The organism is Streptomyces sp. NPDC042002, from assembly GCF_055588305.1.
Window position 1 is genome coordinate 57,672 of sequence record NZ_JBVJCT010000021.1, and the last position, 91,459, is coordinate 149,130.

Here is a 91,459-nt window from a genome sequence, read left to right on the forward strand (position 1 = left end):
GTGACGCACCACAGCGGCGCGTCCACCCCGGCGTCGCCGAGCGCCTGTACCAGCGCGGCGGTGGCGAGCAGCCCCGCCTTCCCGGCGCCGTCACCCGCGAGCAGGGACAGCACCCCGGCGGGCGCGGCCCCGTCCACCGACGCCGTGAGCAGGTCCGTCAGCGCCGCGCGCCCGGCTCCGGCCGGCACGCCGAGGGTACGGACCTCGGCGCCGTGCTTGGTCAGTACGTCCGTGATCACGGCGGCGTCGACGCCTTCGGGTACGGCGACGAGCCAGGTGCCGGACAGGCGTGCGGTGGCCGGGTCGGCGATCCGCTTCCAGGTGATCCGGTAACGCCAGCCGTCCACCGTGGACTGCTCGCGGCTCTGCCGACGCCAGGACGACAGGGAAGGCAGGACGGAGGTCAGCGAATCGTTGTCGGCCAGGTCCAGTTCGGCGGCCAGCGCCTCCAGGTCCTCGCGCTCCACCGCGTCCCAGAACCGTGCGTCCTCGATGCTCTCCGAGACCACCGGCACCTCGACGGGCGCAGCCTCGGGCCAGAACCGCTGCCCCTGGAAGGCGTACGTCGGCAACTCCGCCCGACGCGCCCCCGAACCGGCGAACACGGCGTCCCAGTCGACCGAGGCCCCACGCACGTACGCCTCGCCCACCGACTGCCAAAACCGCTCCAGACCACCCTCGTTACGGCGCAGCGACCCCACCACAGCCACCTCACGACCGGCGCCCTCGGCCGTCTCCTGCACACCCACACTCAGCACAGGATGCGGACTCGACTCCACGAAGACACCGAAGCCGTCCCCCAGCAGGATGCGCGTGGCCTTCTCCAACTCCACCGTCTGACGCAGATTGGTGAACCAGTAACCCGCATCCAGCTCAGGACCCCTCACCCACTCACTGGTGACCGTCGACAGGAACGGAACCCGGGCTTCCAACGGGCTTACCGGCGCGAGGAGTTCAGCAAGCTCCTCACGCAACAGCTCCACCTGCGCGGAATGCGAGGCGTAGTCCACAGCGATCCGCTTCGCCCGCACACCGTCCCTCTCACAGGCGGCGAGGAACTCATCCAGCGCCAGTGTCTCGCCCGAAATCACCACCGAGGAAGGCCCGTTGACCGCCGCGACCGAGATCCGGTCCTCGCCCCACGGCGCTATCCGCTCCCGCACCCGCACGGCCGGCAAGGGCACGGACACCATCCCGCCCAGACCCGCCAGCAACCGGCCGATCGCCTGACTGCGCAACGCGACGACACGGGCCGCGTCCTCCAGAGACAAGATCCCCGCCACACACGCGGCAGCGATCTCACCCTGCGAATGACCCACCACCGCGTCCGGCTCCACACCGGCAGCACGCCAGACCTCGGCGAGGGAGACCATCACCGCGAACAGCGCCGGCTGCACGACATCCACCCGGTCGAGGGAAGGCGCGCCCTCGGCGCCGCGCAGTACGTCGCGCAGCGACCAGTCGGTGAAGGGTTCGAGCGCCTTCGCGCACTCGTCCACCCGGGTGGCAAACACGGGTGAAGCGTCCAACAACGCCTCGGCCATGCCTACCCATTGCGACCCCTGTCCGGGGAAGACGAAGACCGTCCTGCCCCCGATCGCGGACCCCTGGGTCAGCAGGGGCGAGGTCTCCCCCGCGGCCAGCGCGGTGAGCGCCGCCACGTAGTCCGAGCGTTCCCGGCCCACCAGCACGGCCCGGGTGCCCAGGGCCGTACGGGCAGTGGCCAGGGAGTGGCCGATGTCGACGAGCCGCAGGTCAGAGCGGCTTTCCAGGTGGTCGAGCAGGCGCCGGGCCTGGTCACGCAGGGCCGCCTCTGTGCGGGCGGTCAGCGGCCACGGCAGCACGGCGGAGCCGTCCTGGCTGGCGGTGCCCGGGGTGTTGCCGGTCAGTAGGGGTGCGGTCGGGGAGGACGCAGGGGTCCCCTGCTCGACGGGGGCCGAGTCCACGGGGGCCTGCTCGATGATGGCATGCGCGTTGGTGCCGCTGAAGCCGAACGACGAGACGCCCGCACGCCAGGGCCGCCCGGTCTCCGGCCAGGCCCGCGGCTCGGTCAGCAGGTCGATCTCGCCCATGGTCCAGTCGACGTGCGGGGTGGGCTCGGCGATGTGCAGGCTGCGCGGCAGCACGCCGTGCCGCATCGCGAGGACCATCTTGATCACGCCGGCGACTCCGGCCGCGGCCTGGGTGTGTCCGATGTTCGACTTGATGGAGCCCAGTAGCAGCGGCTGCTCGGCGGGCCGGTCCTGGCCGTACGCGGTGAGCAGCGCCTGCGCCTCGATGGGGTCGCCCAGCTTCGTGCCGGTGCCGTGCCCCTCCACCACGTCCACATCGGCGGCGGAGAGACGGGCGTTGGCGAGAGCCTGGCGGATGACGCGCTGCTGCGACGGCCCGTTGGGCGCGGTCAGGCCGTTGGAGGCACCGTCCTGGTTGACGGCCGAGCCACGTACCACCGCGAGGACGGGGTGCCCCTTGGCGCGCGCGTCGGACAGCCGCTCCACGAGCAGGATGCCCACGCCCTCGGCGGGGCTGAAGCCGTCGGCGTCCGAGGAGAACGCCTTGCAGCGCCCGTCCGTCGACAGCCCGCGCTGGCGGCTGAACTCGATGAAGGTGCCCGGGGTGGACATGACCGTCACACCGCCGGCCAGCGCGATGGAGCACTCGCCGTTGCGCAGCGCCTGCACCGCCAGGTGCAGCGCCACCAGGGACGAGGAGCAGGCCGTGTCGACGGTGACCGCCGGGCCCTCCAGACCGAAGGTGTACGACAGCCTGCCGGAGACCACGCTGCCCGCGCTGCCGGTGGCGAGGTGTCCCTCCAGCCCGTCCGTGGCGGCGCGCACCAGGTTGGAGTAGTCGGAGCCGTTGGTGCCGACGAACACCCCGGACTGGGTGCCGCGCAGCGTCTCCGGGTCGATGCCGGCGCGCTCGAACGCCTCCCAGGAGGTCTCAAGGAGCAGCCGCTGCTGCGGGTCCATGGCAAGGGCCTCGCGCGGCGAGATGCCGAAGAAACCGGCGTCGAAGTCGGCCGCGCCGGACAGGAAGCCGCCCTCGCGGGTGTACGAGGTGCCCTGTGCGTCGGGGTCGGGGTCGTACAGCGCCTCCACGTCCCAGCCGCGGTCCAGCGGGAACTCCGAGAGCGCGTCGCCGTCGGAGGACAGCAGCCGCCACAGGTCCTCGGGGCTGCGTACCCCGCCGGGGAAGCGGCAGCTCATCGCGACGATGGCGATCGGCTCGGCGTCGGCGACGCCCGTCGCGGCGACCGGGGCCGCGGCCGCCGCGTCCCGCCCCAGCACCTCGCCGCGCAGGTGACGGGCGAGGACGGTGGGCGTGGGGTGGTCGAAGACCAGGGTGGGCGGGAGCTTCAGCCCGGTGACCGCGTTCAGCCGGTTGCGCAGTTCCACCGAGGTCAGGGAGTCGAAGCCGAGCTCCTTGAAAGCCCGGCCGGCCCCGACGGCGTCGGGGCCGGCGTAGCCGAGGACGGCGGCGACCGCGGTGCGGATCAGGTCGAGCAGCAGCCGCTCCTGCTCGGTCTCGGACCGGCCGGTCAACCGCCGTAGGAACTCTGCGGCACCGTCGGTGTCCTGCGTGGCCTCGGCGCGGGTGCTCTCCATGGCCTCGCGCGCCTCGGGCAGGTCGTGCAGGAGCGGCCGGGCGCGGCCGGAGGTGAAGGCCAGGACGAAGCGCTTCCACTCCATGTCGGCGACGGTCAGCGTCGTCTCGTCCCGGTCCAGCGCGTGCTGGAGAGCGCTCACGGCCCGCTCGGGCGACATCTCGATCACACCGTGCCGGCGCATGCGGTCGCCGACCGCGCCCTCGGCCATGCCGCCGTCGCCCCAGGGGCCCCAGGCGATGGCGGTGGCGGGCAGGCCGGCCGCGCGCCGGTGCTCGGCGAAGGCGTCCAGGAAGGCGTTGCCGGGCGCGTAGTTGCCCTGGCCCGGCGCGCCGAAGGTGGCGGCGAAGGAGGAGAAGAGCACGAACGCCGACAGGTCGAGGTCACGGGTCAGCTCGTGCAGGTGCAGCGTGGCGTCCGCCTTGACCCGGAAGACCCGCTCGACCTGCTCCGGCGTGAGCGCCTCGACCACGCCGTCGTCCAGGACGGCGGCGGTGTGTACGACGGCCGTCAGCGGGTGCTCTGCGGGGATGCCCGCGATGAGCGCGGCCAGCGCCTCGCGGTCGGCCACGTCGCAGGCCGCCACGGTCACCTTGGCACCCAACGCCTCGATCTCGTCCCGCAGTTCGGCGGCGCCGGGCGCGTCGATACCGCGCCGACTCGTCAGCACCAGATGCTCGGCGCCGTTGCCGGCGAGCCAGCGGGCGACGTGCGCGCCCAGGGCTCCCGTACCCCCGGTGACGAGCGTGGTGCCCCGCGGCTTCCACTCGCGTACGGCCGGAACGTCGGCCAGGCGCGCGCGCACCAGCCGGCGCACGTACTGGCCGGAGGCTCGCAGCGCCACCTGGTCCTCGGCGCCGTCGCCCGCGAGGACACCGACGAGCCGGGACAGGGCGCGTGCGTCTGCCTCCTGCGGCAGGTCGATCAGGCCGCCCCAGCGCTCGCCGTGCTCCAGCGCGGTGACCCGGCCCAGGCCCCACACGGGCGCCTGCGCGACATCCGCGATCGGCTCGGCACGCCCGGTGGAGACGGCACCCCGGGTGACGCACCACAGCGGCGCCGCCACCTCGGCGTCACCGAGCGCCTGGACGAGGGTGAGGGCGGCGATCACGCCCGCGGGCGCGGCCTCGCTCAGGGCGTCGCCCCCGGCCGGGGTCACCAGAGAAAGCACACCGGCGGGTTCGGGCCCGTCGGCGAGCATCTCGCGGATCCGGACGGCCAGGTCGTCGCGGCTTTCGCCGGCGACCGCGAGGGTACGGACGTCGGCTCCGTGCTCCGTGAGCGCACCGGTGATCGCGGCGGCGTCGGCTCCCTCGGGTACGGCGACGAGCCAGGTGCCGGACAGGCGCGCGGTGGCCGGGTCGGCGATCCGCTTCCAGGTGACCCGGTAACGCCAACCGTCCATGGTGGACTGCTCACTGCTCTTCCGACGCCACGCCGAGAGCGCCGGCAGCAGCGAGGTCAGCGTCTCGTCCCCGTCGATGCCGAGCTCGGCCGTGAGCGCGGCGACGTCCATCCGCTCGACGGCCTCCCAGAACCGGGCGTCCACCGGGTCTGCGGTCGCGGTCTCCTCGACCGTCCCGCTCTCCAGCCAGTAGTGCTCCTGCTGGAAGGCGTACGTGGGCAGATCGAGGTGGCGTGCGGCCGTCCCCGCGAACACGGCGTCCCAGTCGACCGAGGCCCCACGCACGTACGCCTCGCCCACCGACTGCCAAAAACGCTCCAGACCACCCTCGTTACGGCGCAGCGAACCCACCACAGCCACCTCACGGCCAGCGTCCTCGGCCGTCTCCTGCACACCCACACTCAGCACCGGATGCGGACTCGACTCCACGAAGACACCGAAGCCCTGCTCCAACAGGACGCGGGTCGCCTTCTCCAACTCCACCGTCTGGCGCAGATTGGTGAACCAGTAACCCGCATCCAGCTCAGGACCCGTCACCCACTCATTGGTAACCGTGGACAAGAACGGAACCCGCGCCTCCAACGGACACACCGGAGCCAGGAGTTCAGCAAGCTCCTCACGCAACAGCTCCACCTGCGCGGAATGGGAGGCGTAGTCGACCGCGATCCGCTTCGCGCGCACACCGTCCCTCTCACACGCGGCCAGGAACTCATCCAGCGCCGTCGCCTCACCCGAAACCACCACCGACGAAGGCCCGTTCACCGCCGCCACCGAAATCCGGCCCTCACCCCACGGCGCTATCCGCTCCCGCACCCGCACAGCCGGCAACGGCACCGACACCATCCCGCCCAGACCCGCGAGCAGCCGACCGATCGCCTGACTGCGCAACGCAACCACACGAGCCGCATCCTCCAGAGACAAGATCCCCGCCACACACGCGGCAGCGATCTCACCCTGCGAATGACCCACCACCGCATCCGGCACCACCCCGACCGAACGCCACACCTCGGCCAGCGACACCATCACCGCGAACAGCACCGGCTGCACGACATCCACCCGGTCCAGGGAAGGCGCACCCTCCACGCCGCGCAGCACGTCGGTCAACGACCAGCCCGTGAAAGGCTCCAGCGCCTTCGCACACTCCTGGACACGAGAGGCGAACACCGGGGAAGCATCCAAAAGCCCCTCGGCCATACCCACCCACTGCGACCCCTGACCAGGGAAGACGAACACCGTCCGACCACCCACCACCGAACCGGTCACCACGCCGGCGGCCATCACACCCGAAGCGACCGCCGCCACCCCGGCCACACGATCCGGACCCAGCACCACGGCCCGATGCTCCAACCCCGCCCGGGTCAACGCCAAGGACCGCCCGACCGCCACCACATCGGCATCCCGATGTATCCACTCCCCCAGCCGCGCCGCCTGCCCCCGCAACGCCGCAACACCCTTGCCCGACAACACCCACGGCACCACCGCAGGACGGGCACCCTCCACAGCCACGCCCGCCTCGGCCTCCGGCGCCTGCTCCACGATGACGTGAGCGTTCGTACCACTGAAACCGAACGAGGAGACGCCCGCGCGGCGCGCCCTGTCGGCCTCGGGCCACGGGACCGCCTCGCTGAGCAGGGACACCGCGCCCGCGGACCAGTCCACGTGCGGAGTCGGTTCGCCGACGTGCAGGGTCTTCGGCACCACGCCGTGGCGCATGGCCTCGACCATCTTGATCACGCCGGCGACACCGGCGGCGGCCTGGGTATGGCCGATGTTCGACTTGATGGAGCCCAGCAGCAGCGGCTGCTCGGCGGGCCGGTCCTGGCCGTACGTGGCCAGCAGCGCCTGCGCCTCGATGGGGTCGCCGAGGGTGGTGCCGGTGCCGTGCGCCTCCACCACGTCCACATCGGCGGCGGACAGCCGGGCGTTGGTGAGCGCCTGGTGGATCACGCGCTGCTGCGACGGCCCGTTGGGCGCGGTGAGGCCGTTGGAGGCACCGTCCTGGTTGACGGCCGAGCCACGGACGACGGCCAGCACGGGGTGGCCGTTGCGTTGCGCGTCGACCAGCCGCTCCACGAGCAGCATGCCGACGCCCTCGCCCCAGCCGGTGCCGTCGGCCTCGGCGGCGAAGGGCTTGCAGCGCCCGTCGGGCGCGAGGCCACGCTGCCGGCTGAACTCGGTGAAGGTGGCAGGGGTCGCCATGACGGTGACGCCACCGGCGAGGGCGAGGGTGCACTCGCCGTTGCGCAGCGCCTGCACGGCGAGGTGCAGCGCGACCAGGGACGAGGAGCAGGCCGTGTCGATGGTGACCGCCGGGCCCTCCAGACCGAAGGTGTAGGCGACGCGGCCGGAGGCGATGCTGCCGGAGCTCCCGGTGCCGAGGAAGCCCTCGACGCCCTCGGGCACGGTGTCCAGGCGGGCGGTGTAGTCGTGGTACATCACGCCCGCGAACACGGCGGTGCGGCTGCCGCGCACCGAGGACGGGTCGATGCCGGCCCGCTCGAAGGCCTCCCAGGAGCTCTCCAGGAGCAACCGCTGCTGCGGGTCCATGGCGAGGGCCTCGCGCGGCGAGATGCCGAAGGGGGCGGGGTCGAAGCTGGCGGCGTCGTAGAGGAAGCCGCCCTCGCTGACGTAGCTGGCCCCTGCGCTGTCCGGGTCGGCGTCGTAGAGCGACTCCACGTCCCAGCCCCGGTCGACGGGGAAGGCGGAGACGGCGTCGTCACCGTTCTCGACGAGCCGCCACAGGTCCTCGGGAGTACGGACCCCGCCGGGGTAGCGGCAGCTCATCGCGATGATCGCGATGGGCTCCTGGTTCTTCTCCTCGACCTCGCGGAGCCGCCTGCGGGCCTGGCGCAGATCGGCGGTCGCCCGCTTGAGGTAGTCGCGAAGCTTGTCCTCGTTCACCATGTGCGTGGGCTCCATGCCAGAGAGGCGGTTGTACGGGTCGGACCGGCCGGTGCTCCGCACGGCGGGGCGGACCGGGTCCCGGGGGTGGTCGGTCGGGGCCGGCGGCCGGATTCCGCGCGGGGCGGGGCCGGGCCCGGGTCCCGGGAATGTCGGGTCGGTTCCGGGCTGCCGGTCGTCCCGCGTCGCGGGGGTCGCGGCCGTCCCGGATGGGTCGGGCCGGTCGGGCCCGGTCGGCCCGCCTCCTGAGCGGGCTCGGCCGGATCGCCGACGGCTGTCGGGTCGGTCGAGGGCGTGCCGAGCGGCGAGTGCGCCGCGCCCCGGAGAGGTCCCTCCCGGTCTGGACGTACGTAGTCGTCCAGACCGGGAGGGACCGCCTCGCGGAGTGCGCCACGCCCGCCGCTCGGCGCGTTGGGGCGTCAGGAAGCGCCGAGCTCGTCGTCCAGCAGGTCGAAGAGCTCGTCGTCGGTCACCGAGTCGAGGTCGTCGCCGTCGACGCCCCCCTCGGTGCCGCCCGTCGGGTCCTGGGCGTCGGTCCACTTGGTCATCAGGGCCTGGAGGCGCATGGTGATCCGCGAACGTGTGACGGTGTCCGCGTCCGCGGCCACCAACGCGGCCTCCAGCCGGTCGAGTTCACCGAAGACGGTCGGGCCGTCGGTTTCGAGGGGCAGCGCCGAGCGCAGGTAGTCGCTCAGCGCCTGCGGCGTCGGGTGGTCGAAGATCAGCGTGGCCGGCAGGCGCAGCCCGCTGACCGCGCCGAGCCGGTTGCGCAGTTCGACCGCCGTCAACGAGTCGAAGCCCAACTCCTTGAAGGCGCTGTGTGGTTCGACGGCCGCTGCCCCTGTGTGGCCCAGCACCTGGGCCACCTGGGTGCGTACCAGGTCCAGCAGGAGCCGGTCCCGTTCGGCGGCCGGGAGCAGCGCCAGGCGCCGCGCCAGCGACTCGGGGGCGTCCGCCGTCGCCCCGCCGGCCCTGCGCCGCACCGGGGTGCGGAGCAGGCCGCGCAGCAACGGCGGTACGGTGTCGCCGATTTGGGCCTGAAGGACCGGCAGGTCCAGCCGTGCGGGCACCAGCACGGCGGGCCCGCCCGCATGCGCCAGTGCCGCGTCGAAGAGCGCCAGCCCGTCGGCGGCCGACAGGGCGTTCATGCTGCCCCGGCTCAGCCGTTCGCGGTCGCGCTCGTCGAGCGTGGCGGCCATGCCCGCCTCGTCGTCCCACAGACCCCAGGCCAGCGAGACGGCGGGCAGCCCCGCCGCGCGCCGTTGCTGGGCGAGGGCGTCCAGGAAGGTGTTGCCGGCCGCGTAGTTGGCCTGTCCGGCGTTGCCGAACACACCGGCCGCCGAGGAGAACAGCACGAACGCCGACAGGTCCAGCTCGCGTGTCAGCTCGTGCAGGTGCCAGGCCCCGTCCACCTTGGGCCGCAGCACCCGGTCCAGCCGCTCGGCGGTGAGCGCCTCGACGGTCCCGTCGTCCAGCACACCGGCGGTGTGGACGACGGCGGTCAGCGGGTGCTCGTCGGGGATGCTCCCGATCAGCGCGGCCACCGCGTCCCGGTCGGCCACGTCGCAGGCCGCCCAGGTCGCCGAGGCGCCCAACTCTCCAATCTGGGAGGCGAGTTCGGCCGCCCCGTCGGCCTGCTCGCCGCGCCGGCTCACCAGCAGCAGGTGACGTACGCCGTGTTCGGTGACCAGGTGCCGGGCGAGCAGACCGCCGAGGGTGCCGCCGGCGCCCGTGACCAGGACCGTGCCCTGAGGATCCGTACGGGTGCCGTCGCCCGGCTCGGTACGGGTGCCGTCGCCCGCGGGGACGGTCGTACGGGCCAGACGCGGGGCCAGCACGACCCCGTCGCGCAGCGCGAACTGCGGCTCGTCGGAGGCCAGCGCGTCAGGCAGCGCGCGCCAGGAGGCGTCCGTGCCGTCCACGTCCACCAGGACCAACCGGCCCGGGTGCTCGGCCTGCGCGGAGCGCACCAGGCCCCACACCGGCGCGTGCGCCAGGTCCGTCACCCCCTCGTCGGCGCCCGGCGCGACGGCCCCGCGCGTGACGAACACCAGCCGTGCCTCGGCGAACCGCTCGTCCGCCACCCACCGGCGTACCAGTGCCAGGGCGTCACCCGCGGCGTCGTGCGCGGACCGCGCGAGCCCCGCACCCGTACGGGAGCCGGGGACCGGGTCGAGCGACACGAACACCGTCGCCGGCGCTCCCACCACCTCGGTCTCCTCGGCCAGCTCCGCCAGGTCGTCGTACGGCTCGGTGTCGGCCGCCGGCCCGGGCAGCGCGTCCGCCAGCCCGAGCGGGTCGGTGCCCAGCACCGCCCACGCCCCCTCGGCCGGCGCCTCCGCCCCGGGCAGCGCCAGCGCGATCCAGTCGACCTGGAACAGCGCGTCGCGCACCGGGCCCGTGCCGCTGCCGTCGAAGACGTCGGCGGCCAGCGGGCGCAGCACCAGCGATGGCACCGTGAGCAACGGCTGCCCGGCCTCGTCGGTGACGTCCAGCGCGACCGCGTCGCGCCCCGCAGGGGCCATGGTCACCCGCAGCGCCGCCGCGCCGACGGCGTGCAGCCGCACACCGTCCCACGCGAACGGCAGCCGCGCGCCCTCGGGCCCGTCGGGGAAGAAGTCGCCCAGGCCCACCGCGTGCAGCGCCGCGTCCAGCAGCGCCGGGTGCAGCCCGTACGCGGCCGCCTCGGCCCGGCGCTCCTCGGCGAGCGAGACCTCGGCGAACACCTCGTCGCCGCGCCGCCACGCCGCCCGCAGGTTGCGGAAGGCCGGGCCGTAGCCGAGCCCGATGGCCTCGAACGACGGGTAGAGGTCCGTGACCTCGCACTCCTGGGCGCCGGCCGGCGGCCACTCGGTGTGCGGGGCGGGGTCGGCCGCCGCGTCGGCGACCGTCAGGACACCGCCCGCGTGCCGGGTCCACGCCTCCTCGAAAGCGGCGTCCTCCGGCCGCGAATAGACGTGGAACTCCCGTCGGCCCGCGTCGTCAGCACCCGACACGGCCAGGCGCAGCTGCACCCCGCCGGTCTCCGGCAGCACCAGCGGCGCCTCCAGCGTCAGACTCTCCAGCAGGTCCAGGCCCGCGCGGTCACCGGCCCGAACCGCGAGCTCCACCAGCACCGCGCCCGGCACCACGACCGTGCCGGCCACCCGGTGGTCCGCGAGCCAGGGGTGGGTCCGCAGCGAGAGCAGCCCGGTCAGCAGGAACCCGTCCGAGTCCGGCAGTTCCACCGCCGCGCCGAGCAGTGGGTGCCCGGCGGAACCGAGCCCCGCCGCGACCACGTCGCCCGGGAGAGCGTGCGGGGGCGCCTCCAGCCAGTAGCGCTGGCGCTGGAAGGCGTACGTGGGCAGGTCCACGCGCTCGGCGCCGGTACCTGCGAAGTACGCGGCCCAGTTGACGGCGGTGCCGTGGACATGGGCGAGAGCGAGGGCCGTGGTCAGGGTTTCGGTCTCGTCACGGCCTCCGCGAAGGGCGGGGGTGAGGACCACGGTGTCGGGGTGGTCGAGGCAGTCCTGGGCCATGGCGGAGAGGATCCCGTCGGGGCCGAGTTCGAGGTACGTCGTCACGCCCGCGGCTTCGAGAGTCCGGATGCCGTCGGCGAAGCGGACGGCCTCACGGACGTGGCGGACCCAGAAGTCGGGGTCCGTCATGTCGTCGGTGACCACCGTGCCGGTCAGGTTCGACACCACCGCGATCCGGGGACTCTCGTAGGTCAGACCCTCGGCGACCTTGCGGAAGTCGGCGAGCATGCCGTCCATGTGCGGCGAGTGGAACGCGTGACTGACCGCCAGCCGCTTGGCCTTACGGTCCCTGAACGAGCGGACAACCCTCTCGACCTCGTCCACGTCACCCGCGATCACCACGGACCGGGGCCCGTTGATCGCCGCGACGCTCACCCGCTCGCTCAGCAGCGGCACGACCTCGGCCTCGGTCGCCTCCAACGCGATCATCACCCCACCCTCCGGCAGGGCCTGCATCAACCGGCCGCGCGCCGACACCAGCCTGCAGGCGTCATCCAGAGACAGCACCCCCGCCACATGCGCGGCAGCGATCTCACCGACCGAATGCCCGGCAACAAAGTCCGGCTTCACACCCCACGACTCCACCAGCCGGAACAACGCCACCTCAACCGCGAACAACGCAGGCTGCGCGAACTCCGTACGATTCAACAGCTCGACGTCCTCGCCGAACAGCACCTCCTTCAAAGGGAGTTCGAGGTCCATCCGGCTCGCCACCGCGTCCAACGCCACGGCGAACGCCGACTGGGACACATACAACTCCCGCCCCATACCCAGCCGCTGACTCCCCTGCCCCGTGAACAGGAAGGCGAGCTTGCCGGCGTCCGGCGAGCCGATCGTCAGGTTGGCGGCGGTCCCGCCCTCGGCGAGCGCGGCGAGTCCGGAGAGGAACCCGTCGCGATCCCCGGCGAGCACGACGGTCCGGCGGTCGAGCAGCGTGCGGCTCGTCGTCAGGGCGTAGCCGATGTCGGTGAGGGACAGTTCGGGGTGCGCGATGGCATGGGCGCGGAGGCGTTCGGCCTGGGCGCGCAGCGCGTCCGGGGTCTTCGCCGAGAGCAGCCAGGGCAAGCTGCTCGGCTCGCGCCCGGGCTCCCGGGGCTCCTCCGGCGTGGTCGGCACGGGGGCCTGCTCGATGATGGTGTGCACGTTCGTACCGCTGAAGCCGAAGGAGGAGACGGCCGCGCGGCGGGGCCGGCCGGTCTCGGGCCAGGCGACCGCCTCGGTCACCAGGCGGACAGCGCCTGCCTCCCAGTCCACGTGCGGGCTGGGCTCGTCCACATGCAGGGTCCTGGGGACCACGCCGTGACGCATCGCCTGGACCATCTTGATGATGCCCGCGACACCGGCCGCGGCCTGCGTGTGCCCCATGTTCGACTTGATCGACCCCAGCAGCAACGGCCGCTCAGCAGACCGCTCCTGACCGTACGTCGCCAACAGCGCCTGCGCCTCGATCGGATCACCCAACGTCGTCCCCGTACCGTGCGCCTCCACCACATCCACCTCGGACACCGACAGCCCCGCACTCGCCAACGCCTGCCGGATCACCCGCTGTTGCGACGGACCGTTCGGCGCCGTCAGACCGTTCGACGCACCGTCCTGATTCACCGCCGAACCCCGCACCACCGCCAACACCGGATGCCCATTGCGCACCGCGTCCGACAACCGCTCGACCAGGAGGACGCCCGCGCCCTCCGCCCAGCCGGTGCCGTCCGCGTCGGCCGAGAAGGCCTTGCAGCGACCGTCGGCCGCCAGCCCGCGCTGCCGGCTGAACTCCACGAACGGCGCGGGGGTCGCCATCACCGTCACACCGCCCGCGAGGGCCAGCTCGCACTCGCCGTTGCGCAGCGCCTGCACCGCCAGGTGCAGGGCGACCAGCGACGACGAGCAAGCCGTGTCGACCGTGACGGCCGGCCCCTCAAGACCGAAGGCGTACGAGAGCCGACCGGAGATCACACTCGCGGCGTTGCCGGTGCCGAGGAAGCCCTCGACGCCCTCGGGCAGTGCGGTGAGGCGTGAGGCGTAGTCGTGGTACATGACGCCGGCGAAGACACCTGTACGGCTGCCGCGCAGCGACGTCGGCTCGATGCCGGCCCGCTCGAACGCCTCCCACGAGGTCTCCAGCAGCAACCGCTGCTGCGGGTCCATCGCGAGGGCCTCGCGCGGCGAGATCCCGAAGAACGCCGGGTCGAAGTGGCCCGCGTCGCGCACGAACCCGCCCTCGCGGGCGTAGCTGGTGCCTTGGTGGTCGGGGTCGGCGTCGTACAACGCCTCGATGTCCCAACCGCGGTCCTCCGGGAAGCCGGAGACGGCGTCCCGGCCCTCCATGACGAGCCGCCACAGGTCGTCCGGGGTCTCCACGCCACCGGGATAGCGGCAGCCGAGACCGACGATGGCGATGGGCTCGTCGTCCCGCAGGACGGTGACCGCTGGAACGTTCAACCCCGGTGCGGCACCCATGAGTTCGGCATGCAGGTGCGCGGCGAGGATCGTCGCGGTCGGGTGGTCGAAGACCAGCGTGGCGGGCAGCCGCAACCCGGTCGCCGAGGCGAGCAGGTTGCGCAGCTCGACGGCGGTCAGCGAGTCGAAGCCCAGCTCGCGGAAGGAGCGGTCCGTCTCCACCGCCGCAGGACCCGCGTACCCGAGGACCGTGGCGACCTGGCCGCGCACGGTCTCCAGCACGTACGCGGTCTGCTCCCCGACCGTCATCCGGCCCAGGCGTCCGGCCAGGGCGTTACCGCTGTCCGTGGCCTGCGTGGCGCGGCGGACCGGGGTCCGGACGAGGCCACTGAGCAGCGGCGGCACCGTGCCGGCGCGCAGTGCGGCCAGGTCGAGCCTCACCGGCACCAACAGTGCCTGCCCGGAAGCCGTCGCGGCGTCGAAGAGCGCCAGACCCTCCGCCGCCTCCAGCGCGGAGACCCCGCCCCGGCCCAGGCGCGAGACATCCCTGTCGTCGAGCGCGTCGGCCATCCCGGAGGTCTCGGCCCACAGACCCCAGGCCAGCGAGGTCGCCGCCAGCCCCCGCGCCCTGCGGTACTGAGCCAGAGCGTCCAGGAACACATTGCCCGCCGCGTAGTTCGCCTGACCCGCACCACCGAACACACCGGCGGCCGAGGAGAACACCACGAACAGATCCAGATTCCCGGCCAGCTCGTGCAGGTGCCAAGCCGCATCCACCTTCGGACGCAACACCCTCGACACCCGCTCAGCGGTCAGTGAGCCCACCGTGCCGTCATCCAGCACGCCCGCCGTGTGGACCACACCCGAAACCGGATGCTCCGCGAGCAATGCGGCCAGTGCCGCACGATCAGCCACATCACACGCGGCCCATACGACCTCCGCACCCAACCCGGCCAACTCAGCCGTCAGTTCAACCGCACCAGGAGCCTCCCCACCCCGACGCGAGACCAACAACAGCTTCCGCACACCACGTTCGGACACCAGATGCCGGGCGAACAGACCACCCAGCGCACCACTCGCACCCGTCACCAGGACCGTCCCGGACGACGTCACGGGCTCCGCGTCAGCAACGGCCGCCCGAGCCAGTCGCGGCACCAACAGCGCACCCTTACGCACCGCGACCTCCGGCTCGCCAGAGGCGAGGGCCACGAGGGCGGGGTCGGGCAGCCCGGGGACGTCGGCGTCCAGCAGGGTGAACCGGCCCGGGTTCTCGGTGGCGGCGGAGCGGACGAGGCCGCGCACCGCCGCACCTGCGAGGTCGGCTACGGGGTCGCCGGTGCGGGCGGCAACGGCTCCGTGCGTGACGAACACCAGGCGCGCGGCGGCGAACTTCTCGTCGGCCAGCCACTCCTGGGCCAGCGCGAGCGCGGCGGCGACCCGTCCGTGCACGGCGTCGGGCAGCCCGGCGCCGTCCGTGACCGCGTCGGCGTCCGGCCCCACGTCGACGACCACCAACTCCGGTACCTCGCCTGCTGCGATGGCAGCCAGGTCGGCGTAACGAGGGGCGTGGACATCGGGGAGCCCGGCCCCCAGGACGGCACGGCTCGGAGCCGACGCCGAACGGTCGGCCGGGACCTCGGTCCAGTCGATCGCGTACAGCGAATCCTGCCGGCCACCACGCGCGGCACCGATCTGCTCGGCGGAAATGGCGCGCAGCACCAGCGAGTCGACGGAAGCGACGGGTTCACCCGTGGTGTCGGCGAGCTCCAGCGACACCGCGTCGCGACCGGCCGGGGCCAGCCGTACCCGTACCGCCGAGGCGCCCGTCGCGTGCAGCCGCACGCCGCTCCAGGCGAACGGCAGTCGGGCGCCCTCCTCCTCACTGCCGGACGGGGTGTCGCCGAGGGCGAGGGTGTGCAGGACCGAGTCGAGCAGGGCCGGGTGCAGCCCGAAGGCGTCCGCGTCGGTCCCCGCCCCACTGGGCAGGGCCACCTCGGCGAAGAGCTCGTCTCCGCGTCGCCAGGCCGCTCGCAGCCCCTGGAACAGCGGCCCGTACGCGAGCCCCGCGGCGTCCAGCACCTCGTACGCGCCGTCCGTCGACAGTGGGTTCGCGCCGACCGGCGGCCACGCACGTAGGTCTGTGCCGGCGGGCCGTACCTCGTCGGTGAGCAGGCCCTCGGCGTGCCGCAGCCACGGCTCGTCCTTGAGGTCGAGGTCTGGCCGGGAGAACACGGCGACCGGCCGCCGACCGGACCCGTCGGGCGGCCCGACGGTCAACTGCACCTGTACGGGGCCCTGTTCGGGCAGCACCAGGGGGGCCTGGAGGGTCAACTCGTCCAGCGCGGGGCACCCGACGCGCTCGGCGGCGTGCAGAGCGAGCTCGACCAGGGCCGCGCCGGGGACCAGCACGGAGCCCATGACCGCGTGGTCGGCCAGCCAGGGGTGGGTGCGCAGGGAGAGCCTGCCGGTGAACACGCTGCCGTCGGCGTCCGCGAGCGCGACGGCCGCGCCCAGCAGCGGGTGCCCGGCCGGTGCCAGGCCCAGCCCGGACGCGTCGCCGGGCAGCACGGCACCGGCCTCGGGCCAGTAGCGCTCACGCTGGAAGGCGTACGTCGGCAGGTCCACGCGGTGTACGCCCGTACCGGCGAAGTACGCGGCCCAGTCGACGCGTGTGCCGTTGACGTGTGCGAGGGCGAGGGCGCTTACGGCGGTCTCGGCCTCGTCGCGTCCGGCGCGCAGGGCGGGGACGAAGACAGCGGCGTCGGCGTTCTCGACGCACTCCTGGCCCATGGCGGAGAGAACCCCGTCCGGGCCCAGCTCGACAAACGTGGTCACGCCCGCGGCCTCCAGGGCGCGGATGCCGTCGGCGAAGCGGACCGCCTCCCGGACATGGCGGACCCAGAACTCCGGCCGCGTCAACTGCTCCGAAGCGAGAGCACCGCTCACATTCGAGATCACTGGTATGCGCGGGAGCTCGTAGGTCAGGCCCTCCGCCACCTCGCGGAATTCGTCGAGCATGCCGTCCATGTGCGGCGAGTGGAACGCGTGACTGACCATGAGCCGCTTCGACTTGCGACCGGAGAACGATCCGGCGATCCGCTCCGCCTCGTCCGCGTCACCCGCGATCACCACGGACTGCGGGCCATTGACGGCGGCGATGCTCACCCGCTCGCCGAGCAGCGGCGCGACCTCGTCCTCGGTGGCCTGAAGGGCGATCATGACCCCGCCCTCGGGCAGCGCCTGCATCAGCCGACCACGAGCGGACACCAGCTTGCAAGCGTCCCCCAGCGACAGCACCCCGGCCACATGCGCAGCAGCGATCTCACCGATCGAATGCCCGGCAACGAAGTCCGGCCGCACACCCCACGACTCGAACAACCGGAACAACGCCACCTCGACCGCGAACAACGCAGGCTGCGCGAACTCCGTACGATTCAACAACTCGGCGTCCGCACCGAACAGCACGTCCTTCAGCGGCAGTTCGAGATCCATCCGGCTCGCCACCGCGTCCAGCGCCGCCGCGAACACCGGCTGCGAGGCGTACAACTCCCGCCCCATAACCAGCCGCTGGCTCCCCTGCCCCGTGAACAGGAACGCCGTGCGACCGGCCTTGGTGGCCGCACCGAGGAAGACCTCGGGGACCGGGCGGCCCTCGGCGAGGGCGTCGAGGCGGGCGAGCACGGTGGCGGCCGTGTCGTTCGCGCCGGCCAGGACCACGGCCCGGTGGTCGAAGGCGGCACGGCCGGTGGCCAGCGACTGGGCGAGGTCGGTGAGCGCGATGTCCGGGTGGGCCGCGAGGTGGTCGCGCAGGGCGCGCGCCTGGGCGGCCAGGGCTTCCGCGCCGCGCCCGGAGAGGCGCAGCGGGAGTACGGCAGGGGCGGCGGGGCGCTCGCCCGGCTCGGCCTGCGGTTCCTCCGGGGCCTGCTCGATGATGGTGTGGGCGTTGGTGCCGCTGATACCGAAGGAGGAGACACCCGCTCGGCGCGGCCGGCCGGTCTCGGGCCAGGCCACGGGCTCGGTCAGCAGCGATACCGCGCCCTCGGTCCACTCGACGTGCTGCGAGGGCTCCTCGGCGTGCAGCGTCCTGGGCAGGATGCCGTGGCGCATGGCCATGACCATCTTGATGATGCCCGCGACACCGGCGGCGGCCTGGGTGTGCCCGATGTTCGACTTGATGGAGCCCAGCCACAGCGGCCGGTCGTCGGGCCGGTCCTGGCCGTACGTGGCGAGCAGCGCCTGCGCCTCGATCGGGTCACCGAGCGTCGTACCGGTGCCGTGCGCCTCGACCGCGTCGACCTCGGACGCGGACAGCCCCGCGCTCGCCAAGGCGGCGCGTATGACCCGCTGTTGGGACGGACCGTTGGGCGCGGTGAGGCCGTTGGACGCACCGTCCTGGTTGATCGCGGAACCGCGTACGACCGCGAGGACGGGGTGACCGTTGCGGCGGGCGTCGGACAGCCGCTCGACGAGCAGCATGCCCACGCCCTCGCCCCAGCCGGTGCCGTCGGCGTCCGCGGAGAAGGCGCGGCAGCGGCCGTCGGGCGACAGGCCGCGCTGCCGGCTGAAGCCGACGAACGTGCCCGGCGTGGCCATGACGGTCACACCACCGGCCAGCGCCATGTCGCACTCACCGTTGCGCAGCGCGTGCGCGGCCAGGTGCAGCGCGATCAGCGAGGAGGAACAGGCCGTGTCGATGGTGACGGCCGGACCCTCCAGGCCGAGGGTGTAGGACACACGGCCGGAGGCGATGCTGCCGGTGCTGCCCGAGCCGAGGGTGCCGTCGGCGCCGTCGGCGGAGCCCTCCACCAGGGTCGCGTAGTCGTGGTACATCACACCGGCGAAGACGCCGGTGCGGCTGCCGCGCACGGTGGCCGGGTCGATGCCGGCCCGTTCGAACGCCTCCCAGGTGGTCTCCAGGAGCAGCCGCTGCTGCGGGTCCGTGCCGACGGCGTCGCGCGGCGAGATGCCGAAGAACGTCGGGTCGAAGGCGGCGGCGTCGTGCAGGAAGCCGCCGTGCCGGGTGTACGAGGTGCCGGGGTGGTCCGGGTCGGGGTCGTACAGCGCCTCGACGTCCCAGCCGCGGTCGGTGGGGAAGCCGGAGACGGCGTCCACGCCACCGTCCAGGAGCTGCCACAGCTCCTCGGGGGTGGTGACACCGCCAGGGAAACGGCAGCTCATCGCCACGATGGCGATGGGGTCGTCGGAGACGGCCGCGGGCGCGGGTGCTCCGGTCGCCGACTGGGCCGCGGCGCCTCCGAGTTCGCCGGCCAGGTGACGGGCGAGTACCAGGGAGGACGGGTGGTCGAAGACGAGCGTGGTGGGCAGCCGACGGCCCACGGCGGCACCGAGTCGGTTGCGCAGCTCGACCGCGGTCAGGGAGTCGAAGCCCAGCTCGCTGAAGGCCCGCTCGGGGTCGACGGCGTCCGGAGAGGCGTGGCCGAGCACGTCGGCGACGTGCCGCAGCACCAGATCCAGCAGCACGCGTTCGCGTTCACCGGCGTCGAGGCCCGGGAGCCGCTGCCCCAACGCGGACAGGTCCGTCGCGCTGCCCGCGGAGGCGGTGCGCCGCGCCGGGGTGCGGACCAACGCCCTTATGAGAGGCACGACTTCGGTGCCCGCCGTCGGAACGGTGAGCCGCATGGGCACGAGCAGGCCCGGGGCCGGGCCGGCCGCGCCGAGGGTGTCCGCGAGGTCGAGCAGGGTGAGGCCCTCAGCGGCGGTGAGACCGTGGACACCGGCGCGCCGCATCCGGTCGCGGTCGGTGTCGTCGAGCGCGCCGGCCATGCCGTCGGCGTCCTCCCACAGGCCCCAGGCCAGTGAGAGGCCGGGCAGACCGGCCGCGCGCCGGTACTGGGCAAGGGCGTCGAGGAAGCTGTTGGCGGCGGCGTAGTTGCCCTGTCCGGGGGCGCCGAACACACCGGCGGCCGAGGAGAACAGTACGAACGCCGAAAGATCGCGGTCGCGGGTCAACTCGTGCAGGTTCAGGGCGGCGTCGGCCTTGGGCCGCAGCACGGTGTCCAGACGCTCGGGGGTGAGCGAGTCGAGGACGCCGTCGTCCAGGACACCGGCGGCGTGCACCACACCGGTCAGCGGGTGCGCCTCGGACACGGAGGCGAGCACCGCGGCCAGCGCGTCCCGGTCGGCCGCGTCGCACGCGGCCCAGGTCACTGAAGCGCCGAACTCCACCAGTTCAACGGTCAGTTCGGCCGCTCCGGGGGCCTGCTCCCCCCTGCGGCTGAGCAGCAGCAGGTGGCGTACCCCCCGTTCGGCCACCAGGTGACGGGCGACGAGCCGGCCGAGCGTACCGGTGGCTCCAGTGATCAACACCGTGCCGTTCGCGTCGTACATCGGCGCCTCGGCGTGCTCACCGGCGGGCACGCGGGCCAGTCGGGGCGCGAGCACGGCGCCTTCACACAAGGCCAGTTGGGGCTCGTCGCCGGCGAGCGCGGCACCGAGCAGGTCGAGCGAGGGCGCGGCAGCGTCCACGAGGAGAAAGCGGCCCGGGTGCTCGGACTGCGCGGAGCGCACCAGGCCGTGGACGGCGGCGTGCACCGGGTCGGTCACCGCGTCCTCGTCGCGCGCGGCGACCGCGCCCTCGGTGAGCAGGACCAGCCGGGTGCGGTCGAGCCGCTCCTCGGCGAGCCACCGCTGGAGCAGGGCCAGCGTGCGGTGCGTGGCCGAACGTACGGCCTCGGGGGTGGTGGCGGGCGCCTGCGGATACGGCACGAGGACCGCGTCCGGGGCGGACCCGCCTCCGTCCAACACCGCCACCAGGGCGGCGAGATCGTCGTACCGCGCCACCTGCTCCCCCGCCACGGCGAGGCTCGCGTAAGCGCCGACCCCTGCCTCCGCGAGGCCCGCGTCACGTTCGTCCCTCGCCGTCGCGAGGTCCCCGAGCACCGCCCACCGCACTCCGGTCTCTGCGGCCGGCAGTGTCACCGGGGCCCAGTCCACCCGGAACAGCGAGTCGTGCCCGCGCCCGGTGGTGAGGTCGCCCGCCGAAACGGCCCGCAGTGTGACCGAGTCGATGTCGGCGACGGGCCGACCGGTGCCGTCGGCCAGGGCGAACGACACCGCGTCCGTGCCGGCCCGGGCGAGCCGTACGCGCAGCACGGAGGCGCCCACGGCGTGCAGGGACACCCCGCTCCACACGAACGGCAGCCGGCCCCGGCCGGTGTCCTCGACGAGCCCGCCGAGGCCGATGGCGTGCAGCGCGGAGTCCAGCAGCGCGGGGTGGATTCCGAACTGCGTGTGCTCGGCGCCCTGTTCGGCCTCCGTGCCCACCTCGACGTACACGGCGTCGTCGGTGCGCCAGGCGGCGCGCACACCGCGGAACGCGGGCCCGTACTCCAGACCGGCCTCGGCGAGCCCGGCGTACAGGTCCTCGACGGGCAGCGGTACGGAGCCGGTGGGCGGCCACTCGGCGAGGGACGTGGTCGGTTCGGGGGCGCCGGTGGTGAGGACGCCGTCGGCGTGCCGGGTCCACGGTTCGAGGGGGTCGGCGCCCTCGGGGCGGGAGTGCACGCCGAGGACGCGTCGACCGGTGGCGTCGGGGGCACCGACCCACAACTGGAGCTGCACGCCGCCCTGTTCGGGCAGTACGAGCGGGGCTTGCAGGGCAAGCTCCTCCAGCAGGTCGCAGCCGACCTGGTCGCCCGCGCGTATCGCCAGCTCGACGAAGGCGGCGCCGGGCAGCACGACCGAGCCGTGCACGGCGTGGTCGGCCAGCCAGGGATGGGTGTCCAGGCCCAGCCGGCCGGTGCAGAGGAAGCCGTCGGTGTCGGCGAGCGCGACGGCCGCGCCGAGCAGCGGGTGCCCGGCGGAGCCGAGCCCGGCCGCCGTGACGTCGCTCGCGGGCCGCCCGGCGTCCAGCCAGTAGCGCTCGCGCTGGAAGGCGTACGTGGGCAGGTCGGCGCGCCCGGCGCCGGAACCGGCGTGGTACGCGGCCCAGTCCACGGTCACGCCCCGCACGTGCAGGCGGGCCAGGGCGCCGGCCAGCGCCTCGGTCTCGGGGCGGTCCTTGCGCAGCAGGGGCACGACGGCGGCGGTGGGAGTGTCGGTGAGGCACTCATCGGCGAGCGCCGACAGGACGCCGTCGGGGCCCAGTTCAACGAAGTGCGTGACGTTGCGGGCGGCGAGGGTGCGGATGCCGTCGGCGAAACGGACGGCCTCGCGGACGTGACGGACCCAGAACTCCGGCTGCGTCAACTGCTCCGAAGCGAGAGCGCCGCTCACATTCGAGACCAGTGCTATCCGGGGGGCCGCGTAGGTGATGCTCTCCGCGACCTCGCGGAAGGCGTCGAGCATGCCGTCCATGTGCGGCGAGTGGAACGCGTGACTGACCGTGAGCCGCTTGGACCTGCGGTCGCCGAACGATCCGGCGATCCTCTCGGCCTCGTCCGCGTCACCCGCGATGACCACCGAGCGCGGCCCGTTGATCGCCGCGATGCTCACCCGCTCACCGAGCAGCGGAGCGACCTCGTCCTCCGTGGCCTGGAGGGCGATCATCACGCCGCCCTCCGGCAGCGCCTGCATCAGCCGACCCCGGGCGGACACCAGCCGGCACGCGTCCTCCAGCGAGAACACCCCCGCCACATGCGCGGCCGCGATCTCACCGACCGAGTGCCCGGACACGAACTCCGGCTTCACACCCCACGACTCGACGAGCCGGAACAGCGCCACCTCGACGGCGAACAGCGCGGGCTGCGCGTACTCCGTACGGTTCAGCAGTTCCGCATCATCCCCGAACAGCACGTCCTTCAGCGGGAGTTCGAGGTCCATCCGGCTCGCCACCGCGTCCAAAGCCGCCGCGAACACCGGCTGGGACACGTACAACTCCCGCCCCATACCCAGCCGCTGACTCCCCTGCCCCGTGAACAGGAAGGCCGGCTTGCCGGGGACCGGGCGGCCCCGGACGACGCCGGGGACGGTGCGCTCGGCGTCGGGGTCGAGGTCGGCGAGGGCCGCGAGCGCGGCGGTGAGCCCGTCCCGGTCGGGGGCGGTGAGCACCGCCCGGTGCTCGAAGTCGGTGCGCCCGGTGGCGAGGGTGCGGGCGACGTCGAGGGTGCCGAGGCCGGGGTGGTCGGCCAGGTGGGCGTGGAGGCGGGATGCCTGGGCGCGCAGCGCTGCCGGGGTGCGCCCGGAGAGGTTCCACACCGCGGCCCCGGGCGCGGCGGCCCCGTCCGCGGCGGCCGCCACGATCCGCTCGGGTTCGGCGGCCTCCGTGGTCCGTTCGGGCTCGGGGGCCTGTTCCAGGACGGTGTGCGCGTTGGTGCCGCTGATGCCGAAGGAGGAGACGGCCGCGCGGCGCGGGCGGCCGGTCTCGGGCCAGGCGCGCTGCTCGGTGAGGAGTTCGACGGCGCCCTCGGTCCAGTCGACGTTGGGCGTCGGCTCGTCCACGTGCAGGGTCCGGGGCAGGACGCCGTGGCGCATGGCCATGACCATCTTGATGATGCCCGCGACACCGGCGGCGGCCTGGGTGTGCCCGATGTTGGACTTGATGGAGCCCAGGTACAGGGGCTGTCCGTCGGTGTGCTCGCGCCCGTAGGTGGCGAGCAGGGCCTGGGCCTCGATGGGGTCGCCGAGGGTGGTGCCGGTGCCGTGGGCCTCGACCGCGTCGATGTGCGCGGCGGGCAGGCGGGCCTCGCCGAGAGCCTGGCGGATGACGCGCTGCTGGGACGGACCGTTGGGGGCCGTGAGGCCGCTGCTGGCGCCGTCCTGGTTGACGGCGGAGCCGCGGATCAGGGCGAGCACGGGGTGGCCGTTGCGGTGGGCCTCGGACAGCCGTTCCAGTACGAGCATGCCGGCGCCCTCGCCCCAGCCGGTGCCGTCGGCGGAGGCGGCGAAGGACTTGCAGCGGCCGTCGCCTGCCAGGCCCCGCTGTCGGCTGAACTCCGTGAAGGTACCGGGCGTGGACATCACGGTGACACCGCCGGCGAGGGCGAGCGTGCACTCGCCCTTGCGCAGCGCCTGGGCGGCGAGATGCAGCGCGACCAGCGAGGAGGAGCAGGCGGTGTCGACCGTGACGGCCGGGCCCTCAAGGCCGAGGGTGTAGGCGATACGGCCGGAGGCGATGCTGCCGGAGCTGCCGTTGCCGAGGAAGGGCTCGACGTCCTCGGCGACACTGAACAGCCGGGCCGCGTAGTCGTGGTACATCAGGCCGGCGAAGACGCCGGTGCGGCTGCCGCGCAGCGTGGCCGGGTCGATGCCGGCGCGCTCGAACGCCTCCCAGGAGATCTCCAGCAGCAGCCGCTGCTGCGGGTCCATGGCGAGGGCCTCGCGCGGGGAGATCCCGAAGAAGGCGGGGTCGAAGTCGGCGGCTTCGTGCAGGAACCCGCCGACCTTCTCGTACGCGTCGATGCCCGACTCGGGATCGGGGTCGAACAGGACGTCGCCCGGCCAGCCCCGGTCGGTGGGGTAGGGGGTGGCCGCGTCGGCACCGCCCGCGACGAGCTCCCAGAGCCGTTCGGGGGTGTCGACGCCACCGGGGTAGCGGCAGCTCATCGCGACGACCGCGATGGGTTCCTGCTCGCGTTCCTCGACCTCGCGCAGCCGTCGCCGCGCCTCGCGGAGGTCGGTCGTCGCCCGCTTGAGGTAATCGAGGTACTTCTCCTCGTTCACCATTACGCCATCCCCGTGGTCTTGGTCGGAATGCTCGCGCGGAGCAGGTGGGTCGTCAGGAAGGTCATCGAAAAGGGGCCGGTGGTGGCCGCCGGGAGGGTGCCGGTGCGGGCGGCCGGGTGCCGTCCCGTCACCGGGGGTCCGCCCACGGCCCGCCCCGGAGCCCGGCCGGCAGGGTGCCGGCCGGGCCGGTGCCGGTCAGGACAGGCCCAGTTCGTCGTCGAGCAGGTCGAAGATCTCGTCGGCCGTGGCGGACTCGATCGAGCGGTCCTGGGCATCGGTGTCCGGTGCACTGTGCGTTTCGTTCCACTTCGCCAGGAGGTCGCGCAGCCGGGCGGTGATGCCCGTGGCGTCCTCGTCGTCGGGGCCGACGCCCGCCAGAATCGATTCGAGCCGGTCCAGCTCGGTGTGGACGGCCCGCCGGGGGTTGTCGTCCGTGCCCAGCCGCTCGCCGAGGTATCCGGCGAGCGCCTCCGGCGAGGGGTAGTCGAAGATCAGCGTGACCGGCAGGCGCAGCCCGCAGGCGGCGGTGAGCCGGTTGCGCAGGTCGACGGCGGTCAGCGAGTCGAAGCCGAGGTCGAGGAAGCCGCGCGCCGGGTCGACGTCGTCGGGGCCGGTGTGGCCGAGGACGCCGGCGACCTGGGTGCGCACCAGGTCCATGAGGGCCTGGGCGCGCTCGGTGGCGGGCAGGGCGGCCAGCCGGTCCGCGAGGGAGCCGCCTGCCTCCGTGCCGAACCCCGTGCCGGTACGGGTCCCGGGGTCGGCGGCGGCCCGGCGCACCGGGACGTGCACCAGGGAGCGCAGCAGCGGCGGCAGGGTGCCGTCGGCCGCCTGGGCGCGCAGGGCGGCCGGTTCGATCCGCATGGGCACCAGGACGGCGTCGTCCAGGGTGTGCGCGGTGTCGAAGAGGGCCAGTCCCTCCTCGGGTGCCAGGGCGGCCACGCCGGAGCGGGCCATCCGGGCCAGGTCGGCCTCGTCGAGGGCACCGGCCATGCCGTCCTCGGCGGCCCACAGGCCCCAGGCCAGCGAGGTCGCGGTCAGTCCGCGGGCCCTGCGGTGCTGGGCGAGGGCGTCCAGGAAGCTGTTGGCCGCCGCGTAGTTGCCCTGCCCCGGGGCGCCGAAGCAGCCGGCGACCGAGGAGAACAGCACGAACGCGCTCAGCTCGTGTCCCTCGGTCAGCTCGTGCAGGTTCCAGGCCGCGTCGAGCTTGGGCCGCAGCACGGTGTCCAGGCGCTCGGGGGTGAGCGAGTCGATGATGCCGTCGTCCAGGACGCCCGCGGTGTGCACCACCGCCGTCAGCGGGTGCTCGGCGGGGATGCCGGCGAGCACCGCCGCGAGCGCGTCCCGGTCGGCCGCGTCGCACGCGGCCCAGGTGACCGATGCACCCAACTCCGCTATATCGGCGGCGAGTTCGGACGCGCCCGGGGCCTGCTCGCCCCGTCGGCTGAGCAGCAGGAGCCGGCGTGCGCCCCGCTCGGCCACCAGGTGGTGGGCGAAGATCCGGCCGAGGGTGCCGGTGGCCCCGGTGACCAGGACCGTGCCCTCGGGGTCGAGGGCGGGCGCCCGCCGGTCGGTGCGGGCCACCCGGCGCAGTCGGAAGGCGTGCGCGCGACCGGCCCGCAGGGCCAGTTGCGGCTCGTCGCCGGCCAGGGCGGCGGCCAGCGCTTGGGCGGAGGCGTCGGTGCCGTCGGTGTCGGCGAGCACGAACCGGCCGGGGTTCTCCGACTGGGCGGTGCGCACCAGGCCCCACACCGGGGCGTGGACCAGGTCGGTGACGGGCTCGCCCGGTTCGGCGGCGACCGCGCCGCTGGTGAGCAGCACCAGTCGGGAGCCGTCGAGGCGTTCCTCGGCGAGCCACTGCTGGACGAGGTCGAGCGCGTGGTGCGCGGCGGCCCGGGCGGTGGCCGCCCGGCCGCTGGTGGTGACGGCGGGGGTGAGCGGGACGAGGACGGTGTCGGGCACCGGTGCGCCCGCCTCCAGCGCGGCGCGCAGCGCGGCGAGGTCGGCATGGGTCTCGACGGGCCGGCCGCCGGGGCGGAAGGCGCCCGGGTCCGCGCCGAGCACCGCCCAGCGCCCGCCGGTGGGCGCGGTCCCCGCGCTGGGCAGCGCGGCCCAGTCGAGGGCGAACAGCGACTCGTGGTGGGCGGAACGGCCCTCACCGAGCCCGCCGGCGGGCACCGGACGCAGCACGAGCGAGCCGACGGTGGCGACGGGCGCGCCTGCGGGGTCGGCCAGGTCGAGTGCGACGCCGCCGTCCTCGGCGGCGGCCAGCCGCACGCGCAGCCCGGTCGCGCCGGTGGCGTGCAGCCGTACGCCGGTCCAGGCGAAGGGCAGTCGGGCGCCCTCGGCGGGGGCGTCGGCGCTCGCGCCGGGGGTGGCCAGGCCCAGGGCGTGCAGGGCCGCGTCGAAGAGGGCGGGGTGCAGTCCGTAGGCGTCGGCGTCGGCCGCGTACGACGGGTCGAGCGCGACCTCGGCGAACACCTCCTCGCCGCGCCGCCAGGCCGCCCGCAGGCCCTGGAAGCCGGGGCCGTAGCCGAGCCCGGCGAGGGCCGCGCCCGGGTAGAACCCGTCGACGGGCAGTTCCTCGGCGCCGGTCGGGGGCCACTGGCTGAGGTCCGCCGCGGGGGCCTCGGGGGCCCGCGCGGTCAGGACGCCGGCCGCGTGCCGGGTCCAGGGCTCCTCGGCGGGGCCGTCGGCGCGCCGGGAGTGCAGGGTCAGGGCGCGCCGCCCGCTGTCGTCGGCACCGGCCACGGCCAGCTGGAACTGCACGGCTCCCCGCTCGGGCAGGGTCAGCGGCGCCTCGACGGTGAGCTCGTCCAGTACGTCGCAGCCGACGTGGTCGCCGGCGCGCAGGGCCAGTTCCACGAGGGCCGTACCGGGCAGCACCACGGTGTCGCCGACGGTGTGCTCGGCCAGCCAGGGCTGGACGGAGACGGCGAGCCGGCCGGTGAGCACCAGCCCGTCGGAGGCGGGCAGTTCGACGGTGGCGCCCAGCAGCGGATGGTCCGCGCCGTCCAGGCCTGCCGCCAGGACGTCCTCGACGGAGACGCCCACGTCCAGCCAGTAGCGCTTGCGCTGGAAGGGGTAGGTGGGCAGCTCCACCCGGCGGGCGCCGGTGCCCGCGTAGTACGCGGTCCAGTCGACGGGCGCGCCGTGGACGTGGGCGAGGGCCAGGGCGGTGGTGGCGGTGTCGGCCTCGGGCCGGCCGGCGCGCAGCAGCGGCACGAACACCGCGCCGTCGCCGGTGACGCACTCCTGGGCGAGCGCGGACAGCACGCCGTCCGGGCCCAGTTCGAGATAGGTGGTGACGCCGGACTCCTCCAGGGCACGCACGCCGTCGAGGAAGCGGACGCTCTCGCGCACGTGGCGGACCCAGAAGTCGGGGTCGGTGAGCTCGTCGGTGACGAGGGCGCCGGTGAGGTTGGAGACGACCGGGACGACCGGGGTCTCGTACACGAGGCTCTCGGCGACCTTGCGGAAGTCGGCGAGCATGCCGTCCATCAGCGGCGAGTGGAAGGCGTGGCTGACGGTGAGGCGCTTGGACCTGCGGTCGCCGAACGATCCGGCGATCCTCTCGGTCTCGTCCGCGTCGCCCGCGATCACCACCGATCGCGGCCCGTTGACCGCCGCGATGCTCACGTTCTCCGTCAGCAGCGGCGCGACCTCGGCCTCGGTCGCCTGGAGTGCGGTCATCGCGCCGCCCCCGGGCAGAGCCTGCATCAACCGGCCCCGCGCGGCGACGAGTTCGCAGGCGTCCTGCAGGGAGAGCACCCCGGCCAGGTGCGCGGCGACGATCTCGCCGATCGAGTGGCCGCAGAGCACGTCGGGCCGTACGCCCCACGCCTCGACGAGCCGGAACAGGGCCACCTCGATCGCGAACAGCGCGGGCTGCGCGTACTCCGTCCGGTTCAGCAGCTCGGCGTCCTCGCCGAACAGCACGCTCTGGAGCGGCAGTTCGAGGTGACGGTCGAGCTCGGCGCAGACCTCGTCCAGGGCACGGGCGAAGTCCGGCTGGGCCGCGTACAGTTCACGGCCCGCGCCCGGACGCTGGCTGCCCTGTCCGGTGAACAGGAAGGCGGTACGGCCCTCACGGGCGGTGCCGCGCAGCACCCCGGGAGCCTGCTCGCCGAGCGCCAACGCGTGCAATCCGGCCAGCAGTTCGTCCCGGTCACCGACGGGCAGCGCGGCACGGTGCTCCAGCGCGGAGCGGGTGGTGGCCAGGGACAGCCCCAGGTCCACCGGCCGCAGTTCCGGATGCGCCTGTACGTGGGCGCCGAGCCTGCGGGCCTGGGCGCGCAGGGCGTCCTCGCCGCGCGCCGACACCACCAGCGGCACCGTCTCCAGCGGCACAGTCACCGTCACGGGGGTGACCTGCCCGGTCGGCTCCGCCTCGGGAGCGTGGTCCGCCCCGGGAGCGGGATCCGCCTCGGGGGCCTGCTCGATGATGGCGTGCGCGTTGGTGCCGCTGATGCCGAAGGAGGACACGCCCGCGCGGCGCGGCCGGCCGGTCTCGGGCCAGGCGACCTGTTCGGTGAGCAGCGAGACCGCGCCCGCCGACCAGTCCACGTGCGGGGTCGCCTCGTCCACGTGCAGGGTCTTGGGGACCACGCCGTGGCGCATCGCCATGACCATCTTGATCACACCGGCGACACCCGAAGCGGCCTGCGTGTGGCCGAGGTTGGACTTCACCGAGCCCAGCAGCAGCGGTCGCTCGCCGGTGTGCTCGCGCCCGTACGTGGCGAGCAGCGCCTGCGCCTCGATGGGATCGCCGAGAGTGGTGCCGGTGCCGTGCGCCTCGACCACGTCGACCTCTCCTGCGCCCACGCCCGCGTTGGCGAGGGCGGCGCGGATGACCCGCTGCTGGGAGGGGCCGTTGGGCGCGGTGAGGCCGTTGGAGGCACCGTCCTGGTTGACGGCTGAGCCGCGTACGACGGCCAGTACCTGGTGGCCGTTGCGCCGGGCGTCGGACAGCCGCTCCAGCAGCAGCATGCCCGCGCCCTCGCCCCAGCCGGTGCCGTCGGCGGCGGCCGCGAAGGACTTGCAGCGCCCGTCGGCGGCGAGACCCCGCTGCCGGCTGAACTCGATGAAGGTGCCGGGCGTGAACATCACGGTGACACCGCCCGCAAGCGCCAGCGAGCACTCGCCGTTGCGCAGCGACTGCGCGGCCAGGTGCAGCGCGACCAGCGAGGACGAGCAGGCCGTGTCGACCGTGACCGCCGGACCCTCGAGGCCGAAGGTGTAGGAGACACGGCCGGAGACGATGCTGCTGGAGCTTCCGGTGCCGAGGTAGCCCTCGACGCCGTCCGGCACCGCGTGCAGGCGGGCGCCGTAGTCGTGGTACATCACTCCGGCGAAGACGCCGGTGCGGCTGCCGCGCACCGCGGAGGGGGCGATGCCGGCGCGCTCGAAGACCTCCCAGGTGGTCTCAAGGAGCAGCCGCTGCTGCGGGTCCATGGCCAGGGCCTCGCGCGGCGAGATGCCGAAGAAGTCCGCGTCGAACTCGGTGGCGTCGTGCAGGAATCCGCCGTCGCGGGCGTAGGAGGTGCCCTGGCTCTCCGGGTCGGGGTCGTACAGCGCCTCGGTGTCCCACCCGCGGTTCTCGGGCCAGCGGGTGATGCCGTCGGCGCCCGCCGTCAGCATCCGCCACAGATCCTCGGGGGCGCGTACGTCGCCGGGGTAGCGGCAGCTCATCGCGACGATGGCGATGGGCTCGTCGTCGGCCGGCGCGGCGGTCGCGGGCACGGCCGGGGTGCCCTCGGCGGCGGTGCCGTCACCGACGAGTTCGGCGCGCAGGTACCGGGCGAGCGCGGCCGGTTCGGGGTGGTCGAAGACCAGGGTGGCGGGCAGCCTCAGCGCGGTCGCCGCGTTCATACGGTTACGCAGCTCGACGGCGGTCAGCGAGTCGAAGCCGAGCTCCTTGAAGGACCGGGACGACTCGACGGACCCGGCACCCGAGTGGCCGAGCACGGCCGCGACCTGGGCCCGGACGAGGTCCAGGAGCACCCGCTCCTGCTCGGCGGCCGGCAGGGCGGCCAGCCGGCCGCGCAGCTCGGACTCGCCGCCCGCGCCCGCGGACTGGTCCACGGTGCGCCGGGCGACCCCGCGGACCAGTCCGCGCAGCAGGTGGGAGAGGGTTCCGGCGGAGGCCTGGGCGCGCAGGGCCTCGGCGTCGACGCGCATCAGGGCGACGGCCGGCTCGTCCAGGGACACTGCCGTGTCGAACAGTTCCAGGCCGTCCTCGGCCGTCAGCGGCGGCAGTCCGGCGCGGCGCATCCGGTTGACGTCGGCGGCGTCCAGGGCGCCCGCCATGCCGTCCGCGACGGCCCACAGGCCCCAGGCGGTGGCGGTGGCCGGCAGCCCATGGGCGCGGCGGTGGGTGGCGAGGGCGTCCAAGTAGGCGTTGGCGGCGGCGTAGTTGGCCTGACCCGGTCCGCCGAACACGCCGGAGGTGGAGGAGAACAGCACGAACGCCGTCAGGTCCAGCTCGCGGGTCAGCTCGTGCAGGTTCCAGGCCGCGTCCACCTTGGGGCGCAGTACGGCGGAGAGCCGCTCGGGGGTGAGCGCGGTGACGACACCGTCGTCCAGCACACCGGCGGTGTGCACCACGGCGGTCAGCGGGTTCTCGGCGGGGATGCCGGCGAGCACCGCGGCCAGTGCGTCGCGGTCCGCGACGTCACAGGCCGCCCAGGTGGCGGTCGCCCCCGACTGGGCCAGTTCGGCGACGAGTTCGGCGGCCCCGGGGGCTTCGGCCCCGTGCCGGGCCACGAGCAGCAGCCGCGTCACGCCGTGGCGGGTCACCAGGTGGCGGGCCACCAGACCGCCCAGCGCGCCGGTGGCGCCGGTGACCAGGACGGTGCCGCCGGGCCCGAAGGCGGGCGTACGGGCGGGATCGGCCTGCTCGGGGTCGAGCGCGGCGACCCGGGCAAGGCGCGGCACCAGCACCTCGCCGGCGCGCAGCGCGAACCGCTCCTCGTCGGTGCCGAGCGCCACCCGCAGGGCCTCGACCGCGGCGGCATCCGTGGCGTCCACGTCCACGAGGGCGATCCGGCCCGGGTTCTCGGTCTGCGCCGAGCGCAGCAGACCCCATACGGTGGCGGCGGCCGTGTCGATGACCTCGGCGTCGGGCCCGGTGGCGACCGCGCCCCGGGTGACGACCACCAGCCGGGAGCCGGCGAACCGGTCCTCGGCCAGCCACTGCCGCACCAGGGCCAGGGCGGCGTGGGCGGCGGTGTGCACGGCGGCCGGGTCGGCCGATCCCGGCACGAGCTCGACCACGACCTCGTCGGGCAGGGCCTCCCCCGCGTCCACGGCGGCGGCCAGGGTCGCCAGGTCCGCGTGTCGCGGCGCGTCCGGCAACGCGATTCCGTCCGAGCCGAGCAGCGCGAACCGGGCGGCCACGGGCTCGCCGAGGCCGGCGGGCGCCGTCCACTCCTGGCGGAAGACCGCCTCGTGGTGGGTGGCTCGGGCGGCACGCACCTGGTCGGCGGAGACCGGGCGCAGCGCGAGCGACTCGACCAGCGCGACCGGGGCACCGGCGGCGTCCGCGATCTCCAGGCGCACACCCTCGGCGCCGGCCGGGGCGAGCCGGACGCGCAGCGCCGCGGCGCCCGCGGCGTGCAGGGACACCCCGCTCCAGGCGAACGGCAGCCGGCCCCGGCCGTCGTCGGCACCGACGCCGCTCAGCCCGATGGCGTGCAGGGCCGCGTCCAGCAGCGCCGGGTGCAGACCGAACCGGCCCGCCTCCTCCTCCGCGCCCTCCGGCAGCCGCACCTCGGCGAAGACCTCGCCGTCACGCTGCCAGGCGGTACGCAGGCCCCGGAACGTCGGCCCGTACGCGAATCCGATCGAGTCCAGCTCGTCGTAGCGTCCCTCCAGCGGTACCTCGGTGGCCCCGGCCGGCGGCCAGGCCGACAGGTCGAAGCCGGCCGGGCCGCGCGCGCCCTCGGCGAGCGCACCGGAGGCGTGCCGGGTCCACGGCTCCTCGGCCGCGAGCCCCTCGGCGCGGGAGTGCAGCGCGACCGGGCGGCGCCCGGAGGCGTCGGCGGCACCGACCCACACCCGCAACTGGACGCCGCCGCGCGCGGGCAGCACCAGCGGGGCCTCCAGGGTCAGCTCCTCCAGGTGGTCGCAGCCCACCTGGTCACCGGCCCGGACCGCCAGGTCCACGAACGCCGTTCCCGGCAGCAGCACGCTCCCGAGGATCTCGTGATCGGCCAGCCACGGGTGCGTGTCCAGGGCGAGGCGTCCGGCGAAGACCATGCCGTCGGACTCGGGCAGGGCCACGCCCGCGCTCAGCAGCGGATGCCCGGTGCCGTCCAGGCCGATCGCCTCGACGTCGCCCAGGTGGTACGCCGTCACGGCGGGCCAGTAGCGCTGCCGCTCGAAGGCGTACGTCGGGAGGTCCACGCGATGTGCGCCCGTACCGGCGAAGTACGCGGCCCAGTCGACGCGCGTGCCATGGGTGTGAACTCGGGAAAGGGCAGTGGTAAGAGTGTCCGCCTCGTCGCGCCCGGCGCGGAGGACTGGGACGAAGACAGCGTCGGTGTCGGCGTCGGTGTTGTCGACGCAGTCCTGGGCCATGGCGGACAGGACTCCGTCGGGGCCCAGTTCGACGTACGTGGTCACGCCGGCGGCTTCCAGCGCGCGGATGCCGTCGGCGAAGCGGACCGCCTCACGAACGTGACGGACCCAGAACTCGGGCCGCGTCAACTGCTCCGAAACGAGAGCACCGCTCACATTCGAGATCACCGATATCTTCGGAAGCTCATAGGTCAGAGACTCCGCAACGGCGCGGAAGTCGTCGAGCATGCCGTCCATGTGCGGCGAGTGGAACGCGTGACTGACCGTGAGGCGCTTGGACCTGCGATCGCCGAACGATCCGGCGATCCTCTCGACGTCCTCGGCGTCACCCGCGATGACCACGGACTGCGGGCCGTTGACGGCGGCGATGCTGACGCGCTCGTTGAGCAGCGGAGCGACCTCCGCCTCGGTCGCCTGGAGGGCGATCATCACCCCGCCCTCCGGCAGCGCCTGCATCAGCCGACCACGCGCCAACACCAACCGGCACGCGTCCCCCAGCGAGAACACCCCCGCCACATGCGCAGCCGCGATCTCACCGATCGAATGCCCGGACACGAACTCCGGCTTCACACCCCACGACTCGAACAACCGGAACAACGCCACCTCGACCGCGAACAACGCAGGCTGCGCGAACTCCGTACGGTTCAACGTCTGCGCGTCGTCGCCGAACACCACGTCCTTGAGCGGCACATCAACGTCCAGGTGCGCACACACCGCGTCGAAGGCATCGGCGAACACCGGGTACCCGGCATACAACTCCCGGCCCATCCCCAGCCGCTGACTCCCCTGCCCCGTAAACAGGAACGCGGTCTTCCCCGACAGCGGTGTGCCTGACACCACCCCCGGCCCACCCGAGCCCTGCGCCAGACCGGCCAACCCGGCCAGCAACCCCTCCCGATCACCGGCCACCACAACCGCACGACGCTCGAAAACCGAACGCCCGGCCGCCAGAGAGAAGCCAACGTCGGCGGCACGCAACCCGGGGTTGCCGGCCAGATGATCATGCAGCGCGGCCGCCTGACCACACAGCGCCTCCGCACTCCTCGCCGACAGCAGGAACGGCACCGAACGCATCGGCAGTACCGGCTGCCCCGACACCTGCGCCCCCGCCTCGGCCACCAGCTCCGGAGCCTGCTCCACGATCGTGTGCGCGTTCGTCCCACTGATACCGAACGAAGAGACACCCGCACGACGAGGCCGACCCGTCTCCGGCCACACCACCGACTCCGTCAGCAACGAGACAGCACCGGCCGACCAATCAACCTGCGCCGTCGGCTCATCCACGTGCAAGGTGGGCGGCAGCACCCCGTGCTGCATGGCGAGGACCATCTTCATCACGCCGGCGACTCCGGCGGCGGCCTGGGTGTGGCCGAGGTTGGACTTGATGGAGCCGAGGTGGAGGGGTTGACCCTCGGGACGGTCCTGGCCGTACGTCGCCAGCAGCGCCTGCGCCTCGATCGGGTCACCCAACCGCGTCCCCGTACCATGCGCCTCGACCGCGTCCACGTCAGCCGGAGCGAGACCGCCACTGGCCAACGCGGCCCGGATGACCCGCTGTTGGGACGGACCGTTCGGCGCGGTCAGCCCGTTGGACGCGCCGTCCTGGTTCACCGCCGAGCCACGGACAAGGGCAAGCACGGGATGGCCATTGCGCCGAGCGTCGGACAGCCGCTCCACAAGCAGCATGCCGACCCCCTCACCCCAGCCCGTACCGTCGGCGGAGGCGGCGAAGGCCTTGATGCGGCCGTCCTCGGCCAGCCCACGTTGGCGGCTGAAGTCGATGAAGGAGGCAGGGGTGGACATCACGGTCACACCGCCTGCGAGGGCCATGGAGCACTCGCCGTTGCGCAGCGCCTGGATCGCCCAGTGCAACGCGACCAACGAGGAGGAGCAGGCCGTGTCGACCGTGACCGCCGGACCCTCAAGGCCGAGTACGTAGGAGATGCGTCCGGAGACGACGCTGGCGGCGTTGCCGGTGCCGAGGAAGCCCTCGACGCCCTCGGGGGCGGCGAGGATGAGGTTGAGGTAGTCCTGACCGTTGGTGCCGGTGAAGACGCCGATCTGCTCGCCGCGCACGGTGGCCGGGTCGATGCCGGCGCGCTCGAACGCCTCCCAGGAGGTCTCGAGGAGCAGCCGCTGCTGCGGATCCATGGCGAGGGCCTCGCGCGGCGAGATGCCGAAGAAGTCCGCGTCGAACTCGGTGGCCCCGGCGAGGAAGCCGCCCTCGCGGACGTAGCTGGTGTTCTCGGCGGCGGATTCCGGGTCGTACAGCCCGTCGAGGTCCCAGCCTCGGTCGGTGGGGAAGCCGGAGACAGCGTCCCGGCCCTCGGCCAGGAGCCGCCACAGGTCCTCGGGCGTGGCCACGCCGCCGGGGAAGCGGCAGCTCATCGCGACGATCGCGATGGGGTCGTCGGCGACGGCGGCAGCGACCTGCGCGACGGCGGATCCGCCGTTCGTGCCGAGGAGTTCGTCCTGGAGGAAGGCGGCCAGGGCGTAGGCGTTGGGGTAGTCGAAGATCAGGGTGGCGGGGAGCGGCAGTCCGGTGCGGGAGGACAGCAGGTTGCGCATCTCCACGGCGGTCAGCGAGTCGAAGCCGAGGTCGCGGAAGGCGCTGGCGGGGTCCACGGACTGCGGTCCGGCGTGGCCGAGCACGGCGGCGACCTGCGTACGGACGAACTCCAGGGCCAGCTCGTCGCGTTCGCCGTCCGGTGCCTCGGCGAGGCGGCGGGCGAGGGTGTCGGCGGTCCCGGCGGCCTGGCCGGTCGCCGAGCCGGTGGCGAGGGCCTGCGCGGCGTCGGGCAGGTCGGCGATGAGCGGGCAGGGACGCACCGCGGTGAGGCCCGGGGCGAGCAGCGACCAGTCGAAGTCGGCGACGACGCAGGCCGTTTCGTCCAGGGCGAGGCTGGTGCGCAGGGCGTTCAGGGCGAGTTCGGGGGCGAGGGCGGGCAGCCCGGCCTGGCGCAGACGTTCGGCGACGAGGCCGTCGGTGGCCATGCCGCCCTCGGCCCAGGCACCCCAGGAGACGACGGTGGCGGGCAGGCCGTCGGCACGGCGCTGCTCGGCCAGGGCGTCCAAGTAGGCGTTGGCAGCCGCGTAGTTGGCCTGGCCCGCCGCACCGAGGACGCCCGCGACGGAGGAGAACAGTACGAAGGCGGACAGGTCCAGTTCGCGGGTCAGCTCGTGCAGGACGTGGGCGGCGTGCGCCTTGGGGCGCAGCACGCCGGCGAGGCGGTGGGGGGTCTGGGCGTCCAGGACGCCGTCGTCGAGGACGCCGGCGGCGTGCACGACGGTGGTCAGGGGATGCTCGGCGGGCACGGCGGCCAGTAGGGCGGCGACGGCCTCGCGGTCGGTGACGTCACAGGCGACGAAGGTCGCCTCGGCGCCCAGCTCCGCCAGTTCTCGGGCGAGTTCCTCAGCGCCTTCGGCCTCGGGGCCGCGCCGGCCGACCAGGAGCAGCCGGTCGGCGCCCGCGCGGGCGAGCAGTCGGGCGACGTGCCGGCCGAGCGCTCCGGTGCCGCCGGTGACGAGGGCGGTGCCACCGGTGGTCCACTCGGCGGGCCGCTCCTCGCGCGGGGCGCGGGCCAGTCGGCGTACGAAGGTGGCGGTGGAGCGTACGGCGAGGTGGTCCTCGTCTCCGAGACCGCCGAGCGCGTCGGCGAGCCGTCCCGCGGCGCGCTCGTCGGGCTGCTCGGGCAGGTCGATCAACCCGCCCCATCGGGTGGGCAGTTCGAGTGCCGCGGTGCGACCGAGACCCCAGACGAGGGCCTGGGCGGGGGCGGCGACGCGGTCGGCGCGGCCGGTGGAGACGGCGCCGCGGGTGGCGGCCCACAGCGGTGCCTCGACAGCCGCGTCGCCGAGGGCCTGGACGAGGGCGGTGGTGGCGGCGAACCCTACGGGCAGCGCGGCGTCCACGGGGTGCGGGCGTTCGTCGAGGGCGAGCAGCGACAGCACGCCGGCGGGCGCCTCGGCGTCGGCGAGGAGCTCGCGCAGCCGGGTGGCGAGGGCGTCGCGGTCCTCGTCGGCGGCGTCCACGGCGAGGGTGGTCACCTGGGCGCCGCGCGCGGTCAGGACGCGGGCCGCGGCGTCGGCCCACGGGTCGTCGGCGTGCTCTGCGGGTACGACCAGCAGCCAGTGCCCCGTGACGGGACCGGCGGCGGTGTCGGTGAGCGGCTTCCAGGTGACGCGGTAGCGCCAGCCGTCGACGGTGTCGCGGTCGCGGTTGCGGCGGTGCCAGGCGGACAGCGCGGGCAGTACGCCGCTGAGCGGTTCGTCACCGGCGACACCGAGGGTGTCGGCGAAGCGCGCGAGGTCCGCGCTGTCGACGACCTCCCAGAACTTGGCGTCGGCAGCGGAGAGTTCGCCGCCCGCGACGGGGTCGGTGAAGTCGGTGAAGGGGTCGCGCGGCCAGTACAGCTCGCGCTGGAAGGCGTACGTGGGCAGTTCCACCCGGCGGGCCGCGGTGTCGCGGAAGCGGGCGGCCCAGTCCGGGGAGAGGCCGCGCACATGGGCGCCGGCCACGGCGGCGGCGAGCGACCACGCCTCGGGCCGGCCGGTGCGCAGCGCGGGCAGGAAGGCCGCGGCGCGCGGGCCGGTGGCGGTCAGGCAGTCCCGGCCGAGCCCGGACAGCACACCGCCGGGGCCGAGTTCGAGGTAGGCGGTGACGCCGCGGCTCTCCATCCAGCGGATGCCGTCGAGGAGGCGGACGGCCTCGCGGACGTGGCGCACCCAGAAGTCGGCCGAGCCCATCTCGTCGGAGACCAGGGCGCCGGTGAGGTTCGAGACGACCGGGATGCCCGGCGCTTCGTAGACCAGGCCCTCGGCGACGGTGCGGAAGGCGCCGAGCATGGCGTCCATGTGCGGCGAGTGGAAGGCGTGGCTGACCGTGAGGCGTTTGGACTTGCGGTCCTTGAACGCTTCCACGATCCGCTCGGCCTCGGCGGCGTCACCGGAGAGGACCACGGACTGCGGGCCGTTGACGGCGGCGATGCCGACCCGCTCGGTCAGCAGCGGCCTGACCTCGTCCTCGGTCGCCTGCAACGCGATCATGACCCCGTCCGCGGGCAGCGCCTGCATCAGCCGGCCGCGCGCCGAGACCAGCGTGCACGCGTCCTCCAGCGAGAACACCCCGGCCACGTGGGCCGCGGCGATCTCGCCGATGGAGTGGCCCGCGAGGAAGTCGGGGCGCACGCCCCACGACTCCACCAGCCGGTACAGCGCCACCTCGACGGCGAACAGCGCCGGCTGCGCGTACTCGGTGCGGTCCAGCAGCGCGGCGTCCGTGCCGAAGAGCACGTCCTTGAGCGGGCGGGCGAGGTCGAGCCGGGCGCACACCGCGTCCAGCGCCTCGGCGAACACCGGGTACGTCTCGTACAGTTCACGGCCCATGCCCAGGCGCTGGCTGCCCTGGCCGGTGAAGAGGACGGCGAGCTTGCCCTCGGTGGCGCTGCCCTCGAGGACGTCGGCGCAGGCCCGGCCCTCGGCGAGCGCTGACAGGCCGGCGAGCAGACCGGCGCGGTCCTGGGCGACGACGGCGGCGCGGCGGTCCAGGGCGGCGCGCGTGAGGGCCTGCGAGTACGCGAGGTCGGCGAGGGCGACGTCGGGGCGCTCGGTGAGGTGGGCGTGGAGGCGGGCGGCCTGGGCGCGCAGGGCGGCCTCGGTGCGGCCGGACAGCACCACGGGCAGTACACCCGCGCCGCCGGCCGCCGGGGCGTTCTGCGCGGCCTCCTCGATCTCGGGGGCGCTCTCCAGGATGACGTGCGCGTTGGTGCCGCTCATGCCGAAGGAGGACACGCCGATGCGGCGCGGCCGGTCGTACGCGGGCCAGGGGCGGGCCTCGGTGAGCAGTTCGACGTTGCCCGCAGACCAGTCCACGTGCGGGGTGGGCTCGCTGACGTGGAGGGTGCGCGGCAGCATGCCGTTGCGCATGGCCATGACGCTCTTGATGACGCCGGCGACACCGGCGGCGGCCTGGGCGTGGCCGATGTTGGTCTTCAGCGAGCCCAGCCACAGCGGCCGGTCCCCGGGCCGGTCCTGGCCGTAGGTGGCGATCAGGGCCTGGGCCTCGATGGGGTCGCCCAGGCCGGTACCGGTGCCGTGCGCCTCGACGGCGTCGACCTGGTCGGGGGTGAGGCGGGCGTTGGACAGCGCCTGGAGGATGACACGCTGCTGGGAGGGGCCGTTGGGGGCGGTGAGTCCGTTGGAGGCGCCGTCCTGGTTGACGGCGGTGCCGCGCAGCACGGCGAGGACCGGGTGGCCCTTGCGGCGCGCGTCGGACAGCCGCTCCACCAGCAGGATGCCGACGCCCTCGGCGAGGCTGAAGCCGTCCGCGTCGGGCGAGAACGCCTTGCAGCGGCCGTCGGTCGCCAGGCCGCGCTGCTTGCTGTAGTCGATGAAGGTGCCGGGCGCGGCCATCAGCGTGGCGCCGCCGGCGAGGGCCATCGAGCACTCACCGTTGCGCAGCGCCTGCACCGCCAGGTGGAGCGCCACCAGCGAGGAGGAGCAGGCGGTGTCCACGGTGACCGCGGGGCCCTCAAGTCCGAAGGTGTACGACAGCCGGCCGGAGGCGACACTGGCGGCGTTGCCGGTGCCGAGGTAGCCCTCGACGTTCTCCGAGGAGCTGAGCAGCGCGGTCAGGTAGTCGTGGCTGCTGGTGCCGACGAAGACACCGACCTGCTTGCCGCGCATCGCCGTCGGGTCGACGCCCGCGCGCTCGAACGCCTCCCAGGTGGTCTCCAGGAGCAGCCGCTGCTGCGGGTCCATGGCGAGGGCCTCGCGCGGCGAGATGCCGAACAGCGAGGGGTCGAAGCGCGCGAAGTCCCGTACGAAACCGCCTTGGTCGGCGTAGCTGGTGCCGGGGTGCTCGGGGTCCGGATGGAAGACGGTGTCCATGTCCCAGCCACGGTCGGCGGGGAACCCGGTGATCGCGTCGGCCTCGTCCGTCACGAGGCGCCACAGTTCCTCGGGGGAGTCGATGCCGCCCGGGTAGCGGCACGCCATTCCGACGACGGCGATGGGGTCCTGGTTCTTCGCCTCGACGTCGCGCAGCCGCTGACGCGTCTGGTGCAGGTCCGCCGTCACCAGCTTCAGGTAGTCCCGCAGCGTCTCTTCATTCGCCATTTGATGCAACCACCCATTTGCGGCAGACGGCATAGGAAACCGTTGTGCGAAAATCCAGGGAAATTCAATTCGCGCCCGACCGGCCCGCCCCACGGACGAATCGACTGCGCACTGCGAGGCTATTGAGCGCCCGATATCCCCCACAACCCCTAACTGCCCCCTACGCACCCCTGGGTGGAGGGGAATCAGGGGGCAGTCGCACTACGGGAAAATATCTGGTGGCTGACCATCGTGACCAATATCGAGGTCGCCGTCAACACGCTTTCACATTCCGAGTCCGAGCAAATCAGCCCGCATTTCCCGACGCGGTACGGGCGGGTGGGCCGACTCCCTCCGGGAAAGGAGCCGGCCCACCGGATCAGGCGCGGCCCAGACCCTTGTTGATGAACGCGAACAGCTCCTCGTCGCTGGCGTCCTGGAGCCGGTCCACGTCGTCCAGCACGTCGACCGGGGCGCTGCCGTCGGAGACCTCGTCACCGGACGCGGGGGCCGCCGGGTCCACGGCGTCGTTCCACTTCGCCAGCAGCGACTGGAGCCGCATCGTCACCCGGGCCCGTACGACGTTGTCGGAGGTGCCGTGCTCCAGCACCGCCTCCAGTTTGTCCAGCTCCTCCAGCAGCGGGGCGCCGCCCGCCGCCGCGTCCGGCACGATCCCGGCCCGCAGGAAGGCCGCGACGGCGGCCGGCGTCGGGTGGTCGAAGACGAGGCTCGCGGGCAGCTTCAGCCCGCTGACCGCGCCGAGGCGGTTGCGCAGGTCCACCGATGTGAGCGAGTCGAAGCCGAGCTCCTTGAAGGCCCGCCCGGCCTCGATCGACGACAGGTCGGCGTGGCCGAGGACGGCCGCCACAGCGGTGCGGACCAGTTCCAGGACCGTGCGTTCCTGCTCGGCCTCCGGCAGCCCGGCCAGCTGCTGGGCCAGCGGCACGCCCCCGGCCAGTTCCTCGGCGGACTCCCGCTCAGCGCTCTCGATCACCCGCCGCGCCTCCGGCAGTCCCAGGAGCAGCGGCCGGTCCCGGTCGGCGGTGAAGGCGAGCGTGAACCGCTTCCAGTCCATGTCCACGACCGTCAGCGTCGCCTCGTCGCGGTCCAGCGCGTGCTGGAGGGAGACCAGCGTCCGCTCGGGCGGCAGCACCAGGATGCCGTGCCGGCGCATACGGTCGCCGGCCGCCCCGCCGTCGCCCGCCGCGCTGTCCCACGGACCCCAGGCGATCGAGGTCGCGGGCAGCCCGGCCGCGCGCCGGTGCTCGGCGAAGGCGTCCAGGAAGGCGTTGCCCGGCGCCTGGTTGCCCTGACCGGGCGCGCCGAAGGTGGCGGCGAAGGAGGAGAAGAGCACGAACGCCGACAGGTCGAGGTCGCGGGTCAGCTCGTGCAGGTGGCGCGTGGCGTCCACCTTGAGCCGCAGCACCTCCCGCATCCGCTCTGGCGTGAGCGCCTCGACCACGCCGTCGTCCAGGACGGCGGCGGTGTGTACGACGGCCGTCAGCGGGTGCTCGGCGGGGATGCCCGCGATGAGCGCGGCCAGCGCCTCGCGGTCGGCCACGTCGCAGGCCGCCACGGTCACCTCGGCGCCGAGCGCGGTCAGTTCCTCGCGCAGCTCGGCCGCCCCGGGCGCCTCCGGCCCCCGCCGGCTCGCCAGCAGCAGGTGCGCGGCGCCCTTGCCCGCCAGCCAACGGGCCACCTGCGCGCCCAGCGTGCCCGTACCGCCGGTGACGAGCGTGGTGCCCCGCGGCTTCCACTCGCGTACGGCCGGCACGTCGGCCAGCCGTGCCCGCACCAGTCGGCGGCCGTAGAGGCCCGCCGGTCGCAGCGCTACCTGGTCCTCGGCGCCGTCGCCCGCGAGCAGGCCCACCAGCCGGGCGAGCGTGCGCTCGTCGGCTTGCTCGGGCAGGTCGAGCAGACCACCCCAGCGCCCGCCCTGCTCCATGGAGGCCACCCGGCCCATGCCCCACACCAGCGCCTGTTCGGGCTCGGCGAGCCGCTCGGCGGAGTTCACCGCGACCGCGCCCCGGGTCAGGCACCACAGCGGCGCGTCCACACCGGCGTCCCCGAGCGCCTGGAGCAGCGTCACCGCGTCGGTCAGCCCGCCACCGGGCAGCAGTACGGCCCCGGCCACCTCGTCCGAGGCCTCGCGGATCCGGGCGGCAAGCTCGTCGCGGCTTTCGCCGGCGACCGCGAGGGTACGGACGTCGGCTCCGTGCTCCGTGAGCGCACCGGTGATCGCGGCGGCGTCGGCTCCCTCGGGTACGGCGACGAGCCAGGTGCCGGACAGGCGCGCGGTGGCCGGGTCGGCGATCCGCTTCCAGGTGACCCGGTAACGCCAACCGTCCACCGTGGACTGCTCGCGGCTCTGCCGACGCCAGGACGACAGGGAAGGCAGGACGGAGGTCAGCGAGTCGCTGTCGGCCAGGTCCAGTTCGGCGGCCAGCGCCTCAAAGTCCTCGCGCTCCACCGCGTCCCAGAACCGTGCGTCCTCGATGCTCTCCGAGACCACCGGCACCTCGACGGGCGCAGCCTCGGGCCAGAACCGCTGCCCCTGGAAGGCGTACGTCGGCAACTCCGCCCGACGCGCCCCCGAACCGGCGAACACGGCGTCCCAGTCGACCGAGGCCCCACGCACGTACGCCTCGCCCACCGACTGCCAAAACCGCTCCAGACCACCCTCGTTACGGCGCAGCGACCCCACCACAGCCACCTCACGACCAGCGTCCTCGGCCGTCTCCTGCACACCCACACTCAGCACCGGATGCGGACTCGACTCCACGAAGACACCGAAGCCCTGCTCCAACAGGACGCGGGTCGCCTTCTCCAACTCCACCGTCTGGCGCAGATTGGTGAACCAGTAACCCGCATCCAGCTCAGGACCCGTCACCCACTCATTGGTAACCGTGGACAAGAACGGAACCCGCGCCTCCAACGGACACACCGGAGCCAGGAGCTCAGCAAGCTCCTCACGCAACAGCTCCACCTGCGCGGAATGCGAGGCGTAGTCCACAGCGATCCGCTTCGCCCTGACACCGTCCTTCTCACACGCGGCCAGGAACTCATCCAGCGCCGTCGCCTCACCCGAAACCACCACCGACGAAGGCCCGTTCACCGCCGCCACCGAAATCCGGCCCTCACCCCACGGCGCTATCCGCTCCCGCACCCGCACAGCCGGCAACGGCACCGACACCATCCCGCCCAGACCCGCCAGCAACCGGCCGATCGCCTGACTGCGCAACGCAACCACACGAGCCGCATCCTCCAGAGACAAGATCCCCGCCACACACGCGGCAGCGATCTCACCCTGCGAATGACCCACCACCGCATCCGGCACCACCCCGACCGAACGCCACACCTCGGCCAGCGACACCATCACCGCGAACAGCACCGGCTGCACGACATCCACCCGGTCCAGGGAAGGCGCGCCCTCGGCGCCGCGCAGCACGTCGCGCAGCGACCAGTCGGTGAAGGGTTCGAGCGCCTTCGCGCACTCGTCCACCCGGGTGGCAAACACGGGTGAAGCGTCCAACAACGCCTCGGCCATACCCACCCACTGCGACCCCTGACCAGGGAAGACGAACACCGTCCGACCACCCACCACCGAACCGGTCACCACACCAGCGGCCATCGCACCCGAAGCGACCGCCTCCACCCCGGCCACACGATCGGGACCCAGCACCACGGCCCGATGCTCCAACCCGGCCCGCGCCAGAGCAAGGGAACGCCCGACCACCACCGGATCCGCGTCCCGACCCTGGGCCTGGGCCAGCCACTCCCCCAGCCGCGCCGCCTGCCCCCGCAGCGCCACAACACCCTTGCCCGACAACACCCACGGCACCACCGCAGGACGGGCACCCTCCACAGCCGCGCCCTCCTCGACCTCCGGCGCCTGCTCCACGATGACGTGAGCGTTCGTACCACTGAAACCGAAAGAGGAGACGCCCGCACGGCGCGGACGTTCCACCTCGGGCCACGCCGCGGCCTCTCGTACCAGTGAGACCGCGCCCGCCGACCAGTCGATGTGCGGCGACGGCTCGTCGATGTGGAGGCTGCGCGGCAGCACGCCGTGCCGCATCGCGAGGACCATCTTGATCACGCCGGCGACACCGGCCGCGGCCTGCGTGTGTCCGATGTTCGACTTCACCGAGCCGAGCAGCAGCGGGCGTTCGGCCGGTCGGTCCTGGCCGTACGTGGCCAGCAGCGCCTGCGCCTCGATGGGGTCGCCGAGGCCGGTGCCGGTGCCGTGCGCCTCGACGGCGTCGACTTGGTCGGCGGAAAGGCGCGCGTTGGCGAGAGCCTGGCGGATGACGCGCTGCTGCGACGGCCCGTTGGGCGCGGTCAGGCCGTTGGAGGCACCGTCCTGGTTGACGGCCGAGCCACGAACGACCGCGAGGACGGGCCGCCCGTTGCGGCGGGCGTCGGAGAGTCGCTCCAGGAGCAGCACACCAACACCCTCGGCCGGGCCGAAGCCGTCCGCGTCGGCCGCGAACGCCTTGCAGCGGCCGTCCCGGGACAGACCCCGCTGCTTGCTGAACTCCACGAAGAGGCCGGGCGTGGACATCACGTGCACACCGCCCGCGAGGGCCAGCGAGCACTCGCCGTTGCGCAGCGCCTGCACCGCAAGGTGGATGGCGACCAGGGACGCCGAACAGGCCGTGTCGACGGTGACCGCCGGGCCCTCCAGACCGAAGGTGTACGAGAGCCGGCCGGACATCACGCTGGCGGCGTTGCCGGTGCCCAGGTGACCGGCGTAGTCCTCGTCGGCAGCCAGCAGAGGAGTGAGGTAGTCGGAGCCGTTGATGCCGACGAAGACGCCGGAGCGGCTGCCGCGCATCGAGGACGGGTCGATGCCGGCCCGCTCGAAGGCCTCCCAGGTGGTCTCCAGCAGGACCCGTTGCTGCGGGTCCATGGCCATGGCCTCGCGCGGCGAGATGCCGAAGAAGGCGGCGTCGAAGGTGGTGGCGCCGGTGAGGAAGCCGCCCTCGCGGGTGATGGAGGTGTTGGGCTCGTCGGGGTCGTCGGAGAAGAGGTTGTCGAGGTCCCAGCCGCGGTCGGCGGGGAATTCGGTGAGCGCGTCCCCGTCGTTGCGCAGCAACTCCCACAGCTTCTCGGGGGAGTCGCTGCCGCCCGGGTAACGGCAGGCCATGGCTGTGATGGCGATGGGCTCGTGGGACCGGCTCTCGATGTCCCTCAGTTGCCCGTGGGCCTCGTCGAGTTGCGTCGTGACTTTCTTCAGGTATTCGCGGAGTTTCGCTTCGTTCGCCACTGGCGCTTCACCTGTTCGCATGGTCGAGAGCGTGGAGGTATTCGCACGTGCTCGGGATGGTTCGGGTCTGGGGTCTGGGGTCCCGGGAGCGCTCCTCAGGGGTCCCCAGGGGGCGGGCGCGCCGCCGGACGCACCGCCGGTCGGGCCGACAGTGCGTCCGGGGCGGCGACGCGCCCGAGGGGGTGGTGACGCCCAGGGGGTGGTACGCCCGCCCCTGTGGGCGGCGGTTCAGCCTTGGCCCAACTTCTTGTCGATGAGGGCGAAGAGCTCGTCGTCGCTGGCGTCCTCGATCTCGTTCGCGTCGTCGTCCTCGGTGGTGGGGCGGGCCTCGTTCCACCGGCCGAGCAGCGCCTGGAGCCTGACCGCGACGCTCGCGTGGGCCGCCTCGTCGTCGCCGACGGCCTCGGCCAGCCGCCCGGAGTCGAGCGCGGAGAACACGCTCTCCAGCCGGTCGATCTCGGCGAGGAGGGACGGCTCGCGGGCGGGCGCCTCCGGGGCGACCTCGGCCAGCAGGTGCCGGGCGAGGGCCGCCGGGTTGGGGTAGTCGTACACCAAGGTGGCGGGCAGCCGCAGTCCGCTCGCCGCGGTGAGCCGGTTGCGCAGCTCGACCGCTGTGAGCGAGTCGAAGCCGAGCTCCTTGAACGCCTGCTCTCCGCCGACGAGTTCGGCCGACCGGTAGCCGAGCACTGCGGCAACGCTGCCGCGTACCAGGTCCAGCACGGTCCGCTCGCGTTCGGCGGGCGCGAGCGCGGTCAGGCGCTCGGCCAGCATCGGCTCCGCCGTGGCCTCGCCGGTCCCGTCCTGTGCCGGGCGGGCGGCGGCGGGGACAGTCCGGCGCACCGGGGTGCGTACGAGGCCTCGGAACATCGGCAGGATGCCGCCGTCGGCCGCGCGGGCGCGCAGGGTGGCCGGGTCGACGGCGACCGGCATCAGCACCGGCTCGTCGCTCGCGAGGGCCGCGTCGAAGAGTGCCAGGCCGTGCGCCGCGTCGAGCGGTGCGACACCACCGTGTGCGGCCCGGGTCCGTTCGCCCTCGGTGAGCCGGCCCGCCATGCCACGCTCCTCCGCCCACATGCCCCACACCAGGGACAGGGCGGGCAGACCCGCCGCGTGCCGGTGCCGGGCGAGGGCGTCGAGGAGGACGTTGGCGGCGGCGTAGTTGGCCTGTCCGGCGCCGCCGAGGGTGCCGGCGGCGGCGGAGAACAGCACGAACGCCGCCAGGTCCAGCTCGCGGGTCAGCTCGTGCAGGTGCAGCGCCGCCTCGGCCTTGGGCCGCAGTACCGCGTCCACCCGCTCCGGGGTGAGCAGGTCCACGACCCCGTCGTCCAGGACGGCGGCGGTGTGCACGACCGCCGTCAGCGGGTGCTCGGCGGGTACGGAGGCGAGCAGCGCCGCCACCGCGTCCCGGTCGGCCACGTCGCACGCCGCCCAGGTCGCGGTGGCGCCCAACTCGCGCAGATCGTCCGCGAGTTCGCGTGCGCCTTCGGCCTGTTCGCCGCGTCGGCCGACCAGGAGCAGATGGCGTGCACCGTGCTCGGCGGCCAGGTGCCGGGCGAAGAGCCGGGCGAGGCCGCCGCTCGCGCCGGTGAGCAGGACCGTGCCCTCGGGGTCGAGGGCACGGCCGGTACCCGTCGGCGCGTCCTGACGCACCAGCCTGGGGGCGAGGAACTCCGCCCCGCGCAGAGCGAGTTCGGGCTCGTCGGACGCGGTCGTGGTGGTCAGCGCCCGCAGGGACGCCTCCGTGCCGTCGACGTCCACGAGGACGAACCGGTCCGGGTTCTCGGTCTGCGCCGCGCGCACCAGGCCCCACACCGGGGCGTGCGCCAGGTCGGTGACCTCGGCCTCCGTGCCCGCGGCGACCGCGCCCCGGGTGACGAGGACCATCCGGGATCCGGCGAACCGGCCGCCGGCGAGCCACGCCTGAACGGTGGCGAGCGCCCGGTGCGTGGCCGCCCGTACGCCGCCGATCAGGTCCTGCTCCAGCGTGTCGGCAGCGGGGAGGAACGGAACGTACACCGTGTCGGGCAGTTCGCGACCGGCGGCGACGGCTGTCTCCAGGGCCGCCAGGTCCGCGTATCCGTCGAGGTCGCGGCCCGCGCCGGCGAAGGCGTCGAGCAGCACCCGGTCCGGGTCCCCGACCACGACCCGGTCGGCGGCGGAAGCGTTGGCCGGAACGGCCACGGGCTGCCAGTCCAGCCGGAACAGCCCGTCCGTCCCGCCGACAGGGGCGAGCGCGAACCGCTCGGCGTCGAGCTCCTCCGTCACCAGCGCGGCGACGGAGGCGAGCGGCGCGCCCTCGGCGTCGGCCAGCTCCACGGACACGGTGCCCTCGCCCTGCGGAGTGAGCGTCAGACGCAGCGCGTCCGCGCCCCCCGCGTGCAGGCGCACACCGCGCCACACGACCGGTAGCCGGCGCGCGGCCCCCTCGGCCACGGCCGTAACCTGTGCCACCGCGTCCAGCAGTGCCGGGTGCAGCCCGAACCGCCCGGCGGAGGGCTGGAGTTCGTCGGCCAGCCGGGCCTCGGCGAACACCTCCTCACCACGCGTCCACACCCGGGTCGGAGTACGGAAGGCCGGGCCGTGGTGACGGTCCGCACCGGCGATCCGCTCGAACAGGGTTCCGACCGGCACCTCCTGCGCGCCGACGGGCGGCCACGGGGTCGTGTCGGCCCCGGTACGGGCGGCGGTGCGGGCCGTACCGACGGCCAGCAGGCCGGTGGCGTTGCGCGACCACGCGCCGTCTGCGGCCGATTCGGCCCGGCTGTGCACCTGTACGGTGCGGCGCCCTGCGTCGTCCGCCGCGCCGACCGCGACCCGCAGCTGGACGGCCCCGGTCTCGGGCAGCACGAGCGGCGCCTCCACGGTCAGTTCCTCGACGGTGTCGCAACCGACCTCGTCCCCGGCCCGCACCGCCAGCTCGACGAACGCCGCCCCGGGCACCACCACGCTGTCCGCCACCACGTGGTCGGCCAGCCAGGGGTGCGTACGCAGGGACAGCCGCCCGGTGAACAAGAACCCGCCGGAGTCCGGGAGTTCGACGGCGGCACCGAGCAGCGGGTGCCCGGCGTCACCGATGCCGGCCACCGTCACGTCACCGCTCTCCACGAACGCGTCCACCCAGTAGCGCTGGCGCTGGAAGGCGTACGTGGGCAGGTCCACTCGGCGCGCGCCCGTACCGGAGTGGTACGCGGCCCAGTTGACGGCGGTGCCGTGGACATGGGCGAGAGCGAGGGCCGTGGTCAGGGTTTCGGTCTCGTCACGGCCGGCGCGGAGGGCGGGGGTGAGGACCGCGGTGTCGGGGTGGTCGAGGCAGTCCTGGGCCATGGCGGAGAGGATCCCGTCGGGGCCGAGTTCGAGGTACGTCGTCACGCCGGCGGCTTCGAGGGTGCCGATGCCGTCGGCGAAGCGGACGGCCTCACGGACGTGGCGGACCCAGAAGTCGGGGTCCGTCATGTCGTCGGTGACCACCGTGCCGGTCAGGTTCGACACCACCGCGATCCGGGGACTCTCGTAGGTCAGACCCTCGGCGACCTTGCGGAAGTCGGCCAACATGCCGTCCATGTGCGGCGAATGGAACGCGTGACTGACCGCCAGCCGCTTGGCCTTACGGTCCCTGAACGAGCGGACAACCCTCTCGACCTCGTCCACGTCACCCGCGATCACCACGGACCGGGGCCCGTTGATCGCCGCGACGCTCACCCGCTCGCTCAGCAGCGGCACGACCTCGGCCTCGGTCGCCTCCAGCGCGATCATCACCCCACCCTCCGGCAGGGCCTGCATCAACCGGCCGCGCGCCGACACCAGCGTGCAGGCGTCATCCAGAGACAGCACCCCCGCCACATGCGCGGCAGCGATCTCACCGACCGAATGCCCGGCAACAAAGTCCGGCTTCACACCCCACGACTCCACCAGCCGGAACAACGCCACCTCGACCGCGAACAACGCAGGCTGCGCGAACTCCGTACGGTTCAACAGCTCGACGTCCTCGCCGAACAGCACCTCCTTCAAAGTGAGTTCGAGGTCCATGCGGCTCGCCACCGCGTCCAACGCCACGGCGAACGCCGACTGGGACACATACAACTCCCGCCCCATACCCAGCCGCTGACTCCCCTGCCCGGTGAACAGGAAGGCTGTCTGCGGGTCCGTGCCGGCCACGCCCCGTACGACCCGGGTGTCGGTCCGGCCGGCCACCAGCTCACCCAGGGCCTCGCGGAGGTCTCCGAGGTCGGCGCCGACGACCACCGCGCGGTGGTCGAGGAGCGCGCGGCCGGTGGCCAGCGAGTGGGCCACGTCATCGGGCCGCAGCCCGTCGTGGGCGGCCAGGTGCGCCCGCAGGCGCTCGGCCTGGTCGCGCAGGGCCGCCGCGTCACGGCCCGAGAGGACCCACGCGGACGCGCTGGGCGCGCCCTGCGCCCGTACGGCGTCGGGCTCCTCCATGGCCGGGGCCTGCTCCAGGATGGTGTGGGCGTTCGTCCCGCTCACGCCGAAGGAGGAGATGCCGACGCGGCGCGGGCGGCCCGTCTCGGGCCACGCCACGGAATCCGTCAGCAGAGAGACCTCGCCGGCGGTCCAGTCGACGTTCGGGGTGGGCTCGTCCACGTGCAGGGTCCTCGGGAGCACGCCGTGCTCCATCGCCAGCACCATCTTGATCAGACCCGCGACACCGGCCGCGGCCTGGGTGTGACCGATGTTGGACTTCACCGAACCGAGGAGGAGCGGTTGGCCGTCGGGGCGGTCCTGACCGTAGGTCGCCAGCAGTGCCTGGGCCTCGATCGGGTCGCCCAGCCGCGTGCCCGTGCCGTGTGCCTCGACGGCGTCGACCTCGTTGGCGGACAGGTCCGCGCTCGCCAACGCGGCGCGGATGACACGCTGTTGGGACGGACCGTTGGGCGCGGTCAGCCCGTTGGAGGCGCCGTCCTGGTTCACGGCCGAGCCACGGACCACCGCGAGAACCGGGTGACCCTTGGCCCGCGCCTGCGACAGGCGCTCCACGAGCAGCATGCCGACCCCCTCACCCCAGCCCGTACCGTCCGCAGCCGCCGCGAACGCCTTGATCCGACCGTCCGACGCCAGGCCGCGCTGCCGGCTGAACTCCTCGAAGGCGCCCGGCGTGGACATCACCGTCACGCCGCCGGCCAGCGCCATGTCGCACTCGCCGTTGCGCAGCGCCTGCGCCGCCAGGTGCAGGGCCACCAGCGAGGAGGAGCAGGCCGTGTCGACCGTGACCGCCGGACCCTCCATCCCGAACACGTACGAGAGGCGACCGGAGACGACGCTCGCGGAGTTGCCCGTGCTCATGAAACCGTCGCCGCCCTCGGCGGAGTTGAGGACCAGGTTGAGGTAGTCCTGACCGTTGGTGCCGACGAACACACCCGTACGGCTGCCACGCACCGACGAAGGGTCGATGCCGGCGCGCTCGAACGCCTCCCACGAGGTCTCCAGCAGCAACCGCTGCTGCGGGTCCATCGCGAGGGCCTCGCGCGGTGAGATGCCGAAGAAGCCGGCGTCGAACTCTGCGACGTCGTAGAGGAATCCGCCCTCCCCCGCGTACCCCTCGTCCTCGGCCCGCGGGCCGAAGGCGGACTCGGTGTCCCAGCCCCGGTCGGTCGGGAACGCGCCGATGGCGTCCCCGTCGGCGGCCAGCAGGTGCCAGAAGTCCTCGGGTGTCCGTACGCCGCCCGGGAAGCGGCAACTCATCGCGACGATGACGATCGGATCGCCGGTGACAGCCGCGACGGTCGTAGCCGGCCCCGACTCGTCGTGTTCGCGGAGGAGTTCGGCGCGTAGATGGTCGGCGAGCGCGGCGGAGGTCGGGTAGTCGTAGACGAGCGTGGCGGGCAGGCGCAGCCCGGAGACCGCGTTGAGGCGGTTGCGCAGCTCGACCGCCGTCAGCGAGTCGAAGCCGAGCTCCTTGAACGCCCTTCCGGCGCCCACTACTTCGACGCCCGCGTGGCCGAGGACGCCGGCCACCTCCTTGCGGACCAGATCGAGCAGCAGCCGCTCCCGCTCGCTCGGGGGCAGCTCGGCGAGCCGACCCGCCAGACCGTGCCGTTCGGAGGCCGGGGCTTCGCCGTCGGTCGCGCCGGAACCGGTCTCCCGGGCCTCCGCGATCTCGGCGAACAGGTTGCTCGCCCGCGCGGCCGTGAAGGCGGGGGCGTAGCGCGCCCAGTCCACGTCCGCCACCGTGACGGCGGTGTCGCCGGCGCCGACGGCCCGGTGCAGGGCCGTGACGGCGAGGTCGGCGTCCATGGGCGGCACGCCGCCCTGGCGCATGCGGGCCTCCAGCGCCTGGTCGGCGGCCATGCCGCCGTCGGCCCACGGGCCCCAGGCCAGCGAGGTCGCGGCCAACCCGTCGGCGCGGCGCTGCTCGGCCAGGGCGTCCAAGTAGGCGTTGGCGGCGGCGTAGTTGGCCTGACCCGCCGTGCCGATGGTGCCGCTCATGGAGGAGAACAGCACGAACGCGTCCAGCTCGATGCCGAGTTGGGTCGTCAGCTCGTGCAGGTTGCGGGCCGAATCCGCCTTGGCCCGCAGCACGGACCGGATCCGCTCCGGGGCGAGGCCGTTCAGCACGCCGTCGTCCAGGATGCCGGCGGTGTGGACCACGGCCGTCAGGCCGTCCGCCTCGGCCGCCAGCAGCTCGCGCAGCGCGTCCCGGTCGGCGGCGTCGCAGGCCACCACGGACACGTCGGCGCCCAAGTCGGCCAGTTCGGAGGCGAGTTCGGCCGCGCCGGGAGCATCCATACCCCGCCGGCTGATGAGGACCAGGCGCTCGGCGCCCTCGGCGGCCAGCCGTCGGGCGACCTTGCCGCCCAGCGCACCCGTGCCACCCGTGATCAGGACAGTGCCGGAGGGGTTCCAGCCGGCCGCGCCCTCGGCCTGCGGGGCCCGGACCAGACGGCGGCCGAAGGCGCCGGAGCCGCGCACGGCGACCTGGTCCTCGTCCGAGCCGGAGACAAGGCCGGAAGTGGCGCCGGTTCCGGCGAGCACGCCGGCGAACCGGGCCGCGGCCCGCTCGTCCAGCCCGGTGGGGATGTCGACCAGACCGCCCCAGCGGTCCGGGTGTTCCAGGGCCGCGACCCGGCCCAGGCCCCACACCTCGGCGGCGCCGGGATCGGCGAGCCGGTCGGAGCGGCCCACGGAGACCGCGCCACGGGTCACGGCCCACAGCGGGGCCGGGACAGCCACGTCGCCGAGGGCCTGCACCAGCGCGGCGGTCTCCACCGCGCCCAGCAGCGAGACCACACCGGCCACGTCGGCGAAGTCCGCGAGCAGCGCGGCGACCGCCGCGCGGGCGGATCCCGCCGGGACGGCGAGCGTACGCACCTCGGCACCCGCGCCTGCCAGCGCGGCCACCACATCGGCATCGCCCCCGCCTCCGCCCGCGGCCTCGGCCGGTCCCGCGACCAGCCACGAGCCCGACAGCCGGACACCAGCGGCCGGGTCGGCCAGCGGCTTCCAGGTGACGCGGTACCGCCAACCGTCCACCGCCGACTGCGCCTTGCGACGCTTGCGCCACGCCGACAGGGCGGGCAGGACACCTGCCCAGCTCTCCCCGTCGCCGGACTCGACCGTCTCCGCCAGCGACTCCCGGTCCTCGCGCTCGACCGCGTCCCAGAACCGGGCGTCCACGGCGTCCGTGGTGCCGTCACCGGCAACGGCCCCGGTCCGGACGGTCTCCGGCCAGTAGCGCTGGTGCTGGAAGGGATACGTGGGCAGGTCCGCGTACCGGGTCACGATGCCGGTCCCGTGGAAGGCGGCCCAGTCGACCGGGACGCCCCGGACGTGGGCGGTGGCCAGTGCGGTGACGACGGTCTCGGCCTCGATCCGGCCGCCACGCAGCGCGGGCACGAAGCCGGCGTTCCCGTCGGTCACGCAGTCCTGGGCCATGGCGGAGAGGACCCCGTCCGGACCCAGCTCGATGTACGTGGTGACTCCGGCTGCTTCGAGCGCGCGGATACCGTCGGTGAAGCGGACCGCCTCCCGGACGTGACGGACCCAGAACTCGGGCCGCGTCAACTGCTCCGAAGCGAGAGCACCGCTCACATTCGAGACCAGTGCTATCCGCGGGGCCTGGTACGTGATGCTCTCGGCGACCTCACGGAAGGCGTCCAGCATGCCGTCCATGTGCGGCGAGTGGAACGCGTGACTGACGGTCAGCCGCTTGGACCTGCGGTCGCTGAACGATCCGGCGATCCTCTCGGTCTCGTCCGCGTCGCCCGCGATGACCAACGAGCGCGGCCCGTTGATCGCGGCAATGCTCACCCCCTCGCCGAGCAGCGGAGCGACCTCGTCCTCGGTCGCCTCCAGCGCGATCATCGCCCCGCCCTCGGGAAGGGCCTGCATCAGCCGGCCACGCGCCGACACCAGCCGGCACGCGTCCTCCAGTGAGAACACCTCGGCCACATGCGCCGCGGCGATCTCACCGATCGAGTGACCGGACACGTAGTCGGGCTTCACACCCCATGACTCGTACAGCCGGAAGAGGGCGACCTCCACAGCGAAGAGCGCCGGCTGCGCGTACTCCGTCCGGTTCAGCAACTCGGCGTCCTCGCCGAACAGCACGTCCTTCAGCGGCAGTTCGAGGTCCGTCCGCTCGGCGACCGCGTCGAAGGCAGCGGCGAACACCGGGTACGCGGCGTACAGCTCACGCCCCATCCCCAGCCGCTGGCTCCCCTGCCCCGTGAACAGGAACGCCGCCTTCCCGCCGGCCCCCGAGCCACGGACGACACCGGGGGCCGTGCTGCCCTCGGCGAGGCTGGCGAGTCCGGCCAGCAGGCCCTCGCGATCCCCCGCCACCACGGCGGCCCGCTCCTCGAACGAGGACCTCCCCAGCGCCAGGGCGCGCCCGACCTCGGCCGCAGCCAGTTCCGGAGCGGCAGTCGCACAGGAGAGCAGTGCTCTCGCCTGGTCCCGCAGGGCGGAGTCGGTCTTCGCCGACAGCAGCACCGGGAGTACCGGCTGCTCGGAGGCGGCGGCTGCGGCTACGGTGTCCGGAGCGGCCAGTTCCGGTGCCTGCTCAAGAATGGTGTGCGCGTTCGTCCCGCTGAAGCCGAACGAGGAGACCCCCGCGCGACGCGGGCGACCCGTCTCGGGCCACGCCACCGTTTCCGTCAGCAGGGCGATGTCGCCCGCGTCCCAGTCCACCTGCGGGGACGGCTCGTCGACGTGCAGCGTTTGGGGCAGCACGCCGTGGCGCATGGCCATGACCATCTTGATGATGCCCGCGACACCGGCCGCGGCCTGCGTGTGCCCGATGTTCGACTTGACCGACCCCAGGTGCAGCGGCAGCCCCGCCGGACGGTCCTGCCCGTACGTCGCCAACAGCGCCTGCGCCTCGATCGGATCACCCAACCGCGTCCCCGTACCGTGCGCCTCGACGGCGTCCACCTCGGCAGCGGTCAGCCCCGCGCTCTCCAGGGCGGCCCGAATCACCCGCTGCTGCGAGGGACCGTTCGGGGCGGTCAGACCGTTGGACGCGCCGTCCTGGTTGACAGCAGAGCCACGCACCACGGCCAGGACGGGATGCCCGTTGCGGCGCGCGTCGGACAGACGCTCCACGAGCAGCATGCCCACGCCCTCGCCCCAGCCCGTGCCGTCGGCAGCCGCGGCGAAGGCCTTCACGCGACCGTCGGAGGCGAGCCCCCGCTGACGGCTGAACTCGATGAAGGTGCCCGGCGTGGACATCACCGTGACGCCGCCCGCCAGGGCCAGGTCGCACTCGCCGTTGCGCAGCGCCTGGATCGCCCAGTGCAGCGCGACCAGCGAGGAGGAGCAGGCCGTGTCGACCGTGACCGCGGGGCCCTCCAGGCCGAAGACGTACGAGAGCCGGCCGGAGACCACACTGGCGGCGGTGCCGGTCCCGAGGTGGCCTTCCAGGCCCTCGGAGTCCTCCAGGAGTACGGAGAGGTAGTCCTGGCCGTTGGTGCCGACGAACACCCCTGCCTGGCTGCCCCGGAGCGTCTCCGGGGCGATGCCGGCGCGCTCGAACGCCTCCCACGACGTCTCCAGCAGCAACCGCTGCTGCGGGTCCATCGCCAGCGCCTCACGCGGCGAGATCCCGAAGAACTCCGCGTCGAAGTCGGCCGCGTCGTAAAGGAACCCGCCCTCACGGGCGTACGACGTGCCCAGCGCGCCGGGGTCGGCGTCGTAGAGCGCGTCGACGTTCCACCCCCGGTCCAGCGGGAGGTCGCCGACGGCGTCAGTGCCGGACGCGAGCAGTCGCCACAGGTCCTCGGGCGTCCGTACGCCGCCGGGGAAGCGGCAGCTCATCGCGACGATGGCGATCGGGTCGTCGGTGGAGACGGCCACGGCCGGCAGCAGCGTGCCGGACACCTCGACTCCGCCCACCAGTTCGGCCCGCAGGTACGCGGCGAGGGAGGTCGAGGTCGGGTAGTCGTAGACCAGGGTGGCCGGGAGCTTCAGACCGGTGGCCGCGGCGAGTCGGTTGCGCAGCTCGACGGCGGTCAGCGAGTCGAAGCCGATCTCACGGAAGGCGCGCCCCGCCTCGATCTCGTCGGCACCGGAATGCCCGAGCACCTCGGCGACCTGGGTACGCACCAGGTCGAGCAGGAACGCCTCGCGGTCGCCCGCGGGCAGCTCCTGGATCCGCCGGGCCAGCGACGAACCGGGCTGCGCGGCCTGACCGTTGACGGCACGGGTGGCCGCGACCTCGGGGAGCTCGGCGAGGAGGTTGCTTCCCCGGACGGCGGTGAGGCCCGGAGCGTAGCGCTCCCACTCCACGTCCACGACCATCAGCGCGGCCTCGATGGAGCCGACGTTGTGGATCATCGCCGTCAGCGCCGCATCGGGCGCCATCGGCGGCACGCCGCCCTGGCGCATACGGGCTTCCAGCGCCTGGTCGGCGGCCATGCCGCCGTCGGCCCACGGGCCCCAGGCGAGCGAGGTCGCGGCCAGCCCGTCGGCGCGGCGCTGCTCGGCCAGGGCGTCCAAGTAGGCGTTGGCGGCGGCGTAGTTGGCCTGACCCGCCGCACCGAGCGTGCCACTCATGGAGGAGAACAGCACGAACGCATCGAGCTCGATGCCGAGTTCGACGGTGAGCTCGTGCAGGTTGCGGGCGGAGTCCGCCTTGGCCCGCAGCACCGACGCGAACCGCTCGGCGGTCAGGGAGTCCAGCACACCGTCGTCCAGGACACCGGCCGTATGCACGACGGCCGTCAGACCCTCCGCCTCGCCCGCCAGCAGCTCCCGCAAGGCGTCCCGGTCAGCGGCATCGCACGCCACCACGGACACGTCCACACCCAAATCGAGCATTTCGGCGGCGAGTTCGGCCGCACCCGGGGCGTCCATGCCCCTGCGGCTGGTCAGCACCAGGCGTTCGGCGCCCTCGGCGGCCAACCTCCGGGCGACCTTGCCGCCCAGGGCGCCCGTACCACCCGTGATCAGGACAGTGCCGGACGGGGTCCACGAGCCCTGACCGCGAGGCGCACGGACGAGGCGACGGCCGAAGACGCCCGCCTCCCGCACCGCAACCTGATCCTCGTCAGAACCGGAGCCCGCGAGCACGCCGGCAAACCGGGCCGCTGCCCGCTCGTCCAACTCGGCCGGAACATCGACCAGACCACCCCATCGCTCCGGGTACTCCAGCGCCGCCACCCGACCAAGGCCCCAGACACCGGCGGCGACCGGGTCCGTCAGCCGGTCGGACCGGCCCACCGAAACCGCGCCCCGCGTCACCGCCCACAACGAAGCCACCACACCGGCATCACCCAACACCTGCACCAGAACAGCGGTCTCCACCACACCCAGCAGCGAAACCACACCGCTCACGTCGGCGAAGTCCGCGAGCAGTGCGGCGAGCGCCGCGCGGTCGGATCCCGCCGGGACGGCGAGCGTAGGCACCGTGGCACCCGCACCCGACAGCGCGGCCACCACGTCCGAGTCGCCCGCGCCCTCGGCGGCCGACACCACCAGCCACGAACCACTCAGCCCGCCGGCAGGGCTACCGGTCAGCGGCTTCCAGCTGACCCGGTAACGCCAACCATCCACCTCCGACTCGGCCTTGCGCCGCTTACGCCAGGCCGACAGGGCCGGCAACAACTCGGTGACGGTGGCGTCACCGGCCACGTCCAGCTCGGCAGTCAACGCGGCCAGATCCTGCTGCTCGACCGCGTCCCAGAAACCGTCGTCCGTGACGGGAGCGGTCCCGCCGATGACGGGAGCACCGGTGGGCAGGACGGTGTCCGGCCAGTAGCGCTTGCGCTGGAAGGCGTACGGGGGCAGGTCCACGCGGCCGGCGCCCGTACCGGCGAAGAGGGCGGACCAGTCCACGGCCGCGCCGCGAACATAGGCCTGGGCGAGGGCCGCGACGGCGGTCTCGGCCTCGTCACGGCCACCACGCAGGGCGGGGACGAAGACAGCGGCGTCGGCGTTCTCGACGCACTCCTGGCCCATGGCGGAGAGAACCCCGTCCGGACCCAACTCGACAAACGTGGTCACCCCAGCGGCTTCGAGGGTCTGGATACCGTCGCTGAAACGGACCGCCTCACGGACGTGACGGACCCAGAACTCGGGCCGCGTCAACTGCTCCGAAGCAAGAGCACCGCTCACATTCGAGATCACCGATATCTTCGGCAGCCCGTACGTCAAGCCCTCCGCCACGGCACGGAAGTCGTCCAGCATCCCGTCCATGTGCGGCGAATGAAACGCGTGACTGACCGTGAGCCGCTTCGACTTGCGGTCGGAGAACGATCCGGCGATCCTCTCGGCCTCGCCAGCATCACCCGCGATGACGACGGACTGCGGCCCGTTGATCGCCGCGATGCTCACCCGCTCGCCCAGGAGCGGCGCGACCTCCGCCTCGGTGGCTTGAAGGGCGATCATCACCCCGCCCTCCGGCAGCGCCTGCATCAGCCGACCCCGCGCCGACACCAGCCTGCACGCGTCCTCCAACGAGAACACCCCCGCCACATGCGCAGCAGCGATCTCACCGATCGAATGCCCGGACACGAAGTCCGCCCGCACACCCCACGACTCGAACAGCCGGAAGAGGGCAACCTCCACCGCGAACAACGCCGGCTGCGCGAACTCCGTACGGTTCAACAGCTCAACATCGTCCCCCAACAGCACCTCCTTCAGCGGCAGTTCGAGATCCATCCGCTCCGCCACCGCGTCCAACGCCGCAGCGAACACCGGGTACGCCCCGTACAACTCCCGCCCCATACCCAGCCGCTGACTCCCCTGCCCCGTAAACACGAAGGCGAGCCCGCCACTGTCGACCGCGCCCCGGACCAAGCCCACCGAGGTCCCGCCCTCGGCGAGAGCCGTAAGCCCGGCGGTCAGACCCACGTGCCCATCGGACGGAACCCCCAGCACGACCGCCCGATGCTCCAGAGCAGCGCGACCGGTGGCGAGCGAGTAGCCGACATCCAGGGCGCCGACCGGGCCCTCCGCGAAACCGCGCAACCGAACAGCCTGACCCCGCAACGCCTCGGCCGTACGACCCGAGACAAGCCACGGCAACACCGGCACCGTGCGAGACGCCTCAGGCACCGAGGCCGGCATGTCCTCAGGAGCCTGCTCGACGACGGCGTGGGCGTTGGTGCCGCTGTAGCCGAAGGAGGAGACACCCGCGCGGCGCGGGCGGCCCGTCTCCGGCCAGGCCACTGCCTCGGTCAGCAGGGAGATGTCCCCGGCGGACCAGTCGACGTGCGGAGTCGGCTCGTCCACGTTCAGGGTCCTGGGCAGGACCCCGTGGCGCATGGCCATGACCATCTTGATGACGCCGGCGGCACCGGCGACGGCCTGGGTGTGGCCGATGTTCGACTTCACCGAGCCGAGCCACAGCGGCCGGTCGGCGGAGCGCCCCTGGCCGTACGTGGCGAGCAGCGCCTGCGCCTCGATCGGGTCGCCGAGTGCCGTACCCGTACCGTGCGCCTCGACGGCGTCCACGTCCGTGGCGGACAGGCCGGCGTCGGCGAGGGCCTCGCGGATGACGCGCTGCTGGGACGGGCCGTTGGGAGCGGTCAGACCGTTGGAGGCGCCGTCCTGGTTGACGGCGGTGCCCTTGATGACCGCGAGGACCGGGTGGCCGTTGCGGCGTGCGTCGGACAGGCGCTCCACCAGGAACAGGCCGACGCCCTCGGACCAGTTGGTGCCGTCAGCGGAGGCGGCGAAGGCCTTGATGCGGGCGTCGGCGGCGAGGCCGCGCTGCCGGCTGAACTCGGTGAACGCTCCGGGCGTGGACATGATCGTCACGGCGCCGGCGAGTGCCATCGTGCAGGTGCCGCGCCGCAGTGCCTGGGCCGCGAGGTGCAGGGTGACCAGGGACGACGAGCAGGCCGTGTCGATGGTGACGGCCGGGCCCTCCAGGCCGAAGGTGTAGGAGATGCGGCCGGAGACGACGCTGGCGGCGTTGCCGGTGCCGAGGTGGCCCTCCAGTCCGTCGGAGTCGTTGAGCCAGAGCTGGAGGTAGTCCTGCGCGTTGGAGCCGACGAAGACGCCGGTACGGCTGCCGCGCAGGGTCGCCGGGTCGATGCCGGCCCGCTCGAAGACCTCCCAGGTGGTCTCCAGCAGCAGCCGCTGCTGCGGGTCCATCGCCAGCGCCTCGCGCGGCGAGATCCCGAAGAGGCCCGCGTCGAAGAGCGCGGCGTCGTGCAGGAAGCCGCCTTCGCGCACGTAGGAGGTGCCCTCTTGGTCGGGGTCGTCGCTGTAGAGGGTGTCGAGGTCCCAGCCGCGGTCGGCGGGGAAGGCGGTGATGCCGTCGCGGCCCTCGGCGAGCATGCGCCACAGGTCCTCGGGGGAGGCGATGCCGCCGGGGAAGCGGCAGCCCATGGCCACGATGGCGATGGGGTCGTCGGACTCGTCGGCGGCGGTCCGAGCGACCGCGGCGGTGCCGGCCTGGGCGGCCACGTCGCCGACGATCTCCTCCCGCAGGTACGCGGCGAGCGCGGTCGCGGTCGGGTAGTCGAAGACGAGCGTGGCGGGCAGTCTGCGCCCGGTGGCCTCGCCGAGCAGGTTGCGCAGTTCGACGGCGGTCAGCGAGTCGAAGCCGAGCTCCTTGAACGAGCGGCCGGGCTCGACGGAGGCGGGGCCGGGGTGGCCGAGGGCGGAGGCGACCTGCTTGCGTACGAGGTCGAGCAGGACCCGGTCCTGTTCGGCGGCCGGGAGGCCGGCCAGACGGCGGCGCAGCCCGTCCTCGCCGCCCGCGAAGGCCGCGCCGGTGGCGGTGCGGCGCGCGGCGACACGGACCAGGCCCCGCAGCAGCGGCGCCAGAGTGCCGGCGCGGGCCTGGGTGCGCAGCGCGGCGGTGTCGATGCGCATGAGCACCGGGGCGGGCTCGTCGAGCCGGTGCACCAGGTCGAACAGGTCCAGGCCCTCGGCGGTGGTCAGGGGCGGCAGGCCGTTCCGGCGCATGCGGCCGAGGTCGGCCTCGGTGAGGGTGCCGGCCATGCCGTCGGCGTCGGCCCACAGTGCCCAGGCGGTTGAGGTGGCGGGCAGCCCCAGGTACCGGCGGTGCTCCGCGAGGGCGTCGAGGAAGACGTTGGCGGCGGCGTAGTTGCCCTGGCCGGGGCCGCCGAAGACACCGCCGATGGAGGAGAAGAGGACGAAGGCGGTGAGGTCGAGGTCGCGGGTCAGCTGGTGCAGGTTGCAGGCCGCGTCCACCTTGGGGCGCAGCACGGCCGAGAGCCGCTCGGGGGTGAGGGAGGCGATCACGCCGTCGTCGAGGACGCCGGCGGTGTGTACGACCGCGCCGAGCGGGTGCTCCGCGGGCACGGCGGCCAGGACGGCGGCGAGCGCGTCCCGGTCGGCCACGTCGCAGGCCGCCCAGGTGGCGGTGGCCCCCAACTCGACCAGTTCCGCGGAGAGTTCGGCGGCGCCTGGTGTGTCCGCGCCGCGTCGGCCGACCAACAGCAGGTGTCGTACGCCGTGTTCGGTGACCAGGCGGCGGGCGACCAGGCCGCCGAGCATGCCGCCCGCGCCGGTGACGAGCACGGTCGCGTCGGGGGCGTACGTGACGACGGGTTCGGTGTCGTCCTCCTCCTCACGCACCGGCACGCGGACCAGGCGGGGGGCGTGCGCGGTGCCGTCCCGCAGGACGAGTTGCGGTTCGCCCGCGTCGAGCGCTGCGGGCAGGGCGCGTACGGAGGAGTCGAGACCGTCGGTGTCCAGCAGCAGGAGCCGGTCGGGGTACTCGGACTGCGCGGAGCGCAGCAGGCCCCACACGGCGGCGTGGACGGGGTCGGTGACGGTGTCGCCGACCGCGCCGCGCGTGACCACGACGAGCCGGGCGTCTCCGAACCGCCCGTCTCCGCACCACTGTTGGACCAGCGCGAGTGCGCGGTGCGCGGCGTCGTGCACGGCCTCGGCGTCCACCCCCGGCGTACCGTCGACGGTGTACGGACCGTAGCCGACGAACACGGCGTCCGGGACGGGCGTGCCGTCCGCGACGGCTCCGGCCAGCGCGGTCAGGTCTCTGTACGCGGCGATTTCGCCGCCCAGCGCGGTGGGCAGCGCCTCGAATGCCGTATCGGGCGCGGCATCGAACGTGGCATCGGACGTGGTCTCGTTTCCGGCCTCATTTCCGGCCTCGTGGCCGGTGAGCACGTCGGCCGGATCGCCTAGCACAGCCCAGCGCAGGGTGCGCGCGGGCGTTTCGGCGGGGGTGGGCAGCGCGGTCCACTCGGTGCGGAACACCGACTCGTGGTGCGCGGCGCGGGCGACCCGCAGCTGGTCGGCGGAGACCGTGCGCAGCACCAGCGAGTCGACGGTGGCGACCGGTGCGCCGCCGGCGTCCGCGATCTCCAGGCTCACGCCGTCGGCACCGGCCGGGGTCAGACGCACCCGCAGGGCGTCGGCGCCCGCGGCGTGCAGACGCACTCCGGTCCAGGCGAAAGGCAGCCGGCCCTCGCCGTCGGCACCACCCAGCACGCCGAGCCCGAAGGCGTGCAGGGCCGCGTCCAGCAGCGCGGGGTGCAGTCCGAAGTCCCTTGCGGCAGCGGCGTGTTCCTGGGGAAGGGCGACCTCGACGCAGACCGCGTCACCGTGCCGCCAGGCAGCGGTCAGCCCCTGGAACACAGGGCCGTAGCCCATGCCGACCCCGGCGAGGTCCGCGTACAGGCCGTCGACGGCGAGCGGTTCGGCACCGGGCGGCGGCCACTCTGTCAGGTCGGCGCCGGTCTGCGCCGGGCCCTGGCCGAGCAGGCCGGAGGCGTGTCGGGTCCACGGTTCCTCGGTGGCGTCCTGCGGCCTGGAGGAGAGCGAGAAGGTACGGCGCCCGGAGCCGTCCGCGTCGGGCGCACCGAGGTGGATCTGCACCTGGACGCCACCGCGCGCGGGCAGCACCAGCGGCGCTTCCAGCGTCAGCTCCTCCAGGACGTCGCAGCCGACCTGGTCACCGGCGTGCACGGCGAGCTCGACGAAGGCCGTGCCGGGCAGCAGGACCGTGTCCATGATCGTGTGGTCGGCCAGCCAGGGGTGGGTGTCGAGACCGAGCCGGGCGGTGAGCAGCAGCCCCTCGGTGTCGGCGAGCGTCACTGCGGCGCCGAGCAACGGGTGCCCGGCCTCCTCCAGACCGGCCGCCCGCACGTCCCCGGCCCGCACGCCGGGCGCCAGCCAGTACGTCTGTCGCTGGAAGGCGTACGTGGGCAGGTCGACGCGGCGCGCGCCCGCACTGGTGAAGTACGCGGCCCAGTCGATGCGTGCGCCGTGGGCGTGAGCCTGGGCGAGGGCGGTGACGACGGTCTCGGCCTCGTTACGGCCGCCGCGCAGGGCGGGGACGAAGACAGCGGCGTCGGCGTTCTCGACGCACCCCTGGGCCATGGCGGAGAGGACTCCGTCGGGGCCGAGCTCGACGAACGTGGTGACGCCCGCGGCCTCCAGGGTGCGGATGCCGTCGGCGAAACGGACCGCCTCACGAACGTGACGGACCCAGAACTCGGGCCGCGTCAACTGCTCCGAAACGAGAGCACCGCTCACATTCGAGATCACCGATATCTTCGGCAGCCCGTACGCCAGGGACTCCGCCACGGCGCGGAAGTCGTCCAACATCCCGTCCATGTGCGGCGAGTGGAACGCGTGACTGACCGTGAGCCGCTTGGACCTGCGATCGCCGAACGACCCGGCGATCCTCTCCGCCTCCTCCGCGTCACCCGCGATGACGACGGACTGCGGCCCGTTGATCGCCGCGATGCTCACGCGCTCCGACAGCAGCGGCGTGACCTCGTCCTCGGCGGCCTGAAGGGCGATCATGACCCCGCCCTCGGGCAGCGCCTGCATCAGCCGACCACGAGCGGACACCAGCTTGCAGGCGTCCTCAAGCGACAGCACCCCGGCCACATGCGCCGCAGCGATCTCACCGATCGAATGCCCGGCAACAAAGTCCGGCTTCACACCCCACGACTCGAACAACCGGAACAACGCCACCTCAACCGCGAACAACGCCGGCTGCGCGAACTCCGTACGGTTCAACAACTCGGCACCCTCGCCGAACAACACCTCCCGCAACGGCAGTTCGAGATCCATCCGCTCCGCCACCGCGTCCAGCGCCGCCGCGAACACCGGGTACGCCCCGTACAACTCCCGCCCCATACCCAGCCGCTGACTCCCCTGCCCCGTAAACAGGAAGGCGAGCCTGCCACCGACAGCGGAACCGCTGACGACACCCGGGACGACGCGCCCCTCGACGAGGGCGGCCAGCCCGGCCAGCAACCCCTCGCGGTCACCCGCCACGACAGCGGCCCGCTCCTCGAAGGCGGCACGGCCCAGTGCCAGCGAGCCTCCGATATCGGCCGGGCGCAGCTCAGGGTGCGCCTCGACGTGCGCGAGCAGCCGACGGACCTGGTCAAGCAGCGCGTCCTGCCCCTTGGCGGACAGCAGCCACGGCACGACCGACGGCCGGACCTCCCCGGCGGGCGCGCTCTCGGACACGGGCTCGACGACGGACTCGGACTCGGGAGCCTGCTCGATGATCGTGTGGACATTGGTGCCGCTGACGCCGAAGGCGGAGACGCCGAAGCGGCGCGGACGCCCGGTCTCGGGCCAGGCGTGCTGCTCGGTGAGCAGCCGCACGGCACCGGCGGACCAGTCCACGTGCGAGGTCGGTTCGTCCACGTGCAGGGTCCTGGGCAGCACTCCGTGGCGCATGGCCATGACCATCTTGATGATGCCCGCGACACCGGCCGCGTTCTGGGTGTGGCCGAGGTTGGACTTCAGCGAACCGAGCCAGAGCGGCCGTTCGGCCTCGCGACCCTGGCCGTACGTGGCCAGCAGCGCCTGCGCCTCGATCGGGTCGCCCAGCGTCGTACCCGTACCGTGCGCCTCGACGGCGTCCACGTCGGCGGTGGTCAGCCGGGCGCTTTCCAGGGCCTGGTGGATGACGCGCTGCTGGGCGGGGCCGTTGGGTGCGGTCAGACCGTTGGAGGCGCCGTCCTGGTTCACGGCCGAGCCGCGCACGACCGCGAGGACCTGGTGGCCGTTGCGGCGCGCGTCGGAAAGGCGCTCCACCAGAAGCACGCCTACGCCCTCGGACCAGCCGGTGCCGTCGGCGGACTCGGCGAAGGACTTGCAGCGCCCGTCGGGCGACAGTCCGCGCTGCCGGCTGAACTCGACGAAGACGTCCGGGCCCGCGAGGACGGTGACGCCCGCGGCGAGTGCCAGCGAGCACTCGCCGTTGCGCAGCGCCTGGACGGCCATGTGCAGTGCGACTGATGAGGAGGAGCAGGCGGTGTCGACGGTGGCGGCGGGACCCTCCAGACCGAAGACGTACGCGAGCCGGCCGGAGGCCACGCTGGAGGCGGTGCCGGTGAGCAGATGGCCTTCGACGCCGTCGGGCAGGTCGGTGGTGGCGGCGCCGTACGCGTTGGCGGAGGCGCCGACGAAGACGCCGGCGCGGCTGCCGCGCAGCGTGGCCGGATCGATGCCGGCGTGCTCGAAGACCTCCCAGGTGGTCTCAAGCAGCAGGCGCTGCTGCGGGTCCATGGCGAGGGCCTCGCGCGGCGAGATCCCGAAGAACGCGGGGTCGAAGTCGGCCGCGTCGGGCAGGAATCCGCCCTCGCGGGCGTAGGTGGTGCCCTCGTGGTCCGGGTCGGGGTCGTAGAGGGTCTCGGTGTCCCAGCCGCGGTTCTCGGGGAACCCGGAGATGGCGTCGGCGCCGCTCTCGACGAGGTGCCACAGGTCCTCCGGGGACCGTACGCCGCCGGGGAAGCGGCAGCTCATGCCGACGATCGCGATGGGTTCGCGTGAGGCGTCGGTCAGCTCCTGGTTCCGACGGCGCAGCCGCTCGGTTTCCTTGAGGGAGGCCCGCAGCGCTTCAACGACTTTTACGTCGGGGGTTGTCATCACTCACTCCGCACTTCGGGCGCGTCAGAATCGGTTGCTGTCGGTGTCGTCGTCGTGTCCGGAGCCGTCGGCGCCGTCGAGCGCCAGGTCGAGGAGGCTCTGGAGGTCCATCGAGTCGATGGATTCGAGGGATTCGGCCTCGTCGGCCGGGTCCAGGGGGCCGGGGGTGTCAGGTCCGGCGAGTCGGAGCAGCGTGTCGAGGAGTCCGGCCTCGCGGACGCGTGCCAGCGGCACGGTGGCGAGGGTCCGGCGCAGTTCGGCGTCCCGCGGGTCCGTGTCCACGACCGGGACGGCTGTGCCGTCGCCCTCGGGGAACAGGGACGCCAGCAGGTGCCGGGCCAGGGCCTGGGGGTTGGGGTGGTCGAAGACCAGGCTGGACGGCAGGCGCAGCCCGCACGCGGCGCCGAGTCGGTTGCGCAGTTCGACGGCGGTGAGGGAGTCGAACCCGAGCTCCTTGAAGGCCCGTTCGGGGGCGATGGCGGCGGCGGAGGCGTGGCCGAGGGCCGTCGCCGTGTGTTCGCGCACCAGCTCCAGCAGCGCGGCGGCTCGCTCGTCCCCGGTCAGCCCGGCCAGTCGGCGCAGCGCCTCGGGCGTGGCGTCGGCGGGCTCCGGCGTGTCGGCGGCCGTGCCGCGCAGCGCGTCGCGCACCTCGGGCAGGTCGCCGACGAGCGGGCGGGGCCGGGCCGCGGCGAACACGGGCGCGAAGCGCGCCCAGTCCACGTCGGCGACGGTCAGGGTCGCGTCCCCGCCCGCCACGGCCCGCTCCAGGGCGAGCAGGTTGGTGGCGGGGGCGACGGGCGGCAGGCCGCGGCGGGTGAGCTGCTCCTCGGCGTCGCCCTCGGTGGCCATGCCGTCCTCCGCCCACGGGCCCCAGGCCACGGCGGTGGCGGCCAGGCCGCGGGCCGCGCGCCGCTCGGCGAGCGCGTCGAGGAAGGCGTTGGCCGCCGCGTACGCGCCCTGGCCGCCGCTGCCCCACACGCCCGCGATCGACGAGAAGAGCACGAACGCGTCGAGCGAGTCCGGCGTGTCGAACAGCGCGTCCAGGTGAACGGCGCCCGCCGTCTTGGCGGCCACCACCCGGGCGAATCCGGGCAGGTCCTCGGCGGTGCCGGGCGGCTGCGAGACGCCCGCCGCGTGCACCACGGCCCGTACCGGCGTACCGGCCCGGGCGAGCCCGGCCACCAGTGCGGCCAGCGCCTCACGGTCGGCGACGTCGCAGGCCGCGAGGGTCACGGAGGCACCGAGCGCGGTCAGTTCGGCCTCGATGCCGGCCGCCCCGGGGGCGTCGGCGCCGCGCCGGCTGACCAGTACGAGGTGCTCGGCGCCGCGCTCGGCGAGCCGGCGCGCCACGTGGCGGCCGAGCGCGCCGGTGCCGCCCGTGACGAGGACGGTGCCGCGCGGGGTCCAGCCCGAGTCGGGCGCGGCTGACCCGGCACCGCGCACCAGGCGCCGTACGACGGTGCCGGTGGCACGGACCGCCACCTGGTCCTCGTCGCCCGCCGTGTCGAGCACGGCCATCGCGGCGGCCAGGACGCGGTCGTCGCAGATCGCGGGCAGGTCCATGAGGCCGCCCCAGTTCTCCGGGTGCTCCAGGGCGACGACCCGGCCCAGGCCCCAGACCTGCGTCTGGGCGGCACCCGCGAGGGTGTCGTCGGGCAGGGCCGCGACGGCCTCCCGGGTGACGCACCACAGCGGGGCGCCGAGCCCGTCGACCGCGCCGGCCATCGCGGAGGTCAGCGCGAGCCCGACGGGAACGCCCGGGTGGTCCGGGTGCGGGCGCTCGTCCAGCGCCAGCAGGGAGAGCACACCGGCGAGCGGCCCGTCCACGGCGGCAAGGCGCCCGCCGAGCACGCTCGGGTCGGCGTCCTCGGCGTCGAGCACGAGCGGTACGACCCGCGCGCCGCCCGCGCCCATCCGGTCCGTCAGCGCGCGCACCCACGCGTCCTCGGCGTGCGGCGCCGGTACGGCCACGAGCCACGTGCCCGAGGGCGTGCCCGTCCGCGCGCCGGACCACGGCTGCCAGGCGACCCGGTAGAGCAGGCCGTCGACCCGCGACCGGTCCTGCTCGCCGCGCCGCCAGGCCGACAGCGCCGGCAGTACGTCGGCCAGCGGGCGGTCCGCGTCAAGTTCCGCGCCGACGAGCGAGGCGAGGTCCGCCCGCTCGACCGCGTCCCAGAACCGGGCGTCCACGTCGTTCGGCTCCGCGAGACCGGGGGCGGGGGGCGCGGCGCCCGCGCCGACGGACTCGGGCCAGAAGCGCCGCCCCTGGAAGGCGTACGTCGGCAGGTCGACGCGCCCGGCACCCGTGCCGGAGTAGTACGCGGTCCAGTCGACGGGGCTGCCGTGGGCGTGGGCCACGGCGAGGGCGGCGGTGAGGGTGTGGGTCTCCTCCCGTCCTGCGCGCAGGACGGGGGTGAAGACGGTGGTGTCGGGGTTGTCGACGGACTCCTGGGCCATGGCGGAGAGGACGCCGTCGGGGCCGAGTTCGAGGTACGTCGTCACGCCGGCGGCTTCGAGGGTGCGGATGCCGTCGGCGAAGCGGACGGCCTCACGGACGTGGCGGACCCAGAAATCGGGGTCGGCCATGTCGTCGGTGACCACCGTGCCGGTCAGGTTCGACACCACCGCGATACGGGGGGACTCGTAGGTCAGACCCTCCGCCACCTTGCGGAAGTCGGCCAACATGCCGTCCATGTGCGGCGAGTGGAAGGCGTGACTGACCGTCAGGCGCTTGGACTTACGGCCCTTGAACGATCCGGCGATCCGCTCCGCCTCGTCCGCGTCACCCGCGATCACCACGGACCGGGGCCCGTTGATCGCGGCGATGCTCACCCGCTCGTTCAGGAGCGGCGCGACCTCGGCGTCGGTCGCCTCCAGCGCGATCATCACCCCACCCTCCGGCAAGGCCTGCATCAACCGCCCACGCGCCGACACCAGCCTGCACGCGTCGTCCAGAGACAACACCCCCGCCACATGCGCCGCCGCGATCTCACCGACCGAATGACCGGCAACAAAGCCCGGCTTCACACCCCACGACTCGAACAACCGGAACAACGCAACCTCGACGGCGAACAGCGCCGGCTGCGCGTACTCCGTACGGTTCAACAGCTCCGCATCACCTCCGAACAGCACGTCCTTCAGCGGCAGTTCGAGGTCCATCCGGCTCGCCACCGCGTCCAGCGCCTCCGCGAACACCGGGTGAGCCTCGTACAACTCCCGCCCCATACCCAGCCGCTGGCTCCCCTGCCCGGTGAACAGGAAGGCGGTGCGGCCGCCGCCGGTCGAGCCGGTGACGGTGCCGGGCGCCGGTTCGCCGGCGGCCAGGCGCGCCAAGGCCTCGGTGAGCTCCGTGCGGCCCCCGGCGACGATCGCCGCGCGCCGGTCGAGGTGCGCGCGACCGGTCGCCAGCGAGTGGGCGAGATCGAGCGGGCGCGTCCCCTCGGTAGTCCCCTCGGTGGCCTCCACCGACGCGAGCAGGCGGGCGGCCTGGGCGCGGAGGGCGTCCTCGGTACGGGCCGAGAGCAGGAACGGCAGCGGGTGCGCAGGCTCTGTCGGGGTCTCCCCCGCCGCGGCGGCCACCGGCTCCGGGGCCTGCTCCACGATCGTATGGGCGTTGGTGCCGCCGATACCGAAGGAGGAGATGCCGACGCGGCGCGGACGGCCGGTCTCCGGCCAGGCGACCGCCTCGGTGAGCAGTGCGATGTCCCCGGCCGTCCAGTCGACGTGCGGCGTCGGCTCGTCCACGTGCAGGGTCCGGGGCAGCCTCCCGTTCCGCATCGCCATGACCATCTTGATGACGCCCGCGACACCGGCCGCGGCCTGCGTGTGCCCGAGGTTGGACTTGACGGAGCCGAGCAGCAGAGGCCGGTCCGCGTCGCGCTCTCGGCCGTACGTGGCGAGCAGTGCCTGGGCCTCGATCGGGTCGCCCAGCCGCGTGCCTGTGCCGTGTGCCTCGACGGCGTCGACCTCGTTGGCGGACAGGTCCGCGCTCGCCAACGCGGCGCGGATGACACGCTGTTGGGACGGACCGTTGGGCGCGGTGAGCCCGTTGGAGGCGCCGTCCTGGTTCACGGCCGAGCCACGGACCACCGCGAGAACCAGGTGACCCTTGGCCCGGGCCTGCGACAGGCGCTCCACGAGCAGCATGCCGACCCCCTCACCCCAGCCCGTACCGTCCGCAGCCGCCGCGAACGCCTTGATCCGCCCGTCGGGAGACAGCCCGCCTTGCCGACTGAACTCGGTGAAGGTCCCCGGGGTGGACATCACGGTCACACCACCGGCCAGCGCCATGTCGCACTCGCCGTTGCGCAGCGCCTGGACCGCCCAGTGCAGGGCGACGAGCGAGGAGGAGCAGGCGGTGTCGACGGTGACCGCGGGGCCTTCGAGTCCAAGGACGTAGGAGACGCGGCCGGACAGCACGCTGCCCGCGTTGCCGGTCATCACATGGCCGCTCACGCCGTCCGCGCCGGACTCCTCCAGGTGGGCGTCGTAGGCGCCGTAGCCCGCGCCGACGAACACGCCGGCGCGGCTGCCGCGCAGCGCGGTCGGGTCGATGCCGGCCCGCTCGACGGCCTCCCAGGCGGTTTCCAGCAGCAGCCGCTGCTGCGGGTCCATGGCAAGGGCCTCGCGCGGGGAGATCCCGAAGAAGTCGGCGTCGAAGGTGTCGGCGTCGTGCAGGAACCCGCCGGTGAAGGGACGGCCGTTCTGGTCGGTGAGCCGACCCGCGGTCTCCCAGCCCCGGTTCACGGGCAGCCCGGAGATCGCGTCGGCGCCTGATTCGACGAGCCGCCACAGGTCCTCGGGGGTGCGCACACCGCCGGGGTAGCGGCAGCTCATGCCCACGACGGCGATCGGGTCGTCGGCGAGGCTCACGGCGGTCTGCGGCACACCCGCGCCGCCCGCCGTCCCGAAGTCCGCGTGTCCGCCGAGGAGTTCGTCGCGCAGATGGCGGGCGAGGGCGGCGGGCGAGGCGTAGTCGAAGACGAGGGTGGCGGAGAGCTTCAGCCCTGTGGCGGTGTTCATGCGGTTGCGCAGTTCTACGGCGGTCAGCGAGTCGAAGCCGAGGTCCTTGAACGCCTTTGCCGTGTCGACCTGTTCGGGCGAGGCGTGCCCGAGGGTTCCGGCGACCTGCTTACGGACCAGGTCGAGCAGGGCGCGGTCCTGTTCGGCGATGGGCAGCCGCCGCAGCCGCTCGGCGAGCGGCGTGCCGCCCCCGGCGCGCAGGTGGGCCCTTCGTCGGCCGCCGGCGCCCAGGAGCGTGCGGAACACCGGGGCGACCGGGCCGGACCCTGCGGCGGCACGCAGCGCGGCGAGGTTCAGCCGGGCAGGCACCAGGAGCGCACGGTCGGCGGCGAGGGCCGCGTCGAGCAGGGCCATGCCGTCGGCGGCGGACAGCGCGCCCACACCGTGCCGCTCCATGCGGCGCAGTTGGACCGCGTCGAGTGCGCCGGTCATGGTGCTCGCGTCGGCCCACATGCCCCAGGCCAGCGAGGTGCCGGGCAGTCCTTGGGCGCTGCGGTGCTGGGCGAGCGCGTCCAACAGGGTGTTGGCGGCGGCGTAGTTGGCCTGGCCGGCCGCACCGAGGGTGCCGGCGACGGCGGAGTAGAGGACGAACGCCGCGAGCGGCAGGTCCCGGGTCAGCTCGTGCAGGTGGAGCGCGGCGTCCGCCTTCGGCCGCAGCACGTCGTCCAGGCGCTCGGGCGTGAGGGAGGCCAGCACGCCGTCGTCGAGGACACCGGCGGTGTGCACGACCGCCGTCAGCGGGTGCTCGGCGGGCACGGAGGCGAGGACACTCGCCAGCGCCTCCCGGTCGGCGGCGTCGCAGGCCGCCCAGGTGACGTCGGCGCCCAACTGGGCCAGTTCGGCGGCACGTTCGGGTGCACCCTGCGCCTCGGCGCCTCGGCGGCTGAGCAGCAGCAGGTGCCGTACGCCGTGCTCGGCGGCCAAGTGACGGGCGACGATCCCGGCGAGGGTGCCGGTGCCGCCGGTGATCAGGACGGTGCCGTCCGGGTCGAGGACGGACGCCTCGGTACGGGTGCCGGGGCGGCTGCGGGTGAGGCGGGGCGCCCGGAACTCACCGGCGCGCAGCATGAGTTCAGGCTCTCCGCACGCCAGGGCCGCGAGGACCCCGGCCGAGACGTCCGCGCCGGACACGTCCAGGTCGGCCAGGACGAACCGGCCGGGGTTCTCCGTCTCGGCGGAGCGCACCAGGCCCCATACGGCGGCGTGCGCCAGGTCGGTCACCGGCTCGTCGGGGGCGGCGACCGCGCCCCGGGTCACCACGACCAGGCGCGCGTCGGCGAACCGCTCGTCGGCCGTCCACTCCTGGACGAGCGCGAGCGCGCGGCGCGTCGCCGTGTGCAGCGCTCCGGTGCGGTCGCCCTCCGCCTCCGGGCCGGCCGGCACGAACGGGGCGACGACGTAAGCCGGTACGGGTGCCCCGGCGTCGATCGCGGCGGTCAGCGCCGCCAGGTCGGCGTAGGGGGTGGCGCCGGGGGTGGCGGGACCGAACGCGTCGGTCCCGAGCACCGCCCAGCCCTCTGAGGCTCCGGCGGCGGGGCTCACGGGCACCCAGTCGAGCTGGAACAGCGCGTCGCGGACGACGTCCGGCGTGGTCTCGTCGACCTGCGCGTAGGGGTTCGGTACGAGCGTGCCCACGCTGGCGACCGGGTCGCCGAGGTCGTCGGCGAGGTCGAGCGCCAGGGCGCCGTCGCCGAGGGAGCGGATACGGGCGCGCAGCGCGCCGGCGCCGTGGGCGTGCAGGGCGACGCCGGTCCAGGCGCCCGCCACCGGGCCGATGACGGACGGCTCGGCGTCCAGAACACGGGCCGCCTGGGCGACGGCGTCGAGCAGCGCCGGGTGAAGGCCGAACCGGCCCGCCTCGGCGTCGTCCTCGGGCAGTCGCACCTCGACGAAGAGGTCCCCGTCGCGCCGCCAGGCGGCCTCGACCAGGTCCGTCCAGGTCGGCGCGTCGGCCGGCACGGGTTCGGCGCCGATCGGCGGCCACTGTGCCAGCTCGAACCGCGCGGCCGGCGCCGTGGGCGCGACGACCCCTCGGGCGTGGCAGGTCCAGGGCGCGTCCTTTGGGGCGTCCTCGGCGCGCGCGGAGACGGTCAGGGCACGGCGGCCCCGCTCGTCGGCGCCCGTCACGAACACCTGGAGCCGTACGGCGCCCTCGGCGGGCAGCGTCAGCGGCGCGCCCGGCGTCAGCTCCTCGACGTACCCGCAGCCGGCCCGGTCGGCCGCGTGCAGGGCGAGCTCGACGAGCGCGGCACCGGGCAGCACGCCCTCGGCCCCGGCCCATGGCCGCGCACCCGGAGTGAGCCGACCGGTGAGCAGTACACCGTCGGTGTCGGCCAGCGCGACGGCCGCGCCGAGCAGCGGGTGCCCGGCGGGGTCCAGCCCGGCCCCGCTCACGTCCGCGGTGCCGCCGACGCCGGGCTCCAGCCAGTAGCGCTCGCGCTGGAAGGCGTACGTCGGCAGGTCGACCCGGCGCGCGCCCGTACCGGCGAAGTACGCGGCCCAGTCGACGCGTGTGCCGTTGACGTGCGCGAGGGCGAGGGCGCTGACGGCGGTCTCGGCCTCGTCGCCTCCTGCGCGCAAGGCGGGGACGAAGACAGCGACGTCGGCGTCGGTGTTCTCGACGCAGTCCTGGGCCATGGCGGAGAGGACGCCGTCGGGGCCGAGTTCGAGGTACATGGTGACGCCTGCGGCTTCGAGGGTGCGGATGCCGTCGGCGAAGCGGACCGTCTCACGGACATGGCGGACCCAGAACTCGGGCCGCGTCAACTGCTCCGAAACGAGAGCACCGCTCACATTCGAGATCACCGATATCTTCGGAAGCTCATAGGCCAGAGACTCCGCAACGGCGCGGAAGTCGTCGAGCATGCCGTCCATGTGCGGCGAGTGGAACGCGTGGCTGACTGTGAGCCGCTTCGACTTGCGACCGGAGAACGATCCGGCGATCCGCTCGGCGTCATCCGCATCACCCGCGATCACCACGGACCGCGGCCCGTTGACCGCGGCGACACTCACGCGCTCGTTGAGCAGCGGAGCGACCTCGTCCTCCGTGGCCTGGAGGGCGATCATCACGCCACCCTCCGGCAGCGCCTGCATCAGCCGACCCCGGGCAGCCACCAACTTGCAGGCATCCTCCAGGCTCAGCACCCCGGCCACATGTGCAGCCGCGATCTCACCAACCGAGTGACCGGCAACGAAGTCCGGCTTCACACCCCACGACTCGAACAACCGGAAGAGGGCGACCTCCACCGCGAACAGCGCCGGCTGCGCGAACTCCGTGCGATTCAGCAACTCGGCGTCCTCGCCGAACAACACGTCCTTCAGCGGCACTTCGAGCTCCAGCCGCTCCGCGACCGCGTCCAGCGCCGCCGCGAAGACCGGGTACGCCCCGTACAACTCGCGCCCCATGCCGAGCCGCTGGCTCCCCTGCCCCGTGAACAGGACCGCCGTGCGACCGGCCTTGGTGGCCGTGCCCCGCACCAGTCCGGGGGCCGGCTCCCCCTCGGCGAGGGCCGCGAGGGTGCGGGTCAGATCGTCGCCGGTGCGGCCGATGAGCACGGCGCGGTGCTCCTGGGCGGCGCGGGTGGTGGCGAGTGAGTGGGCGAGGTCGAGCGGGCGCGCGTCGACGAGGTCGGTACCGGCCGCGGTGTGCAGCCGGGCGGCCTGGGCGCGCAGGGCGGCGTCGCTGTGGCCGGAGAGGGTCCAGGGCAGCACGGCGGGAGCGGTGACCGGCGCGGTGGTCTCCTCCTCGGCCTCAGGCTCGGGGGCCTGTTCGAGGACGGTGTGCGCGTTGGTGCCGCTGACGCCGAAGGCCGAGACGGCCGCGCGGCGGGGCGCGTCGGTGCTGGGCCAGGACTCGGCCTCGGTGAGCAGCGTGACGGCGCCGCCGGACCAGTCCACGGCCGGAGTGGGCTCGTCCACGTGCAGGGTCTTCGGCAATACGCCGTGCCGCATGGCCATGACCATCTTGATGATGCCCGCGACACCCGCGGCGGCCTGGGTGTGTCCGAGGTTGGACTTCAGCGAGCCCAGGCGCAGTGGCCTGTCGGCGGCCCGGTCCTGGCCGTAGGTGTTGAGCAGGGCCTGGGCCTCGATGGGGTCGCCGAGGGTGGTGCCGGTGCCGTGCGCCTCGACCACGTCGACCTCGGCCGCGGAGAGCTGGGCGTTCTCCAGGGCCTGGCGGATGACGCGCTGCTGGGCGGGCCCGTTGGGGGCGGTGAGGCCGTTGCTGGCGCCGTCCTGGTTGACGGCGGAACCACGCACGACGGCGAGGACCTGGTGCCCGTTGCGCCGGGCGTCGGACAGACGCTCCACGAGGAGCACTCCGACGCCCTCGGACCAGCCGGTGCCGTCCGCGGAGGCGGCGAAGGACTTGCAGCGCCCGTCGGCGGCGAGCCCACGTTGCCGGCTGAACTCGACGAAGACGTCCGGGTTGGGCATCACGCACACGCCGCCGACCAGGGCGAGCGAACACTCGCGCTGACGCAGTGCCTGGGCGGCCAGGTGCAGGGCGACCAGCGAGGACGAGCAGGCGGTGTCGATGGTGGCGGCCGGGCCCTCGAGTCCGAAGACGTACGCGAGCCGGCCGGACAGGACGCTGGTGGCGGCGCCCGTGAGCAGCAGGCCCTCCAGTCCTTCCGGGACCTCTACGAGGTCGGAGCCGTAGCCCATGGCGCCCGCGCCGACGTAGACGCCGGTGCGGCTGCCGCGGACCTCGGTGGGGTCGATGCCGGCGCGTTCGAAGACCTCCCAGGAGGTCTCAAGCAGCAGCCGCTGCTGCGGGTCCATGGCGAGGGCCTCGCGCGGGGAGATCCCGAAGAATCCGGGGTCGAATTCCGTCGCGCCGTCGAGGAATCCGCCGCCGGTGTTGTAGAAGGTGCCCTTCTTGTCCGGGTCGGGGTCGGCGAGGGACGCGACGTCCCAGCCCCGGTCGCCGGGAAAGCCGGAGATGGCGTCGCCGCCCTCGGCCACCAGGTGCCACAGGTCCTCGGGCGATCGCACGCCGCCGGGGAAACGGCAGCTCATCGCCACGATCGCGATCGGCTCCCGGGCATCCGCCTCGGTCTCCTGGAGGCGGCGCCGGGCTCGGCGCAGCTCCGCGGTCATCCACTTCAGGTTTTCGAGCAGTTTTTCTTCGTTCGCGCCGGTCATCGGAACGTCACCTCCTGGGAAACTGCGGAATGGATGCGGAAAGGGGGCTCGATCATCGGATCGGTCATCGGATCGGTCATCGGATCGGTCATCGGATCGGTCATCGGATCGGTCATCAGGTCAGGATTTTCCGAATTCGTTGTTGATGATGTCGAAGAGGTCGTCGGCGGATACCGAGTCGAGGGATTCCTCGTCGCCCTCTCCGATGACCGCTCGCTCCGCCCTGTTCCAGTCGGCCAGGAGCGCTTCGAGCCGTGCGGTGACGCGGGCGCGTTCGGTGGTGTCCTCGGGGACCGAGGAGAGGAGGTATTCCAGTTTGTCGATCTCGGCGAGGGCAGGCAGCGGTGCCGAGGTGTCCTCGCCCAGGAGTTCCGCCCGGATGTGGGCGGCCAGTGCGGTCGGGGTCGGGTGGTCGAAGACCAGCGCGGCCGAAAGCTTCAGTCCGGTGGCGGAGTTGAGGCGGTTGCGCAGTTCGACTGCCGTCAGCGAGTCGAAGCCCAGTTCCTTGAAGGCGTGCGTGGCCGCTATCTCGGCCGCGCCGTCGTGGCCGAGCACGGCCGCGACATGCGTACGGACCATGTCCAGCGCGACGCGTTCCGCCTCCTCTGCCGACTTGCCCCGCAACGCGGCTGCCATATCGGCGACTTGGGCGCCGGCTGCCGCCTGCTGTTCCTCGGCGAGCGCGCGGCGCACCTCGGGCAGATCGGCGATGAGCGGCCGGGGGCGGGCCGCGACGAAGGCCGGTACGAACCGCTCCCAGTCGACGTCCACGACCGTCACTGTGGTGTCGTCCGTGTCCAGCGCCTGCTGGAGGGCACCGATCGCGAACTCCGGTGCCATGGGGGCCAGTCCGCGACGACGCAGCTGCCCGGCGGCTTCCTCGTCGGCTACCAGACCGCCGCCGTCCCACGGGCCCCAGGCCACGGAGGTGGCCGCGCGGCCGTCGGCTCGGCGCCGCTGCGCTAGGGCGTCCAGGTGGGCGTTGGCGGCGGCGTAGGCGGCCTGGCCGCCGCTGCCCCAGACGCCGGCGATGGAGGAGAAGAGGACGAAGGCGTCCAACTCCGTGTCGCCCAGCAACTCGTCCAGGTGTGTGGCGCCGGTGACCTTGGCGTCGACCACGTCGGCGAGCTCGCCGGGCGTGGTCTCGTCGAGCGGCGCGAACTGGCCGGCACCCGCGGTGTGGAAGACCGCCGTCAGGCCGGTCAGCCCGGCGAGCAGTCCGGACACCGCGTCCCGGTCGGTCACGTCGCAGGCGACGACCGTGGCACGTGCACCCAACTCCTCGATTTCCCGCGTCAGTTCGTCTGCTCCCGGCGCGCCCGGTCCGCGCCGGCCTGCCAGTACCACGTGCTCGGCCCCGGCGTCCGCAAGCCAGCGGGCGACGTGCCCGCCGAGTGCCCCGGTGCCTCCGGTGACGAGGACCGTGCCGCGCGGGGTCCACGCGGTGCGCCCCTCGGGGAGATCGCCGCCGGTCGCGGCGTGGCCCATGCGACGGGCCAGCAGCCCTGAGGCACGTACGGCAAGCTGGTCTTCGTCGCCCGCTCCGGCGAGCGCGGCGAGCAGCCGGTCGCCGGTCCGCTCGTCCCGCACGACCGGCAGGTCCACGAGCCCGCCCCAGCGCTCCGGATGCTCCAGTGCGACGACCCTGCCCAGGCCCCAGACCTGCGCCTGGGCCACGCTCTCGACCTTCTCGGCCGGGGTGGCGGCCACGGCACCGAGGGTGGCGCACCACAGTGGGGCGTCGATCCCTGCGTCGCCGAGGGCCTGGACGAGAACCCCCGTCTGGATCAGGCCGGTCGGCACCGCCGGGTGGGCGGAATGCGGCACCGCCGGGTGGGCGGGGCGCGGGGCCTCCGCGAGCGCCAACAGGGACAGCACGCCGTCGGCCGTGTCGCCGGCGAGCGCAGCGCGCAGCCGGTCGGCCAGCGCCGCACGGTCGGCGGCGGGCGCCGCGGGGGTCACTTCGCGTACGTCCGTACCGGCCCCGGCCAGGGCCGTCCGCACCGCGTCGGCGACCGGGTGCCCGCCCTCGGGTGTCACCAGCAGCCAGGTCCCGGTGGGCCGGGCGCCGACCGGCAGGCCCGCCGGGCGCCAGGTGACGGCGTACCGCCACCCGTCCGCGACGGTTCGCTCGGCGCGCTTGCGCCGCCAGGCGGACAGTGCGGGCAGCAGGGCGCTGAGCGGCTGGTCGGCGTCCACGCCCAGCGCGCCGGACAGCGCGGCCGGGTCCGCCGTGTCCACGGCCGCCCAGAACTCGGCGTCCGTCGCGCCACGGGCGTCCGTTCCCCCGGTCGTCGCACCGGTGACCACCGCCTCCTCCAGCCAGTAGCGCTTGCGCTGGAAGGCGTACGTGGGCAGGTCCACGCGCCCGGCGCCCTTACCGGCGAAGTACGTCGCCCAGTCGACGCGCGCCCCGTGGGCGTATGCCGTGGCGAGGGCCGCCAGAGCGGTCCGGATTTCGTCACGGCCGCCTCGAAGGGCGGGGGTGAAGACGGCGTTCTCGTTCTCGACGCAGTCCTGGGCCATGGTCGAGAGGATCCCGTCGGGGCCCAACTCCATGTAGGTGGTGACGCCCTGGGTCTCCAGGGTGCGGATGCCGTCGGCGAAGCGGACCGCCTCGCGAACGTGGCGGACCCAGAAGTCGGGGTCGGCCATGTCGTCGGTGACCACCGTGCCGGTCAGGTTCGACACCACCGCGATCTGCGGGTTCTCGTAGGCCAAGCCCTCCGCCACCTTGCGGAAGTCGGCCAACATGCCGTCCATGTGGGGCGAGTGGAACGCGTGACTGACCGCCAGCCGCTTGGACTTACGGTCCCTGAACGAGCGGACAACCCTCTCGACCTCGTCCAGGTCGCCCGCGATCACCACGGACCGGGGCCCGTTGATCGCCGCGACGCTCATCCGCTCCGACAGCAGCGGCACGACCTCGGCCTCGGTCGCCTCCAACGCGATCATCACCCCACCCTCGGGAAGGGCCTGCATCAACCGGCCACGCGCCGACACCAGCCTGCACGCGTCATCCAGAGACAACACACCGGCCACATGCGCCGCCGCGATCTCACCGACCGAATGCCCGGCAACAAAGTCCGGCCGCACACCCCACGACTCCACCAGCCGGAACAACGCCACCTCGACCGCGAACAACGCGGGCTGCGCGAACTCCGTACGGTTCAACAGTTCGACGTCCTCGCCGAACAGCACGTCCTTCAGCGGGAGTTCGAGGTCCATCCGGCTCGCCACCGCGTCCAACGCCACGGCGAACGCCGACTGGGACACATACAACTCCCGCCCCATACCCAGCCGCTGACTCCCCTGCCCCGTGAACAGGAAGGCGAGTGCGCCGTCGGTGGCGGTGCCGCGCACCGTTCCCGGCGTCTGGTCGCCCGCCGCCAGCGCGTCGAGCGCCGCGAGGAAGGCGTCCCGGTCTGCGCCGACGACCACCGCGCGGTGGTCCAGGGCGGCCCGGGAGGTGGCGAGGGTGTGGGCGATGTCGGTCGGGGCCAGCGAGCCGTCGGAGGCGACCCGGGTGCGCAACGCACGGGCCTGGGACCGCAGGGCCGCGTCGGACTTGGCCGACAGGAGCCACGGCACGACTTCGTCGGGGGACGTCGGGACGGGCAGATCCTCCTCCGGGGAGGCGGGGGCCTGCTCAAGGACGGTGTGCGCGTTCGTCCCGCTGAAGCCGAACGAGGAGATGCCGGCCCGGCGCGGACGGCCGGTCTCCGGCCACGCCGTCGCCTCGGTGAGCAGCGAGATGTCGCCCGCCTCCCAGTCGACGTGCGGCGTCGGCTCGTCCACGTGCAGCGTGGGCGGGAGCACGCCGTGGCGCATCGCGAGCACCATCTTGATCACGCCCGCGACACCGGCCGCGGCCTGTGTGTGCCCGATGTTCGACTTGATCGACCCCAGGTGCAGCGGCAGCCCCTCCGGACGGTCCTTCCCGTACGTCGCCAACAGGGCCTGCGCCTCGATGGGGTCGCCCAGCCGGGTGCCGGTGCCGTGCGCCTCCACCGCGTCCACCTCGCCGGTGGACAGCCCGGCATTCGCCAACGCGGCACGTATGACTCGCTGTTGGGACGGACCGTTCGGCGCGGTAAGACCGTTGGACGCACCGTCCTGATTGATCGCCGAGCCACGCACCACCGCGAGGACGGGGTGACCGTTGCGGCGGGCGTCGGACAGCCGCTCCACCAGGAGCATGCCCACGCCCTCACCCCAGCCCGTGCCGTCGGCCGTGGCGGCGAACGCCTTGACCCGACCGTCCGCCGCCAGGCCGCGCTGGCGGCTGAAGTCGATGTACGCGCCCGGGGACGACATCACGGTCGCACCGCCCGCGAGGGCCAGGTCGCACTCGCCGTTGCGCAGCGCCTGGGCCGCCCAGTGCAGTGCGACCAGCGACGCCGAGCAGGCCGTGTCGACGGTCACCGCCGGACCCTCAAGACCGAAGGCGTAGGAAAGGCGGCCGGAGACGACGCTCGCCGCGCTGCCCGTGCCGAGGAAGCCCTCGATGCCGTCCGGCACCGCACGCAATGTCGCCCCGTAGTCCTGGCCGTTGGTACCGACGAACACACCGGCCTGGCTGCCGCGCAGCGAGTTCGGGTCGATGCCCGCCCGTTCGAAGGCCTCCCACGAGGTTTCGAGGAGCAGTCGCTGCTGCGGATCCATCGCCAGCGCCTCGCGCGGCGAGATCCCGAAGAAATCCGCGTCGAACTCGGCCGCTTCGTACAGGAACCCGCCCTCACGGGCGTAGAAGGTGCCCTGCTTGTCGGGGTCGGGGCTGTAGAGCTTGTCGAGGTCCCACCCGCGGTCGGTCGGGAACTCCCCTATGGCGTCGCCGCCTTCGAGCAGGAGCTTCCAGAGATCCTCGGGGGTCCGTACGCCGCCGGGGAAGCGGCAGCTCATCGCCACGATCGCGATCGGGTCGTCGTCCACCGCGGGCGTGGTCGTCGGCACTGCCTCCAACACCGGTTGACTGCCCAGCAGTTCGTGCCGCAGGTGCTGCGCCAGGGACGCCGCCGTCGGATAGTCGAAGACGAGCGTCGCGGACAGGCGCACACCGGTGGCGGCACCGAGCCGGTTGCGCAGCTCGACGGCGGTGAGCGAGTCGAAGCCCAGCTCCTTGAAGGCGCGTTCGGCCCCCACGGACTCCGATCCGCCGTGCCCGAGCACGGCCGCCACCTGTGTACGGACCAGCGCCAGCAGCTCCTTCTCCTGCTCGGCCCGCGCGAGGCCGGCCAGACGCGCCGCCAGCGGTACGGCCCCTCCGGAGGAACCGGCCGACGCCGCCGCCTCGGCCCGCGCCTCGGGCAGCTCGGCCAGCAGACCGGACGGCCGTACGGCGGTGAGGGTCGGGGCGTAGCGCCGCCAGTCCAGGTCGCCCACCAGCAGGGCCGCCTCGGTGGAGCCGACGCTGCGAACCATCGCCGTAAGCGCCGCATCGGGCGCCATCGGCGGCACGCCGCCCTGGCGCATGCGGGCCTCCAGCGCCTGGTCGGCGGCCATGCCGCCGTCGGCCCACGGGCCCCAGGCCAGCGAGGTCGCGGCCAACCCGTCGGCGCGACGCTGCTCGGCCAGGGCGTCCAAGTAGGCATTGGCGGCGGCGTAGTTGGCCTGACCCGCCGTGCCGATGGTGCCGCTCATGGAGGAGAACAGCACGAACGCATCGAGCCCGATGCCGAGTTCGACGGTGAGCTCGTGCAGGTTGCGGGCCGAGTCCGCCTTGGCCCGCAGGACTGTGGCGAATCGGACCGGGGTGAGCGTGTCGAGCATGCCGTCGTCGAGGACGCCTGCGGTGTGGACCACGGCCGTCAGGCCGTCCGCCTCGGCCGCCAGCAGCTCGCGCAGCGCGTCCCGGTCGGCGGCATCACACGCGACGACGGACACGTCCACACCCGAGTCGGCCAGCTCGTGCGCCAGTTCGGCCGCACCCGGGGCATCCATGCCTCGACGGCTGGTCAGCACCAGGCGTTCGGCACCCTCGGCGGCCAACCTCCGGGCGACCTTGCCGCCCAGGGCGCCCGTGCCGCCGGTGACCAGGACGGTGCCGGACGGGGTCCACGAGCCCTGACCGCGAGGCGCACGGACGAGGCGACGGCCGAAGACACCCGAGCCCCGCACCGCGACCTGGTCCTCGCCCGGATTCGCACCGGCGAACACGCCCACCAGACGCGCCCCGGCCCGCTCGTCCAACTCGGCAGGAACGTCGACCAGACCACCCCAACGGTCCGGATGCTCCAGCGCCGCCACCCGACCAAGGCCCCACACCTCGGTGGCAACCGGGGCGACGAGCCGGTCGGAACGGCCGACGGACACAGCGCCCCGCGTCACCGCCCACAGCGGAGCCGCCACGCCGGCGTCACCCAACGCCTGCACGAGAGCGGCGCTCTCCACCACATCCAGGAGGGAGACGACACCCGCGAGGTCGGCCGGGTCTGCGAGCAACCCGGCCAGCGTGGCGCGGTCGACACCGGCCGCGACGGCGAGCGTACGCACCTCGGCACCCGCACCCGACAGCGCGGCCACCACGTCGGTCTCGTCGGCCGGGTCGGTCGACACGACCAGCCACCTACCACTCAGCCCGCCGACAGAACTACCGGTCAGCGGCTTCCAGCTGACCCGGTAACGCCAACCATCCACCTCCGACTCGGCCTTGCGCCGCTTACGCCAGGCCGACAGGGCCGGCAACAACTCGGTGACAGTGGCGTCACCGGCCACGTCCAGTTCGGCGGTCAGGGAATCCCAGTCCGCCTCCTCGACCGCGTCCCAGAAGCCGTCGTCCGCCCCGTCGCCCGCCACGCGGGCGACACCCGACAGGTCCAGCCAGTAGCGCTTGCGCTGGAAGGCGTACGTCGGCAAGTCGGCCGTCAGCGATGAGCCGCCGGCGCCGGCGCCGAAGAAGGCGCCCCAGTCGATCCTGGTGCCCCGTACGTATGACTGGGCGAGGGCCGCAGCGGCCGTCTCGGCCTCGTCGCGGCCGCCGCGCAGGGCGGGGGCGAAGACAGCGGCGTCGGAGTTCTCGACGCAGTCCTGTGCCATGGCGGAGAGGACGCCGTCGGGGCCGAGTTCGAGGTACATGGTGACGCTCGCGGCCTCCAGCGCGCGGATGCCGTCGGCGAAGCGGACCGTCTCACGGACGTGACGGACCCAGAACTCGGGCTGCGTCAACTGCTCCGAAACGAGAGCACCGCTCACATTCGAGATCACCGATATCTTCGGCAGCCCGTACGTCAGGGACTCCGCCACGGCGCGGAAGTCGTCCAGCATCCCGTCCATGTGCGGCGAGTGGAAGGCGTGACTGACCGTGAGCCGCTTCGACTTGCGGTCGGAGAACGATCTGGCGATCCTCTCGGCCTCGCCAGCGTCACCCGCGATGACGACGGACTGCGGCCCGTTGATCGCCGCGATACTCACCCGCTCGCCCAGGAGCGGCGCGACCTCGTCCTCGGTGGCCTGAAGGGCGATCATCACCCCGCCCTCAGGCAGCGCCTGCATCAACCGGCCACGCGCCGACACCAGCTTGCAGGCGTCCTCCAACGAGAACACCCCGGCCACATGCGCAGCCGCGATCTCACCGACCGAGTGACCGGACACGAACTCCGGCCGCACACCCCACGACTCGAACAGTCGGAAGAGGGCAACCTCCACCGCGAACAACGCAGGCTGCGCGAACTCCGTACGGTTCAACAGCTCAACATCGTCCCCGAAAAGCACGTCCTTCAGCGGACGCGCAAGCTCCAACTGCTCCGCCACCGCGTCCAGCGCCGCCGCGAACACCGGGTACGCCCCGTACAACTCCCGCCCCATACCCAGCCGCTGACTCCCCTGCCCCGTAAACAGGAAGGCGAGCCTGCCACCGACAGCGGAACCGCTGACGACACCCGGGACGACGCGCCCCTCGACGAGGGCGGCCAGCCCGGCCAGCAACCCCTCGCGGTCACCCGCCACGACAGCGGCCCGCTCCTCGAACGAGACACGGCCCAGCGCCAGGGCACGCCCGATCTCGCTCGCAGCCACTTCCGGAGCACCCGTCGCATACGCGAGCAGTGCTCGCGCCTGGTCCCGCAGGGCCTCCGAACTCTTCCCGGACAGCGCCCACGGCACCACACCGACCTCCGCCACCGGAGAAGCCTCCGGTTCTGGGGCCTGCTCGATGATCGTGTGAGCGTTGGTGCCGCTGATGCCGAACGACGACACGCCCGCCCGACGCGGGCGGCCCGTCTCCGGCCACGCCACCTCCGCTGCCAGCAGCGAGACGGCACCCGCGTCCCAGTCCACCTGTGGAGTCGGCTCGTCGACGTGCAGCGTTTGGGGCAGCACGCCGTGGCGCATGGCCATGACCATCTTGATGATGCCCGCGACACCGGCCGCGGCCTGCGTGTGCCCGATGTTCGACTTGACCGACCCCAGGTGCAGCGGCAGCCCCGCCGGACGGTCCTGCCCGTACGTCGCCAACAGCGCCTGCGCCTCGATCGGATCACCCAACCGCGTCCCCGTCCCGTGCGCCTCCACCGCGTCCACCTCGGACGTCGACAGACCGGCACTGGCGAGCGCTTCACGGATGACACGCTGCTGCGAGGGACCGTTCGGAGCGGTCAGACCGTTGGACGCGCCGTCCTGGTTGACGGCCGAACCACGCACCACGGCCAGGACGGGATGCCCGTTGCGGCGCGCGTCGGACAGACGCTCCACGAGCAGCATGCCCACGCCCTCGCCCCAGCCCGTGCCGTCGGCAGCCGCCGCGAACGACTTGCAACGGCCATCCACCGACAGACCGCGCTGCCGGCTGAAGTCCACGAAAGTCTCCGGCGTCGCCATGACCGCGACACCACCGGCGAGCGCCATGTCGCACTCACCGTTACGCAGCGCCTGCGCGGCGAGGTGCAGCGCGACCAGCGACGACGAGCAGGCCGTGTCGACGGTGACGGCCGGGCCTTCCAGGCCGAACACGTACGAGAGCCGGCCGGAGGCGATGCTGCCGGAGGTGCCGGTGCCGAGGTAGCCCTCGACGCCCTCGGGCAGTTCGCCGCCGTCACCGATGGCGTAGTCGTGATACATCACACCGGCGAAGACGCCGGTGCGACTGCCGCGCATCGAGGCCGGGTCGATACCGGCCCGCTCGAACGCCTCCCACGACGTCTCCAGCAGCAACCGCTGCTGCGGGTCCATCGCCAGCGCCTCACGCGGCGAGATCCCGAAGAACTCCGCGTCGAACTCGGCGGCATCGTGCAGGAAACCGCCCTCACGTGTGTACGAGGTACCGGTGTGGTCCGGATCCGGGTGGTAGAGCGAGTCGATGTCCCAGCCGCGGTCGACGGGGAAGGCGGTGATGCCGTCGCCGCCAGTGGCGACAAGCCGCCACAGGTCCTCGGGCGAGCGGACACCACCCGGAAAACGACAGCCCATGCCCACGATCACGACCGGATCATCGTCCAGCGCGACCGGCGCGGTGCGGCCTACTGCGCGGCCGGACCGGTGGCCCACGCCGGCAGAGTCGATGCCAGCGGTTTCGACGCCGCCGATCTCGGTGAGCAGGTGCCGGGCGAGGGCGCTCGGGGTCGGATAATCGAAGACCAGGGTCGGCGACAGCCGAAGCCCCGTCTCCTGCTTCAGCACGTTGCGCAGCTCCACCGCCGTCAACGAGTCGAAACCCAACTCCTTGAAAGCACGGTCGGCCTCGACCACCCCAGCACCCGCATGACCGAGCACCGACGCGACACGACCACGCACCAACTCCAGCACCAGCGCAGCACGTTCACCCGCCGACAGACCGGCCAGCCGGACCGCCAACGGAGACCCGCCCTCCACCACGGACCGCTGCTCGGCGCGGCGCCGGACGGGGACCCGCACCAGATCACGCAACAACGCCACCGTGACACCGGTGGACACCGCCTGAGTGCGCAGCACCCCCACGTCCAACCGCATCGGCAACAACACCGGCGCATCCACCGCCATCGCCGTGTCGAACAGCGCCACACCCTCCACCCCGGACAGCGCACCCATCCCGTCACGGGCCATACGCCGCAGATCCACCTCGTCGAGCCGCCCCGCCATCCCGCCCTCCTGCGGAGCCCACAAACCCCACGCAAGCGCAGTCGCACACAGCCCCTCACCACGACGCCGCTCGGCAAGCACCTCCAAAAACGCGTTGGCCGCCGCATAACTGCCCTGACCAGCCGCACCAAAAGCAGCAGCCGCACCCGAGAACAACACGAACGCGGACAGATCAAGACCCCGCGTCAACTCATGCAAATACCAAGCAGCATCAACCTTCGGCCGCAACACCCCCGCAACCCGCTCCGGCGTGAGCGAAGCGATCACACCGTCGTCCAGGACACCAGCCGCATGCACCACCGCAGTGAGCGGCCACTCGGCGGACACTGAACCCAACACGGCGGCAAGCGCATCACGGTCCGCCACATCACAGGCGACCAGCTCCGCCTCGGCACCCAACCCACCCAACTCGGCAAGCAGTTCCGCAGCACCAGCAGCATCCGCACCACGACGGCTGAGCAACAACAGCCTGCGAGCACCATGCTCCACAACCAGGTGACGGGCGAAAAGCCGACCGAGCACACCCGTCGCACCCGTCACAAGAACCGTCCCGGGAGACTCACCCAACAGCCCCGACACCTCACCCACACGCTCACCCACCGGAACACGGGCCAGCCTCGGAACACTCACCACCCCACCCCGCACAGCGAGTTCAGGCTCACCGACAGCCAGAGCAGCAGAAAACACCGACAACGACCCGACCCGACCATCCAGATCGACCATCACCAACTGACCCGGATTCTCAGACTGCGCCGAACGCAACAACCCACGCACCGCACCACCGACAGGGTCAACGGCGCTCGTATCGGACCCGTTCGCCACGGCACCAGCCGTTAGCCATACCAGCCTTACTCCGGTGAGGAGTTCGTCGGCGAACCACGCCTGGAGAGTGGCCAGCGCGTCAGTCACCGCCGCATGCACAGCAGCCGGCACATCGTGGCCCTCCGGGACAGGCGAGGAGGCGAAGACGACGTCCGGCAGCGGCTCGCCCGCGCTGACCGCGGCGGAGAGCGCGACGACGTCCGGGTACTCGGTCACCCGAGCCCCGCAGGCCGCCAGCCCGTGCACATCGCGACCCAGAACGGCCCAACGCTGCCCGTCGACACCCGCCGCACCAGCGGCGACCGGCACCCACTCCACCCGGAACAACGATTCCAGATGACCACCATCAGCCGCCCGGACCTGCTCGGCCGAGGCCACGCGCAGGGTGAGCGCGTCGACGGTCGCAACGGGGCGCCCGGTCTCATCCGCGACGTGCAGGGCGAGGGTGTACGGGTCGTCCGCGGAAAGCGGGGTGAGTCGCATGCGCAGCCCGGTGGCGCCCGCCGCGTGCAGCGTGACGCCCGACCAGGCGAACGGCAGCAGCGCGGCCTCCGCGGCATCGCCGTACCCGATGGCGTGCAGACCGGCGTCCAGCAGCGCGGGATGCACCCCGAACCGAGCCGCCTCACGCCGCCCGGCCTCAGGCAGCGTCACCTCCGTGAACAACTCCCCACCACGCCGCCACGCAGCCGTCAGCCCCTGGAACAGCGGACCGTACCCGAGACCGTCGGCCACCAGCTCCGCGTACAGGTCGCGTACGTCCACGGGTACGGCACCGGCCGGGGGCCAGACGGCGAGCTCGGCGAATTCCGAGGTCTCAGTGCCGACCCCGCCTGCGAGGAGCGCGCCGGAGGCGTGCCGGGTCCACGGCTCCTCCGCCAACGCGTCCTGCCGACGCGAGTGCACACTGAACGAACGCCGGCCCGCACCGTCCGGGGCCTCCACGACAAGCTGAAGTTGCACGCCACCGCGCGCAGGCAGCACCAGCGGAGCCTCCAGCGTCAACTCCTCGACCATGTCGCACCCGACCTGGTCACCCGCCCGGACCGCCAGGTCCACGAACGCCGTTCCCGGCAGCAGCACGCCGCCGTGGATCACGTGGTCGCCGATCCAGGGATGCGAGTCGAGCGAGAGGCGTCCGGCGAAGACCATGCCGTCGGACTCGGGCAGGGCCACGCCCGCGCTCAGCAGCGGATGCCCGGTGTCGTCCAGGCCGATCGCCTCGACGTCGCCCAGGTGGTACGCCGTCACGGCGGGCCAGTAGCGCGAGCGCTGGAAGGCGTACGTGGGGAGGTCCACGCGGTGTGCCCCGATACCGGCGAAGTACGCGGCCCAGTCGACGCGCGTGCCGTGGGTGTGAACTCGGGCGAGAGCGGTGGTGAGGGTGTCCGCCTCGTCGCGCCCGGCGCGGAGGACTGGGACGAAGACGGCGTCGGCATTCTCCACGCAGTCCTGGGCCATGGCGGAGAGAACCCCGTCCGGGCCGAGTTCGAGGTACGTGGTCACGCCTGCGGCTTCCAGGGTGCGGATGCCGTCGGCGAAGCGGACCGCCTCCCGGACATGCCGGACCCAGAACTCCGGCCGCGTCAACTGCTCCGAAACGAGAGCACCGCTCACATTCGAGATCACCGATATCTTCGGCAGCCCGTACGTCAAGCCCTCCGCCACGGCACGGAAGTCGTCCAGCATCCCGTCCATGTGCGGCGAATGAAACGCGTGACTGACCGTGAGCCGCTTCGACTTGCGGTCGCCGAACGACCCCGCGATCCTCTCGGCCTCATCCGCATCACCCGCGATCACCACCGACCGCGGGCCGTTGACGGCGGCGATGCTGACGCACTCGTTGAGCAGCGGAGCGACCTCCGCCTCCGTCGCCTGAAGCGCGATCATCACCCCGCCCTCCGGCAGCGCCTGCATCAACCGACCACGCGCCGACACCAACCGGCACGCGTCCCCCAGCGAGAACACCCCCGCCACATGCGCAGCCGCGATCTCACCGATCGAGTGCCCGGACACGAACTCCGGCTTCACACCCCACGACTCGAACAACCGGAACAACGCAACCTCCACCGCGAACAACGCAGGCTGCGCGAACTCCGTACGGTTCAACGTCTGCGCGTCGTCGCCGAACACCACGTCCTTGAGCGGCACATCAACGTCCAGGTGCGCGCACACCGCGTCGAAGGCATCGGCGAACACCGGGTACCCGGCATACAACTCCCGGCCCATCCCCAGCCGCTGACTCCCCTGCCCCGTAAACAGGAACGCGGTCTTCCCCGACAGCGGTGTGCCTGACACCACCCCCGGCCCACCCGAGCCCTGCGCCAGACCGGCCAACCCGGCCAGCAACCCCTCCCGATCACCGGCCACCACAACCGCACGACGCTCAAAAACCGAACGCCCGGCCGCCAGAGAGAAGCCAACGTCGGCCAGGCCGGCGTCCGCCCGCTCACCGAGATGGGCATGCAACGCGGCCGCCTGACCACACAACGCCTCCGCACTCCTCGCCGACAGCAGGAACGGCACCGAACGCATCGGCAGTACCGGCTGCCCCGACACCTGCGCCCCCGCCTCGGCCACCAGCTCCGGAGCCTGCTCCACGATCGTGTGCGCGTTCGTCCCACTGATACCGAACGAAGAGACACCCGCACGACGAGGCCGACCCGTCTCCGGCCACACCACCGACTCCGTCAGCAACGAGACAGCACCGGCCGACCAATCAACCTGCGCCGTCGGCTCATCCACGTGCAAGGTAGGCGGCAGCACCCCGTGCTGCATGGCGAGGACCATCTTCATCACGCCGGCGACTCCGGCGGCGGCCTGGGTGTGCCCGATGTTCGACTTCACCGAACCGAGCAACAGCGGCCGGCCCTCGGGACGGTCCTGGCCGTACGTCGCCAGCAGCGCCTGCGCCTCGATCGGGTCACCCAACCGCGTCCCCGTACCATGCGCCTCGACCACGTCCACGTCAGCCGGAGCGAGACCGCCACTGGCCAACGCGGCCCGGATGACCCGCTGTTGGGACGGCCCGTTCGGCGCCGTGAGCCCGTTGGACGCGCCGTCCTGGTTCACCGCCGAGCCACGGACAAGGGCAAGCACGGGATGGCCATTACGCCGAGCGTCGGACAGCCGCTCCACAAGCAGCATGCCGACCCCCTCACCCCAGCCCGTACCGTCCGCGGAAGCCGCGAACGCCTTGATCCGGCCGTCCGCCGCCAGCCCACGCTGCCTGCTGAAGTCGATGAAGTTCTCCGGGGTGGACATCACGGTCACACCGCCGGCCAGCGCCATCTCGCACTCGCCGTTGCGCAGCGCCTGGATCGCCCAGTGCAACGCGACCAACGAGGAGGAGCAGGCCGTGTCGACCGTGACCGCCGGACCCTCAAGGCCCAGTGCGTAGGAGATGCGGCCGGACATCACGCTGCCGGCGTTGCCGGTGCCCAAGTGTCCTTCCAGGCCGTCGGCTTCGCGGGCGACCAGGGAGAGGTAGTCGCCGCCGTTGGTGCCGACGAACACACCGGTACGGCTGCCGCGTAGCGCGGCCACGTCGATACCGGCCCGCTCGAACACCTCCCACGAGGTCTCAAGGAGCAGCCGCTGCTGCGGGTCCATGGCCAGGGCCTCACGCGGCGAGATGCCGAAGAACTCGGCGTCGAAGTCCGCGGCGCCGTCGAGAAAACCGCCCTCACACGTGTACGAGGTACCGGACCGGTCCGGGTCCGGGCTGTAGATCCGGTCGAGGTCCCAGCCTCGGTCGGTGGGGAAGCCGGAGACGGCGTCCCGGCCCTCGGCCAGGAGCCGCCACAGGTCCTCGGGCGTGGCCACGCCGCCGGGGAAGCGGCAGCTCATCGCGACGATCGCGATCGGATCGTCGGTGGAGACGGCCACGGCCGGCAGCACCGCGCCGGACACCTCGACTCCGCCCACCAGTTCGGCCCGCAGGTACGCGGCGAGCGATGCCGCGCTCGGGTAGTCGTAGACCAGGGTGGCCGCGAGCTTCAGACCGGTGGCGGCACCGAGCCGGTTGCGCAGCTCGACGGCCGTCAGCGAGTCGAAGCCCAGCTCCTTGAACGCGCGTTCCGCACCCACCGCGTCGGTGGCGGCGTGCCCGAGCACCGAGGCCACGTGCGTACGGACCAGCTCCAGCAGCTCTCGCTCCTGCTCAGTCGCCGACAGGGCGGACAGTCGCGCGGCGAGGGTGCCGGAAGGGTCTGCCCCGGAAGCGGTACGCGCCTGTTCCTGCGCCGCGCGTACGTCGGGCAGCTCGGCGAACAACTCACTGCGACGCCCGGCGACGAAGCCCGGAAGGAACCGGTCCCACGCGATGTGCGCCAGCGTCAGCGCTGCCTCGCCGCCGCCGACGGCCCGGTGGAGAGCCGTGATGGCGAGATCGGCGTCCATCGGTGGCACACCGTCGCGCCGCAAGCGCGCTTCCAGGACGGCGTCGGCGGCCATGCCGCCCTCGGCCCAGGGGCCCCAGGCGAGCGAGGTCGCGGCCAGCCCGTCGGCATGGCGTTGCTCGGCCAGGGCGTCCAAGTAGGCGTTGGCGGCGGCGTAGTTGGCCTGACCCGCCGCACCGAGCGTGCCACTCATGGAGGAGAACAGCACGAACGCATCGAGCTCGATACCGAGTTCGATGGTGAGCTCGTGCAGGTTGCGGGCGGAGTCCGCCTTGGCCCGCAGCACCGACGCGAACCGCTCGGCGGTCAGGGAGTCCAGCACACCGTCGTCCA

Annotated in this window: 7 protein-coding genes (1 of these 7 running past the window's edge); all 7 read right to left on the minus strand. The window is 73.3% G+C overall.

The window, feature by feature from the left end; genetic code table 11:
* Nucleotides 1-7,916, minus strand: the 5' portion of a protein-coding gene (locus ACZ6KY_RS27020; protein WP_469312881.1) for a type I polyketide synthase. The gene continues 1,618 nt to the left of window position 1, outside the view; the window shows 7,916 of its 9,534 coding nt (coding positions 1-7,916); its start codon is at nucleotides 7,914-7,916; the stop codon falls past the left edge of the window.
* Nucleotides 7,917-8,332: 416 nt separating this feature from the next.
* Complete coding sequence (locus ACZ6KY_RS27025; RefSeq protein WP_469312882.1) at nucleotides 8,333-24,448, minus strand: type I polyketide synthase; 16,116 nt, start codon at nucleotides 24,446-24,448, stop codon at nucleotides 8,333-8,335.
* A gap of 195 nt (nucleotides 24,449-24,643) precedes the next feature.
* On the minus strand, nucleotides 24,644-40,141 hold the full coding sequence (locus tag ACZ6KY_RS27030) for a type I polyketide synthase (protein ID WP_469312883.1): 15,498 nt from the start codon (nucleotides 40,139-40,141) through the stop codon (nucleotides 24,644-24,646).
* Between the two features lie 358 nt (nucleotides 40,142-40,499).
* Nucleotides 40,500-45,410: a type I polyketide synthase gene (locus tag ACZ6KY_RS27035; protein ID WP_469312884.1), complete on the minus strand. Its 4,911-nt coding sequence runs from the start codon at nucleotides 45,408-45,410 to the stop codon at nucleotides 40,500-40,502.
* A gap of 207 nt (nucleotides 45,411-45,617) precedes the next feature.
* Nucleotides 45,618-65,687, minus strand: coding sequence for a type I polyketide synthase (locus ACZ6KY_RS27040; protein WP_469312885.1), 20,070 nt, complete (start codon nucleotides 65,685-65,687; stop codon nucleotides 45,618-45,620).
* Between the two features lie 21 nt (nucleotides 65,688-65,708).
* Entirely contained in the window at nucleotides 65,709-75,830 is a 10,122-nt protein-coding gene (locus ACZ6KY_RS27045; protein ID WP_469312887.1) for a type I polyketide synthase, read from the minus strand.
* A gap of 144 nt (nucleotides 75,831-75,974) precedes the next feature.
* A partial coding sequence (locus tag ACZ6KY_RS27050; RefSeq protein ID WP_469312886.1) for a type I polyketide synthase occupies nucleotides 75,975-91,459 on the minus strand: 15,485 nt, incomplete at its 5' end.

What these genes read in the sequence shown, in the direction of transcription:
- ACZ6KY_RS27025 (WP_469312882.1), bottom strand. Translation starts at nt 24,448, where the DNA reads ATGGTGAACGAGGAGAAGTACCTCGATTACCTCAAGCGGGCGACGACC.
- ACZ6KY_RS27030 (WP_469312883.1), bottom strand. Translation starts at nt 40,141, where the DNA reads ATGGCGAATGAAGAGACGCTGCGGGACTACCTGAAGCTGGTGACGGCG.
- ACZ6KY_RS27035 (WP_469312884.1), bottom strand. Translation starts at nt 45,410, where the DNA reads ATGCGAACAGGTGAAGCGCCAGTGGCGAACGAAGCGAAACTCCGCGAA.